Genomic DNA, 112,253 nt, shown 5'->3' with positions numbered 1-112,253 from the left:
GTGCTGCGCGACGGCCCGCAGGCCTCGATGAACGCGATCGCCGCGGAGGCGGGCATCACCAAGCCGATTCTGTACCGGCACTTCGGCGACAAGGGCGGACTTTACGCGGCCCTTGCCAAGCGGCACACGGACGCGTTGCTGGACTCACTGCGGGCGGCGCTCGACGCGCCGGCGGACCGGCGGGAGCGGGTCGAGGCGACGCTGGACACGTACCTCACGGCGATCGAGCTGCGGCCCCAGGTGTACCGGTTTCTGATGCATCCGGCGGAGGGGAGCCAGCCGGGGGATCAGGGGTTCGATGTCGGCAAGCACAGTGCGCCGTTGTTGCGGCGGATGGGTGAGGAACTCGCGCAGGTCATCGAGGACCGGCTGGATCTCGGGCCGGGCGGGCAGCAGCTGGCGCGGGTGTGGGGGCATGGGATTGTCGGCATGATGCATGCGGCCGGGGACTGGTGGCTGGGGGAACGACCCTGTTCTCGTGCCGAGTTGGTGCGGAGTCTGGCTGATCTGTTGTGGGGGCGTCTTGCTGCTGCGGGAGACAAGGTCGGCAGTCCGGGGTTCTGACCGTCGTGTCTCGACTGACGGCCGGTGGGGGTTGTTCGCGCAGTTCCCCGCGCCCCTGAATTACATATCCCGGCGCCAAGAAGACCTGGCCACCTGGCGCATCAGTTTGCGGTGGCGGCGGCCTGTCAGGTGGTCTGGGTAGATACGGCCTTCCAGGTGGTCGCACTCGTGTTGCAGGCAGCGGGCGAAGAAGCCCGTGCCGTGGACGGTGACCGGGTCTCCGGTCATCGTGAAGCCCTCGACCACCGCGTGGTCGTGGCGTTCCGTGCCCGCTTCCAGGCCCGGCAGGGAGAGGCAGCCCTCCGGGCCCCGGATGACCACTCCGTCGGCCTCGACCAGGCGCGGGTTGACCACGTGGCCCAGGTGGCGGACGTCCTCGTCGTCCGGGCAGTCGTAGACGAAGACCCGCAGCGACTCGCCGATCTGGTTGGCGGCGAGGCCGACGCCCTGGGCGGCGTACATCGTCGCGAACAAATCCTCCACGAGCCGAGCCAGTTCGGGGCCGAAGTCGGTGACCTCGGCGCAGGGGGTGTGCAGGAGCGGGTCGCCGTGCAGCGTGAGGGGTCTCACGCTGCCGTGGGCGCCGGGGATGGGGCTGTGTCGCATGGCGGCAAGAGTAAGGTCCTTGTCGGTCCGCGCCTCCCACACGAGTTCGCCACAGTGCCGCGGTTCGGGAGTGCTAATGGATCTCGATAGGCTGAGGTCCACACCACGTGGCCGTCAGGCTTCAAGGCGCGGCGCGTACGCAAGGAGGATCGAGAACTGATGGCAGGCAACTCGGACCCGCTCTCGCCGCGGGCCAAGCTGGCCGTGACCGCGGGCAAGGCGGTCGCAGCGGCATCCCGCGCCGCAGGGCGCGGCAGCGGTTCGGTGATCGGCGGCCGGGTGGCGCTGAAACTCGACCCCGACCTCCTCGCCCGGCTCGCGCAGAACCTGGACGTGATCCTGGTCTCGGCGACGAACGGCAAGACCACCACCACCCGGCTCATCGCCGAGGCACTGCGAGCGGCCGGACCGGTCGTCTCCAACGCCCTCGGCGCCAACATGCCGGCCGGCATCACCTCGGCGCTCGCGGGCAGCTCGGAGGCGCGCTACGGCGTGATCGAGGTCGACGAGAAGTACCTCGCCGGCGTCGCCCGGGACACCGCCCCGAAGTGCATCGCCCTGCTGAACCTCTCCCGCGACCAGCTCGACCGGGCCGCCGAGACGCGGATGCTCGCCGAGAACTGGCGGGAGGGGCTCGCGGGTTCCAAGGCCGTGGTCGTGGCCAACTGCGACGACCCGCTGGTCGTGTGGGCGGCGTCGTCCTCCCCCAATGTGATCTGGGTCGCGGCCGGGCAGATGTGGAAGGACGACGCCTGGTCCTGCCCGTCCTGCGGTGGCGTGATGCAGCGCCCGGGCGACGACTGGTTCTGCGGTGAGTGCGGCTTCCGCCGTCCGACGCCGAGCTGGGCGCTCTCCGGCGACCACGTCCTCGACCCGCACGGCTCGGCCTGGCCGATCCACCTCCAGCTCCCCGGCCGCGCCAACAAGGCCAACGCCGCCTCCTCGGCCGCCGTCGCCGCCGTGTTCGGGGTGCCGCCGCAGGTCGCGCTGGAGCGCATGTACCAGGTGCAGGCGGTGGCCGGGCGGTACGACATCGTCCAGTTCCAGGGCCGTGACCTGCGGCTGCTGCTCGCGAAGAACCCGGCCGGCTGGCTGGAGACGTTCTCGCTGATCGACCCGCCGCCGACCCCGGTGATCCTCTCCGTGAACGCGCGCGGCGCCGACGGCACCGACACCTCCTGGCTGTGGGACGTCGACTACACGCGTCTGACCGGTCACCCGATCTGCGTCGTCGGCGACCGCAGGCTCGACCTCGCGGTCCGGCTGGAGGTCGCCGACCAGCACTTCCAGGTCTACGAGAACCTCGACCAGGCCGTGGCGGCGTGCCCGCCGGGCCGGATCGAGGTCATCGCCAACTACACGGCGTTCCAGGATCTGCGCCGCCGCGTCGGCAACTGAGCACGAGACGTCAGGGGACTTTTGTGAGCGACAACCAACTGCGGGTCGTCTGGATCTATCCCGACCTGCTCAGCACCTACGGCGACCAGGGCAACGTCCTCGTCGTGGAGCGCCGTGCCCACCAGCGCGGCCTGGACGTGGCCCGGCTGGACGTGCGCAGCGACCAGCCGATCCCGACGTCCGGCGACATCTATCTGATCGGCGGCGGCGAGGACCGTCCGCAGCGGCTCGCGGCCGAGCGGTTGCGCCGGGACGGCGGTCTGCAGCGGGCCGTGGAGAACGGCGCCATCGTGTTCTCCGTGTGCGCCGGCTACCAGATCCTCGGCCACGAGTTCATCAACGACCTCGGCCAGCGCGAGCCCGGCCTCGGGCTGCTGGACGTGGTGTCGGTGCGCGGCGAGGGCGAGCGGTGCGTCGGTGACGTGCTGGGCGACGTCGACCCGCGCCTCGGCCTGCCCCCGCTGACCGGCTTCGAGAACCACCAGGGCGTGACCCACCTGGGCCCCACCGCCCGCCCGCTCGCCCAGGTCCGCTTCGGCAACGGCAACGGCACGGGCGACGGCACGGAGGGCGCGTACAACGACACCGTCTTCGGCACGTACATGCACGGCCCCGTGCTCGCGCGCAACCCGCTGATCGCGGACCTGCTGCTGAAGCTGGCGCTCGACGTCAACGCGCTGCCGCCGACCGACGACCGCTGGTACGAGGCACTGCGCGACGAGCGCATCGCGGCTGCTCAGGCGCCCGCGTAGGCACGGCGTCGCAGCCTGCCCGAGGTACGCGTCAACCTGCTGGTCAACAGCCCGTCTGACGGCACATCCGCACAGGTGAGCGGGGTAGTCCAGCAGGCGGACGCGCGGTTCGGTCCCGCCCCTTCGTGACGCTAGGGTGGCGGGAATTCGAGCCGGACAACGTGGTCCGGTCCCCGGCCCACGTTGAGAAGGTATTTCGGGCTATGCGTATTGGTGTCCTCACGTCCGGCGGCGACTGCCCCGGCCTGAACGCCGTCATCCGGTCCGTCGTACACCGCGCCGTCGTGGACCACGGCGACGAGGTCATCGGCTTCCGGGACGGCTGGAAGGGCCTCCTGGAGTGCGACTACCTCAAGCTCGACCTCGACGCGGTGGGTGGCATCCTCGCCCGCGGCGGCACGATTCTCGGGTCCTCCCGGGTCCAGCCCTCCCATCTGCGGGACGGTGTGGAGCGGGCCAAGGGCCATGTCGAGGAACTCGGCCTCGACGCGATCATCCCCATCGGCGGTGAGGGCACCCTCAAGGCCGCCCGGCTGATGTCGGACAGCGGTCTGCCCGTCGTCGGTGTGCCGAAGACCATCGACAACGACATCGCGGTCACGGACGTCACCTTCGGCTTCGACACGGCCGTGGGGGTGGCGACCGAGGCGCTGGACCGGCTGAAGACCACCGCCGAGTCCCACCAGCGGGTCCTGGTGGTCGAGGTCATGGGGCGGCACACCGGCTGGATCGCGCTGCACTCCGGCATGGCGGCCGGCGCGCACGCCATCGTCGTCCCCGAACGGCCCTTCGACATAGAGGAACTGACCAAGCGGGTCGGCGAGCGGTTCGAGGCGGGCAAGCGCTTCGCGATCGTCGTGGCGGCGGAGGGGGCGAAGCCCCGGGCCGGGTCCATGGAGTTCGACGAGGGCGGCAAGGACATCTACGGGCACGAGCGGTTCGCGGGTATCGCGCGGCAGCTGTCCGTGGAGCTGGAAGGGCGGCTGGGGAAGGAAGCCCGGCCGGTCATTCTCGGGCATGTGCAGCGGGGTGGTACGCCGACGGCCTATGACCGGGTGCTCGCGACGCGGTTCGGGTGGCACGCGGTGGAGGCCGTGCATCGCGGGGAGTTCGGGCAGATGACCGCGCTGCGCGGGACCGACATAGTGATGGTGTCGCTGGCCGAGGCCGTGAAGACGCTGAAGACCGTGCCGGACGATCGGTACGCCGAGGCGGAGACCGTTCTCTGAGGTTGCTGTAACTTCGCCCCCGGTCACTTGTGTGGCCGGGGGCGGTTCTACTCTTGTGGGCGGACAGATTGCTGCACACCCCCACGAAACAGGAGCCGGCGGAATGGATCACAGCGGGCACGGCATGACCATGGATCTGCCGCCGTTCACGCTGGGACGAGGGCTGGAGTGGTCGGCCGACCCGTTCTTTCTCGTCGCCTGCCTGGTCGGGCTCGGGCTGTACGGGTGGGGTGTCGTGCGGCTGGTGCGGCGCGGGGACAAGTGGCCCGTGGGGCGGACGGCCGCCTTCGTCATCGGTGTGCTGACCGTCGCGCTCATGATGTGCACCCGGCTGAACGACTACGGCATGGTCATGTTCAGCGTGCACATGGTGCAGCACATGGTGATCAGCATGGTGTCGCCGATCCTCGTCCTGCTCGGCGCCCCGATCACGCTGGCGCTGCGCGCCCTGCCCACGGCGGGGCGGGGTCGTAAGGGCCCCCGTGAGCTGCTGCTGATGTTCCTGCACAGCCGGTACATGCGGATCATCACGCACCCGGCGTTCACGATCCCGCTGTTCATCGCGAGCCTGTACGGGTTGTACTTCACGCCGCTCTTCGACACCCTGATGGGCTCCAAGCCGGGGCACATCGGGATGATGGTGCACTTCTTCGCCGTCGGGCTGGTGTTCTTCTGGCCGATCATGGGCGTGGACCCGGGGCCGCACCGCCCCGGCTACCTGATGCGGATGCTGGAGCTGTTCGCGGGCATGCCGTTCCACGCGTTCTTCGGGATCGCACTGATGATGGCGTCCGAGCCGATGGTCGGGACGTTCATGAACCCGCCCGCCTCGCTCGGCATCGAGGCGCTCTCCGACCAGAACGCCGCGGGCGGCATCGCCTGGGCGTTCAGCGAGATCCCGTCCGTGCTGGTGCTGATCGCCCTGCTGTTCCAGTGGTACGCCTCCGACCAGCGCCAGGCCAGGCGCAAGGACCGGGCCGCCGACCGCGACGGGGACAAGGAGCTGGAGGCGTACAACGCCTACCTGGCCTCGCTGAACGCGCAGGGGCGCTGAAAGCCCGCTCGCGCAAGGACCGTGCGCACCGGGCGTCCGCCAGGCACCATGGAGGCATCGGACCACGAGGAGGGTGTTGCGATGCCCGGTTCCACGAACGGTTCAAACTCGACCAAGACCATGGGAGTGCTCACCCTCGGCGGCCTCGTCGCGGTGACGGCCTACACGGTGGCGCTGGGGAGCAACGGCTGGCTGTGGTTCGGCTGGGTCGTCCTGGGACTGATCACCCTCGGACTGGTGGTGACCACACGCAGCACCTGACGGCTCACTCCCCGGTCAGCCGGCCCGCCGAGTGCACGCCCGGCTGGTACTTCGGGATCCGAACGGTGATCTTCATGCCCGCGCCCGGGGCGGTCTCGATGACGAGGCCGTAGTCGTCGCCGTAGACCTGGCGGAGCCGGTCGTCGACGTTGGAGAGCCCTATGCCGCCCGAGGGGCTGACCTCACGGGCGAGGATGCGGCGCAGCAGGTCGGGGTCCATGCCGGCGCCGTCGTCCTCGATGACGACGAGCGCCTCTGCGCCCGCGTCCTGGGCGGTGATCTGGATGCTGCATTTATCGGCTTTGCCCTCAAGGCCGTGTTTGACGGCGTTCTCGACGAGCGGCTGGAGGCAGAGGAAGGGCAGGGCGACGGGCAGCACCTCCGGGGCGATCTGGAGGGTGACGGAGAGGCGGTCGCCGAAGCGTGCCCTGACGAGCGCCAGATAGTGGTCGATGGCGTGGAGTTCGTCGGCGAGGGCGGTGAAGTCACCGTGCCTGCGGAACGAGTAGCGGGTGAAGTCGGCGAATTCCAGGAGCAGTTCGCGGGCGCGCTCGGGGTCGGTGCGGACGAACGAGGCGATCACCGCGAGCGAGTTGAAGATGAAGTGCGGGGAGATCTGAGCCCGCAGCGCCTTGATCTCGGCCTCGATGAGGCGGGTGCGCGACTGGTCGAGGTCGGCCAGCTCCAGTTGGACGGAGACCCAGCGGGCCACCTCGCCGGCCGCCCGGACCAGGACCGCCGACTCACGGGGCGCGCAGGCGACGAGGGCGCCGTGCACCCGGTCGTCGACGGTGAGCGGGGCGACGACCGCCCAGCGCACCGAGCAGTCGAGGGTGTCGCAGGTGAGCCGGAAGGCCTCGCCCCGGCCGGTGTCCAGGGCTGCCCCGAGGCGTTCCATGATCTGGTCGCGGTGGTGGGCGCCGTCGCCGTCCCAGACCAGGACCTGTTCGCGGTCCGTGAGGCAGAGGGCGTCCGTGCCGAGCAGGGAGCGCAGTTTGCGGGCGGACTTGCGGGCGGTCTCCTCGGTGAGGCCGGCCCGGAGCGGGGGCGCGGCGAGGGAGGCGGTGTGCAGGGTCTCGAAGGTGGCGTGCTCGACGGGGGTGCCGAGGCCGCCGAGGCTCTTGGCCCCCCGTGCGCCGCGCCGGCCCAGCCAGACCCCGGCGGCCAGCACGGGGAGCACGGCGACGCACAGGCCCGCCAGGAATCCGCTCATGGCGTCTTCACCTCCGTGCGCAGCTCCTCGGGCAGATGGAAGCGGGCCAGGACGGCCGCCGTGCCCGGGGGCACCCGGCCGGGGGTCGCCAGGGAGACCAGGATCATGGTGAGGAAGCTCAGCGGCACCGACCACAGAGCGGGCCAGGCGAGCAGGGCGTGCAGCGCGCCCTTGCCCGGGTAGCCCGCCATGGTCGCGGCGACGGCGAGCAGGGCGGAGCCGCCGCCGACCAGCATCCCGGCTGCCGCGCCGGGCGGGGTGAGCCGCCGCCACCAGATGCCGAGGACGAGCAGCGGGCAGAACGAGGAGGCGGACACGGCGAAGGCGAGCCCGACGGCGTCGGCGACCGGGAGCCCGCCGACGAGAACGCTCGCCGCGAGGGGCACGGCCATGGCGAGAACCGTCCCGAGCCGGAAGTACCGCACGCCCCGGGAGGGCAGCACGTCCTGGGTGAGGACGCCCGCGACCGCCATCGTCAGCCCCGAGGCCGTGGACAGGAAGGCGGCGAAGGCACCGCCCGCCACCAGCGCGCCCAGCAGGTCCCCGCCCACTCCCCCGATCATGCGGTCGGGCAGCAGCAGGACGGCGGCGTCCGGGTCTCCGGTGAGGGTGAGTTCGGGGGCGTAGAGGCGGCCGAGTGCGCCGTAGACGGGCGGCAGGAGGTAGAAGGCGCCGATGAGGCCGAGGACCACGACGGTGGTGCGGCGGGCGGCGACGCCGTGCGGGCTGGTGTAGAAGCGGACCACGACGTGCGGCAGGCCCATGGTGCCGAGGAACGTGGCGAGGATCAGCCCGTACGTGGCGTACAGCGGGCGTTCCCCGCGGCCCTCGTCCTGCGAGGGCGACAGGTCGCCGCCGGCGCTGCGCTCGGCCGCCGGGACGGTCGCGCCCGCGGCGAAGGTGAGCCGGGTGCCGCGTTCGATGTGGTGGGCGCCGGCGGGGAGTTCCAGGCGGGTGTCCGTGTGGGTACGGCCGTCCACGGTGCCGGTCACCGTGACCGTCAGGGGTCGGTCGAGGGTGAGGGCGATGCTGTCGTCCACGCGCACGACGCGCTGCTCGCGGAAGGTGGCCGGTTCGTCGAAGGCCCGGCGCGGGGCTCCGTCGTGCTGCCAGACGAGGACCAGGAAGAGGGCGGGGACGAGCAGGGCGGTGAGCTTCAGCCAGTACTGGAAGGCCTGCACGAAGGTGATGCTGCGCATGCCGCCGGCGGCGACGGTGGCCGTGACGACGACGGCGACGATCACTCCGCCCAGCCAGTCCGGCGCCCCGGTCAGCACGGTCAGGGTCAGTCCGGCCCCCTGGAGCTGGGGCAGCAGGTAGAGCCAGCCGACGCCGACGACGAAGGCACCGGCGAGGCGCCGTACCGCCTGGGAGGCGAGGCGGGCCTCGGCGAAGTCGGGGAGGGTGTAGGCGCCGGAGCGGCGCAGCGGGGCGGCGACGAAGAGCAGCAGGACCAGATAGCCGGCGGTGTAGCCGACCGGGTACCAGAGCATCTCGGGGCCCTGGACCAGGACGAGGCCCGCGATGCCGAGGAAGGAGGCGGCGGAGAGGTACTCGCCGCTGATGGCGGCGGCGTTGAGGCGGGGGCCGACGGTACGGGAAGCGACGTAGAAATCGGAGGTGGTGCGGGAGATGCGCAGGCCGAAGGCGCCGACCAGAACCGTCGCGACGACGACCAGGGCGACGGCGGGTATGGCGTAGCTGGAGTTCATGGGACGGCTTCAGCGGTCTTCGACGAGGCGTACGAAGTCGCGTTCGTTGCGCTCGGCGCGGCGGACGTACCAGCGGGCCAGCAGGACGAGCGGGACGTAGAGGCCGAAGCCGAGGACGGCCCACTCCAGGCGGCCGGTGCCGGGCGTCGCGGCGAACAGCAGCGGCAGCGGGCCGACGAGCAGCCCGAGGATCGCGAACACGGTGAGGGCGGCGCGCAGTTGGGTGCGCATCAGGGAGCGGACGTAGGTGTGGCCGAGGGTGGTCTGCTCGTCGATCTCGGTGCGCGGGCGGTAGTAGCCGGAGGCCCGGTGGGTGCGGCGGGTGCGGCGGGGCGGGGCGGTGACGACGACGCGGCGTTCGGTGTGGTCCTGGGGCACGGTCACGGCCTCCGCATGAGCAGGTCGCGCAGTTCTCGCGTGTGACGCCGGCTGACCTGGAGTTCCTCGGAGCCGACGAGGACGCTGACGGTCCCCGCGTCCAGGCGGAGTTCGCCGATGTGGCGCAGGGCGACGAGGTGGCGGCGGTGAATGCGGACGAAGCCGCGGGAGCGCCAGCGCTCCTCCAGGGTGGACAGCGGTATACGGACCAGATGGCTGCCCTTGCCGGTGTGCAGCCGGGCGTAGTCGCCCTGGGCCTCGACGTGGGTGATGTCGTCGACGGCGACGAAGCGGGTCACGCCGCCGAGCTCGACGGGCAGGTGGTCGGGGTCGGGTTCGTGCACGGGTATCGGCGGGGCGGCGCCGCGCAGCTCGGCGGCGCGGCGGACGGCTTCGGCGAGGCGTTCCTTGCGGACGGGCTTGAGGACGTAGTCGACGGCCTTGAGGTCGAAGGCCTGGACGGCGAAGTCCTCGTGGGCGGTGACGAACACGACGAGCGGCGGCCGGGCGAAGCCGGTGAGCAGCCGGGCCAGGTCGAGGCCGTCGAGGCCGGGCATCTGGATGTCGAGGAAGACGACGTCGATCGCCTCGGGGCCGCCGGGGCCGGACTCCAGGGCGCGGTTGATGCGGCGCAGCGCCTCGGTGGCGTCGCCGGCGCCCTCCGCGCTGCCGACGCGGGGGTCCGCCTGCAGCAGGTAGAGCAGTTCCTCCAGCGAGGGGCGTTCGTCGTCGACAGCCAGGGCGCGCAGCATGAACCCGGAGTGTAGGGGCGATCCGTACGTCTGGACATGTGCCGGGGGTGCGCGTTCCCGCTGGATACAGTGCCCGCATGAACAGCAGGTCCACGCCGTTCGACGAACTCGACCGGAAGATCATCACCACGTTGATGGCGAACGCCAGGACGTCCTTCGCCGAGATCGGCACGGCGATCGGGCTGTCGGCGACGGCGGTCAAGCGCCGGGTCGACCGGCTGCGTGAAACAGGTGTGATCACCGGTTTCACGGCCACGGTGAAGCCGTCGGCGCTGGGCTGGCGCACGGAGGCCTACGTGGAGGTGTACTGCGAGGGCGCGGCCCCGCCGCGGCGGCTCGCGGAGGTCGTGCGCGACTACCCGGAGATCGCGGCGGCGATGACCGTGACCGGCGGCGCGGACGCGCTGCTGCATGTGCGGGCCCGGGACGTGGAGCACTTCGAGGAGGTGCTGGAGCGGATCCGCCAGGAGCCGTTCATCCGGAAGACGATCAGCGTGATGGTGCTGTCGCATCTGCTTCCGGAGAGTCCGGAGGCGGGGGCCAGCCATCCCGCGCCGGAGTAGCCCCGGACGGCGCGCAGCAGACGTGCGCTGAGCCGGCTCAAGACGCAGCGTTCCTGCGTGAAGACGCAACTGATGTTTCTTGTGGACCGCCTCCGTCAGTTTCTACCTTGGTGTCAACCCTCAGTCACACACCGTTAGGAAGCGGAGGTACCCCTCTGTGCCCGACTCCCGTGTGCCGCGCCGGCGGCGCTACCTGGTCTGCGAACCCAGACACTTCGCCGTGCAGTACGCGATCAACCCGTGGATGCATCCCGACGAACCCGTCGATGTCATCCGTGCCCTGGACCAATGGCAGGCGCTGGTGGACGCCTATCGTGTCCACGGCCATACCGTGGACAGTGTGAAACCGGTTCCCGGCCTGCCCGACATGGTCTTCGCCGCGAACGCGGCGGTCGTCGTCGACGGCCGCGTCTTCGGCTCGCTCTTCCACGCGCCCGAGCGCCGTCCCGAGTCCGTGCCGTACGAGGCGTGGTTCAAGTCGGAGGGCTACGAGGTCTACCACCCCGAGTCGGTGTGCGAGGGCGAGGGCGACCTGGTGCCCGCCGGGCGCTGGATCCTGGCCGGGACGGGTTTCCGTACGACCCGGGAGGCCCACAGCGAGGTGCAGGAGTACCTGGGGGTGCCGGTGATCAGCCTGACGCTGGTGGACCCGTACTTCTACCACCTGGACACGGCGCTGTTCGTCCTCGACGAGGAGAACATCGCCTACTACCCCGAGGCGTTCTCCCCGGGCAGCCGCGAGGTGCTGGCCCGGCTGTACCCGGACGCGGTGCTCGCCACCCACGAGGACGCGATGGCGTTCGGGCTCAACTCCGTCTCCGACGGGCGCCACGTGTTCATCTCACCGGGGGCGACGGCCCTGGCCGGGCAGCTCGCCGACCGCGGCTACGTCCCCGTCCCCGTCGACCTGTCCGAGTTCCAGAAGGCCGGTGGCGGCATCAAGTGCTGCACCCAGGAGATCCGGGAGATCCGCTCATGACCGCACCTGTCCGCACCCGTGACTCGCAGGAGCTCATCCGCGCGGAGGAGCCGGTCCTCGCCCACAACTACCATCCGCTGCCCGTGGTCGTCGCCCGCGGCGAGGGCACCTGGGTGGAGGACGTGGAGGGGCGGCGCTACCTCGACCTGCTGGCCGGCTATTCGGCGCTCAACTTCGGCCACCGGCATCCGGCGCTGATCGAGGCGGCCCACCGCCAGCTCGACCGGCTGACGCTCACCTCGCGTGCCTTCCACAACGACCGGCTCGCCGAGTTCGCCGAGCGGCTGGCGGCGTTGACGGGCCTGGACATGGTGCTGCCCATGAACACCGGCGCGGAGGCGGTGGAGAGCGCCGTGAAGGTGGCCCGCAAGTGGGCCTACGACGTCAAGGGCGTGCCGGACGGCCGGGCGACGATCGTGGTCGCCGCGGACAACTTCCACGGCCGCACGACGACGATCGTCAGCTTCTCCACGGACGAGACGGCGCGGCAGGGCTTCGGCCCCTTCACGCCGGGCTTCCGGATCGTGCCGTACAACGACCTGGCCGCGCTGGAGGCGGCGGTCGACGAGACGACGGCGGCCGTGCTGATCGAGCCGATCCAGGGCGAGGCCGGGGTGATCATCCCGGACGACGGCTACCTGGCCGGCGTGCGCGAGCTGACCCGGCGCAAGGGATGCCTGTTCATCGCCGACGAGATCCAGTCCGGGCTCGGCCGCACCGGCGGCACGCTGGCGGTGGAGCACGAGTCGGTCGTGCCGGACATGGTGCTGCTGGGGAAGGCGCTGGGCGGCGGCATCGTGCCGGTGTCGGCGGTGGTGGCGCGCCGGGAGGTCCTCGGGGTGCTGCGGCCGGGCGAGCACGGCTCGACCTTCGGCGGCAACCCGCTGGCGGCCGCGGTCGGCACGGCGGTGGTCGAACTGCTGGAGACGGGCGAGTTCCAGCGGCGCGCGGCCGAGCTGGGCACCACCCTGCGGGACGGCCTGACCGAACTGGTCGGCAAGGGCGTCGTCGGCTTCCGCTCGCGCGGCCTGTGGGCGGGCGTCGACATCGACCCGGCCCTCGGCACCGGGCGCGAGGTCAGCGAACGCCTCATGCGGGAGGGAGTCCTGGTCAAGGACACCCACGGCTCCACGATCCGCCTGGCACCGCCGCTCACGATCACGGGCGAGGAGCTCGCGGGGGCGCTCGCGGCCCTGGAGAAGGTGCTGGGGTAGGGCAGCGCCACAGCCGCCCGCGGCCGCCCCGACCGGACCTGCACAAGCCGCCCCCGTAGGCGGGAAGGGTGAAGATGGGGGCAAGAGGTGGTAGACCACTCTCAGCGACAGAGAGGTCGGCCGGTGGGCGCACACGAGGAATACGGCGTTGCCCGGCGGCGGTTCGACGTGGCCGACGCCGTGCCCCTGTTGCTCGATCCGCAGGGCATGGTGACGGGCTGGACCGACGACGCCCGGCGGCTGCTGGCATACCCGGCTTCCGAGGCGGTCGGCAGGAAGCTGTCCGACCTGCTGGCCGCCGAGGACGCGGAGCGCGTGCCGGACCTGGTCGAGCGCTGCCGCAGGGACGGCGGCTGGGCCGGGCTGCTGACGGCCCGCCGCAAGAACGGGCAGCCGGTGCGGGTCATGGCCCGGATCACCTCGACCGAGGAGACGCAGACCGGCTCGCGCTGGCTGGTGCTCCTGTCGGAGCTGGGCCAGGCCCCCGGCTGGGACATGAGCCGTTCGGTGCTGGAACGGATGGTGTCCGACGCTTCCGTGGGCATCGCCATCGTCGACACCGACCTGCGGTTCGTGTGGTCCAACACCGCCCTTGAGCAGTTCGGCGGCGGACCGGCGGCGCGACGGCTCGGGCTGCGCTTCGCGGACGTCCAGCCGGGCATGGACGGCCAGGCGGTCGAGGCGCAGATGCGGCACGTCCTGGAGACCGGCGAGGCGGTCGTCGGGTACGAGCATGTGGGGCATGTGCGGTCGGCGCCGCTGCGCGAGACGGCGCACATGCTGTCGTTCGCCCGGCTGGAGGACGACCGGGGCCACCCGCTGGGCGTGTACTACACGGTCGTCGACATGACCGAGCGGCACCGCGCGCGGCAGCGGCTGGCGCTCCTCGACCGGGCCGGCGAGAGCATCGGCCGCAGTCTCGACGTGATGCGCACCGCGCAGGAGCTGGCCGATGTGGCCGTGCCGGGAGTGGCCGACTTCGTCACCGTGGATCTGCTGGAGGCGGTGGTGCGGGGCGCGGAGCCGGCTCCGGGGCCGCTCGCGGACACGGATCCGGTGGCACTGCGCCGGGCCGGTCAGCGCTCCGCGCAGGAGGACCTCCCGCAGGGCGCCCTCGAGGTCGGCGACATCGCGACGTATCTGGCCGGGTCGCCCCCGGTCCGCTGCCTGACCACGGGACGCTCCTGGCGTGCGGAGCGGCTGGATCCGGTGACCCGGGAGTGGGCCACGGACCTCCCGGACGGCCGCCGGACCGTCACCTTCCTGGAGCTGGACCTGTACAGCGTGATGACCGTGCCGATCCGGTCGCGGGGCACCACCCTGGGCGTCACCACCTTCTTCCGGCGCCACCGCCGTGAGCCCTTCGACGAGGAGGATCTGCACCTGGCCGAGGACCTCGTCGCCCGCGCGGCCGTCTGCCTGGACAACGCCCGGCGCTACACCCGCGAGCGGGACGCCGCCCTCGTCCTGCAGCGCAGTCTGCTCCCCCACCGGCTGCCCGAGCAGGACGCCGTCGAGGTGGCTGCGTGCTACCGGCCGGCCGACGAGCTGACCGGCCTGGGCGGCGACTGGTACGACCTCATCCCGCTGTCCGGCGGCCGGGTCGCGCTCGTGGTGGGCGAGGTGCCCGGGCATGGTATCGACGCCGCCGCGGCGATGGGGCAGCTGCGGACCGCGGTGCGGACCCTGGCCGCGCTGGATCTGCCGCCCGAGGAGGTGCTGGCGCACCTCGACGACCTGGTGGCGCGGTCGGCGCGGGAGGAGGGCGTCGAGCCGGGCGCGGCGGGCGCCGACAGCGGACGGTCGTCCGTGGGCTCGGGGTGTCTGTACGTGGTCTACGACCCGGTCGACGGCGGCTGCACGATGGCGGCGGCGGGTCATCCCGCCCCGGCCGTGGTGGCGCCGGACCGCTCGGTGACGTTCGTGGATCTGCCGCAGGGGCCGCCGCTCGGCGTGGGCGGTCCGCCCTTCGAGGCGGTCGAGCTGTCCCTCGCGGAGGGCAGCACGCTCGCCCTGCACACCGACGGGCTGCTGGCCCGGGGCGAGACCACCTGGGCCGTCGACACCGGCCGGGAGCGGCTGCGCGGGGCGCTGGAACAGGCGGGTCCGCTCGAGTCGCACTGTCTGACCGTGGTCGACGCGCTGGTCCCGGCGCGCCCGTACGACGACGTGGCCCTGCTGATGGCCCGGACGAAGCGGCTCGACACCGAGCGGGTCGCGGCCTGGGACCTGCCCTCCGACCCGGCCGTCGTCGCCGACGCCCGCCGCACGGCCACCCGGCAGCTCGCGCACTGGGGCCTGGACGAGCTGGTCTTCACCACGGAACTGGTGGTGAGCGAGCTGGTCACCAACGCCATCCGGTACGCCACCGGCTCGATCCGGCTCCGGCTGATCCGGGAGCGCGCCCTGGTCTGCGAGGTCTTCGACGGCGGCGCCACCGCGCCCCATCTGCGCCATCCCCGTACGACGGACGAGGGCGGGCGCGGACTGCTGCTGGTCTCCCAGCTCACCCAGCGGTGGGGCAGCCGGTTCGTCCCCGACGGGAAGGTCATCTGGGCGGAGCAGTCGCTGACGGACCTCACGGAGTGAGACCCGGACCGATTGCCGCATACCGTGGGAAACTGGTCTGATACCGGCAGTGGTGGTGAGGCGGCGGCGATGACGGATACGGCGATCGACTACGAGGCCGTGTTCCAGGCCTTCCCGGGTGTGGTGGCCCTGCTCACGCCCGACCTGGTCTACGCGGACGTCAACGAGGAGTTCCTGCGGGTCGTCGGACGCACACGCGAGCAGGTCGTCGGCGGCGACCTCGACGACCTCTTCCCGGACAACCCGAACGACCCGCGCGCCTCCGGCATGGCGAACCTCAAGGCCTCGCTGTACCGGGTCCTGGCCACCGGCGAACGGGACACCATGGCGCTGCAACGCTACGACGTCGAGCCCCCCGACCGTCCGGGCCACTGGGAGGAGCGCTACTGGAGCCTGGTCAACGCGCCGCTGACCGGGCCGGACGGCAAGGTGATGCTGCTGGTCCTGCGGGTCGAGGAGGTCACCGAGCTGATCCGCGCCCATGGCCGCCCGAGCGGGAGCCGGTCGCGGGCGCTGGAGGCCGAACTGTACACCCGGGCCCGTGAGCTGCAGGAGCTCAACGACCGGCTGCGCCAGGCGCACTCCCGGGAGCGGGAGGTGGCCCTGGCCCTGCAGGAGGCGATGCTGCCCGACCGCCGCCAGGTCAGACACCACCACCGGGCCGCCGTCCGCTACCGGCCGGCCGTGGGCGCACTGAACGTGTGCGGGGACTGGTACGACCTGGTCGATCTGGTCGGCGGCCACCGGGTCGGGGTGTCGGTCGGTGACGTGGTCGGGCACGGACTGGAGGCCGCCGGCGTCATGGGCCAGTTGCGCAGCGCGCTGAGCGCGGCCTCCCGGGTCGCCGAGGGCCCGGCCCAGGCGCTGGACGTGCTGGGGCGCTACGCGCACGTGGTCGACGGCGCCGAGTCGGCGACCGCCGTGACGACCTTCATCGACTTCGACCGGCACACCATCACCTACAGCAGCGCCGGCCATCCCCCGCCCGTGCTGGTCCACCCCGACGGCCGGGCGGAGCTGCTCGACGGGGCCACCGACACCCCGCTCGACGCCCGCCCCGACCCGATCCCCAGACCCCAGGCGGACACCTCGTACACGCCGGGCGCCACCCTCGTGCTCTACACCGACGGGCTGATCGAGCGGCGCGGCGAGGACATCGACACCGGTCTGGGCCGCCTCGCCGACGCGCTGGCCCGGAACCGGGACCAGGACCCCGAGGCACTCGCCGACACCGTCCTGCTGGAGCTGCTGCCGCCCGGGGGCGCCACCGACGACACCGCGCTGGTCATCGTGCGGCTGTGATCGGGGGCCTGCCGCCCTACAGCCGGTTCCGTCCGTGGTCGAGGATCCGGACGCGGTCCACGTTCTGCCGGTCCTCGGTGTCGCCGCTGGGCTCGCCCGCGAACCACGCGTCGAGGATCTCCGTCAGCAGCGGCTCGGACGTCAGCCGCAGGCTGAGCGCGAGGACGTTGGCGTCGTTCCAGCGGCGGGCCCCGTCGGCCGTGTAGGCGTCCGTGCACAAGGCGGCCCGTACGCCGGGCACCTTGTTCGCCGCGATCGAGGCGCCCGTGCCGGTCCAGCAGCACACCACGGCCTGGTCGGCCGCCCCGTCGGCGACCTCGCGGGCCGCGGCCTCCGAGCACACGGCCCACTGCGGGTCGCCCCCGGAGCGCAGCGCGCCGTGCGGGCGCACCTCGTGCCCCCGGTCCCGCAGCGCGGCCACGAGAGCGCGGGCGACGGGCTCGTCCATGTCCGAGGAAACAGAGATCCGCATGCTCCGCAGACTACTCGCCGAGGCCGCAAGAACCACCGGTTGGCCAGGCACCCTTCACTTCCCGGCCATGCCACCCGTTCGGCTTGCCGATCACCCGTACGGAGCAGCACGCTGGTCCCGCGGCCCTCCCCAGCCGCATGAGCACCACCGGACACCGCCACCCGACTGACTGACCGTCAGTCAAAAGGTGAAGGATCGACGAGGTCCCGCCGCACGAGGTGCCCGGTGACTGCGCCTGCACCTACACTGGCACCCCACGACACGCCGGTTGACCTGCTGGAACGCGGCGGTTGAGTTCACCGCCAGAGTCGAGGAGCGCCCGCTTTGTTCTACTACCTGCTGAAATACGTGCTGCTGGGCCCGCTGCTGCGACTGGTCTTCCGCCCTCGAATAGAGGGGCTGGAGCACGTGCCGTCGGAGGGCGCCGCCATCGTCGCCGGCAATCATCTGTCGTTCTCGGACCACTTCCTGATGCCGGCGATCCTCAAGCGGCGCATCACCTTCCTGGCGAAGGCCGAGTACTTCACGGGCCCGGGTCTCAAGGGCCGGCTGACGGCCTTCTTCTTCCGCAGCGCGGGGCAGATCCCGGTCGACCGCTCGGGCAAGGACGCGGGCCAGGCCGCGATCCGCGAGGGCCTCGGCGTGCTGGACAAGGGCGAGTTGCTCGGCATCTACCCCGAGGGCACGCGCTCGCACGACGGCCGGCTCTACAAGGGCAAGGTCGGGGTCGCGGTGATGGCCCTCAAGGCGGGCGTCCCGATCATCCCCTGCGCGATGATCGGCACCTTCGAGGCCCAGCCGCCCGGCAAGGTCATCCCCAACATCCACCCCGTCGCGATCCGCTTCGGCGAGCCCCTCGACTTCTCCCGCTACGCCGGAATGGAGAACGAGAAGGCCATCCTGCGCGCCGTCACCGACGAGCTCATGTACGCGATCCTCTCCCTGTCCGGGCAGGAGTACGTCGACCAGTACGCGGCCGTCGTGAAGGCCGAGGAGGCCGCCGCCGCGAAGAAGCGGAAGCTGCCGCGCATGCCGCTCGGTTGATGCCTCTGCCGTCGGCAGAACCGCAGGTGGCCCGGCCCCCGGCCGCCGTACGGTCGCCGTATGACACGTGCTGTGGTGATCGGGGCGACGGGACAGATCGGACGGGTGGCGGTGGGGGCGCTGGCCCGGGACGGCTGGGAGGTGACGGCCGTCTCGCGGGGCGGCGGCCGGGACCCCCGGTGGCCGGACGGCGTCCAGGCCGTGCGGGCCGACCGGGAGGACGACGCGGCGCTGTCCGCGGCGGTCGGTGACGGCTGCGACGTCCTGGTGGACATGGTGGCGTTCGGCGCCGGGCACGCACGGCAGTTGACGGGGCTGGCCGGGCGGGTCGGCTCGGCGGTGGTGATCTCCAGTGTGTCGGTGTACGAGGACGACCGGGGCCGCGGCTTCGACACGCAGGGCGAGCCCGGGGGCTTTCCCGAGTACCCGGTGCCGCTGACGGAGGACCAGCGCACGGTGCGGCCGGGCGACGCCTCGTACAGCACCCGGAAGGCGGAGCTGGAGCGTGAACTCCTCGCGGCGGGCGACCGGTTGCCGACCACGCTGCTGCGCGCGGGCGCGATCCACGGGGCGTACTGCCAGGGCCCGCGCGAGCTGTACATGGTGAAGCGCAACCTCGACGGGCGTAGGCGGCGCGTGCTCGCCTACGGCGGCGAGAGCCGGTTCCATCCGGCGAGCGTCCACACGATCGCCGAGCTGATCCGGCTGGCCGCCGCCCGGCCGGGCGCCCGCGTCCTGAACGCCGTCGACCCGGACGCGCCGACGGTGGCCACGATCGCGGCGGAGATCGACGCGGTGATGGGCGTGAAGACCGAGGACGTGCTCGTGGACGGCCCGCCGCCCGCACCCGGTGTGGGCGAGACGCCCTGGTCGGTGCCGATGCCCGTGGTGTGCGACATGTCGGCGGCGCAGCGCGAGCTGGGCTACCGGCCGGTGGTGCGGTACGCGGACACCCTGCCGGAGACGGTCGCCTGGATCGAGGAACAACTCGCCGGGCGGGACTGGCGGGAGGCGTACCCGAAGATGGTCCAGGCGTACGGCGACCTCTTCGACTACGCGGCGGAGGACGCCTGGCTGGCGGAGAGGGACGGCCGAGGGGACGACTGAGGGGGGCGGCCGTACGACCGCCCCCCTCCGGCCGTGACTACGGCTTGGGCGTGGCGTGCGGTGTGCAGGTCACATCGCGACGGTCCAGCTTGCCGGTGAGCAGGTAGCTGTCCACCCGCTCGTTGACGCACGGGTTGACCAGCCCGGAGACGCCGTGCGAACCGGCGTCCTTCTCGGTGATCAGGCGGGAGCCCTTGAACCGCTTGTGCAGTTCGACGGCGCCCTCGTACGGCGTCGCCGCGTCATGCTCCGACTGGACGATGAGCACGCCGGGCAGGCCCTTGCCGCTCTTGACGTTCAGCGGCGTGTGCTGCTTGGACGGCCAGGTGGCGCACGGCAGGTTCATCCAGGCGTTGGCCCACGTCATGAACGGGTGGTCCTTGTGGAGCCGGGTGTTGTCCCGGTCCCAGGTGCGCCAGCTGGTGGGCCACTTGGCGTCGGCGCACTCCACGGCCGTGTAGACGGCGTTGCCGTTCTCCGCGGAGGCGTTGCCCGCGGTGTCCGACAGGTCGGGGGCGGCGGCGTCGATCAGCGCCTGGGTGTCTCCGGCGACGTACTTGCTGAAGGCCGACGCGACCGGGGCCCACGCCGAGTCGTAGTACGGGGCGCTCTGGAAGAAGGAGATCAGCTCGGCCGGGCCGACGACCCCGCCGAGGGGGTTCTTCTTCGCCGTGGCGCGCAGCTGGAGCCACTTCTCCTGGACGGCGGCGCGGGTGGTGCCGAGGTGGTAGGTCGCGTCGTTCGCGGCGACCCAGTCCTGCCAGTCCTTCCAGCGGCCCTCGAAGGCGACGTCCTGGTCCAGGTTGGCCTGGTACCAGATCTTGTCCCGGGACGGGTTGACGACGCTGTCGACGACCATGCGGCGCACATGGCCGGGGAAGAGGGTGCCGTAGACGGCGCCGAGGTAGGTGCCGTAGGAGACGCCCAGGAAGTTGAGCTTCTTCTCGCCGAGGGCGGCGCGGATGACGTCGAGGTCGCGCGCGGTGTTCGGCGTGGTCATGTGCGGCAGCATCGCGCCGCTGCGGTCCTGGCAGCCCTCGGCGTACTCGCGGGCCAGCTTGCGCTGGGCGAGCTTGTCGGCCTCCGAGTCGGGCACCGGGTCCATCTTGGGTGCCTTGACGAACTCCTGCGGGTCGACACAGGAGATGGGCGCCGACTTGCCGACGCCGCGCGGGTCGAAGCCCACGAAGTCGTAGGCCTTGGCGGCGTTGGCCCACACCGGGTTCTTGCTCGTGACCCGGGCGGGGAAGCGCAGTCCGGAGCCGCCGGGGCCGCCGGGGTTGTAGAGGAGCGCGCCCTGCCGCTCGGCCTTCGTGCCCGTGTTGCCGATGCGGTCGACCGCGAGTTTGATCTGCTTGCCGTGCGGCTTGGCGTAGTCGAGCGGCACGGTGACGTACCCGCACTGGATCGGCTTGGCCAGATTCCAGTCGGCGGGGCAGTCCTGCCAGTCGATGCCGGCCTTCGCGGCCCGGGCGGCGGCTGTCGCGACACCCCGGGCCTCGCGGTCCTGGCCGTGGCGGGTGCCCGCGCTCGCGTTCGCCGTGGGCGCCGCGACGGCGCCGGCTATCAGCGTGGCCGTGACGAGTGCTCCGGCCGAACCGAGCGCCGCCACCCGCCTCTTCGGTCTCGTACCCCTCAAGGGGGACCTCCCCGTACATCGTTGCGATCAGTACGGGGATCCTCGCGGCTGTGAGGTCACTGAGAACAGGGTCCGTCGCGCTTCTTTGCCAATCCGATAAACGGAGAACGGGTGCTGCTCTACGGACGCCTGACCGAGCGTCTACGCGAGGGACGTCAGCGCCTCGTCGAGCAGCCGCCGCAGCCGCAGCGCGTCCTGCGCCACGGCCGTCACCAGCCCGGCGGGTCCGGCGAGCGGCACGACCGACGCCCCCTCCCCCAGCGCCCGGGCCGTCACCGGTTCGACGGAGAACTCCGGCCGTACGACGACCAGTTGCCCGACCGCCCGGTGTCCCCCGAGGACGGCGGGCCCGTCCCAGCCGCCCGGCGCGCCGGGCCCACAGGCCAGCTCCTGGTCGAGCACGGTCCGCTCGGCGATCCGCAACGTCAGACGGCTCGTCAGCCGTCCGGGTTCCTCACCGACGCGTCCGAGCACCTGCTCCTCGCGCAGCACGAGCCGGGCCGTGGCGGCGAGATCGACGCGGGTCGTGACATACAGGTCGCTGCCCTGGGCGGAGATCAACTGCTCCGGCAGCCAGTGCAGTTCGGCACCGTCGGCGACATCGAGCCGCACGTCGTAGCGTGCCTCGCTCTTCGACTGTCCCGGCAGCGCGATGGTGGCGGCGGCCGACCCGACCGACAGCCGGGCCGCCTCCTCCACCCGGGCCTCCACGGTGAAGTGGTCGCCGCCGAGCGGGCCGCTCATCGCCCCGACGAGCATGACCCGCGCCTCGGGGCCGCTCGCCCTGGTCCGCCGCAGCGCCAGCGGGCCGTCGCTCTCCAGCACGGGCAGGGAGGTCCCGCCCCGGCCGTCGTCCCGGGCGACGATCCGCGCGACGGACCGCACCCCGGTGCCGAGCACGCTCACGCCGCCCACGCGGCGAGCTGTGCCCGGACCCATGCGGCGACGTCCGACACCCCGGCCTCGCTCCGCAACGACTGGAAGACGACCGGCAGTTCGGCCCGCTGCGCCTTGGCGTCGGCCGCCATGCGCGCGAGGTCGGAGCCGACGTACGGTGCGAGGTCGGTCTTGTTGACGATGAGCAGGTCGGCGGTGGTCACGCCCGGCCCGCCCTTGCGCGGGATGTCATCGCCCCCGGCCACGTCGATAACGAAGATCTGCGCGTCGACGAGCCCCTTGGAGAAGGTCGCGGTGAGGTTGTCCCCGCCGGACTCCACGAGGACCAGGTCCAGCGGCCCGACGGCGTCCTCCAGGTCCTCCACCGCTTCCAGGTTGGCGGAGATGTCGTCCCGGATCGCGGTGTGCGGGCAGGCGCCCGTCTCCACGGCGGTGATCCGCTCGGGCGGCAGCACGGCTTCCCGGAGCAGGAACTCGGCGTCCTCCCGGGTGTAGATGTCGTTGGTGACGACCGCGAGCGACAGCTCGTCCCGCAGCGCGCGGCAGAGGGCGGCGACGGTGGCGGTCTTTCCTGAGCCGACGGGGCCGCCGAGGCCGATGCGGAGCGCTCTGCGGGTGCCGTCGGGGCGGTGGGCGTCGGCGCTGACGGCTGGCGCGCCGTCGTGGTGGTGGTCGAGGTGCATGTGCGGCTCCTGGTTGGGCGGGTCCTGGTTTGGGACGACCGGGTTCGGGGTGGTGGGCGCGGGTTTCGGGGTGCGGGTGGGTGGGGGCTTGTCGCGCTCACGCGGCGGAGCCGCATATCGAACACAGCCCCGCGCCCCTGGGGCGAGCGGCTACGAGGCGAACAGGCGTACCGGCCAGCCCGCGTGCACCTCCGCTCCGATCTCCAGCAATGGTGCCGAGCCCGCCGGCAACGCGTCGACCCCCTCGTCGACGACTCTCCGCGCCGCCTCCACCGCGCGGTCCACGACTTGGTCCAACTCCGGTGCCAGACGGGCCAGTACGCCCGTCGCGTCGAAGGGGTCCAGGCTCAGCAGGCGGACGGTCGCCGTGGCCGGGCCGCTCACGCTCTCGTAGGCCGCGCAGTACGCCGCGTCGACCGGTCCGAGACCGGCCGCCCGGGCCGTCAGGCCGAGCACGACCGGCTGATGGGCGCCCTTGGGGAACTCGCGTGCCAAGGCGTCCAGTTCAGCGGACGGCCAGGTCGAACGGGCGGCCCGCATGAGCTGGCGGCCCAGCCTGCGTGCGGCGACCCGCAGCGCGGGCGAGGGCGTACGGGCGTCCGCGGCACGGTCCAGCGTGACGGGGTCGATGCCGAGCGCGGCGGCGGCCGAGAGCGCCGCGGCGACCGATCCGGCCGTGTGCAGGCGCCCCCGGCAGAAGTCGGCGAGGCTCGCCGCTCCCTTGATGCGCCCGGCCTTGACCGCGGCCTCGGCCCCGCCGGAGTGTGCGTGGCCGCCGGCGGGGAAACGGCCGTCGGCCAGGACGAGAAGCGCTGCTCGTGACATCAGGGCGTCCTCAGAACAGGAAGTAGCGCTGCGCCATGGGGAGTTCGGCCGCGGGCTCCGCCTCGACCGCTGCCCCGTCGATGTACACCGCGAAGCTGTCGGGGTCGACCCGCACGTCCGGGCGCGCGTCGTTCTCCCGCATGTCGGCCTTGGTGACCCCGCGCGTCGAGTCGATCGCCACGAAGCGCTTGCCGAGGCCCAGCCGCTCAGGCAGCCCGTCCTCGACGGCCAAGGGGGCGACGAAGTTGAAGGAGTTGGCGGCCGGTGCCCGCCCGATCGCCCCGTACATCGGGCGCGGCAGGATCGGCTGCGGTGTGGGGATCGAGGCGTTGGCGTCGCCCATCTGCGCGTACGCGATCTGCCCGCCCTTGATGACGAGCTGCGGCTTGACGCCGAAGAACGCCGGTTCCCACAGCACCAGGTCGGCCAGCTTGCCGCTCTCGACCGACCCGATCTCCCGGGCCAGGCCCTGGGCGAGCGCCGGGTTGATCGTGTACTTGGCGACATAGCGACGCACCCGACGGTTGTCGGCGCGTCCGTCCCCGGGCAGGGCGCCCCGCCGCCGCTTCATCACATGCGCGGTCTGCCAGGTCCGCATGACGACCTCGCCGACGCGCCCCATGGCCTGGGAGTCGGAGGAGATGATCGAGATCGCGCCCAGGTCGTGCAGCACATCCTCGGCGCCGATCGTGGACGGCCGGATCCGGGACTCGGCGAAGGCCAGGTCCTCCGGCACCGCCGGGTTGAGGTGGTGGCAGACCATCAGCATGTCGAGGTGTTCCTCGGCGGTGTTGACGGTGAACGGCCGGGTCGGATTGGTGGAGCTCGGCAGCACGTACGACTCGGAGACCACGGTCATGATGTCCGGCGCGTGCCCGCCGCCCGCGCCCTCGGTGTGGTACGCGTGGATGCCCCGCCCGGCGATCGCGGCGAGCGTGTCGCCGACGAACCCGGCCTCGTTGAGCGTGTCCGTGTGAATGGCGACCTGGATGCCGGTCTGCTCTGCGACGGTCAGCGAGGCGTCGATGACGGCCGGGGTCGAGCCCCAGTCCTCGTGCAGCTTCAGGCCGAGCGCGCCGCCGCGGATCTGCGACAGCATCGCCTCGTGCGAGACGGTATTGCCCTTGCCCAGCAGGCCGATGTTGAGCGGGAAGGCCTCCATCGCCTCCAGCATCCGCGCGAGATGCCAGGGGCCGGGGGTCACGGTGGTGGCCTTGGAGCCCTCGGCCGGGCCCGTACCGCCGCCGACGAGGGTCGTGATGCCCGCCGAGAGCGCCTCGTCGGCGATCTGCGGGCAGATGAAGTGGACGTGCGCGTCGATGGCGCCGGCCGTGAGGATCCGCCCGTTGCCGGCGATGATCTCGGTCTCCGGGCCGATGACCAGGTCCGGGTGGACGCCGTCCATGGTGTCGGGGTTGCCGGCCTTGCCGATGCCGGTGATCCGGCCGTCGCGGACGCCGACGTCGGCCTTGACGATCCCCCAGTGGTCGATGATCACCGCGCCGGTGATCACGGTGTCGGGGGTACCCTCCGCCCGCGTGGCACGCGCCTGGCCCATGGACTCGCGGATGACCTTGCCGCCGCCGAACACGGCCTCGTCACCGGCGCGGCCGGGGCCGCCGGAGCGGTCCTCCTCGATCTCCACCAGCAGATCGGTGTCGGCGAGCCGGATCCGGTCGCCGGTCGTCGGGCCGAACAGGTCTGCGTACGCGGCACGTGAGATCTCAGGCATCGAGGGCACCTCCGGTCTCACCGCGCAGTCCGGGCACGACACGGGCGCCGGTGAGCGGAACGAGTTCGACGTCGACGGGGATCCCGGGTTCGAAGCGCACGGCCGTCCCGGCGGCGACGTTCAGCCGCTTTCCGCGGGCCGCGGCGCGGTCGAACTCCAGGCCGGGGTTGGCCTCGGCGAAGTGGTAGTGGGAGCCGACCTGGACGGGCCGGTCGGCGGCGTTGAGGACGGTCAGCCGGGTGACCTCGCGGCCCTCGTTGTACGCAATCGGGTCCTCGGCGAAGAGGATCTCTCCGGGAATCACGGCGGCTCCCCGTCAGACGATCGGGTCGTGGACGGTGACGAGCTTGGTGCCGTCCGGGAAGGTGGCCTCGACCTGGACGTCGTGGATCATCTCCGGGATGCCCTCCATGACGTCGTCCCGGGTGAGCAGCTTGCGTCCGGAGGACATGAGTTCGGCGACGGTACGGCCGTCCCGGGCGCCTTCGAGGAGGTGCGAGGTGATGAGCGCGACCGCCTCGGGGTGGTTCAGCCTCAGCCCGCGGGCCCTGCGCTTCTCGGCCACGTCGGCCGCGACGTGGATCAGCAGTCTCTCTTGCTCGTGCGGGGTCAGTTGCACGTCCCACCTCACAGTCCTCGCTCCGGACCGTGCGGGGCCCGGCTGCCGCAGCCCCGGGGAAAAGCCCTGGTGGCGTGGCGGCAGGCTAGTTGGACCGGGTTTCGGGCACGTTAACCGAGCTGTGATCCTCCAGGCCTGTGCGACGCGCCCGGAAAGCTACGCCGGGCCGGCCCCCCGATGCTCCGCCGCGATCCCGAACCGCTGCCGTTCGCGAGGAGCGGACGCGACCTCGCGGACCGTGGAGACGGCGCTGACCACCTGCTCCTCGGCGGTCTCCGCGAGCTCCTGGGCCTCTTCGAGTCGGCGCAGGTCATCGGCCGAGACGAGGGCGACGAGGGGCTTGCCGTGCCGGGTGACGACGACGCGCTCACCGGCGTACACCACGCGGTTGATCAGGTCGGCGAGCTCAGCCCTGGCTTGCGTCACCGGAATCTCGTAGGCCATGTCCTCATCATAACGCGATGTACGTCCTGTACATTTTTCACAGAGGAAGCTGTCGCCGAGGACAGCCCTGCCGCGAGGAGGGGTTCACCATGACCCGACCGTCCGCCCGTCACGTGCTGCCCGAGCTCACGGAACGCACGAGTTCCGGGCAACGGACCATGGACCCGTACTCGAAGCTGCTGGAGGAGCGGATCGTCTTTCTCGGGACGCCGGTGGACGAGATCTCGGCGAACGACGTGATGGCCCAGTTCATGTACCTCGAGCACCAGGCCCCGGACCGCGACATCCAGCTCTACATCAACTCCCCCGGCGGCGCGTTCCACGCGATGACCGCCCTCTACGACACGATGCGCTACGTCACCTGCGACGTGGAGACGGTCTGCCTGGGCCAGGCCGGGGCGGCCGCCACGGTGCTGCTGGCGGCCGGCACGCCGGGCAAGCGGTCCATGCTGCCGGACGCGCGTCTGGTGATCCATCAGCCCGCCCTGCCCGAGCCGGTCCAGGGACAGGCCAGTGATCTGGCGATCCAGGCCGACGAGCTGACGCGGATCCGGACCCGCATGGAGGAGATGCTCGCGCTGCACACCGGCCGCACCCGGGAGCAGGTGAGCGAGGACATCGAGCGGGACAAGGTGCTCACCGCCCAGGAGGCGGTGGAGTACGGCCTGGTGGACCGGATCGTCCCCGACCGCAAGGCCACCATGGCCGCGCCGACCGGACGGTGAGCCGCCGGTGCTGCCTCCCGAACTGCCTCCGCTGCCCGCCCTGACCCGCGCGGAGGCGGAGCTGATCGACCGTTACCTCGAGGTCGTGGACCTGCTGGGCCGGATCAATCCGGCGCTGCACGGCGACACCTACCGCGGACTGAGGGCCGCGCAGGCCCTGGTCGGCAAGGCGACCGCGCTGCGGGACGCACTGGCCCTGATGCACCAGCGGGGCGAGACGGAACTGCACGCCGACACACTGGCCCGGGCGCTGCGGGTGCTGGACGGCGAGCGCCGCACCGCCCGCGTCGCCCTGCCCCCGGAGTCCGTCGGTTGACGCGGAGCCGGCGGATCCGTCGGCTCCGGGACCCTGCTCTGTCGACGTGACGTCCGCGCTTGAGTCGAAACGAGCCAAACGACGTACCGCTGTTCGGAGTAGACGGGACACCAATTTTTGGACCGTCACGGTTGCGCGACGCGCGGGGTCGAGGGGCGGAATGGGACATTCCGTCGCTGGTCCGACGGTGCGCGGCGGGGTGGACACCCGGTCGAACACAGACGTGTCCACCCGAACGGGTGAGTGGTGAGTAACAACACAAATCCCCGGTTCCGTTGGGATTTCATGACAACCATCAGTCAAGATCCCTGACTGACGACAAGCCCCCGCCACAGCGGCGGGGCGATCCGGGCGGACGCCGAGTCCTGCCGCCGCCTGGATGACCGGTCGACAGGAGTGGATCGGCAGGAGTGGAGGACCCAAGCACGACGGGTCGCCGGGACGGTCACGCCATGACCGGACCCGAGCAGCCCTTGGGGTGAAGCCGCGTCAGCGGCCGGGCAACTTCGCCAGCCCGAATCCGACAGGTCATCCTTCACAGGCGGCTGACGAAGGGTTGCGCATGACTGCGCTCAATCGTGTCCCGTCGCTGATGGCCCGAGCCGGTACGGCCTCGGCCCTCACCATCGCCGCCGTGGGCGGCTCGATCGTGGCCCCCGGCTTCTCCTCCGAGGCAGCGGCGGCCACGCCGGCGACCAAGGCACTCCAGATAGCGGCCTCGAAGAAGGGATCGCCCTACAAGTACGGCGCCGTCGGCCCGCACCGGTTCGACTGCTCGGGCCTGACGCTGTACTCGTTCAAGAAGGTCGGCAAGAAGCTGCCGCGCACGGCCGCCCAGCAGTACAACAAGACCCGCCACATCTCCGCCCAGAACCGCAAGGCCGGAGACCTGGTGTTCTTCCACTCGGGCCGGAACGTGTACCACGTGGGTATCTACGCGGGTAAGAACAAGCTCTGGCACGCCCCCAAGAGCGGGGACGTGGTGCGGCTGCAGAAGATCTGGACCAAGAGCGTCTGGTACGGGCGCGTGAAGTAACCCGACGGGCGTGCGGCGACGCCTGAGACACACCGCCGCACGCCCACTCCAGCGCGCCCACCGCATGGTGGTCGAGCAGCTCCAAGAGGTCCGGGCCACCCGGACGGGCGTAGAGATCGAACGGCGGCTGCGGGGATCCGGAGCCCGCTGTCCACGAGGCGGCGCGCCGAGGCGCCGTCAGGAACCCCGCACCGCGTCGGGGAGGAGGAGCGTCGCGCCGAGAGGCGTCGCCGCGGCGGTGATGCCAGGCTTCGGGGAGAGGGCGGCGCGGACGTCGCTCACGCCGACGGGGCGTGCGCGCGCTCGGGGCCGGCGCGCCGAGGCTACGGCTCCTGCTGTCCCGCCGCCGTCATGGGCTGGGCCGGGACGGTCCACGGAAGTTCGACCGAGATGGTCTTGCCGCCCTCACGGGTGGGGCGGATCCTGAGCCTGCCGCCGCATTCGGCGGTCAGCCAGCGGATGATGACCAGACCGCGGCCGTTGTCCTGCTGGACGGCGGCGGGGAGCCGTCTGGGGAACCGCGGGTGGCTGTCCGTGACACCGATATGCAGCCGCTCGTCGCGGTCGAGCACGACGTCCACCGTGAACGTGGGCGACTGCCCGAAGGTGTGCTGGACGGCGTTGGTGGCGAGCTCGGAGATGATGAGCCGGACGGTGTCGGACACCTCCGTGTCCGCCGGCAGACCCCACTCCGTCAGCGTGTCCACCACGTAGACACGCGCTGCGGAGACCGAGGCGGGATCGCTCGGCAGAGTGACGGATGATTCCAGATGGTCTGCCATGGCGACGTCGTCCCTTTCCCACGGGACCGGAGTCCGACATGGAGCGGATGGTTCGAGTACGGTCCCGGACTGGTGCATCGCCGCCAGAGTGCCACCAGAACACCCGCGAAGGGCGGCGATCCACCAAGATATGCATATATCTGTCGCCCAAAGCGGTGAACTCTACGACGCGAGACCGTATTCGGGTGGCTCGGAAGGAGTAAGGAGAAGCCCATGCAGCACGGTCCCGCGGTGCGCCGCCGGAAACTGGGCGCCGAACTGCGCGCGCTGCGCACCTCGGCGGGTCTCACCAGTGGTGAGGCGGCCCGGCTGGTGGGCTGGCACCAGTCCAAGGTCAGCCGGATCGAGACGGGCACGAGCGGGGTGAAACCGGCCGATGTGCGGTTACTCCTCGACGCCTACGGTGTGGCGGACTGCCAACTCCGCGAACTGCTCCTGGTGTTGGCGGAGTCCGAGGACGGGAGCGGCCGGCACCACTGGTGGCACGCCTACCGAGGGGTGCTGCCGCCGACCTACCGGGACTTCATCAGCCTGGAGTCCCAGGCCACGGCGATGCGCACGCTGGAGACCACCGTCGTCCCGGGGCTGCTCCAGACGCCCGAGTACGCGCGTGCGGTGACGAAGGCCGCCGTGGAGGGACTGTCGGAGGACCGGCTCGACACGCTGGTCGAGGTGCGACTGGCCCGGCAGGACGTGCTGCGCGCGGATCCGCCGCTGGAGCTGAGCGCCGTCCTGGACGAGGCCGTGCTGCGGCGGGAGGTGGGCGGGCCCGGAGTGATGGCCCGGCAGCTGGAACGGCTGGTCGAGGCGGCGCGCCTGCCCCAAGTGCGGCTCCAGGTACTGCCGTTCGCCGCCGGGGCGCACATCGGAGTCACCGGCCCTTTCGTTGTTTTCTCATTTTCGAGCACTTCTGATCTGAACGTGGTTGTTCTCGACCACTTGACGAGTAGCCTCTACCTCGAACGGAAAGAAGACCTCCAGGCCTACACGGAGGCCTTCAACGCCCTTCAGATCCACGCCCTTTCGCCCGAGGACTCGTTGGATTACATCGCCGGGACAGCCGCCGGCGCGTAAGGAGGCACCATGCGTGCACTGCCTCGTCATGTCCCCTCAAGCATCGAACTGCACGGTGTGCGGTGGTTGCGCAGCAGCTACAGCACCGGCGCGAACAACTGCGTCGAGACCGCGTGTCCGCAGACCCCACCCTGGGCCGGGCTGCTCGCCGTGCGCGACTCCAAGGACCCGGCCGGGCCCGCGCTGCTCTTCTCGTCGAGGAGCTGGGCGGAGTTCACGGCCGCGGTCGACCACATCTGACCGTTTCTGATCAGACCGTCATCGTTCAGACCGGGACTGTTCAGTCCATCATCGTGCGACGCCCGGCCGTGTCACGCCGACTCATGGCCGCGTCTCGCCGATCAGCCGTACAGCGCGTTCGATCTGTTCGCCGGCCAGATCCGCGCGGGCGGTCAGCCTGAGTCGTGAGATGCCGTCGGGCACGGAAGGAGGACGGAAGCAGCCCACGGCCAGGCCCGACGCGCGGCATTCGGCCGCCCAGCGCACGGCGTCCTCGGGAGAGGGCGCACGCACCGAGACCACCGCGGCGTCCGGACGTACCGCTTCCAGACCCGCGGCGGTCAGGCGTGCGTGCAGTTCGCCCGCCACCGCGCGGGCCCGTGCCGCACGTTCCGGTTCGCGGCGCAGCAGCCGCAGGGCCGCCAGGGCCGCGCCCGCAGCCGCGGGGGCGAGTCCCGTGTCGAAGATGAACGTCCGTGCCGCGTTGACCAGGTGGTCGATCACCCGGGCGGGGCCGAGGACGGCTCCGCCCTGGCTGCCGAGCGACTTGGACAGCGTGACCGTGACGACGACGTCGTCGGCGCCCGCGAGCCCCGCCGCGTGCGGGCCGCCCCGGCCGCCGTCGCCGAGGACGCCCAGGCCGTGGGCGTCGTCGACCACCAGCCCGGCGCCGTGCTCCCGGCAGGCCTCGGCGAGGGCCGTGAGCGGGGCCGCGTCGCCGTCGACCGAGAAGACCGTGTCGGACACCGTGATCGCCGTGCCCTCGTGGGCCGAGAGCGCCTTGCGCACGGCGTCCGGCTCGGCGTGCGCCACCACCTGGGTGGTGCCGCGGGCCAGCCGGCAGCCGTCGATGAGCGAGGCGTGGTTGCCCGCGTCGGAGACGATCAGAGAGCCGTGCGGGGCCAGAGCGGTGACCGCCGCGAGGTTGGCCGCGTAGCCGGAGGAGAAGACGAGGGCCGCCTCGAACCCGCAGAATTCGGCCAGTTCCCGTTCCAGTTCCGCGTGCAGTTCGGTGCTGCCGGTGACCAGCCGGGAGCCGGTGGAGCCACCGCCCCAGTCCCGCGCGGCACGGGCCGCGCCCTCGGTGACCTCGGGGTGCCGGGCCAGCCCCAGGTAGTCGTTGCTCGCCAGATCGAGGAGCGGCGATACGGCCGGACGGGGGCGCAGAGTCCGTACGAGTCCGGCGCGGCGGCGCACTCGCGCCTGCTCGTCGATCCAGCCGAACGCCATGGGTGGTCCTCCGGGAATTTTGTAGGCAGTGCACAGACACTAGCGGGACCACCAGCAGGTCAGTATGTGGCAATACCCACACCTCGAAGCGACTCTGTTGTGCGAACTCTCCTTGGCCCGGAGCGGGTGCGTAGGACAGGATCGGCTTTCATGGACCTGCTGAACACGCTGGTGGACAAGGGGCTTCGGCGCGAGCTGCCGACCCGCGAAGAGGCACTCGCCGTCCTCGCCACGACCGACGACGACCTGCTCGATGTGGTGGCCGCGGCCGGGAAGGTGCGCCGGCACTGGTTCGGCCGACGGGTGAAACTCAACTATCTCGTCAACCTGAAGTCCGGCCTGTGTCCCGAGGACTGCTCCTACTGTTCGCAGCGGCTCGGCTCACAGACGGGGATCCTCAAGTACACCTGGCTCAAACCCGACCAGGCGTCCGACGCGGCGGCGGCCGGTGTGGCCGGGGGCGCCAAGCGTGTGTGCCTGGTAGCGAGCGGGCGCGGTCCGACCGACCGGGACGTGGACCGGGTCTCCGACACGATCAAGGCCATCAAGGAGAGCAACGAGGGCGTCGAGGTGTGCGCCTGTCTCGGACTGCTCTCCGACGGTCAGGCCGAGCGGCTGCGCGAGGCGGGCGCCGACGCCTACAACCACAACCTCAACACGTCCGAGGCGACGTACGGGGAGATCACGACCACGCACACCTACGCCGACCGGGTGGACACGGTCGAGAAGGCGCACGCGGCGGGCCTCTCCGCCTGCTCCGGGCTGATCGCCGGCATGGGCGAGTCGGACGCGGACCTGGTGGACGTCGTCTACTCGCTGCGCGAGCTGGACCCGGACTCGGTTCCGGTCAACTTCCTGATCCCGGTCGAGGGCACCCCGCTGGCCAAGGAGTGGAACCTCACCCCGCAGCGCTGTCTCAGGATCCTGGCGATGGTGCGCTTCGTGTGCCCGGACGTCGAGGTGCGCATCGCGGGCGGGCGGGAGGTCCATCTGCGCTCGATGCAGCCGCTCGCCCTGAACCTGGCCAACTCGATCTTCCTCGGCGACTACCTGACCACCGAGGGCCAGGCGGGCAAGGCCGACCTGGAGATGATCGCGGACGCCGGCTTCGAGGTGGAGGGCACCGACCAGGTGACGCTGCCCGAGCACCGTTCCGGCGGCTGCCACGACGGTGGCGGGGTGTGCGGTTCCGAGGGCGGTGGAGGCTGCGGTTCCGCCGACGCGGCCCCGGAGGTCTCCGAGTCCCGTACGTCCGCCGATGCCCGGACCGATCTGGTCGCCGTGCGCCGCCGGGGCGCCGGGACGGACCTCGCGCCCAATGCCTGAGCGGACGGTGCCCGAGCTGCTGGAGCTCGACCGGCGGCATGTGTGGCATCCGTACGGCCCCATGCCCGGACGGCAGGAACCGCTCGTCGTGGAGTCGGCGAGCGGGGTTCGGATGCGGCTCGCCGACGGCTCGGGAGAGCTCGTCGACGGCATGTCGTCCTGGTGGTCGGCGATCCACGGCTACAACCACCCGGTGCTCAACGAGGCGGCGCGCGGGCAGCTGGAGCGAATGAGCCATGTGATGTTCGGCGGGCTCACCCACGAGCCCGCCGTACGCCTGGCGAAGCTCCTTGTCGATATGTCGCCCGACGGGCTCGAGCATGTCTTCCTCGCCGACTCGGGGTCCGTGTCGGTCGAGGTCGCGGTCAAGATGTGCCTGCAGTACTGGCGTTCGCTGGGCCGTCCCGGCAAGCAGCGGCTGCTGACCTGGCGCGGCGGCTATCACGGGGACACCTGGCAGCCGATGTCGGTGTGCGATCCCGAGGGCGGGATGCACGAGCTGTGGACCGGGGTGCTCCAGCGTCAGGTGTTCGCGGACGCGCCGCCCGCCGAGTACGACGAGGCGTACGCCGAGCAGCTGCGCACGACGGTCGAGCGGCACGCCGACGAGCTGGCGGCGGTGATCGTCGAGCCGGTGGTGCAGGGCGCGGGCGGGATGCGCTTCCACTCCCCCGCCTATCTGCGGGTGCTGCGCGAGGCGTGCGACGCGCACGACGTGCTGCTGGTGTTCGACGAGATCGCGACCGGTTTCGGCCGTACGGGCGCGCTGTTCGCGGCGGAGCACGCGGCCGTGACGCCGGATGTGATGTGCGTGGGCAAGGCGCTGACCGGCGGTTATCTGACCATGGCGGCGACGCTGTGCACCGCGCGGGTGGCCGACGGGATCTCGCGGGGCGAGGTGCCGGTGCTCGCGCACGGCCCGACCTTCATGGGCAATCCGCTGGCCGCGTCCGTGGCCTGTGCCTCGATCGAGCTGTTGCTCGGCCAGGACTGGCTCGCGGAGGTCAAGCGGATCGAGGCGGGGCTGCGGGACGGGCTGTCGGCGGCCTCGGAGCTGCCGGGCGTGACGGATGTGCGGGTCCTCGGCGCCATCGGGGTCGTGCAGCTCGATCACGCCGTGGACATGAAGGCGGCCACCGAGGCCGCCGTACGCGAGGGTGTGTGGCTGCGGCCGTTCCGCGATCTGATCTACACGATGCCGCCGTACGTCACCGGCGACGCGGACGTGGCGCGGATCGCGCGGGCGGTGTGCGCGGCGGCGCGGGAGGGATGACATGCCGGTACTGGTGATCACGGGCACGGGCACGGAGGTCGGCAAGACGGTCGTGACCGCCGCCGTCGCCGCGACGGCGAGGGCGGCGGGCCGTTCGGTGGCCGTGCTGAAGGCCGCGCAGACGGGCGTACGGCCGGACGAGCCGGGGGACGCCGCCGAGGTCGGGCGGCTCGCGGGCGCCGTGACGACGGCCGAACTCGCCCGGTATCCCGAGCCGTTGGCGCCGGCCACGGCCGCCCGCCGGGCCGGTCGCGCCCCGGTGCATCCGCACGAGGTCGCGGACGCCGCCGCCAAGCTGGCCGCCGAGCACGACCTGGTGCTGGTCGAGGGGGCGGGCGGACTGCTCGTCCGGTTCGACGCGGCCGGCGGCACCCTGGCGGACGCGGCCCGGCTGCTGTCGGCGCCGGTGCTGGTCGTGGCGCCCGCGGGGCTCGGCACGTTGAACACGACGGAGCTGACGGCGCGTGAGCTGCGCTCCCGGGGGCTGGACCTGGCCGGGATCGTGATCGGGAGCTGGCCCGCGGACCCGGATCTCGCGGCGCGCTGCAATCTCGCGGACCTGCCGGATGTGGCCGGAGCGCCGCTGCTGGGCTCCGTTCCCGCCGGGGCCGGAGGCCTCTCCCCCGCCGCCTTCCGGTCGGCGGCGCCGCACTGGCTGGCGCCGCGTCTGGACGGTACGTGGGACGCGGAGGCGTTCCGGATGCGGGAGGCGCCCCCGGCGTCCTGAGTCCGGACGGGCGGGCGCGCGGTGAAACCGGCGCGGACGTGATCGCGTGTTGGACTACGTACGTGATCACCTCTGGAGGGAACACCTTGCACGCGACACACGCACGCCTGTCCCGCCGCACGGCCCTCGCCGTGGGCACGGCCGCCGCTCTCTCGCTGGGCGGCGGCACGGCCCACGCGCTGCCCGCCACGGGCGGTGTCACCGCACGGCTGCGGGAGCTGGAGCAGAAGCACACCGCACGGCTGGGGGTGTACGCCCGCAATCTGCGCTCGGGCCGGACCGTGGCCTACCGGGCGGACGAGCGCTTCCCGATGGCCTCGGTGTTCAAGACGCTGGCCGCCGCTGCCGTCCTGCGGGACCTGGACCGCGACGGCGAGTTCCTGGCCAAGCGCGTCCACTACACGCAGGACTACGTCACGAAGTCGGGCTACTCCCCGATAACCAAGGAGAACGTCGCGACCGGCATGACCGTCGGTGAACTCTGCGACGCCACCATCCGCTTCAGCGACAACACCGCGGGCAATCTGCTGCTCGTGGAGCTGGGCGGGCCGAAGGCCGTCACGCGCTTCTGCCGCTCGATCGGTGACCGGGTCACCCGGCTGGACCGCTGGGAGCCCGAGCTCAACAGCGCGGAGCCATGGCGCGTGACCGACACGACCTCCCCGCGCGCCATCGGCCTGACCTACGCCCGTCTGGTGCTCGGCGACGCCCTGGAGTCCCGGGACCGCGCGCGGCTCACGGACTGGCTGCTGCGCAACACCACGAGCGGCGAGAAGTTCCGCAAGGCGCTGCCCGCGGACTGGCTGGTCGCCGACAAGACCGGCGGCGGACGCTACGGCGGCAACAACGACGTGGGCATCACCTGGCCGCCGGACGGTCCGCCGATCGTGATGTCCGTCCTGACCACCCAGCCGGAGGAGGACGCCCCGTCCGACAACCCGCTGGTGGCCGATGCCGCCGCGCTGCTGGCGTCGGAACTGGGCTAGGGAGCACGGGTGAGTGAGGGGCGGTCGTGGGACGCCTGGCTCGTCGCGGGCGCCGTCGGTGTCGCCGGCCTCCTGGCCCTGCACTCCGCCGTGCCGGGCGGGGTGGGACGGCTCGGAAGTCTCCTGGAGACGTTCCTGCCGTGGCTGGGCGTGGCCGTTCCTCTGCTCGGCTGCCTCGCCGCGCTCAAGCGGTCGAAGGCCGGGCTGCTCGCCTGCCTCGCGCCGATGGCCGTCTGGTTCTGGATGTTCGGCGGGCAGTGGTTCTCCTCGCCCCCGGAGTCCCACGACCTGACGGTGGTCCAGCACAACGTGGCCGATGACAACGCCGACCGCTCCGGAACCGCACGGGCGCTGCTCGCCACGGGTGCGCAGCTGGTGGCCGTCGAGGAACTGACGGCTGCCGCACGGCCCGCGTACCAGAAGGTCCTGGGCGCCTCCCGGCCGCACCGGGCGGTGCACGGCACGGTGGGTCTGTGGTCGGCCTGGCCCCTGTCGGACGTAAGACCCGTGGACATCCGGCCCGAGGGCTTCCCGGAGAGCTGGCAGCGCGGCCTGCGGGCCACGGTGTCCGCGCCCGGTGGAGAGGTCGCGGTGTATGTGGTCCATCTGCCGTCCGTCCGGCTGGGCCCGACGGGTCTGGCGTCGGCGGCCCGTGACGAGAGCGCGGCGCTGCTCGGGGCGCGGATCGCGGACGACCCGGCGGAGAGGCTCCTGCTGATGGGCGACCTCAACGGCACGGTGTGGGACCGGGGACTCGGACCGCTCACCTCCCAACTGGACGCCCCTTCCTCGAGGTTCGCGTTCAGTTGGCCGGCCGCCTTCCCGGTGGCGCGGATCGACCAGGTGCTGGGGAGAGGAGCCGAGGTGACGGAGGTGTCCGCTCTGGACGCGACCGGGAGTGACCACCTTCCGGTGCTGGGGCGGGTCCGTCTGGGCTAGTCGAGTCGGCGGCGGCAGGGGTGCGGCGGGGTCGCGCGGGGGACAATCCCGGTAGGTCCGCCTAGCAGGGAGGTCTCCATGCCGCTCCGCTCCGGCAAGGTGCCGCGGGATGCCGTGCACCATCCGCTGTTCGCCCGCTACTACGCCCGGATCAGCGTCGCCGCCGAGACCCGGATGGGTATGGGCAGGGTGCGCGGGAGACTGCTCGACGGGCTGTCCGGGCGGGTGCTCGAGATCGGCGCGGGCAACGGGCTGAACTTCGCGCACTACCCGGGCACCGTCTCGGAGGTCGTGGCCATCGAACCGGAGCGGCGGCTGCGGAAGCTGGCCGTGGAGGCCGCCCTGCGCGCCGAGGTGCCGGTGGACGTGGTGCCGGGGGCGGCCGAGGCGCTGCCGGTCAAGAGCGAGGGATTCGACGCGGCGGTGGTGTCGCTGGTGCTGTGCAGTGTGCGGGACGTGCCCCGGGCGCTCGGGGAGCTGCGGCGGGTGCTGCGGCCGGGTGGTGAGGTGCGGTTCTTCGAGCACGGCCGGGGCGGCGGCCGGGTGATGACCCTCAGCCAGCGCGCGCTGGACCGGACGGTGTGGCCGGTTCTGAACGGCGGCTGCCATCTGTCGCGGGAGCCGGTGCGGGCGCTGCGCGACGCCGGTTTCGAACTCGGCCCCTACCGGCGGGTGCTGATGCCGGAGCAGGGACCTGCGCTGCCCACCTCGTACTGCGTGCTGGGCACGGCATGGCGCCCGGTCGGCAGCTAGTCACACCGTCACAGGCTCCACTGCCGCAGCTCCTGCTCGATGTCCCGCAGGGACGCCTCACCGCTCTTGACCAGCTTGGCGAGGTCGCGGACCTGCTCGGGTGAGGTGACGACCTTGGCACCGCTGGCGACCAGGTACGCGTAGGCGACGGCGGAGGCGAACAGGGCGTTGGAGCGTTCCAGCGCGGGGACGTGGATCAGGAGCTGGAGCAGCGCGGCGGCGCGGGCGTGCGGGCTGTCGTAGACAGGGACGTCGAATATGGCGGCCTGGTGGCGTGCGACGGCGGCGACGAGGGCTCCCCAGTCGGTGACCTGGGGGTCTCCCGGGGTCTTGTGCTCGGCGAGCATCAGCAGCCAGGCGAGATCGATCTCGAGGTTGTTCAAGGGATCAGTGACGACCTTCGCGCGTGCCCTCGCGGTCGACGCCGAATTCGTCGGCGAAGACGGACTCGTACTGCTTCATGAAGTCGGCGGCGGCCTCCACGAAGGTGTGGCCCACCTCGCCGGTGTCCTGTCTGACCAGCTCCTCGATGTAGCGATTGACGCTCATGCCGCGGGCCAGGGCGCGTTCGCGGGCGGCTCGGGCGGTGCCCTCGTCGACTCGCACGTTCAGCTGGGTCTTCGCCATACCTAGACGCTAGCGCGGATCCGCTAGCACCGGCAAGGCCGGGACTCCGACTCGCGGAGGATACCGAGTGTGGGCCGCGTCACATTACCCTCGGGCAAGACGGCGAAGTCCGGACATCCACCCCGAGGAGGCGGCCTTGTCCACACCTGCTGCGGAGCACGCCCCAGGCCTCGCGTCGGCCGACGGGATCGCGGCCCGCGCCCGCGGTCTGACCAAGGCGTACGGCTCGGGCGAGACGGCCGTGCTCGCGCTGGACTCGGTGGACGTGGATGTCGCGCGGGGCCGGTTCACCGCGGTGATGGGGCCGTCGGGCTCCGGGAAGTCCACGCTGATGCACTGCCTGGCGGGGCTCGACACCGTCTCGGCCGGTCAGGTGTGGCTCGGCGACACGGAGATCACGGGGCTGAAGGAGCGCGAGCTGACGCGGCTGCGCCGGGACCGGATCGGGTTCATGTTCCAGTCGTTCAACCTCATCCCGACCCTGAACGCGCTGGAGAACATCACCCTGCCCATGGACATCGCGGGCCGGAAGCCCGACGAGTCGTGGCTGGACCAGGTCATCGACACCCTGGGGCTGCGGGACCGGCTCAAGCACCGGCCGTCGCAGCTCTCCGGGGGCCAGCAGCAGCGCGTGGCCTGTGCGCGGGCCCTGGCCTCGCGGCCCGAGCTGATCTTCGCGGACGAGCCGACCGGCAACCTCGACTCGCGCGCCGGTCTGGAGGTGCTCGGCTTTCTGCGCGAGGCGGTGGACCAGCTGGGCCAGACGGTCGTCATGGTCACCCACGACCCGGGCGCCGCCGCCCACTCGGACCTGGTGCTCTTCCTCGGGGACGGGCGGATCGTGGACGAGATGCCGCGGCCGACGGCGGAGGCCGTGCTGGAGCGGATGAAGAGGTTCGACACGATCCGCACCCGGTTCGAGGACACCCCGTCCGCCGCGAGGTCCGAGGACACGCCGTCCGCCGAGGAGAACTGACCCGTGCTCAAGGCGACCCTGAGAAGCTTCCTGGCGCACAAGGGGCGGCTGCTGCTCTCCGCGCTCGCCGTCCTGCTGTCCGTCGCCTTCGTCGCGGGCAGCCTGATCTTCTCGGACACGGTCAGCCGTACGTTCGACCGGCTGTTCGCCTCCACCGCCGCCGATGTCACGGTCAGCCCGAAGGAGGACCTCGACGAGGCCGTGCCCTCCGGCCGGACGGCCACCCTGCCGGCCGCGCTCGCCGCACGGGTGCGGCAGGTCGACGGGGTCGCGGCGGCGCGGGCCGAGGTGGACGTGGACGGCCTCACGGTCGCCGACGAGAAGAACGAGCCGGTGGGCCCGACCACGGGGGCTCCCACGCTCGGCACCGCCTGGAACCCGACCGAGCGCAGCCCGGTGGAGCTGACCTCGGGTCACGCCCCGCGCGGCCCCGCCGAGGCGCTGCTCGACTCGGAGACCGCCGGCCGCAAGGACGTGAAGATCGGTGACACCCTCACCGTGATCGCGCCGCCCGGGTCGTTCAAGGTCGAGGTCGTCGGCATCGTCACCTTCACCACCACCAACCCCGGCGCCGCCCTGGTCTTCTTCGACACCCGGACCGCGCAGACGAAACTGCTGGGCAGCCCGGGAGGCGCCACCAGTATCTCGGTCGACGCCGCCGACGGGGTCAGCGACGCACAGCTCAAGCAGCGCGTGTCCGCCGCGCTGGGCGCGCACACCTACGACTTCAGGACGGCCGGCGAGCAGGCCGAGTCGGACGTCGAGCAGCTCGGCGGATTCCTCGACGTCATCAAGTACGTGATGGTCGGGTTCGCCGGGATCGCCGTGCTGGTGGGTGTGTTCCTGATCGTCAACACCTTCTCCATGCTCATCGCCCAGCGCACCCGCGAGCTGGGGCTGCTGCGCGCGCTCGGCGCCGACCGGCGCCAGGTCCGCCGCTCGGTCCTCGTCGAGGCCCTGCTGCTCGGCCTCGTCGGCTCCACGCTGGGGCTCGCGGCGGGCATCGGGCTGGCGGCCGGGCTCATCGAGCTGATGGGTCTGCTCGGCATGAACATCGACGCCGGCGAGATGGTCATCGGCTGGGTGACGCCCGTGACGGCGTACGTCGTCGGACTCGGGGTCACCTTCGTCGCCGCGTACCTTCCGGCGCGGCGGGCCGCGGGGGTCTCGCCGATGGCCGCGCTCTCGGACGCCGAGGTCGCCGGGGTGGGCCGGCCGCTGCGGATGCGCGCGGTGGCGGGCGCGATCGTCGGGGCGGCCGGGGCGGCGGCGCTCGCGGGGTGCGCGGCGTCCGGACAGACCTCGTCGGCGGCGTCCCTGCTGGGGCTCGGTGTCGTGCTGACCTTGATCGCCACCGTGATCGCCGGTCCGCTGCTGGTGCGCCCGGTGATCCGGGTGCTCGGCGCGGCCTTCCCCGCGCTGTTCGGGTCGATCGGCCGGATGAGCCAGCGCAACGCCCTGCGCAATCCCCGCCGTACGGGGGCCACCGCGGCGGCCCTGATGGTGGGACTCGCCCTGGTGGGCGGGATGTCGGTGGCCAGCGCCTCGATGACCAAGTCGTTCGACCAGCAGATCGACAAGACGCTGGGCGCCGACTACGTCATCCAGAACACCAACTTCCTGCCGTTCCCGAAGGAGGTCACCGACGAGGTGCGCGGCACCGACGGCGTGGGCCTGGTGGTGCGGGGGCGGTTCACGCCGGTCGCGGTGCGGCTGCCGGACGGCGACCGGGTGGAGACGACCGCGGCGGGCTACGATCCGCGGCTCGACGAGGTCGCCAACATCACGTACGCGCAAGGGGACTCGGCGGCGGCGCTGGCGGACGGGCGCCTGGCCATGGACCGGGACTTCGCGCGCGACCACGGCGTGCGGGTGGGCAGCACCGTCCCGGTTCAGTTCCAGGGCGGACGCACGGCCGAGCTGAAGGTCGGGGCCCTCACCGACCAGGACTCCGCCGAAGGATTCGGCACCCAGGGCGGGCTCTACTTCGGGCTCGCCACCCTGGAACGGTACGCGCCGGGCGGGCAGGACTCCGCGCTGTACGTCAACGCCACCCCCGGCACGAGCGACGACGACCTGCGCGCGAACCTGGAACGGACCCTGGATCCGTACCCGCAGGTGCAGGTGCGGGACCTGGCCGACTACAAGCAGCTGGTGCACGACCAGATCGCCGTCCTGCTGTACTTGGTGTACGCGCTGCTGGGGCTGGCGATCATCATCGCGGTGCTCGGCGTGGTCAACACCCTCGCCCTGTCGGTCGTCGAACGCACCCGGGAGATCGGGCTGCTGCGGGCGATCGGGCTGGCCCGGCGTCAGCTCCGGCGGATGATCCGGCTGGAGTCGGTGGTGATCGCGGTGTTCGGGGCGGTCCTGGGGCTGGCGCTGGGGCTGGTGTGGGGTGTGTGCACGCAGCAGGTGCTGGCGCTCCAGGGCATGACGGCCCTGGCGATCCCGTGGGGGACGATCGTCGCGGTGGTGATCGGCTCGGCGGTGGTGGGCGTGGTGGCGGCGCTGCTGCCGGCGTTGCGTGCATCGCGCATGAATGTACTGGCGGCCATCGCGCACGAATGATGGAATCGCGGCAGTCACTCAAGTCCCTTCCCGGTGAGGAGAGTTCATGCCGCGCCCGTTCCGTTTCGGAATCAACATGCTCACGGCCGCCCCTGGCGAGGAGTGGCGCGCCAAGTGCCGCCGGGCCGAGGAGCTCGGCTACGACGTGATCCTCGTCCCCGACCATCTGGGCATGCCCGCGCCCTTCCCGGCGCTGGTGGCGGCGGCCGAGGCGACCGAGCGGCCGAGGCTCGGCACCTTCACGCTCAACGCCGGTTTCTGGAACCCGGCGCTGCTGGCCCGCGAGGTGGCGACGACGGACGCGCTGACGGGCGGGCGCCTGGAGCTCGGGATAGGCACCGGCTACGCACGGGACGAGCACGAGTCGGCCGGGCTGCCGTTCGGCTCGCCGGGCGAGCGGGTGGACCATCTGCGGCGCACCGTGGAGGAGTTGGAGCGGCTGCTGGCCTCCGAGGAACACCAGCCGCGGGCGGCGCAGCGCCCGCGGATACCGCTGCTGGTCGGCGGGAACGGCGACCGGATGCTGCGGCTGGCCGCCGAGCACGCCGACATAGCGGCGTTCACGGGTGCGCGCACGGCACCCGGCAGCACCACCGGGCAGTTGACGCCGATCAGCCCGGACGACCTCGAAGAGCGGGTGGCGCGGTATCTGAAGTTCGCGGAGGGCCGCGCGGAGCCGGCCGAGCTGAACCTGCTCGTGCAGGTGGTGATCGGCACCGAGGACCGCGAGGCCGCCATCCAGCCGTTGCTGGACCGCGTACCGGGTCTGACGGCCGATGAGGTCCTGGACCTTCCGGTGACCCTGGTCGGCACGACGGACGAGATCACCGCCCAGGTCCTGGCCCGGCGCGAGCGCTACGGCTTCACGTATCTGACCGTCCTGGAGCCGTACATGGAGGCGTTCGCGCCGGTCATCGCGCGGTTGCGAGAGGGTGGAGCCGGCTAGCGCGTCACGCGGTGGCGGAGGTAGACGACGTTCGAGCTGTAGGTGCGGGTCTCCACGAGTTCGAGATCCACCCGGCGCTCGTTCCGGGGAAAGAAGGAGATGCCGCCGCCGACCAGCACCGGGTAGACCATGGCCCGGTACTCGTCGATCAGGCCCGACGCGGCGGCCTCGGCGGCGAGCGTCGCGCCGCCGATCGCGATCTCGCCCTCCCCCGGCTCGGCCCGCAGCCGCTCGATCTCCTCCGCCACGCCGCCGGAGGCCAGGCGGGCATGCCCCTCCACCGTCGACAGGGTGGTGGAGAAGACCACCTTGGGGAGCGGGTTCCAGAGCGCTGCCCATTCGCGCCCCGCGTCGTCGAGCGCGGGATCCTGCTCGGCGGTCTCCCAGTAGAGCATCGTCTCGTACAGCCGCCGCCCCATCAGGTGGACGCCGACGTCCCGGATCTCGTCGATCCAGAAGCGGAAGACGTCCTCGCCGGGCACGCTCCAGTCGAAGCCGCCGTCCGGCCCGACGATGTAGCCGTCGAGAGAGACGTTCATCGAATAGGTCACGCTGCGCATCAGCAGTCCTCCTCGGCATCGGGTTCGACCGGCGGCCGCCGATCGATGTATCCACCCTCAAAGCTTGAACACAAATTGCACACACCCTCTCTCCATACTGGCCCCGATGGTCTAGATTGACCGTGCTTCAGCTGTTCGGGCACGAGGCGACCCTTAATGATCAATAGGTCCAACGCTGTACCAAGCCGGTGGGACGGGCGAATCCGCTGCCGCCGGGGCGGGCTGTTCAGGCAGCCCTGCGAGCGCTGGAATGTCATGCGCACGACGAGGGAGGCGGGGGCCTCCCCGGGGGAGAACGGCGCGGGAGGCGGGGGCCTCCCGGAGGGGGAGGAACAGTGTCGGGCGAGCACGTCGAGCCACTGGGGACCTGGGGGGTTCTGTGCGGCAAGGGGGATTAGCCAGCCCGTATCCGTCAGCACGCGGGCGTCTGGCGGACGGGGCGATCGATCAGCCCGCGATCGACTGGGAGCAGCGGTACCGCCGTACCGTGATCACCACCGATACCGTGGCCACCGCCTTCGTGGTGGCGGCGATCGGCAACTTCTTCGGGGCGCGGGACGCGGCCAACTGGCACGAGAAGTGGGGAATCCTCGCCTTCGGCACCGAGCTGCTGGTGCTGGGGGCGCTCGCGGTGGGCCGGGCGTGGGCGCCGGCCGTACTCGGCCAGGGCGCTGAGGAATTCCGCCGGCTCGGACGCTCGCTGTTCGCGGCGACCGTCGTACTGGCCCTCGGCGGTATCGCCCTCACCTCGCGCAACATCAAGCTCTGGATCTTCGTCGCGATCCCCGCGATCGCGCTCGTCACCATGACCGCGCGGTATCTGCTGCGCCTCTGGCTGCACAAGCAGCGTAAAGAGGGCCGCTGTCTGAGACCGGTGCTCGCCGCCGGGAGCCCGGCCACCGTGCACGACCTGATCACCCGGACCCGCAAGTTCCCGCACCTCGGCTGGCGGGTGGACGCGGTGTGCACGACGGACGGGCTCGGGCCGGACGGCGATCAGCTCGACGGAGTGCCGGTCGTCGGCCGGCTGACGGACGTCGCGGGCCATGTCAGCCGCGACGGCTACCGGGTCGTCGCGGTCACCCCGGACCCGCATTGGTCACCGGACCGGCTGCAGCGGCTGGCCTGGAACCTCGAGGGCAGCGACGCCGAGATGGTCGTGGCCCCCGTGCTGATGGAGGTGGCCGGCCCGCGACTGCACGTCGACGCGGTGCTCGGGATCCCGTTGCTGCGGGTCAGCATGCCGGCCTTCACCGGCGGCCGCCGGGCGGTCAAGGGGGTCGTCGACCGGATAGGCGCAACGTTTCTGCTGATGTTGTTCGCGCCGCTGATGGCGTGCGTCGCGCTGCTCGTGCTGATGGACAGCCGGGGCGGGGCGTTCTACCGCCAGCGCCGGGTCGGCAAGGACGGCCGCGAGTTCACCATCCTCAAGTTCCGCACCATGGTCGCGGGGGCGCACGGCGCCCGTGCCGAACTGGCCGAACGCAACGAGGGCGCGGGCCTGCTGTTCAAGCTCCGCCGGGATCCGCGGGTGACCCGGGTGGGGGCGGTGCTGCGCCGGTACTCGCTCGACGAGCTGCCGCAGCTGTTCAACGTGCTCACCGGATCGATGTCGCTCGTCGGCCCGCGGCCTCCGCTGCCGGAGGAGTCCGCGGCGTACGGGCCGGACATCAGGCGGCGGCTGCTGGTCAAGCCCGGGCTCACCGGCCTGTGGCAGATCAGCGGACGCAGCGACCTGTCGTGGGACGAGGCGGTCCGGCTGGACCTGCGCTACGTGGAGGACTGGTCGCTCGCGCTGGACACAGTGATCTTGTGGAAGACGCTGCGTGCGGTGCTGCACGGGCAGGGGGCGTACTGATGCGCGGGGGCCGTCAATGGGCCGGCGCGCGGATCGCAGGCCGTCGGGGCCTGCCTGGGGGGAGGAACGCGTCATGAGAGTCAGCGTTTTCGGGCTCGGCTACGTGGGCTGTGTGTCGGCCGCGTGCCTGGCCAGCATGGGCCACGAGGTCATCGGGGTGGACGTGAACCAGGTGAAGGTCGACCTGGTCAACGACGGCAAGGCCCCGGTGGTCGAGGAGCGGATCGGCGAACTCATCGCCGAGGTCGTGCGGACCGGGGCGTTACGCGCCACCGGCGACGTCCGCGAAGCGATCATGGACAGTGAGGTGTCGCTGGTCTGTGTGGGCACGCCGTCGGAGCCCAACGGCAGTCTGTGCACCACGTACTTGGAGCGGGTCACCGAGGAGATCGGGGCCGCTCTGGCCGAGCGGGCCGAGCAGGGGGTCCGGCACACCGTCGTGTTCCGCAGCACCATGCTCCCGGGCACCTGCCTGAACCTGCTGGTGCCGATCCTGGAGAAGTCCGTCGGCGGCACCGCCGGGGTGGACATCGGGGTCGCCGTCAACCCGGAGTTCCTGCGCGAGGGCACCAGCGTGCGGGACTTCTTCGACCCTCCCAAGACCGTCATCGGCGAACTGGACCCGGCGAGCGGCGACGCCGTGACGGCGCTGTACGAGGGCCTGCCCGGTGAGGTGTTCCGGGTGCCGGTCCCGGCGGCCGAGGCGATCAAGTACGCGGACAACGCGTTCCACGGCCTCAAGATCGGCTTCGCGAACGAACTGGGCGCGGTGTGCCAGGCGCTCGGGGTGGACTCGCACCAGGTGATGGACGTGTTCCTGGCCGACCGCAAGCTGAACATCAGCCCCGCCTATCTGCGCCCCGGCTTCGCCTTCGGCGGCTCCTGCCTGCCCAAGGACCTGCGCAGCCTGGTCCACGCGGCGCAGCGGGCCGATGTCTCGGTGCCCATCCTCGCCCACGTCCTGCCCTCCAACTCCGACCATCTGCAGCGCGCGGTGGACCTGGTGGAGCGCACCGGCAAACGCCGGGTGGGCCTGTTCGGGCTGTCCTTCAAACCCGGGACCGACGACCTCCGCGAGAGCCCGCTCGTCGAGCTGGCGGAGAGGCTCTTCGGCAAGGGGTACGACCTGAAGATCTACGACGCCAATGTGAGCCTGTCCCGGCTGATCGGCGCCAACCGCGAGTACATCGAGACCCGGCTGCCGCACCTCGCGCAGTTGCTCGCGGACTCCGTCGACGAGGTGCTGGAGCACGCCGAGGTGTGCCTCGTCGGGAGCAGCGATCCGGCCGTGATCTCGGCGCTGCCCCATGGTGACGGCCCGGTGATCGTCGACCTCATCCGCCTTCCCGACGCCGAGGCGCGCCGGGCCGAACCGGGGTACGTGGGCCTTGCTTGGTGACACATCGTTCAGTGAAACGGCCGGCGGCGACGGGACGAACCGGCGCGCGCTGGTCCTGGTGGAGAACCTGTCGGTGCCGTTCGACCGGCGCGTGTGGCAGGAGTGCACGACGCTGCGCGACGCGGGCTGGGAGGTGCACGTCATCTGCCCCCGGGGGAGCAAGCGGGACACGGAGCCGGAGGCGGTGATCGACGGGGTGCGGATCCATCGCTACCCGTTGCGCGCGGCCACCGGCGGACCGGCCGGCTATCTGCGGGAGTACGGAACGGCCCTGTGGCACACGCTCCGGCTGGCCCGGAAGGTCGGCCCGGTCGACGTCGTCCACGCCTGCAACCCGCCCGACCTGCTGTTCCTGCCGGCCCTGTGGATGAAGAGGCGCGGCGCGCGGTTCGTCTTCGACCAGCACGACCTGGTGCCCGAGCTGTATCTCTCCCGGTTCGACCGCGGCGAGGATCTGCTCTATCGCGGCGTGTGCGCGCTGGAGCGGCTGACGTACCGGGCCGCGGACATCGTGCTCGCCACGAACGAGAGCTATCGGGACGTCGCGGTGCGCCGGGGCGGAAAGCGGCCGGAGGACGTCTTCGTGGTGCGCAGCGCGCCCGCGACGGACCGTTTCCGACCGGTACCGCCGGAGCCGGAGTTGAAGCGGGGCAAGCCCCATCTGCTGTGCTACCTCGGCGTCATGGGCCCTCAGGACGGCGTGGACTACGCCTTGCGGGCCCTGGCGAAGCTGCGCGACGACGTCGGGCGGACCGACTGGCACGCGGTGTTCGTCGGGGCCGGGGACGCCTTCGACGCGATGGTGGAGCTGTCGCGGCGGCTCGGGCTCGCCGAGCAGGTGGAGTTCACCGGGCGCATTCCGGACGCCGACCTGGTGCGCTACCTGTCCACCGCCGATGTGTGCCTCTCCCCCGACCCACGCAATCCGCTCAACGACGTGTCGACCATGAACAAGGTCCTGGAGTACATGGCGATGGGCCGGCCCCTCGTCTCGTTCGACCTCCGGGAGGCGCGCGTCTCCGCCGGTGACGCGGCCGTCTACGCGCCCGCGAACGACGAGGCGGAGTTCGCCCGGCTCATCGCGCTGCTGCTGGACGACCCGGAGCAGCGGGCCCGGATGGGCAAGATCGGCCAGGAGCGGATCAGCGGGCCGCTCTCCTGGCGGAACTCGCAGGCGTCGCTGCTCGCCGCCTACGCCGCTGCCTGCCGTGACCACGCTCCGGTGTCGCGGACGACCCGTAACAGGCAGGGATGAGGCAGCACAGTTGAACGATGAAACGATACGCCTGGTCACGATCGGGCGGATTATCCGTCGGCGTGCGCGGCTTCTGCTCTTCCTCGCCGTGCTGGGCGCGCTCGTCGGCTTGGGCACCTCCCTGCTGTTTCCCCCGCGCTATACGACGTCGGCATCCGTGCTGCTGCCGGGCGCGTGGGAGGAGCGCGAGCTGCTGACTCAGGCACAGATCGCCAGCAGTTCGGTGGTGGTCGACCGTGCGGCCGCCGCACTCGGCTGGGACGGGGTCGACGGCGGCGAACTGCGGGACCGGGTGAGCGCCGAGGCCGCCGACGGGAACATCATCGAGATCTCGGGCACGGCCGACACCCCGCAGCGCGCGCAGCGGCTCTCCGACCAGGTGGCCCAGCAGTTCGTCGCCTTCGCCGCGCGGATCGCGGGCGAGGACACCGACTCCGAGGCGGCGGCGCGGCCCGAGGCGCTGCGGCAGCTGGTGGTGCAGACCAGCCGTCGTATCACCGAGCTGGCCGACGCGGCCGATCCGGGGCGGACCGTGGAGAGCGTGCAGACCCGCACCGAGCTGGCGAAGCTGCGCACCACGCTGCAGGAGGCCATGAAGAAGCTGGACGAGGCCGACCCGGCCGCCGGCAAGGCCAACATGGTCGTCATGGGGCCCGCGGCCCGGCCGGACGGCGAGGCACCGCCGACGAGGACGCAGCTCGTCGTCGGCGGAGCGCTGCTGTTCTTCCTGCTCGCGGTCATCGGCCATCTCACCGCCGCGCGGATGAGCAGCCGGCTGCGCGGCGAACCGGAGATCGCCGCGGCGCTGGGTTCGGCGCCGCTGGGCACCGTCGACGTTCCCGCCGAACCGCCCGCGCACCGGCCCGAGGACGACGGCCCGCGGGCCCGGATCCGCCGGCTGCTGGGCGTCGACGTCCGGTGGGACCTGCCGAGTCCGCAGACGTCCGGCGACGAGGCCGGGATGCGGCTCCGCTACCGGCGGGTGTGCGCCCGCCTGCGCGAGCGAGTCCCGTCTCCTCGAGAGCTGTTGGTCGTCGTCCCGGACGGCGACGAGACCGCCCACCGGGCCGCCGGGCAGCTCGTCGCCGAGGCCGAGGGCGATCCGCGGCTGCGGGTGGTGCGGGTCTCGGTGTCCCAGCCGGTGGTGCCCGACCGCGGCCACGAGTCCGGGGCCCTGGTCGTGCTCAGCGCGGGCAGCCGGACCGCCGGAGAGCTGTCGGGCATCGCCGAGGCGTGTGCGGACGCCCGGCACGAGGTCGTCGGCATCGTCCTGGTCGGCACGGTCCGGGCCCGGCCGGCGCGATCCGCCGGACGTCCCCGGGATACCGCCGCACCCGCGCTCGCGGTCGGCGACGGCACGGCGGGAGGTTCGGTGTGACGACGACCAGTACGACATCGGAGCCGTCGGCCCCCGCTCCGCTGCTGGACCTGCAGGCACTGGTCGTGGCGGTGCGCAGGCGGCGCCGCCTCTGGGGCTCCCTGGCGCTGCTGGGGCTGCTCGTCGGCGCGGCGGTGGCGATCCTGCTGCCGCCACCGCCGACCGCGATGACCAAGGTGCTGGTCGCGCATCAGGAGGACCAGCCGAACGACCCCGGCACGCTGATCCGCACCGACGTGGAGCTGCTGCGCACCACGCGGATCGCCGACAAGGCACTGCGCTCCCTCGGGTCCCCGGAGAAACCGGAGGACTTCATGCGGGACTACGAGGGTGTCGGCCTGACCAACAACCTGCTGCAGATCAACGCGACGGGTGACAGCGACGCGGAGGCGGTGGCCCGTGCCGAGGCGCTGGCCGAGGCGTTCGTCGCCGACCATGTGAAGCGGATACAGGAAGCCGCGAACGCCGAGGCCAAGACCCTGCTCGACCAGCGTGACCGGATGCGGGACGAACTCGCCCAGGTCAACAAGGCGATCGGGGACGGACCGCCGCAGAGCGACCCGCAGGCGTCGGCGGACATGGAGTCGCTCTTCGCCCGCCGGGCCGAACTGACCTCGCGGATCACCGACTTCGGCCAGCGCGCCGCGGAGGCGCGCATCGGCACGCCCCAGCTGGTCGCCGGCACGCAGATCGTGGACGCCCCGCACGCGGTGCGCCACTCGCTGCCCAGGACCGCCGCCACCGACGCCGCGATCGGACTGGTCCTCGGGCTCGTCCTCGGGCTCGCGGTGGCCGCGGTCGGCACGGTGGTGGCGGACCGCCCCGTGCTGCGCCGTGACATCGCGGCGAACCTCGGCGCCTCGGTCATCGCGGAGTTGCCCCGTACGGCGCGGGCCAGGTTGTGGCGGCGCCGACGGACCCGGGCGACCCGCGCACGGCTCACCACGACCCTGGCCCGGGCCGTGCGCGGCTCCGCGGAACCGCTGTCCTTGCTGGAACTGGGCTGTGCGCGCGGCACGAGCGCGATCGCCCTCGACCTCGCCGGGGCACTGGCGGCACAGGGGCCGGTGGCCGTCGTCGACGGTCTGCCCGGCCGGCAGCTCTCGGGCCGCCGCCCGAAACCGGGAGACCCGACCGTGATCAGCGGCGAGGAGGCGACGGCCGGGTCACCTCGGGAACTCCGGCTCGGCGTCGGCTCGGTGACACCCGGCACGGCGTGGACCGACCTCCGGTACCTCGGCACACGGACCGTGCTCGTCGTCCGCGCCGGGCACGGCAGCGCGGCGTGGCTGCACACCGTGGCGCGGCAGCTCGCGGACCAGCGCATCTCGGTGCTCGGCGTGGTGCTGATCGACCCCGATCCGCGTGACCGGACCGACGGCACCCTGTGGGACGGCCCGCACCCGGCGCCGCGCGGCCCCGACGAGATGCCCGCCCGGCAGAACGGGACAGCCCGGCGGCGGACGGAGCGGCTGCCGATCCGGGCGGCGGGCGTCCCGGACAGCGACCAGGAGGGACGGTAGGACATGTGTGGCATCGCAGGCATATACCGATGGCCGGACGGGAAGATCGTGGCCGACCGGCTCACCGACACCCTCGCCCACCGCGGTCCGGACGGGGCGGGCCGCTACAGCCACCCCGCCGGCGACGGCGAGGTGCACCTCGGGCACCGTCGCCTCGCCATCATCGACCTGTCGGAGACCGGCGCCCAGCCGATGGTCTCGGACGGCCTCGTCCTGACGTACAACGGCGAGCTGTACAACGCGCCCGAGCTGCGTGCCGAACTGACCGCCGCCGGGGTGCGCTTCCGCGGGACCTCCGACACCGAGGTGCTGCTCGAGGCCTGGCGGCGCTGGGGCACGGACTGTCTGCCCCGGCTGCGCGGCATGTTCGCGTTCGGGATCTTCGACGAGCGGACCGGTGAACTGGTCCTCGCGCGCGACCAGTTGGGCATCAAGCCGCTGTTCCTGCTCCGGCGCGGCGCGGGGCTGGTGTTCGCCTCCGAGCTCAAGGCGCTCGCCGCCGCCACCGGCGGATCGCTGGAGGTGGACCACGCGGCGCTGGTGGCCTCGCTCCTCTACTACTGGGTGCCGGACTCACGGTGCGCGTTCCGTGAGGCGGAGAAGCTGCCGCCGGGGAGCTGGCTCAGGTGCCGGCCCGACGGGCGGGTGGAGCGCGGCCGGTACTGGAACCTGAAGGACGTCGCCGCCGAGGGGCGGGAGCGGGCCCGCGGCGGCGAGCTGCCGGACCTGGCGGCCATCGTCGAGGAGTCGACGCGGCGGCACATGCTCTCGGACGTGCCCGTGGCGACCTTCCTCTCCGGCGGACTGGACTCCAGCTATCTGACCGCGCTGGCGGCCCGCGAGCAACCGGGGATCTCCGCTTACACGATCGGATTCCGCGCCGAGGACGCGAAGTTCGAGGCGATGCCCGACGATCTGCGCTACGCCCGGCAGGTGGCCGAGCGGTTCGGCGTCGACCTGCGGGAGATCGAGATCGCCCCGGACGTGCTCGATCTGCTGCCGCGGATGACGTACAGCCTGGACGAGCCGATCGGCGACCCAGCCGCCATCAACACGTATCTGATCTGCCAGGCCGCCCGGGAGGCCGGGGTCAAGGTGATGCTCTCGGGGATGGGCGCCGACGAGCTGTTCGCCGGGTATCGCAAGCATCTGGCCAACGTGCTCGCCCTGCGCTATCAGCGGGTTCCGCGACCTGTGCGGCGCGGGGTGTACGCAGCCGTGGACCGGCTGCCGGTCGCCACCAGCCGCAGGGGGCTGCGTTCTGTGCGGTTCGCGAAGCGATTCCTGTCCTTCGCCGATCTGCCGGAGGAGGCCGCGTTCCGGCGCAGCTACACGATGTACGACCAGGACGAGCTGCTCGGCCTGATCAACCCGGATCTCGCCGGCACGGTCGACGACGTGCTCACCGAGCACCGGGACGTCTACGAGGACAACCACCTCGACGACTTCGTGAACCGCATGTGCCTGGGCGACGCCCGGATGTTCCTGCCAGGCCTGAACCTCGCCTACACCGACCGCTCCAGCATGGCCGCGTCGACCGAGGTGCGGGTGCCGTATGTGGACGTCGAGGTGGTGAAGGCCGCCTTCGCCTTTCCCGGCCATCGCAAGATCGTCGGCCGGCAGGGCAAGGCCGTGCTGAAGGAGGCGGCCACCTCGATCCTTCCCACGGAGATCGTCTACCGGCCCAAGGGCCTGTTCAGCGCCCCGCTGCGGGCCTGGATGAGCCGGGATCTCGCGCCGCTGGTGCGCGAGGTGATCAACGACGGCGAGCTCGTCCGCTCCGGGTTCCTGCGCCGGGACGCGCTGCGGCGGATGGTCGCCGAGGACGCCGCCGGGCAGCAGGACTTCTCCAAGCATCTATGGCATGTGCTGACCCTCGAGTACTGGTACCGCGGCGCGACTTCTGGGGAGTTTGAGTGAAGCAGGTCGTACAGAACTACAAGAGCGGCGAGCTGGCGGTGCTGGACGTGCCGGTGCCGGGGTGCAAGCCGGGGGGTGTGCTGGTCCGCACCGCCTGGTCGCTGATCTCCACGGGGACCGAGATGATGAAGGTCTCCGAGGCCGGGATGTCGATGCTCGGCAAGGCCCGCTCCCGGCCGGACCAGGTGGCCAAGGTCATGCAGAGCGTGGCCACCAACGGGGTGCCCGCCACCTACCGCAAGGTGATGGGCAAGCTGGACTCCTACACGCCGCTCGGCTACTCGCTGTGCGGGGTGGTCGAGCAGGTCGGCGCCGGGGTCGACGATGTGAAGGCCGGCGACCTCGTGGCCTGCGCCGGCAACGAGCACGCGCTGCACGCCGAGTTGAACTGGGTGCCGAAGAACCTCTATGTCCCGGTGCCGGACGGCCTCGCGCCGCGGCACGCGGCCTTCGGCACCGTCGGGTCGATCGCGATGCAGGGCGTCCGCCAGGGCGAGCCGCAGCTCGGCGAGGTGGCCCTGGTCATCGGCCTCGGGCTGATCGGGCAGCTGGTGGTGCAGCTCCTCACCGCCTCGGGGGTGCGGGTGGTCGGCGTCGACCCCGACCCGGTGCGCTGCGAACTCGCCGAGCGCCTGGGCGCGGCGGCCTGCGGCGACCCCGAGTCGGCGGCCGTGGAAGCCGCCGTCGCCGAACTCACCGACGGTCACGGCGTGGACCAGGTATATCTGGCCGCCGGCGGCGGCAGTAACCAGCCCGTCGAGCTGGCCGCCCAGCTCTGCCGGGACCGCGGCCGGGTCGTCGACATCGGCAAGTGCCGCCTGGACCTGCCGTGGAACGCGTACTACGAGAAGGAGCTCGACGTCCGGTTCTCCCGCAGTTACGGCCCCGGCCGCTACGACCCGGAGTACGAGCTGGAGGGCCGGGACTACCCGATCGGCTATGTGCGCTGGACCGAGCGCCGCAATCTGGCGTGCTTCCTCGATCTCGCCGCCCGCGGCAGGGTCGACGTGGAGCCCCTGGTCTCCCACGTCGCCGACTTCGATGACGCCGTCGAGACGTACCAGCGTCTGAAGGACGGCGAGTTGAAGGCCGTGGCCGTGCTGTTCCGGTATCCCGAACAGGCGGTGGAAGCCGAGGCTCCGGTGGTGGCCGTTCCTTCGGTGACCGTGAAGCGGAGTCCGGCCCGTGCATCCAGGACGCCGGTGCGCCTGGCGTTCGTCGGCGCGGGGAACTACGCGACGTCGATGCTGCTGCCGCATCTGGCCGGGCGCGACGGCGTGGAGTTGTCCACGGTCGTCACGACGACCGCGCTGTCCGGGGCCAACGCGCAGCGGAAGTTCGGCTTCGCCGAGGCGACCACCGATCTCGACGCGGTGCTCGGCGACACGTCGATCGACGCGGTGTTCGTGGTCACCCGGCACAGCTCGCACGCCGAGCTGACCCGGAGGGCGCTGCTGGCCGGCAAGGCCGTGTTCGTGGAGAAGCCCCTGGCGCTCACCGAGGACGAACTGGCCGGTGTGCTCGCCGCGGTGGAGGAGTCGGGCAACGACCGGCTGCAGGTGGGCTTCAACCGCCGGTTCGCGCCGCTGCTGCAGGAGGCCACGTCGCGGTTCGGTGCCCGGACCGGCCCGGCGAGCCTGCGCTACCTGGTCAACGCGGGCCGGCTGCAGCACGGCAGCTGGTATCTCCGACAGGGCACGGAGGGCTCGCGGTTCGAGGGCGAGGGCGGGCACTTCATCGACACGGCGAGCTGGCTGCTCGGGGCCGACCCGGTCTCGGTGTACGCCCTCGCCACGCCCGGCAACGACGATCTGCAGGTCGTGCTGCGCTATCCGGACGGGTCCACCGCCACCATCAGCTACGTCACCACCGGCGCACCGGGCTTCCCCAAGGAGACGCTGGACCTCGTCGCGGACGGCAAGGTGCTGCGGCTCGACGACTTCGTCCGTGCCTCGGTCCACGGCCCCGAGCGGTGGGTCAGTTCGCGGCTGCCCAAGGCCCGGGACAAGGGGCAGAACGCCGAGCTGGCCGCGTTCGTCAGGGCCGTGCGGACCGGCGGGCCGATGCCGGTGCCGCTCGAGTCACTGGTCGCCACCACGTCGGCCACTCTCGCCGTGCGGGCCGGTCTGGCCGGCGGCGCGCCGGTGACGTTGGCGAGGACGCGATGACCATGACCGCGGGCTGGTACTTACGGCGGCTGTCCCGGATGGGACCGCGGGAGGTCGGCGGCCGGGCGGCCGACGTGGTGCGCAGACGGCTGTGGCGGTCGGCGCGGCCGGACTGCCCGAGCGTGACCGGCGCCCGCTTCACGGCCCGCCTGCCCGCCGGGACGATCGACTCGGTGCCGCCGGACGCCGCGAAGCGTCTCGTCGCCGAGGCGGACCTGCTGATGGCCGGGCACGCCACGTACTTCGGGGTGGACCGCGACGACCTGGCCGACCCGGACTGGTGCCACGACCCGAAGACCGGGCGCCGGGCGCCGGGGGGCTACGCCTTCGACGTGCCGTACCGCAGCGAGGACGCGGTCGGGGACATCAAGCAGATCTGGGAGCCGTCCCGGCACCAGTACCTCACCGTGCTCGCCGCGGCCTACGCGATCACCGGGGACGAGCGGTACGCCGAGCGCGTGGCCGCGCATCTGCGGTCGTGGTGGACGGCCAACCCGCCGCTGCGGGGCGTGCACTGGATCAGCGGCATCGAGCTGGGCATCCGGCTGCTGTCCTGGGTGTGGATCCGCCGGCTGCTCGACGGCTGGCAGGGCGCGGCCGGGCTGTTCGAGAACAACCCGGTGGCGCTGAACCAGATCTGGCACCACCAGCGCTGGCTGGCCGCCTTCCCCAGCCGGGGCTCCTCGGCGAACAACCACGTCATCGCCGAGACCGCCGGGCAGTTCGCGGCGGCGTGCGCGTTCGGCTGGTTCCCCTCCTCGGCGCGCTGGCGGGCCGAGGCGCTGCGGTCGCTGGAGCGGCAGTTGCGCGGCAACACCTTCCGTTCCGGCCTCAATCGCGAGCTGGCCACCGAGTATCACGGACTGGTGCTGGAGCTCGGCCTGGCCGCGCTGGCCGAGGCGGATGCCGCGCGCGTTCCGGTCCCCGCGACGATCCGGCTGGTGCTGCTGCGGATGACCGACGCGCTCGCGGCCGTCGTGGACAACCGGCTGCGGCCGCCGCGCCAGGGGGACGCGGACGACGGGCACGGGCTGGTCGTGGACGGCTCGGGCACCGACCGCTGGGGGTCGCTGCTGGCCACCGGGGACGCCGTGTTCGGGCGGCTCGCCTGGTGGCCGGAGGTGACCGGCACCGATGTGCGCACCCCGCTCCTGGCCGCGCTCATCGAGCCGTACACGACGAAGGTGACCGCCCGTCCGGCGAGCCGGCCGGCTCATTTCGCCGACGCGGGCATGACCGTCCTGCGCGGCCCCGGGGAGATCTGGTGCCGCTGCGACGGCGGTCCGCACGGGTTCCTGTCCATCGCCGCGCACGCTCACGCGGACGCGCTGTCCCTGGAGGTCCGGCTCGACGGGGTCGACGTGCTCGCCGATCCGGGGACGTACTGCTACCACGGGCAGCCCGAGTGGCGGCGGTACTTCCGGTCGACCCTCGGCCACAACACCCTGGAACTGGACGGCGGTGACCAGTCCGTCTCCGGCGGGCCGTTCCTGTGGACCCGGCAGGCCCGCAGCCGTGTCCTGGTCGTGGACACAGCCGATGAGGGCGTGGCCCGCTGGAGCGCCGAGCACGACGGCTACCAGGGCTCCGTGCACCGCCGCCGGGTGGAACTGACGGCCGAGAGCCGGGAGTTGAGGGTGGTCGACGAGGTGCGCGGCCCGGGCCGGGCCGTGCGTCTGGCGTTCCACCTCGGCCCGGCGATCGTCGTGGACCTGGTGGGGAACCGGGCCGTGCTCACCTGGACCCGGGACGGCGAGGACCGCTCCGCGACGCTGGACCTGCCCGGGCGGCTGTCCTGGCGGGCGCATCGCGGCGAGACCGACCCGCCGCTCGGCTGGTACTCCGCCGGCTTCGGGCGCAAGGAGCCTTCCACCACGCTGGTCGGCTCCGGTTTCGCCGACGGCGGGCAGGGGTTCACCACCGTCCTCACGTTCCACGGCTAGGGGGGCGCGTGGGGATCAAATGGCCGCACCGGGCGTTACCGGCGGTGTCGTTGGCGTTGGCCCTGCTGGCGGTGACCGGCTGTGACAGCACGCCGGGCGCGCGGCCGGAGCCCGGCACCGCGCCGTCCACGTCCGCGGCCACGGCCCGTTCCGTGGCCCGGGTGTGCGCCCATCCCGCGGCCGGGCCCGCGAAGGCGCCGGCGGGCGCGGTGACGGTCGACCCCTCGGTGACCGGCGACCTGGCCGCGAAGACCAAGAGCAACCCGCCGAACACCACGTTCTGGCTGCGGCCGGGCAAGCACCGGCTTGAGCCGGACCGCTACGCCCAGGTCATCCCCAAGAAGGGGAACCGCTACCTCGGGGCGCCGGGTGCGGTGCTCGACGGCCGGAGGACCAACCAGTACGCGTTCGGCGGCACCGCCCGCGATGTCACCATCCGCCATCTGACGGTGCGGGGGTTCGTCGCGCCGCACAACGAGGGCGTGGTCAACCACGACTCGGCCGACGGCTGGGTGATCGAGCACGCGACGATCCGGAACAACTCCGGCGCCGGGCTGATGGCCGGTGCCCGCCAGCGGGTCCGGGCCAGCTGCCTGCGCGACAACGGGCAGTACGGCATGAACGCGTACAAGGCCAAGGGCCGTATCAGCGGCCTGGTGGTCGAGGGCAACGAGATCACGGGCAACAACACCGACGACTGGGAGCGGCGGCGGGAGGGCTGCGGCTGCACCGGAGGCATCAAGTTCTGGGCCGTCGACGGCGCCGATGTGCGCGGCAACTGGGTGCACGACAACCGCGGAGCGGGGTTGTGGGCGGACACCAACAACAACGACTTCCGCATCGAGGACAATGTGCTGGAGGCCAACGACGGCGCCGCGCTGATCTACGAGACCAGCTACAACGCGGTCATCCGGAAGAACACGATCCGCCGGAACAACCGGGTCGAGGGCCGCAGGTCCGCCGACCGCGGCGACACCTTCCCCTTCGCGACCGTCTACTTGTCCGAGTCCGGCGGCGAACCCCGCATCCGTGCCCGCACGGACAAGATCGAGATCTACCGGAACGTGCTGGAGAACAACTGGTCCGGGATCACCCTGTGGGAGAACGCCGACCGGTTCTGCAACAGCCCGGCCAACACCTCGTCCGGTGACTGCACCTTGCTGGTGAAGGACACCGACCGCTGCGCGCGGCCGGGGATCGCCAGGGCACCGCTCTACGCCGACTGCCGATGGAAGACCCAGCGGGTGGACATCCACCACAACCGCTTCGTGCTGGACCCGTCCGTCGTCGGGTGCACGGCGAAGTGCGACCGCATGGCGGTGCTGGCCAACTACGGCACCTATCCGGACTGGTCGCCCTACCAGGGCGAGCGGGTGGCGGAGGCGATCACCCGCGAGCAGCACAACCGCTGGCACGACAACACCTACGTCGGACCGTGGAAGTTCGTCGCCCACGACCCGAGCCGGGTGCTCGACTCCGGGCAGTGGCAGGGCACGCCGTACCGGCAGGACGCGGGCAGCACCTTCCGCGCACGGGAGGGTGGTTGAGATGACCACGTCCCGGATGCCGAGGATCGTCGGTACCGCCTGGGGGCTGCTGATCCTCAACACGCTCGGCTCCGCCGGGGCGAAGACCATCGTCCCGCTGCCGCGCTCGCTCATCCAGATGGTCACGATGGGCGCGCTGGTCGCCGCGTTCACGCTGGCACTCGCGGTCAATCCACGGCTGCGTATCCGGCCCAGTGCCTTCGTGTTCCTGCTCACGCTGCTGCTGGTGGTCAGCGTGATCTCCAGCGCGAGCCTGGAGTCCGGGTTCGGCGCGCTGTTCCGCTGCGCCCGGCTGGGCCTCTTCGTCACCACGCTGTGGCTGCTCAGCCGCTGGTGGGACGGCGGCCTGACGTTCGCACGGCATCACATCCGGATGTACTTCGCGGTCCTCGGGTCGGTGGCCGCGGGCCTGGCCGTCTCACCGGGCGCGGCCATGCCCGAGCTCTACGGCGGGCGGCTGGTCGGCGCGTTGTGGCCGCTCACCCCGCCGCAGATCGGGCAGTACGCCGCGGTGATCATCGGGCTCACCGTGCTGCTCGTCCTGGGCCGGCGGACCGACCGGGGCAGCGCGGCGCTGGTCGTCGTGCCGTCGCTTCTCCTGCTCGCGCTGACCCATACCCGGACGGCCACGCTCGGCCTGCTGGCCGGGCTGGTGCTGGCGATCGGCTCGCTCGTCCTGACCAGCGCCGCCGCCCGCCGGTTCTTCGCCTGGGCGGTGGGGTGCGCCGCCGTGGCCGCGGTGGGGTTCAACGCCGCGCTGCAGGCGTGGTTCCTGCGCGGGCAGAGCCAGGAGAACTTCACCAGCCTCACCGGCCGGGCCAAGGTCTGGAACGCCCTGCTGGCGGCGCCCCGGACGACCTCGGAGCAGTGGTTCGGCGCGGGCCTGGGCGACAAGTCGTTCGGCGGGCTGCCGATCGACAACAGCTGGCTCGCCGTCTACCACGAGCAGGGCCTGGCCGGAGTCGCCCTGGTGGCGGCGGTCTTCATCGTGCTGGGCGGCGTCGCGTTGCTGCGACCGCCGTCGCTGCAGAGGGCCTGCGCGATCTTCCTGATCAGCTACTGCGCGATCGCCTCGTACACCGAGGCCGGGCTCGGCGACGCCTCGCCGTATCTGCTGCATCTGGCCGTGGCCGCCTCGCTGCTGGCGGCACCCGCCGGGGCCGCTCCCCGCTCGACGAGCGAAGCGCCTTCTGAAGCGCCTTCCGAAGCGCCTTCGACGCCCGAAGCGCCCGCACGACGCATTCCGCGATGGGCCCAGAGATCGGAGGTGAGCTGACCATGCATGTCCTCGTGGTGCACAACCGCTACGCCTCGGCACAGCCGAGCGGGGAGAACAAGGTCGTCGACCAGGAGGTGGCACTGCTGCGCGAGGCCGGTCACCGGGTCGGGGTGTTCGAGCGGCGCAGCGACGACATCGCCGCCCGCTCCCTGCCGGGCAAGGCCGCGATACCGCTGCTGGTGCCGTGGAACCCGGCGGTCCGGGCGGAACTCGCCGCCCGGCTGCGCGCCGAGCGGCCGGACGTGGTGCACGTCCACAACGTCTTCCCGCTGCTGTCGCCCGCCGTGCTGGCCGCCTGCGCCGACGCCGGTGTGCCCGCCGTGGCCACGCTGCACAACTACACGCAGATCTGCCCGCCGGGCACGCTGCAGCGGGACGGCCGGCCCTGCACCGCGTGCGTCGGGTCGACGCCGCTGCCCGCCGTCCGGCACGGCTGCTACCGCGGCTCCCGGCTGGCGACGGTGCCGCTCGCGGTCAGCCTGTCGGTCAACCGGCGGCGGTGGTGGACCGGCGTGGAGCGGTTCTTCTGCATCTCCGCGGCGCAGCGCGACGTCCTGGTGCGGGCCGGCATGCCGCCCGAGCGGCTGACGGTGAAGCACAACTTCGTGCCCGACCCGGGGACGTGCCGAGAGGGCGCCGGCGAGCATCTGCTCTATCTCGGCCGGCTCGCCGAGGCCAAGGGCGTACGGCTGCTCATGGCCGCGTGGGACGAGGTCGCCGCGGGCGGCGGTGCGGGCGTGCCGCTCGTGATCGCCGGCACGGGGCCGCTGGAGCCGGAGGTGATCGCCTGGGCGGCGGGCCGGGACGATGTGCGCTACGTCGGCCTGTACGACACGGCGGAGTGCCGGAAGGCCATCGCGCGGGCCGTCGCCGTGGTGGCTCCCTCGACGTGGCTGGAGGCGTTCGGCCTGGTCGTCGTCGAGGCGATGGCGGCGGGGGTCCCGGTCGTCGCCGCCGGTCACGGGGCCTTCGTCGAACTCGTCGAGGACGGGGTGACCGGGCTGCTGCACCGGCCGGGCGACACCGCCTCGCTCGCGGACCGCCTGCGCCGGATCACGGCGGAGCAAGCCCGCAACCGGGAGATGGGCCAGGCGGCCCGGAGGCGGTACGAGCAGGGCTTCAGCCCGGCCGTCGGCCTGGAGCGCCTGGTGGAGGGGTACCGCACCGCGATCGCGGGGCGGTCGGAATCAAACGGGGACCGAATCATCGGGGACCGCATCCATGGGGACCGAATCAATGGGGGGCAGTAAATGACACGATGCAGACTCTGCGGCTCGGAGGCGCTGGCGAGCGTCGTCGACCTGGGGGCGACCCCGCCCTGCGAAAGCTTTCTCGCCGCGGACCAACTGGACCAGCCGGAACCGGCGTACCCGCTGCACCTGCGGGTCTGCACCGACTGCTGGCTCGCGCAGATCCCTCCGCTCATCACGCCGGAGGAGACGTTCAAGGAGTACGCGTACTTCTCCTCGTACTCGACGTCCTGGGTGGAGCACGCGCGCACCTTCGTCGCCGACGCCGTCCAGCGGGTGGGGCTCGGCACCGACGGCTCCGAGGCCTTCGTGGTCGAGGTGGCCAGCAACGACGGGTACCTGCTCAAGCACGTGGTGGACCGGGGGATCCGCTGCCTGGGCATCGAGCCGTCGGTGAACGTCGGTGCCGCGGCGCGCGACGCGGGCGTGCCCACGCTCACGGAGTTCCTGAGCCCGGACACCGGTTCGGCCGTCCGCGCCGAGCACGGCCCGGCGGACCTGGTCGTGGCCAACAACGTGTACGCGCACATCCCCGACGTGGTCGGGTTCACCGAGGGTCTGCGCGCCCTGGTCGCCGACGACGGCTGGGTCTCCATCGAGGTGCAGCACCTGCTGACCCTGATCGAGGAGAACCAGTACGACACGATCTACCACGAGCACTTCCAGTACTACACGGTCGCGTCCGCGATCCGGGCCCTTGCGAGCGGCGGACTCACCCTCGTGGACGTCGAGTTGCTGCCCACGCACGGCGGCTCCATCCGGCTGTGGGCCCGGCCGGCCGAGGTGGCCGGCGAGCCGACCGCACGCGTGGCCGACGTACTCGCCCGGGAGAAGGCCGCCGGGCTGCAAGAGCTGTCCGGGTACACCGAGTTCTCCGCCCGGGTGGCCAAGGTCCGCCGGGACCTGCTGCGTTTCCTCATCGAGGCGGCCGAGCGCGGCGAGACGGTCGTCGGCTACGGCGCCCCGGGCAAGGGCAACACCCTGCTCAACCACTGCGGTATCCGGCCCGACCTGCTCGCGTACACGGTCGACCGCAACCCGTACAAGCACGGCAGGTTCACGCCCGGCACCCGCATCCCGATCCTGCCGCCCGAGCAGATAGCCGCCGACAAACCGGACTACGTGCTGGTCCTCCCCTGGAACCTGCGGGCCGAGCTGGTCGAGCAGCTCTCCTTCGTGCACGAGTGGGGCGGCCGGCTGGTCTTCCCCATCCCGGAACTGAGCATTGTCGAGGTCAAGGCATGAAGGTCGTTCTGTTCTGCGGCGGTTACGGGATGCGGATGCGCAGCGGCGCGGCGGACGACGTGCCCAAGCCGATGGCGATGGTCGGACCCAGGCCGCTGATCTGGCATGTCATGCGCTACTACGCGCACTTCGGGCACAAGGAGTTCATCCTGTGCCTCGGCTACGGGGCCCATCACATCAAGGACTTCTTCCTCAACTACGAGGAGACGACGTCCAACGACTTCGTGCTGCGGGACGGGCGGACCGAGCTGCTGTCCACCGACATCGCGGACTGGACGATCACGTTCGCGCAGACCGGCATCGAGTCGCCGATCGGGGAGCGGCTGCGCCGGGTGCGGCACCATCTGGACGGCGACGAGATGTTCCTCGCCAACTACGCCGACGTGCTCACCGATGCCCCGCTGCCGGAGATGATCGACCGGTTCGCCCGGCGTGACGCGGGCGCGTCGATGATGGTGGTTCCGCCGCAGTCCTCGTTCCACTGTGTGGACCTGGGCGAGGACGGCCTGGTCGGGGGCATCACCGCGGTGAGCGACATGCCGCTGTGGGAGAACGGCGGCTACTTCGTGCTCCGTCAGGAGGTCTTCGACCACATCCCGGAGAACGGGGACCTGGTCGCCGACGGCTGCGCCCAGTTGGCCAAGCAGGGACGGCTGGTGGCGCACCAGCACCGCGGCTTCTGGAAGCCGACCGACACCGTGAAGGAGCGGGCCGCGCTCGACGAGGCGTACGCCCGGGGCGACCGGCCGTGGGCCGTGTGGGAGCGGGACAGCGTCGGAGCCAGGGCGTGATCCGGCTCGGGGCGGGGCCCCTGGACCGGATCGTCGCGGTGGGCGCGCATTGCGACGACATCGCCATCGGCGCCGGCGGCACGCTGCTGACGCTGTGCCTCGCGCGGCCGGGTGTCCGTGTCGACGCGCTGGTGCTCTCCGGCGGGGGCGGCGAGCGGGAGCAGGAGGAGCGGGCCGCGCTCGCCGCCTTCTGCCCGGGCGCCGACCTGCGGCTGACGGTGCTCAAGCTGCCGGACGGCCGGCTGCCCGCGCACTGGGAGGAGGCCAAGGCCGCGGTCGAGGAGCTGCGCGAGCGGACCGATCCGGACCTGATCCTCGCCCCGCGTACCGAGGACGCGCACCAGGACCACCGCGGCCTGGCGCGCTTGCTGCCCACCGCGTTCCGCGACCACCTCGTACTGGGCTACGAGATCGTCAAGTGGGACGGCGATCTCGGCCGTCCGGCGGCGTACCAGCCGCTGTCGACGGAGACCGCCGAGCGGAAGGTGCGGCTGCTGCAGGAGCACTACCCCTCGCAGCGGCACCGGCCCTGGTACGACCGGGAGGCCTTCCTCGGTCTCGCACGGATCCGCGGCATCGAATGCCACGAGCGCTACGCCGAGGCGTTCGACGTCAACAAACTCACGCTCCATCTGGGGGGATGAACCATGCGCGTACTGCTGACCGGTCACCAGGGCTATCTGGGCACCGTGATGGCCCCGGTCCTCAGCGCCGCCGGGCACGAGGTCGTCGGCCTCGACGCCGGACTCTTCGCCGACTGCGTGCTGGGCCCGTCGCCCGCGGACCCGTCGGGCCACCGCGTCGACCTGCGCGACGTCACCGCCGAGCACGTGGCCGGGGTGGACGCCGTGATCCACCTCGCCGCGCTGTCCAACGACCCGCTGGGATCGCTGGCGCCGGAGCTCACCTACGACATCAATCACCACGCCTCCGTACGGCTGGCCCGGCTGGCCCGCGACGCCGGGGTGCGGCGCTTCCTGTACGCGTCCACCTGCTCGGTCTACGGCGCGGCGGGCGGCGACGACCTGGTGGGCGAGGACGCCCCGCTGCGCCCGGTGACGCCGTACGCGGAGTCCAAGGTGCGGGTGGAGGACGACCTGCACGCGCTGGCCGACGGCGACTTCACCCCGGTGTTCATGCGCAACGCCACCGCCTTCGGCTACTCCCCCAGGCTGCGGGCCGACATCGTGCTGAACAACCTGGTGGGCCACGCGCTCCTCTCCGGCGAGGTCCTCGTCCTCTCCGACGGCACGCCCTGGCGGCCGCTGGTGCACGCCGCCGACATCGCCCGTGCCTTCACGGCCGCGCTGACCGCGCCGCGGGAAGCGGTGCACGACCGGGCGTTCAACATCGGCAGCGAGACCAACAACGTCACGGTCGCCGAGATCGCCGAGCAGGTCGCCGAGGCGGTGTCCGGTTCGAAGGTGGTGATCACCGGGGAGAACGGCGCCGACCCGCGGTCGTACCGGGTGGACTTCTCCCGGTTCCGCGCGGCGATCCCCGGCTTCGACTGCGAGTGGACGGTGAAGCGGGGCGCGCTCGAACTCGCCGACGCCTACCGCGAACACGGCCTCACCCAGGAGGACTTCGAGCAGCGCTTCACCCGACTCGCCGTGCTGCGCGCGGCGTCCGACGCCGGTGCCGTCGACGACACCCTGCGGTGGCGCCGATGACCGCTGTCGGCGAGGAGATGCATGCTCTGGTGGAGCGGATGTACCCGCTCTGCCGGAGCATCACCGGCGACGGGGTGCGCGCCACCCTGGAGATCGTCGACGAGTACGTCCCGCTGCGGGTGCACGAGGTGCCGACCGGGACGCAGGTGCTCGACTGGACGGTGCCGCAGGAGTGGAACATCCGGGACGCGTACATCGCCGACGCCTCCGGCAAGCGGGTCGTCGACTTCGCCGCGTCCAGCCTGCATGTGCTCGGCTACAGCGTGCCGGTGTCACGGACCATGCCGCTGTCCGAGCTGCGCGCACACCTGCACACCCTGCCGGAGCACCCGGGTTGGGTGCCGTACCGCACCAGCTACTACAAGCCGGAGTGGGGGTTCTGCCTGGCCCAGGAGACCCTGGACGCGCTGCCGGAGGGCGAGTACGAGGTCCGTGTCGACTCCACCCTCGCGGACGGTCACCTCACCTACGCCGAGCACGTGGTGCCCGGGCAGGTCGCCGACGAGGTGATCGTCTCCTGCCATGTCTGCCATCCGTCGCTGGCCAACGACAACCTGGCCGGCGTCGCGGTGGCGGTGTTCCTGGCCCGGGCGCTGGCGGCGGAGAAGCCGTACTACACCTACCGGTTCATCTTCGCGCCCGGAACCATCGGGGCGATCACCTGGCTGGCCCGCAACGCGGAGCGGATCGACCGGGTCAAGCACGGCCTCGTGCTGGCCTGCGCGGGCGACTCGGGGCACCTGACGTACAAGCGGAGCAGGCGCGGCGACGCGGAGATCGACCGGGTGCTGCGGCATGTGCTGACCGCGTCCGAACGCCCGCACCGCGTCACCGAGTTCACTCCGTACGGCTACGACGAGCGGCAGTACTGCTCGCCCGGGTTCGACCTCGGCGTGGGCTCGCTGAGCCGGACCCCGTACGCCGGATACCCCGAGTACCACACCTCGGCGGACAACCCGGACTTCGTGTCCCCGGAGGCGATGGCGGACACCCTCGCCGTCTGCCGCGAGGCGTTCTCGGTGCTGGACCGCAACCGGCGGTACGTCAACCTCAGCCCCTACGGCGAACCGCAGCTCGGCAGGCGCGGGCTGTACGACTCGCTCGGCGGGCGCAGCGACGCGAAGCAGGCCCAGATGGCCATGCTGTGGGTGCTCAGCCTCTCCGACGGAGAGCACGGTCTGCTGGACGTCGCCGAGCGGTCGGGGCTGCCGTTCGACACCGTCGCCGCCGCGGCCGACGCCCTGCGCGACGCCGGGCTGATCAAGGCGTGAGACCGATGAACACCGAGGAGGAGAATCCCGGGACGCCGCCGGCGGCACCGGCCGGATCCGCGCGGCGGGCCTTCGTCGGCCGGCTGTCCTGGGGACTGGCCGACCAGGCGGCCTCCAGCATCAGCAACTTCGCGGTGGGCATCTATGTGGCCCGCTCGCTGGGGGTGACCGCGTTCGGCGTGTTCAGCCTCGCCTGGGTGACGTACGGCGTGGTGCTCAACGTCTCCCGCGGTCTCGCCACCGACCCGCTCGTGGTGCGCTTCAGCGGTGTGCCGGACGCGTCCTGGCGCGGGGCGGTGGCCCGGTCGTCGGGTACCGCGCTCGGCGTCGGTGCCGCCATCGGTGCGGCCTGTGTTGCGGTCGGCCTCGCTCTCGGCGGCAGCGTGGGGCCCGCGTTCGCCTGTCTCGGCGTCATGCTGCCGGGGCTGCTGCTCCAGGACGCCTGGCGGTACGCGTTCTTCGCCGCGGGCGCCGGGCGGAAGGCGTTCGTCAACGACCTCGTGTGGGGCGTGGCGCTCGTCCCCGCCATGGTCGTGGCGGCCCGGGTGGGCAGCGTCGCCGCCTTCGTGCTCGCCTGGGGCGCGTCCGCCACGGTGGCCGCGGGGTACGGCTACGTCCAGTCCGGCATCCTGCCCCGGGTGACCCGGGCCCGCGCGTGGCTGCGCGAGCAACGCGACCTCGGCTACCGGTACCTGGTCGAGAACGTCAGCCTCAGCGGCGCCAGCCAACTGCGCGCGTACGGACTGGGCGCGATCGTGGGGGTCGGCGCGGTGGGCGCGGTCCGGGGCGCCGAGCTCCTGCTCGGACCGTTCCTCGCCGTGCTGATGGGGCTGTCGCTGGTCACCGTCTCGGAGGCGGCACGGGTGCTGCGCCGGGCCCCGCACCGACTCGGCAGGTTCTGCCTCCTGCTGGGCGGCGGACAGGCCGTTGCCGCCCTGCTCTGGGGCGGGGCACTGCTCCTGATGCCGGACCGCTTCGGCGCGTTCGTACTCGGCGACGTCTGGCACTCCGCCGCACAGCTCATCGTGCCGGTCACCCTCGGCGTCGCGGGCGCCGGCCTCGGCACCGGCGCGGCGGCCGGGCTGCGCGCGCTCGCCGCGGCCCGGCGCAGCCTGCGCTGCCAGCTGTTCGCCTCCGCCTGCTATGTCGCCGGCGGGCTCGGCGGCGCGGTCCTGGGCGGCACGGTCGGCTCGGCCTGGGGCGTCGCCGCCGCGACCGGCTGCGCGTCGGCCGTGTGGTGGCTGCATCTGCGGTCCGCCCTCGGCGAGCACCGGCACCATCCCATCCCGGAAGTGAGGACGTCATGACCGCCCATCCCCGGCTGAGCATCGGCCTGCCCGTGTACAACGGCGAGCAGTACCTCGCCGAATCGTTCGACGCCCTGCTCGGCCAGACCTACGAGGACTTCGAGCTGGTCGTCTCCGACAACGCCTCGACCGACGGGACCGAGGACATCTGCCGCCGGTACGCCGAGAAGGACTCGCGCATCCGGTACATCCGGCTGACCCGCAACATCGGCGCCGCGCCGAACCACAACTACGTGTTCACCGAGTGCCGCGGCGAGTTGTTCAAGTGGGCCTCGCACGACGACCTCTACGCCCGGGACCTGCTGCGGCGCTGTGTGGAGGCGCTGGACGCGCGGCCGGACCTGGTCCTCGCCCACTCCGACCAGGCGGTCATCGACGGCGAGGGGCGGGTGAAGGTCCCGTACGAGTACGGGCTCGCCACCGCCTCCCCGCACGCGCCGGAGCGCTTCCGCAGCTTCCTGTTCGAGCCCGGGGGCGACGACTTCTACGGGGTGATGCGCGCCGACATGCTGCGCCGGGTGAAGCCGCACGACAGCTACCACCACGCGGACCGCACCTTCGTCGCCCAGATCGTGCTGCAGGGGCCCTTCCACCAGGTGCCCGAGCTGCTGTACTTCCGCCGCGACCATCCCACCCGCGCCGAACGGGCGAACCCTTCCAAGCGTTCCCGGTGCGTCAACCTCGACCCGCGCCGGGCGGGCCGGCTGCACCCGACGCCCCGGCTGCTGGCCGAGTACGTCGGGGGCTTCGTCTCGGCGATCCAGCGGGCGCCGCTCTCCGCGGCCGACCGGCGCGCCTGCTACCGCCACCTGGCCGCGTGGATGACCAGCCGGGTGCGGCCGGGCGCCGGCGAGCGGGTCGAGGACCGCGCCCCGGTCGACCCGGCGAAGCTCACCGTCTCCGTCGACGACCTCGTCGCGGGACGCGAGGGGCGGCGGACATGAGAACTCCCGTGCGCGTCGGGGTGTTCGGTCTGCTCGGCTCCGGCAACCTCGGCAACGACGGGTCGCTGGAGGCCGTACTCGGGTATCTCCGCGCCGAGCACCCGGACGCGGTCGTGGACGCGCTCTGCGGCGGACCCGAGGTCGTCACGGCCCGGTACGGGATCCCCGCGACGCGGCTGCACTGGTACCGCGGGGAGTACCGGACCGCGTCCCGTGCGGGCGCGATCGCGGGCAAGGGCCTGGGCAAACTCGTGGACGTGGTCCGCACCGCCGCCTGGGTGCGCCGGCACGATGTGGTGATCGTGCCGGGCATGGGCGTCCTGGAGGCCACGCTGCCGCTGCGGCCGTGGGGCTTTCCGTACTCCCTGTTCCTGCTCTGCGCGAGCGGCCGGCTGGTCGGCGCCCGGGTCGCGCTGGTCGGCGTCGGCGCCGCCCCGATCGGCAACCGTCCGACCCGGGCCCTGGTGCGCTGGTCGGCGCGGCTGGCCGCGTACCGGTCGTACCGGGACGCCCCGTCCCGCGACGCGATGCGGGAGATGGGCGTGGACACCGCGCGCGACGAGGTCTGTCCCGATCTCGCCTTCGCCCTGCCGGCACCGGAGGCGGGCGCACCCTCGGGCCCACCGGGCCTGGTCTGCGTCGGCGTCATGGACTTCCACGGCGGCGACGACGACCGCGCCCGGGCCGAGGAGATCCACCGGCGCTACCTCGACGGGACGACCCGCTTCGTCCGCGCGCTGGTCGAGGACGGCAGACCGGTCCGGCTGCTCACCGGCGACGCGTGCGACGCGCCCGTGGTCTCCGCGATCCTCGACGCGGTGGACTCGCCGCTGGTCACCGCGGCGGAGGCGGTGTCGCTGGCCGACCTGATGAAGGAGACGGCGGCCGCGGACACCGTGGTGGCGACCCGGTACCACAACCTGATCTGCGCGCTGAAGGCCGGCACGCCGACGCTCGCGCTCAGCTACGCGGCGAAGAGCGACGCGCTCATGGACCGGATGGGCCTCGCCGCGTACTGCCACCCGGCCCGCGAGGTCGACGCCGACCGGCTGCTGGAGCAGTTCCGGGAGCTGGAGAAGCGCTCGGCGGAGCTGCGGCAGACCCTGGCAGAGCGGAACCGAGTTGCCGGCCGGCAACTCGCGGACCATTTCAGCGCCTTGACGGCAGCCCTGTTCCCGGCGAAGGAGACTCCATGAAGGCGACCGAAGTCCCGGAGATAGCGGGGGCGTTCCTCTTCGAGCCGACCCCCCACGCCGACGAACGCGGCTTCTTCTGCCGCACCTTCGACGCCGACGTGGTCCGCTCGGTGGGCCTCGACCCGGACGCCTTCCTCCAGGACAGCGTGTCCCGCTCGGTCCGGGGCGTGCTGCGCGGCCTGCATCTGCGCTCCGGCGAGGGCGAGGCCAAGCTCGTGCGGTGCTCGTACGGGAGGATCTTCGACGTCGTCGTGGACCTGCGGCCGGACTCACCGACCTACCGCAACGTGGCCACCTTCGACCTGTCCGGCGAGACGCAGACGACCCTGTACATCCCGGCGGGGTGCGCGCACGGCTTCCAGGCGCTGACCGAGACGGCCGACACCTCGTACCGGATCGACCGGCCGCACGATCCGGCCGAGGACGTGACGATCGCCTTCGACGACCCGGAGCTCGCCATCGACTGGCCGCTGCCGGTCAGCTCGATGTCCCAGCGGGACCGGGAGGCGCCGAGCCTCGCCGAGGTCCTGAAGCACATGGAAAGGTGAAGTGAGCGTGGACACCGAAGAGTTCCTCCTCCCCCGGTCGCGGGCGGCGAACGAGCGACTGCACGCCATGATCCCCGGGGGCGCGCACACCTACGCCAAGGGCGACGACCAGTACCCCGAGAACCTGGCCCCGGTGATCAGCCACGGCCGCGGCGCCCATGTGTGGGACGTCGACGGCAACCGCTACATCGAGTACGGGTCAGGCCTGCGGTCGGTCAGCCTCGGCCACGCCCATCCCCGGGTGCTGGAGGCGGTGCGGCGGGAACTCGACCGCGGCAGCAACTTCGTACGGCCCTCCGTCATGGAGGTCGAGGCCGCGGAACGCTTCCTGGCCACGGTGCCGACCGCCGAGATGGTGAAGTTCGCGAAGAACGGCTCCGACGCCACCACCGCCGCGGTGCGCCTCGCCCGCGCCGCCACGGGGCGTACCCGGGTGGCCCTCTGCTCCGACCATCCTTTCTTCTCCGTCGACGACTGGTTCATCGGCACCACCGCGATGTCCGCCGGCATTCCGGCGGCGACCACCGACCTCACCGTGGCGTTCCCCTACGGCGACCTGGCCGCCACGGAGGAGCTGCTGACCCGGTATCAGGGCGAGGTCGCCTGCCTGATCCTCGAACCCGCCACCCACACCGAGCCGCCGCCCGGCTACCTCGCCGGACTGCGCGAGCTGGCCGACCGGCACGGCTGCGTCCTGATCTTCGACGAGATGATCACCGGCTTCCGCTGGTCCGAGGCGGGCGCCCAGGGCCTGTACGGCGTCGTCCCCGACCTCTCCACCTTCGGCAAGGCGCTGGGCAACGGATTCGCCGTCTCCGCGCTGGCCGGGCGCCGCGAACTGATGGAGTGGGGCGGGCTGCGTCACTCCGGCGACCGGGTGTTCCTGCTGTCCACCACGCACGGTGCGGAGACGCACTCGCTGGCCGCCGCGATGGCCGTGCAGACCACCTATGCCGAGGAGGGCGTCACCGCGCGGCTGCACGCCCTCGGGGAGCGGCTGGCCGCCGGTGTCCGCGAGGCGGCGGCCGGTATGGGCGTCGGTGACCACATCGTCGTGCGGGGCCGGGCCAGCAATCTGGTGTTCGCCACCCTCGACGAGAGGGGGCAACCGTCGCAGGAGTACCGCACGTTGTTCCTGCGGCGGCTCCTCGCGGGCGGTGTGCTGGCGCCGTCGTTCGTGGTGAGCGGCGCACTCGACGATGCCGACATCGATCACACCGTCGACGTGGTGGCCCAGGCCTGTGCGGTGTACCGGAAGGCACTGGACGCCGGTGACCCCACCCCGTGGCTGGCCGGGCGGCCGGTGAAGCCGGTGTTCCGCCGCTCGGTATGAAGCTGACGTGACGTCAATGCCGTTCCCGGCGACCGGAGTCGGCCACCCGGTCGACCAGCCACGCGGTCGCCGGCACCACGGCCAGCGCGGTGCACCAGCCGCCGAGGACGTCCGTCGGGTAGTGGGCGCCGAGGGCGACCTGCGCCCAGCCCATGGCGGCGCCGGCGACGAGCGCCGCCCCGAGCACGAGCACCGTGCCGGCCGTCCTGCCGAGGCCGAGCCGGCCGGTCACGAGCAGCGCCACCACGAGGGCGAGCGCGGTGAGGAAGGCGGTGTGCCCGCTCGGGTAGGACAGGTTGTCCGGGCCGTGAATGGTGCGTCCCACCAGGGGCTTGAGGAGCTTCGTCGTTCCCACGGTCAGGCCCGCGCCCACGACGACGAGCACCGCCGCGCGAGGGTGCCGCAGCAGCAGGCAGCCCGTCACGGTGACCACGACCAGCGCCGCCGCGCCCAGGGGCTCCGCCAGGAAGTCCGTGGCCAGGGCGAGGTACCGCCACGGCGGCCGCACCCCGTCCACCGCCGACTGGATCCACCCGTCACCCGCGCCGGGCTCACCGTGCCCGGCGTACCGGACCCCGAGCGCGACGACCACCAGCGCGGCGAGGACCGCGATCAGACCGAGCAAGCCGCGCGGCGCCGGGGGCAGCACCGCGGGCGCCGACCGCCGGGCAGCCATGACCTCTGGGCGCCAACTCCCCACGAACGAGCCCCCCGTCGTGTCCGACTCGGCCCGCGCGGGCGCCGTCAGTCTCCGGCTGTCACCCTAACCAACGGGCGGTGTCCGGGTACTGAAACCCGATCGCCGTACCGGCCGGCGTTCTGCTTGGCTCGCCCCATGAGCGATCTTCACATCCGCTGCGCGGCCCTCTCGGACATCGACACCGTGCTGCGGTTCTGGCGCGAAGCCGCGGAAGGCACCAGCATCAGCGACGACCACGACGGAGTGGCCCGCCTCATCACGCGGGACCCCGAGGCCCTGATCCTCGCCGAGCGCGACGGTGTCCTCGCGGGCACCGTCATAGCGGGCTTCGACGGATGGCGCTGCTCCGCCTACCGCCTCGCCGTACACCCCGACCACCGCCGGCAGGGCATCGCCACCGCCCTGCTCGAAGCCGCCGAACAGCGCTTCGCGGCCCTGGGCGGGCGACGCGTCGACGCCATGGTCCTGGAGGCCAACGAACAGGCCCAGCACACCTGGGCCGCGGCCGGCTATCACCGCGAGGACCACTGGCGGCGCTGGGTCAAGCCCCTCAACGGCTAGGGAGTGTCCCTCGGCCGAGGAGTGTCTCCGGCCGCCGCGAGAACCCCGGCCACGAGCCGCCGGGCGTAGGCGGCGTCGAGGCCGTCCGGGCGGAAGAGGATGCGGTACATCATGGGCGCCACGACCTGGTCGATCACCGTCTCGACGTCGGGTGTCCGCTCCCCGCGCCCGGCCGCCCGGGTGAGGACGAGGCCGATCTGCTCGGCCGCGTAGGCCGAACACTGGCCGGCGTTGCCGCCGTCGGGGTCGCCGAGCAGGGCGTCGCGGATGTAGGCGCGCCCGGCGGGCGAGGCCATCTCGTCGAGGAACTGCTCGGCCCAGGCCGTCAGGTCGATCGGCAGGGCGCCGTGGTCGCCGGGGGTGGTGTCGGGCCGCAGCCGCTCGACCGCCACGTCCGACAGCAGTTCCTGGAGGTCGCCCCAGCGGCGGTAGATCGTCGACGGTGTCACGCCCGCGCGCTGGGCGACCAGCGGCACCGTCAGGGCGTCCCGGCCCAGCTCCGAGGCGAGTTCGCGCACGGCGGCGTGCACCGAGGCCTGGACCCGGGCGCTGCGGCCGCCGGGGCGCACCATCTGTCTGCTCACGGCACCCACCTTAAAGCGAACCCTTTGCGTCTGGGGAAGGGCTCGTTCAGGCCGCCGGGGCGAGCTCGCGGGCGGGCCGGGTCCGCTCATAGGCGTGCCCGGCCCGCAGGAGCTGCCGCTCCCCGAGCGGCCTGCCGAGGAGCTGCATGCCGATCGGCAGGCCCTCGGTGTCGTGGCCGACCGGTACGGACAGGGACGGCACCCCGGTGATGTTGGCGGGGGCGGAGAGCCGCACACAGGCGTCCGAGACTCCCTCGACGGTGCCGTCGGGCCAGGTGATCGTCTCCTGGCCGGCCGGGACCGCGGTCATGGGGAGGGTGGGGGCGGCGATGAGGTCGACCTCGCGCAGCATGACCGCCCACTCCCGCCGCATGAGGGTGCGGGAGCGCTGGGCCCGCAAGTAGTCCCCGGCGGGCATCAGTTCGCCGGCCTCCAGGAGGACGCGGACGTCGGCCTGGTAGAGCTCGTGGACCGTGCGCAGGGTGCTCTCGTGGTAGGCGGTGGCCTCGGGCACCATCAGGCCCCACTGAGTGGCCTGGATGTAGCGGGTCATGGGGATCTCGACGTCGACGAGCCGGGCACCGAGGCTCCGGAGCCGGTCGATCGCGTTCCGGACGGCGGCCTCCACCTCCGGGTCGACATGGTCGAAGTACCAGGAGCGCGGCACGCCGATCCGCAGTCCGCCCAGGTCGGTGCCCCCGGTCGGCCGGTGGTCCTCCGGCGGTGTGGCCAGGGAGGCGGGGTCGCGGGGGTCGTGGCCGGCCAGGGCGTCGAGGACCAGGCCCGCGTCCTCGACGGTGCGGGTGATCGGGCCGATGTGGTCCAGGGACCAGGACAACGAGGTGACACCGTGGCGCGGGACGAGGCCGTAGGTCGGCTTGAGGCCGACGACCCCGTTGAGCGCGGCGGGCACCCGAATGGAGCCGCCGGTGTCGGTGCCGAGGGCGAAGGTGGCGGCGCCCGCGGCGACGGCGACCGCCGATCCGCCGCTGGAGCCGCCGGCGACCCTCTCGCGGTCCCAGGCGTTGCTGGTCTGCGGGGTGGTCAGACCGTAGGCGAACTCGTGGGTGTGGGTCTTGCCGACCAGGACGGCCCCGGCCGCCGACAGACGTGCGGCGACGGCGCTGTCGGCGTGCGCGCGATGGTCGGCCCTGACCCGTGAACTGGCCGACGTCGGCAGTCCGGCGGCGTCGATCAGATCCTTCAGGCCCATCGGGATGCCGTGCAGCGGACCGCGGTACCGGCCGGCCGCGATATCCCTCTCGGCCTCGCGCGCGGCCCGGCGGGCGTGCTCGGCGGTGACGGTGACATAGGCCCCGAGCCGCGGCTCGACCTCCTCGACGCGCTCCAGCACGGAGTCCACCAGCTCGACGGGAGACAGCTTCCGCGCCCGGATCGCGTCGGCGGCTGCGCCGAGGGTCAGTTCATACGGCTGCATCGTGGGCCTCCTGTGCCGCGCGGTAGGCGGGGGCGGGCGGGGTGTCGCCGAAGTCCAGCTCGCGCAGGACGGCGACGACGGAGTGGATGTGGTCGGCGGTGGCCGCGACGGCGGCGTGACGGTCGGCGGACAGGACGAGCCCGGCGCGGTGGGCCCAGCGGGCCGCTTCCGGAGGCGTGAGTTCGGCGGAGGACATGAGCTTCCCTTCGAACGTCCCTGAGCTGCAAAAGCTAACTGTTTGCGTTAGTGGACTGTAGGACCTACGGTCGACTTAACGCAAACAGATTGCTTTAAGCGCGCCATGCACTAGTCGCGCGTTAGTCGCACGTGAAGGAGAGACCGATGACCACCTGGACCGTGGGCGACGCCACCGTCCACCGCATCGACGAGACGCCCCTGCCGCCCGCCACCGGACCGTGGCTGCTGCCCGACGCCACCCCGGACGTCGTCGCGGGGCAGGACTGGCTGTACCCCCACTTCGCCGACGGCGACGGCGTCCCACACCTGGACAGCCACAGCTTCGCCTTCACCGTCGGCGAGCTGCGCGTCCTGGTCGACACGGGCATCGGCAACGGCAAGCAGCGGGCCGATCCCGCCTGGCACGACCTCGACACCGACTACCTGTCGCGCCTCACCGCCGCCGGATTCCCCCCGGACGCGGTGGACTTGGTGATCCTCACCCACCTGCACGCCGATCACGTCGGCTGGAACACCCGGGAGGTGAACGGCGCGTGGGTGCCCACCTTCCCGCACGCCCGCTATCTGACCTCCCGCGTGGAGCGGGAGTTCTGGGCCGGGTACGCCATGGACGAGGCCCGCGCGCAGATGTTCCGCGACTCCGTGATCCCGGTGGAGGAGGCGGGTCGGCTCGACCTCGTCGACGTCCCCGCCGAGGGCGTCGAGGTCGCCCCGGGCCTGCGCCTGGTCCCGACCCCGGGGCACACGCCCGGCCACCTCGCCGTCGAGCTGACCAGTCGCGGACGGACGGCGCTGATCACCGGCGACTGCGTCCACCACCCCGTCCAGCTCGCCCACCCGGGCATCGGCGCCTGCGTCGACATCGACCCCGGACAGTCCGAGGCCACGCGCCGCGAGCTGCTCGACGCGCTCGCCGGAACGGACACCCTCCTCCTGGGCACTCACTTCGCGCCGCCGACCGCCGGTAACGTCATCCCCCATGAGGGCGCCTACCGGCTCGCACCCGTCCCCGCCGACTCGCCCTGAGCACGCCGAAAGAAGGACTTTGCCCATCCTTTACCCTTGGATGGCCACTCGGTTCAGCATGAAAGGTTGTGAGCGTCCGCCCATGGGCGAGCCTCCCCGTGCGCGACACCGCGCGTTCCGCCCCGTCCTGGAGAACCATGGAACGGGGGTGAACCGATGACCGAAGTGCTCCTCCTCCTGGCGGCGATCCTGCTCTCGCTCGCCTGCGGCGCCTTCGTGGCGGCCGAGTTCTCCCTCACCACGGTCGAGCGCGCCGAGCTGGAGCGGGCGGTGGAGCGCGGCGAGCGGGGCGCGCAGGGCGCACTGAAGGCCGTACGGAGCCTGACGTTCCAGCTCTCCGGGGCGCAGCTCGGCATCACCGTCACGAACCTGGTCGTCGGCATGCTCGCCGAGCCGTCGATCGCCGCGCTGATCGCCGGGCCGCTGGAGGACGTCGGTGTCTCGCGGTCGGCGTCGCACACCCTCGCCCTGGTGCTCGGCACGGCCGCTTCGACGGTGTTCCTGATGGTCGTCGGCGAGCTGGTTCCCAAGAACTGGGCGATCTCCTCGCCGCTGACCGTCGCCAAGACCGTGGGCAACGCCCAGCGCTGGTTCAGCGCCGCGTTCCGGCCCTTCATCACCCACCTGAACAACACGGCGAACCGGGTCGTGCGCCGGATCGGCGTGGAGCCCGCCGAGGAGCTGGCCTCGGCGCGCGGGCCGCAGGAGCTGGCGGCGCTGGCCCGTCACTCGGCGAAGGAAGGCGCCCTGGAGGCGGACACCGCCGAGTTGTTCGTGCGGACGCTGAACCTCGCCGACCTGACCGCGGAGAACGTGATGACGCCCCGGGTGCAGGTCGTCGCCCTGGAGGTGCAGGCGACCCTGGAGGACGTGGCGAACGCGACCCGGGCGACCGGCCTGTCACGGTTCCCCGTCTTCCGCGGGACCCTCGACTCGGTCGTCGGGACCGCGCACGTCAAGGACGTCCTGGCGGTACCGGCCGAGCGCCGGACCCGGATCTACGTCTCCGAGCTGATGCGCGAACCGCTGCTGGTGCCGGAGACGCTCACCGTCGACCGGCTCCTGGACCGGCTCTCCGGCAAGCGCACGATGGCCGTCGTGATCGACGAGTACGGCGGTACGGCGGGGGTCGCCACCCTGGAGGACATCGTCGAGGAGGTCGTCGGCGAGGTGCGCGACGAGCACGACCCGCACGAGCTGCCCGACCTCGCCCCGGCCGGCACGGACGAGGCCGGCCACGCCCTGTACTCGGCCGACGGCTCCGCGCGCGTGGACCACCTGGAGCGGGTCGGGCTGCGGGCGCCGGAGGGGCCCTACGAGACGCTGGCCGGTCTGGTGGCGACGGTGCTGGGCCGGATACCGGCCGTCGGTGACACCCTCGAGGTCGCCGGCTGGCGGATGGAGGTGCTGGACGCGGCGGGCCGCCGGGCGGCGCGCGTCCGGCTGCGGGCGCCCCTCGACGACGAGAAGCCCGACGAGAAGGGAGCGGAGCTGTGACCGCGGTACAACTGCTGATCGGTCTGGCGACGCTCGTCGTCAACGCCTTCTTCGTCGGCGCCGAGTTCGCGCTGATCTCCGTGCGCCGCAGCCAGATCGAGCCCTACGCCGACCGGGGCGACCGGCGCGCCAAGAGCGTGCTGTGGGGCCTGGAGCACGTGTCGGCGCTGATGGCGGCCGCGCAGCTCGGCATCACGCTGTGCACACTGGTGCTCGGTGTCGTCGCCGAGCCGGCGATCGCGCATCTGCTGGAGCCGGCGTTCCACGCGATGGGCGTGCCCGAGGGCGCGGGGCACGCGGTGTCCTTCGTGATCGCGCTGTCCCTGGCCACGTATCTGCACATGCTGCTCGGCGAGATGGTGCCGAAGAACATCGCGCTCGCCGAGCCGGTGCGCAGCGCGCTGGCGCTCGGCCCGCCCCTGGTGGCGCTGTCCCGGGGGCTGCGCCCGGTGATCTTCACGATCAACGCCTTCGCCAACACGCTGCTGAAGCTGCTGCGTGTGGAGGCCCGGGAGGAGGTCGCCGCCTCCTACTCGGACGCCCAGATAGCGCAGATCGTGAAGGACTCCAGCGAGGCCGGCCTGATCGACGACCGCGCCCAGGAGCGGCTGCACGACGCGCTGGAGCTGGGCCGCCGCCCGGTGCGCGATGTGGTGCTGCCGCTGGAGCGGGTGGTCTACGCGAGCGTGGGCGTCACCCCGGACGAGCTGGAGCAGCTCACGGCGGACTCCGGGTTCTCCCGCTTCCCGGTGGTGGACGAGGGACGGCGGATCGTGGGCTATCTCCATGTGAAGGACGCCCTGGACGCCCTCGGGCGCGATGAGCCGTTCCGGCTGCGGGACATGCGGCCCATCGCGCGCGTGCGGGAGCACACACCGCTGGACGACGTCCTCACCGCGATGCGCGGCAGCCGTACGCATCTCGCGGCGGTCCTCGGGGAGGACGGACGGCTGGCCGGTCTCGTGACCATGGAGGACGTGCTGCGGGAGCTGTTCGGCCAGCGGATCTGAGCAGGGCATCCGGCGCCTGACCTGGGCTTCAGGCGCCTGGGAGGGACTCCCGGCGGCCGACCGACTGCTGGGTATGTGCACGGGATATCATTTCCGTCGCCATGCACACGAACCCCACCCACAGCAGCCTCGTCGCGATCGGCGACTCCTTCACCGAGGGCATGTCGGACCTGCTGCCCGACGGCACCTACCGCGGCTGGGCCGACCTGCTCGTCGCGCGGATGGCGGCGGGCACACCCGGCTTCCGCTACGCCAACCTCGCGGTGCGCGGCAAGCTGATCCAGCAGATCGTCGACGAGCAGGTGGCCGTGGCGGCGGCCATGGAGCCCGATGTGATCACCCTGGTCGGCGGGCTCAACGACACGCTGCGGCCCAAGTGCGACATGGGCCGGGTGCGCGCCCTCCTGGAGGAGGCCGTGGAACGGCTGGCCCCGTCGTGCAAGCAGCTCGTCCTGATGCGCAGCCCGGGCCGGCGGGGCCCCGTCCTGGAGCGGTTCCGGCCGCGCATGGAGGAGCTGTTCGCCTGCGTCGACGAACTCGCCGACCGGCACGGCGCGCTCGTCGTCGACCTCTACGGCGCCCCCTCGCTCGGCGACCCCCGGCTGTGGGACGTGGACCGGCTGCATCTCACGGCCGAGGGCCACCGCCGGGTCGCCGAGGCCGTGTGGCAGACGCTCGGCTACGAGCCCGAGGACACCGAGTGGCGCACGCCGATGCCGACGTCCCTGCCGCCGGGCTGGGTCATGCGCCGCGCGGCGGACGCGCGGTTCGCCCGGCAGTACCTGCTGCCCTGGATAGGCCGCCGCCTCACGGGCCGCTCCTCGGGCGACGGCCTGCCGCCGAAGCGCCCCGAGCTGCTGCCGTACGAGCTGTAGGTCCCGCCGCACCACCCCTTCGCCCACGGCATCGCGAGCCTCTCGTAGGTTCCGACGAAAAGGCCGGTGCGCTGGCCTGCACGAATCGCCAGTAGAATCCGTCCACGTGACTTCCGCTCCCGCCAAGCCCCGCATCCCCAACGTCCTCGCCGGACGGTACGCCTCCGCCGAACTCGCCACGCTCTGGTCCCCCGAGCAGAAGGTGAAGCTGGAGCGGCAGCTCTGGCTCGCCGTGCTGCGCGCCCAGAAGGACCTCGGGATCGAGGTGCCGGACGCGGCGCTCGCCGACTACGAGCGTGTTCTCGACACCGTCGACCTGGCCTCCATCGCCGAGCGCGAGAAGGTCACGCGGCACGACGTGAAGGCACGGATCGAGGAGTTCAACGACCTCGCCGGGCACGAGCACGTGCACAAGGGCATGACCTCCCGCGACCTCACCGAGAACGTCGAGCAGCTCCAGGTCCGGCTCTCGCTGGAGCTGATGCGCGACCGCACGGTCGCCGTCCTGGCCCGGCTGGGCAAGCTGTCCGGCGAGTACGGCGAGCTGGTCATGGCCGGCCGCTCGCACAACGTCGCCGCGCAGGCCACCACCCTCGGCAAGCGCTTCGCGACCGCCACCGACGAGCTGCTCGTGGCCTACGGCCGGATCGAGGAGCTGCTGGGCCGCTACCCGCTGCGCGGCATCAAGGGCCCGGTCGGCACCGCGCAGGACATGCTGGACCTGCTGGGCGGGGACGCCGCGAAGCTCGCCGAGCTGGAGCAGCGGATCGCCACGCACCTGGGCTTCTCGCAGGCCTTCACCTCGGTCGGCCAGGTCTACCCGCGCTCCCTGGACTACGAGGTCGTGACGGCGCTGGTGCAGCTCGCCGCGGCCCCCTCGTCGCTGGCGAAGACGGTCCGGCTGATGGCCGGGCACGAGCTGGTCACCGAGGGCTTCAAGCCGGGCCAGGTCGGCTCCTCGGCGATGCCGCACAAGATGAACACCCGCTCCTGCGAGCGCGTCAACGGCCTGATGGTGATCCTGCGCGGCTACGCCTCGATGACGGGCGAGCTGGCGGGCGACCAGTGGAACGAGGGCGACGTGTCCTGCTCGGTGGTGCGCCGGGTCGCGCTGCCGGACGCGTTCTTCGCGCTGGACGGCCTGCTGGAGACGTTCCTGACGGTGCTCGACGAGTTCGGCGCGTTCCCGGCGGTCGTCGCCCGGGAGCTGGACCGGTACCTGCCGTTCCTCGCCACCACCAAGGTCCTCATGGGCGCCGTGCGCGCGGGCGTGGGCCGGGAGCTCGCGCACGAGGCGATCAAGGAGAACGCCGTCGCCTCCGCGCTCGCGATGCGTGAGCAGGGCGCCGAGCGCAACGAGCTGCTCGACAAGCTCGCCGCCGACACCCGCATCCCGCTCGACCGCGCCCAGCTGGACGCGCTGATGGCCGACAAGCTGTCCTTCACGGGCGCCGCGGGCGACCAGGTCGCGACCGTGGTCGCCCGGGTCGAGGAGATCGTGAAGCAGCACCCCCAGGCCGCGGGCTACACCCCCGGCGCGATTCTCTGACGCCGCGCATGGCGCGCTTCACGCCCGAGGAACTGGAGGCCGCCCGCGACCGTGTCGTGCCCGACGTGGTCGCGGACGGTCTGCGGGTGCTGTTCTGCGGCATCAACCCGGGGCTCATGACGGCCGCGACGGGCCATCACTTCGCCCGCCCCGGCAACCGCTTCTGGCCCGTACTGCACCGGTCCGGCTTCACGCCCCGGCTGCTGAAGCCGTCCGAACAGCGGGAGTTGCTGTCGTACGGGCTCGGCATCACCAACGTCGTGGAGCGGCCGACCGCCCGGGCCGACGAGCTGAGCGCCGAGGAGTACCGGGAGGGCGGGCGGCAGCTCGCGCTGAAGGCGGAGCGGCTGCGGCCGGACTGGCTGGCGGTGGTGGGTGTGACCGCGTATCGCGCCGCGTTCGACGACCGCAAGGCCCAGGTGGGGCCGCAGTCGCGGACGTTCGGGGACACGCGCGTGTGGGTGCTGCCCAACCCGAGCGGGCTGAACGCGCACTGGACGGTCGAGACCATGGCGGAGGAGTTCGGACGGCTGCGGGAAGCGGCCGGGGGCTGATCCCCTACGGCGGGTCGGTCTCCGTGACCAGGGCCAGCAGGTGCACCTCCTGTGCCTCGTCGCGGTCGGCGACCGCCAAGGCGACCCAGCGGCCGGTGCCCTCCACCTCCCAGAGGTACGCCACACCGGCGCATGCGGCGAGGTCGGCCCACGGCCGGGATATCTCCTCGTGCTCGGTACGCAGCAGAACCGTCTGCAGGTTGTAGGGGTCGGTGTCGCCCCAGCGCGAGGCGAGAAGCTCGTAGACCGCGTCCCGGTCCTTCTCGAACTGGTCGATCGTCACGGCCCGGGTCGCGGGGTCGCCGTAGGGCTCGCTCTCTAACACCGCGATGTGGTAGCCGGGGCCTGACCTGCCGACGTCCGACGGGCCGTGCTCCGCCGGAAAGGGGCGGTAGCACAGCTCGTCGACGAGGGCGATGTGCTGTGCGAGGTTCATGGGTCCAGTAAACCCGCACCCACTGACACTTGGCGGGGACACTCGGCGGGGCATCGGCCCCGTTGCCGGTCAGGCGTCCCGGCAGCGCACGCTCCACGCTCCCGCCAGCAGCGCGGCGACCGTCCAGAGCGCGGTCACCGCGAGCCCCGACCAGGGCCCGAGCAGCGATCCGTCGTAGGTCTCCCGCAGGACCAACTGCCCCGCCTTGTCGGGCAGGAAGTCCGCGACGGAGCCCGTGGCGTCACCGATCACGAACCCTACGACGAGGATGAACGGGATCAACAGGGACAGAGTGGCGACGCCGCTGCGCAGCAGGGCGGCCAGGCCGGCGGCGAACAGCGCCATCAGCATGAGGTAGACCCCGCAGCCCACGACACCCCGCACCTGCTCGCCGACGCCGAGCCCGTCCGCTGCCGGTCCGAGCCCCGACCGCCCCACCAGCAGAGCGGCGAGAGCTGTCACCAGCCCCACCAGGAGGGCCGGTACGGCGATGACGGCCGCCTTGGCCGCGAACCACCGTCCGCGCTGCGGAACCGCGGCCAGCGAGAGCCGGAGCGCCCCCGAGTGGAACTCGGACGACACGGCCATGGCACCGAAGGCGATGGCCGCGATCTGGCCCGGTATGACACCCGAGAGGGATGTGAACAGCGGGTCGAACCCCGGGTCCGACGTGTCGGAGACACCGGCGATCGCGGAGAACGCCGTGGTCGCGGCGAACAGGGCCACCAGGGCGCCCGGCAGCGAGCGGAGCGTACGGATCTTCAGCCACTCGGAGCGGAGTACGGGCGTGAGTTCCATGGTCAGGCCTCCTGGGGCTGTGCGGTGAACTCGGTCTCGGCGGAGGTGAGGTCGAAGTAGGCCTGCTCCAAGGTGCCCTCCTCGGCCGCGAGTTCCAGGACCGGCACGCCCGCGGCGGAGGCGATGCGGCCGATGTCGTCCACGCGTGCGTGGTGCACGGTCCAGTGGCCGTCCACGTGCTCCTCGGCCTCGTGGCCGTGCTCGGCGAGGGCGCTCTTGAGCGCGACGGGGTCGCTCGTGCGGATCCGTACGCGCGGCCGCACGCGCGCGTGGATGAAGTCCCGCATCGGGGTGTCGGCCAGCAGCCGGCCCCGCCCGAGCACGACGAGGTGGTCCGCGAAGGACGCGGTCTCGTTCATCAGATGGCTGGAGACCAGCACCGTCCGCCCCTCCCCCGCGAGCCGCCGCAGCAACCGCCGGATCCACACGATGCCTTCGGGATCGAGGCCGTTGGACGGCTCGTCCAGCATGACCACCTCGGGATCGCCCAGCAGGGCGGCGGCGATGCCGAGTCGCTGGCGCATGCCCAGGGAGTACGTCCGCACGCGGCGCCGGGCCACCGACGCCAGGCCGGTTTCCTCCAGCACCTCGTCCACGCGGCGGTCCGGGATGCGGTTGCTCGCGGCCAGGACACGGAGGTGGCCGCGGGCGGTACGGGAGCCGTGCGCGGCCTGCGCGTCGAGCAGGGCGCCGACGTGGCGCAGGGGTTCGCGCAGGGCCGGGTAGGCGCGTCCGCCGAGGGTCGCCGAACCGGCGGTCGGCCGGTCGAGGCCTAGCACCAGCCGCATGGTGGTGGACTTTCCGGCGCCGTTGGGGCCGAGGAAGCCGGTGACGCGGCCGGGCAGCACACGGAACGTGAGGTCGTCGACGGCGCGCTTGGTGCCGAACTCCTTGGTGAGGTACTGGACGTCGATGCTGGTCATGGCAGCAGCCTGGCCGGTCGTGCGGGGTGCGGGCCTCCCCCGGCGGTGGAGATCACCTCCCCCGTGCGGGGGAGGTCCGTTGTCAGTGCCGGCTGGCACGATGACGCCATGGTCCGCATGCTGCGCCCGCTCACGCGGGCGGTCACGTACAAGCGGTGGCTGCACATCGTGGTGGCCATCGTGTGGCCGTCGCTGTGGCTGTTCGTCGAGGAGGCGTGGTGGACCCAGGTCACGGCCGCCGTGCTGCTCGGACTGGCGGGCCTCGTGCCCATCACACGGGTCGTGGAGGGGTTTCAGGCCAGGCTGCTGCTGATCGGCCATCGGCAAGGTGGTGGTGACAGCGGCGAGATCGTGACCACTCCGTCGGTCACATGGGCCGATCGCGGGCGGACGGTGGTGTGGCTGGAGACGCGGCTGGTCCTCGGCTGGATCGTGGCCCATCTCTCCGTCCAGTTGCCTCTCCTCGCGGTCGACTTGGCGACGACGGCGTTCGGCACCGAGCCCGCCGGCGACGGGTTCGTGCCCGTCAAGGGGCCGCACTGGTGGCACGCCCTGCTCGCCCCCCTGCCGCTGCTGCTGCTCGCCGTGGTCGTGGTGGGGGCGGGCCACCTGACCACCGCACTGGCCAAGCGACTCCTCGGCCCGTCCCCCGCGGAGCGGATGGCGGCGCTGGAGGAACGCACCGAACAGCTCCTGGAACGCACGCGTATCGCCCGCGAGTTGCACGACTCCATCGGACACGCGCTCACGGTCGCCGTCGTACAGGCGGGGGCGGCGCGCGCGGCCGGTGATCCCGCCTTCACCGACCGGGCCCTGAGCGCCATCGAGGAAACCGGGCGGACCGCCTTGGAGGAGCTGGACCGTGTGCTCGGCATCCTGCGCGAGTCGGAGAAGCCGGTGAGCGGCAGACCGACCCTCGTGGACGCGGACCGCCTTCTGGAGTCCGCGCGTACCTCCGGGGCGAAGGTCGACGCCGAGGTGACCGGCCCCGTGGACACCGTGCCGGGGCCGGTGTCCCGGGAGGGCTACCGGATCCTCCAGGAAGCACTGACCAATGTGCTGCGGCACGCGGGGGCGGTCCCGGCTCAGGTACGCATCCGGGTCACCGGCGACACCCTCGTCCTCGCGATACGCAATCCCCTGCCCGAGCCGATATCCGTACCCGGACGCGGCACCGGTGGCGGCAGCGGCCTGCGCGGCATACGCGAGCGCGCCGCCCTGCTCGGCGGACGGGCCAGAACCGGCCCCGATGAAGGCGACTGGCAGGTTCATGTCGAGCTGCCCTTGAGTTGATCTACGCTGTCCGGATGCCGGTCACCGTTCTCCTCGTCGACGACGAACCCCTCGTACGCGCGGGTCTGCGGGCCGTGCTGGAGGCACAGCCCGACATCGAGGTGGTCGGGGAGGCCGCTGACGGGGCGGCGGTGATCCCGCTCGTGCGGCGGCTCCGGCCCGACGTGGTCGCCATGGACGTACGGATGCCGCTGCTGGACGGGATCGAGGCCACCCGGGCGCTGCTGCGGACGGTCGACGAGCCGCCGCGGATCCTGGTGGTGACGACCTTCGAGAACGACGAGTACGTGTACGAGGCGCTGCGGGCCGGGGCGGACGGGTTTCTGCTCAAGCGGGCCCGGCCGGCCGAGATCGTGCACGCGGTGCGGCTGATCGCCGAGGGCGAGTCGCTGCTGTTCCCGGCCTCGGTGCGGCAGCTCGCCGCCGAGTACGGCGACGACGGCGGCAACCGCGCTGCGCGGGCCGTGATGGAGCGGGCCCAGCTCACCGAGCGCGAGGCCGAGGTGCTGCGGCTGATGGCGCGGGGGTTGTCGAACGCGGAGATCGCCGCCCGGCTGGTAGTCGGGACGGAGACCGTGAAGTCGCATGTCAGCGCGGTGCTGGCGAAGTTGGGGGCGCGGGACCGGACTCAGGCGGTGATCGCCGCGTACGAGTCGGGGTTCGTGGCACCGGGCTGATAGGCGAGGGCCGGTGCCGGACCCTCGCCGGGGCGCGCCGCGCCGAGTACGATCCGGCCAACACGCGCGCGACCTGGGAGGACGGACGGTGGGGCGGCTGACCGGCGGGGATCCCTCGCTGCTGCGAAGGATCAATTCCGCGGTGGTGCTGCACGCGCTGCGTGCCACGGACTGCGCGACGCTGACCGAGATCACCCGGGTGACGGGGCTGTCCCGGCCGACCGTGGAGGGCGTCGTCGAGGGGCTCATCGAGGCCGGGCTCGTCGTCGAGAAGGCGGCCGAGGAGGGTGCCGCACGGCGGCAAGGGCGCCCGGCGCGGCGGTTCCGGTTCCGGGCGGAGGCCGGGCATCTGCTGGGGCTGGAGATCGGACCGCACCGAGTGGCCGCGCTGCTGGCCGATCTGGACGGCCGGGTGATCGGCGCCCAGGCCAAGGACGTGTCCGAGACGGCGGGGGCGGACGAGCGGCTGGAGCGGCTGCGCGGGGCGGTCGCCGAGCTGCTGCGGCGCGCGGGTGTGGCGCGGGGCTCGCTGCGGGCCGTGGGTGTGGCGACGCCCGGGATCGTCGAGGCGGACGGCACGGTACGGCTGGGCACCGCGCTGCCGGGGTGGACGGGGCTGCGGCTGGGCGAGCGGCTGAGCCGGTCCTTCAAGTGCCCGGTGCTGGTCGAGAACGACGCCAACACGGCGGCCGTCGCCGAGCACTGGAAGGGCGCGGCCACCGAGTCGGACGACGTGGTGTTCGTGCTGGCGGGGCTCAGCCCGGGCGCCGGTGCGCTGATCGGGGGGCGGCTGCACCGGGGCTACGGCGGGGCGGCCGGCGAGATCGGCGCGCTGCATCTGCTGGGCCGGGAGGTCACGCCCGAGACCCTGCTCTCCACCACCGACGAACCCCTGCACCCGCTCGACGAGCAGGCGGTCGCCGAGGTCTTCGCCCAGGCCCGCGAGGGCGACCAGCGGGCCCGCGCGGCCGTCGACCGTTTCATCCAGCGCCTGGTCCACGACGTGGCGGCCCTCGTCCTCGCCCTCGACCCGGAACTGGTCGTCATCGGCGGCTGGGCAGCGGGCCTGGACGGCGTCCTCGACCCCCTCCGCCGAGAACTCTCCCGCTACTGCCTCCGCCCACCCGAGGTGACCCTCTCCCGCCTAGGCGACGCGGCAGTGGCCACCGGCGCCCTACGCCTGGCTCTGGACCACGTGGAGGAACAACTCTTCGCGGTGGAGCAACGCCCGCTTTAGTAGGGGCGCGGGGCTGTGTCGATATGCGGCTCCGCCGCGTGGGCGCGACAAGCCACAACGCGCCCGCGGCCCCCCACTCACCACACCCCCACGGCGCAAAGGTTCAAGACGCCCGCTGCTCAGGCCCGTCATGAATCTCCACCCCACCCGAATCACCGAAGGTCAACCGGCACGTGTCAGCACGATACGTCGCAACCGACAGCGCAGCCGTACGCCCCCCGACAACAAACCGAGTCGTCACCACAAGAACAGGAGCCCCAGGCAGCCGATCCAGCTCCTTCGCGTCGTCGGCGCCGGCAGAGCCGAGCTCCACCGCGTTCTCCTGCCGCGCCGGCTCCAGCCGCTGCAGCTCCCGCAGCACCGCACGCGCGCGTGCCGCTCCGGACGGCGCGTCGATACCGGAGAGCTCGGGCACCGACGACCGCGGAATGTAGAGGAGTTCGGCGGCCACCGGCCGGCCGTTCGACACCCGGGAGCGGCGCACGACATGGACGGCCTCGTCACGCCCGGTCCCCAGCGCCTCGGCGACAGCCGCCGACGGCACCGCGGCGACGCAGTCGACGGGCTGCCAGGCGTCCTCGGAACCGCCGGGCCAGGTGTGCGGGCCGGTGCCGAGGGAGACGCCCACGCGCGGCGGCGCGACGGTCGTGCCGACACCTCGGCGGCGCTGCAGCCTGCCTTCCAGTTCGAGCTGTTCCAGGGCCTGGCGGAGCGTGGCGCGGGCGACACCGAAGCGGGCCGCGAGGTCGCGCTCGTTGGGCAGGATCTCCCCCACGGAGAACTCCGAGTCGAGCGCTTCACTGAGCACGGTCTTGAGATGCCAGTACTTCGGTTCCGGCACCGATTCCAGCTGCGTGGTCCCCACCCTGTCCTCCGCAATCGCCGTGGTCGGCGGCGTTTTAGCGCCCTTGTTTTTTAAAGGTTGTTTCACTTCTCTGCGACCATAGGACGGCCCTGATCCTTGGTCAAGACCAATGGCCGGGAACGTTCACGGGGCGTTCACGCGCGGTCTACGGGGCGACAGCGGCGTCGGCTATCCGGCGGCCAGCGACCGCAGCTTGTCGGGGTTGCGGACGATGTAGACCGCCTGGACCTGCCCGTCGGCGACGTCGAGCTGGAAGACGGAGTCGGGCTTGTCGCCGGACAGGACCAGCACGGCCGGGCCGCCGTTGAGCTCCAGGAAGCGCACGGAGAAGTCCGGGACGCCCTTCTGCGCGGCGCCGACGAGGAACCGGCCCACCTTGTCCGCCGTGTCGAGGACCCGCAGCGGTGCCCGCGCCTTGCCGCCGCTGTCGCCGACGAGGCGGACGTCCGGGGCGAGCAGCGCCATCAGCCCTTCGAGGTCGCCCTCGCCCGCCGCGGCGAGGAAGCGCTCGGTGAGGTCGCGACGCTGGGCGGGGTCGACCTCGTAGCGGGGACGCCGCTCCTCGACGTGCTTGCGGGCCCGTCCGGCGAGCTGCCGTACGGCCGCCTCGCCGCGGTCGAGCATCGCGGCGATGTCGGCGTACGGGAAGCCGAAGGCCTCGCGCAGCACGAACACGGCGCGCTCCAGCGGTGACAGCGACTCCATCACGACGAGGACGGCGAGGGAGACGGAGTCGGCGAGCACGGCGCGCTCGGCGGTGTCCGGCACGGTGTCGCCGAAGTCCGTGACGTACGGCTCGGGCAGCCACGGGCCCACGTACGTCTCCCCACGGGACTTGATCTGGCGCAGCCGGTCGATGGCGAGGCGGGTCGTGATCCGTACGAGGTAGCCGCGCGGTTCGCGCACATCGCCGCGGTCGCTGCCCGACCAGCGCAGCCAGGCCTCCTGGACCACGTCCTCCGCGTCGGCCACGCGGCCCAGCATGCGGTAGGCGACGCCCAGCAGGACGGGGCGGTGTGCTTCGAAGAGGTCGGTCGCGGTCTCGGTGGTCACGGCTCCATCCCAGCCCACGGGTGCGGCCCTGTCCAGGCGGAATCGCCCCTTCCCGGACAGAATGACCGACAGGACGCCGGTGATCGCCGGCACGCTTCCCGGAGGTGGCGATGCGGTACGCGGTGCTGGGCACGGGCGAGGTCGGGCGCACCCTCGGCGGTCGGCTGGTGGAGCTGGGGCACGAGGTGCGGCTCGGTTCGCGTACGAGGGAGAATCCGGCCGCGCTGGAGTGGGCCGCCGCCGCGGGTGCCGGGGCGGGCGCGGGGACGTTCGCGGAGGCGGCGGCGTTCGGTGAGGTCGTGGTGAACGCGGTGGGCGGGCGGGTGGCCCTCGCCGCGCTGGAGGCGGCGGGGGCGGAGAACCTCGGCGGGAAGGTCCTCGTGGACGTCTCCAACCCGCTGGCGTTCGAGGAGGGCGAGCTGCGGCTGTCGCCGGTCGGGTCGGACAGCGTGGGCGAGCAGATCCAGCGGGCGTTTCCGCACGCGCGCGTGGTGAAGTCGCTCAACACCGTCAACTGCCGGGTGATGGTGGATCCGGCGCGGGTGCCGGGCGAGCACGATGTGTTCGTCTGCGGGGAGGACGAGGGAGCCAAGGAGCAGGTGACGGCCCTGCTCGGGGAGTTCGGCTGGCCTCGGGAGCGGGTGCTCGATCTCGGTGGGATCCAGGCGGCGCGGGCTGTGGAGATGTGGCTGCCGCTGTGGGTCGGCCTGATGCGGAAGTTCGGGCACGGGGACTTCAACCTGGAGCTGCGCCGGGCCCGTTGAGCGGTCCGGGCCGCAGCGGTCGAGCGGTCCGGGGCCGTGAAGGTGCCGTCGACTCGGGGCTACCCGCCGGTAGCAATTGCTGACAAGCTGTCTACAGCGTCCGTCAGCGAGTACAGCCGAGGAGCACCCATGTCCGCCACCGTCTCCTTCAAAGTCGCCTCCGCGCACGGCGAGCAGCACGTCACCCTGGCCTACACACGCCGGGGCAGCGGCGACCCGTTGCTCCTGCTGCACGGCATCGGCCACCACCGGCAGGTGTGGGACCCGGTGATCCCCGCGCTGGCGGCCGAGCGGGATGTGATCGCCGTGGACCTGCCCGGGTGCGGCGAGTCGCCGGCGCTGCCGAACGGCATGGCGCACGATCTGCCGACGATGAACACCGTGCTCGTGGCGCTGTGCGAGGCGCTGGAGATCGAACGGCCGCATGTGGCGGGCAACTCGCTGGGCGGTCTGCTGGCCCTGGACCTGGCCCGGGCCCAGCTCGTCCGGTCCGTCACCGCGCTGTCCCCCGCCGGGTTCTGGAACGAGGCCGAACGCCGCTACGCCTTCGCGGTGCTGATGACGATGCGGCAGATCGCTCAGCGGATGCCCCTGCCCGTCGTCGAACGGCTGGCCCGTCCCGCGCTCGGCCGGACACTGCTGACGAGCACCATCTACGCCCGCCCGGGCCGCCGTGCGCCCGAGGCCGTGGTCGCCGAGACGCTGGCCCTGGCCCGGGCGCAGGGGTTCTCCGAGACCCTCCGCTCCGGCAGGACCGTGCGGTTCGGCGACGACATCGTGGGCACCCCGGTCACCGTGGCCTGGGGCAGCAAGGACCGGCTCCTCGTCCCCCGCCAGGGCGTGCGGGCCAAGGGCGTCATCCCCGGAGCCCGGCTGGTACGGCTGCCGGGCTGCGGCCATGTCCCGATGAACGACGACCCGGCCCTGGTCGCCAGGGTCGTCCTCGACGGCAGCCGCTGACCCGGACCGGGGCCTGCGCGCGGCGAGGAGCCTTTAGGGTCTCCCTTCATGAAGCCACCGCAGAGCGCTCCGGGCGGAGGTGCCGCGTCCGCTGCCTGGGAGCTGCTGCTCCCCGCCGCCGCGGCACCGGCACGCACGCGTGGCCGGTCCCTCCAGGCGGCGCTGCGCGAGGCGGTCCGCTCGGGGCGGCTCGCGCCGGGCACGCGGCTGCCGTCCAGCCGGGATCTCGCGGCGGACCTGGGGGTGTCGCGGGGACTGGTCACGGAGGCGTACGAACAGCTGACGGCCGAGGGCTATCTGCGCAGCGGCCGGGGCGCCGGGACCTGGGTGGGCGCGGCCGCGCGGGCCGCCCGGCCGCGGGCGCGCGACCTCGCCCCGCGCTCCCCCGGCGCCCGCGCGGACTTCGTGCCCGGCACGCCCGACCTGTCGCTGTTCCCGCGCTCGGCGTGGGCCGCCGCGCAGCGCGACGTCCTGGCGGAACTGCCGCACCAGGACCTGGGATACCCCGATCCGCGCGGGCTGCCCCGGCTGCGCACCGCGCTGGCCGGACTGCTCGCCCGGCGGCGGGGCGTGGTGGCCGACCCGGAGCGGATCGTGGTGGTCTCCGGGGTCGCCCAGGCGACGACCCTGCTCGGTTTCGCGCTGCACGCGCGCGGGGCGCGTGCCGTCGGGGTGGAGGATCCCGGCAGTCCCCAGCACGACGCGCTGTACACCTCGGCCGGGGTCACCGCCGTGCCGCTGCCCGTGGACGGCGAGGGGATCGCCCTGGAGCCGCTGCGGGCGTCGGGCGTACGGGCCGTGGTGACGACTCCGGCCCACCAGTTCCCCACCGGCATCGCCTACTCGGCCGACCGCCGGGCCGGGTTGCTGGACTGGGCACGGGAGGTGGACGGCATCGTCCTGGAGGACGACTACGACGGCGACTTCCGCTACGACCGCGCCCCCGTCGGCGCGCTCCAGGGCCTCGACCCGGACCATGTGGCCTACACGGGCTCCGTCAGCAAGTCCCTCGCGCCGGGGCTGCGGCTGGGCTGGCTGCTGGTGCCCGAGTCCTGGGCGGAGGAGATCGTCGAACGCAAGCGCACCATGGACCTCGGCCACCCGGCCCTCGACCAGGCCGTGTTCGCCCGGTTCCTGGAACGCGGCGACTACGACCGCCAGCTCCGCCGCTGCCAGCGCGCCTACCGCGAGCGGCGTGACGCGCTGGCCGCCGCCCTCACCGAGCACTTCCCCGGCTCGGAGGTGTCCGGGATCGCGGCGGGCCTGCATGTGATCGCCACGCTGCCGGAGCGGTACGGCCCCGAGGAGCGCTTCCTCGCGCGCGTGGCCGAGGCCGGGGTGGCGGTACGCCCGCTGTCGTCCTGCGCCCACCCGCGCCCCGGGGGCGCCGAGACGAAGAAGGTGCGGCTCGTCCTGGGCTACGCCCATGTGCCGCCCGCCCGGATCGCCGAGGGCGTACGGCTGATGGCGCAGGCGGCCACCGGGTGACTCCTGCGGGCTCGCCCGTGCGTGCCGGTTCCCCCGCCCCTGGGGTCAGTTGTTCACTTGGGGTTCGTGTGTGCGCTGCGGCGTGCCAGTAGTTGTGGCTCTGCACACTGGCCGGATCCCGTCCCTGGAGGCGTATCCATGTCACACCGTCCGTTCCCCGGGCGCCGTAGCGTCCTGCGGGGTTCCCTCGCCGCGTCGGCGGCCCTGTCCCTGCCCACCGCTCTCGGAGCGGCGCCGGCCTTCGCCCGGTCCGGGCGTCCGAAGGCGGGGTGGGGTGTGCAGGCGGGCGACGTGACCTCGGACTCCGGGCTGGTGTGGGTGCGCTCCGACCGGCCCGCCCGGATGATCGTCGAGACGTCGGCGACCGAGTCGTTCCGCAACCCGCGCAGATGGCACGGCCCCCTGCTGGGCCCCGGCACGGACTTCACCGGCACGACCCCGCTGCGCGGACTGCCCTCCGGAGAGCAGATCCACTACCGGGTGCTGCTCGCCGACCCGGACGACCCGCGCCGCACCGGCGAACCGGTCACCGGCAGCTTCCGCACCGCGTCCGTCAAACGCCGCGACGGCGTACGGTTCGTCTGGTCGGGCGACCAGGCCGGACAGGGCTGGGGCATCAACCCGGACCTCGGCGGCTACCGGATCTACGACGCGATGGGCGCCCTGGACCCGGACTTCTTCCTCTGCAGCGGCGACAACATCTACGCCGACGGCCCGCTCACCGAGACCGTGGCCCTGCCCGACGGGCGGACCTGGCGGAACATCACCACCGAGGAGAAGGCGAAGGTCGCCGAGACCCTGGCGGAGTTCCGCGGCAACTTCCGCTACAACCTCCTGGACGAGAACCTGCGCGCCTTCAACGCCCGGGTCCCGTCCATCATCCAGTGGGACGACCACGAGGTCACCAACAACTGGTACCCGGGCGAGATCCTCGGCGACACCCGGTACACCGAGAAGAACGTGGACGTGCTCGCCTCCCGCGCCCGCCAGGCGTTCTCGGAGTACTTCCCGATCTCCACGCTGCGCCGCCCGAGCGGCCGGGTCCACCGCGTGCAGCACCACGGCCCGCTGCTGGACGTCTTCGTCCTGGACATGCGCACCTATCGCAACGCCAACTCGACGGACGACCAGCCCACCGACGCGCAGGGCATCCTCGGCCGCGAGCAGCTGGAGTGGCTCAAGCGCGAACTGTCCCGCTCCCGGGCGGTGTGGAAGGTGATCGCCTCGGACATGCCGATCGGTCTGGTCGTCCCGGACACCGGTGACGGCAAGCCGAACATCGAGGCCGTCGCGCAGGGCGACCCCGGCAAGCCGCTGGGCCGCGAACTGCAGATCGCCGAGCTGCTGCGGTTCATCAAGCACCGGCGGATCACGGGCACGGTGTGGCTGACGGCCGATGTGCACTACACCTCGGCGCAGCACTACCTGCCGTCGAAGGCCGCCTTCACCGACTTCGAGCCCTTCTGGGAGTTCGTCTCGGGCCCGCTCAACGCCGGTGCCTTCCCGGCGAACACGCTCGACGGCACCTTCGGCCCGGACCGGGTGTTCATCAAGGCGCCGACGACCGCCAACGTCTCCCCCGCCGGCGGCTACCAGTTCTTCGGCGAGGTCGACATCGACGGCGGCAGCGGCGAACTGACGGTGCGTCTGCGCGAGCAGGACGGCACCGTGCTGTTCACGCAGGTGCTCCAGCCGGGCCGGGTCGGCCAGTAGGTTCCAGTGGGTCCATGGGGGCCCTGGGGTCCATCAAGTACGGAGCGCAACGTTTGAAGGCTCGATAAAGGGGGCAAACTGTCCCCTTTACCCGCCGGACACAGAGAGTTCGCGATCACGCAACACCGTTCCGTCACAGTGGGTGCATGACGCGAAAAATCACCGAAGCGACACACCAGAACGACAACTGCCGCCCCGCCACCCCGATGCGACGGTTCACCACGGCGTTCCGGGCCTGGCGGACACGACGCCACGAGAACGCGCCGCCGACGGACCATACCGAGTCCCCGGCACCGGAGCCGGTGCCGGGGGCGAGCACGCTGTGGCGGATGCGGACCACGGTCCAGGACGAGCCGGGGTCCCTGGCGGCGCTGTGCACGGCCCTCGCCGGGGAGCGCGTCGACATCCTGAGCCTGCAGACCCATCCGCTGGCCGACGGCACGGTGGACGAGTTCCTGCTGCGGGCCCCGGGTGAGCTGGCGGCGTCCGGCATCGCCACGGCCGTCCGGACCGCCGGCGGCACCGACACCTGGATCGAACGGGCCGACGCGCACGACCTGGTCGACGCGCCGACCCGGGTCCTGGGCCTCGCCGCCCGCACCGCCCTGGACGCGGCGGAACTTCCTCTGGCCCTGCGCCAGTTGCTGGGACGCTGCACGATCCGCTCCCAGCCCGCACCGGCCGGCGGCGACCGGGCGACCGACGGCGTGCCGGTGGAGGGCGCCCTCGACGACACCGTGCTGCGCCTGCGCGCCCCGGAAGGCGGAGTGATCACCGTGGAGCGGCCGTACCTGCCGTTCACCCCGACCGAGTTCGCCCGGGCCAGGGCCCTGGTGGAACTGGACGCCCGGCTCGGCCCGCGCCTCCCGCGCGGCCGGGACGTGCTGACCCTCGCCGAGGGTGCCGACATCACCGTGCGCCGGGCCGACACCCGTGATCTGGAGCCGGCCCGGGCCATGCACGAGCGGTGCTCGGACCGCACGCTGAGGCTTCGCTACCACGGTCCGGTCGGTGACGCCGACCGGTATCTGAACCATCTGCTCAGTCCCCGCTTCGGCCGTACGCTCGCCGTGCAGACCGCGTCGGGGCGGGTGGTCGGGCTCGGGCATCTGCTGTGGGACGGGGACGAGACGGAGGTCGCGCTGATCGTCGAGGACGCGTGGCAGCGGCGGGGCGTGGGTGCCGAGTTGCTGCGCAGGCTGGTGGCGATGGCGGTGGATGCCGGGTGCGCGAGTGTGTATGCCGTGACGCAGGCGTCGAACACCGGCATGGTCGCGGCGATGCGGGGGCTGGGGCTTCCTCTCGACTATCAGGTGGAGGAGGGGACGCTGGTGATCACGGCGCGGCTGGGTGAGCGGGTTGCGTCGGGTGCGGGTGAGTTGGGGAGTGCGTCGGCGCCGTAGGGGGTTTCGTCGGTCGGCGGGTGCGGGTGCGCTGTGGCTGGTCGCGCAGTTCCCCGCGCCCCTAGGAGGGACCTGTCCAGGTCCGCCCAGAGGTCCTCTACGTCCTCCAAGCCCACCGACATCCTCAGCAGGCTGTCACTCACCCCGGCGTCCTGTCGGTCGTCCGCGTCCACGATGCGGTGGCTGATGGACGCCGGGTGCTGGATGAGGGTGTCGACGCTGCCGAGGCTGACGGCGGGGGTGATGAGGCGGACTCCGGCGATGACCTCGTGGGGGTCGCCGTGCACCTCGAAGGAGACCATCGCGCCGCCGATGCGCGGGTAGTGCACACGGGCCACTCGCGGGTCGGCGGCCAGGCGGCGGGCGAGTTCGGCGGCGTTGGCGGAGGCGGCCCGGACCCGTACGGGGAGGGTGGACAGCCCCCGCAGCAGCAGATAGCCGGCCAGGGGGTGCAGCACACCGCCGGTGGCGAACCGCACCTGGCGGAGCCTGCCCGCGAGCTCCTCGTCGCAGGCGATCACGCCCGCCAGCACGTCGCCGTGCCCGCCGAGGTACTTGGTGGCGCTGTGCAGCACCAGCCGGGCGCCCTGCTCGGCGGGGCGCTGGAGGACGGGTGTGGCGAAGGTGTTGTCCACAAGCAGCGGCACCGAACCGCAGGCGTGGGCGACGGCCCGCAGGTCGACCTCGGCGAGCGTGGGGTTGGCCGGGGACTCCACCAGGACCAGACCGGTGTCGGGGCGCAGCGCGTCGGCGATTCCGGCCGGGTCGGTCCAGGTCACCTCCGAGCCCAGCAGCCCGGCGGTCAGCAGATGGTCGCTGCATCCGTAGAGCGGACGTACGGCCACGACGTGCCGCAGCCCCATCGAGGCGCGTACGAGGAGGACGGCGCTGAGCGCGGCCATGCCGCTGGCGAACGCGACCGCCGCCTCGGTGCCCTCCAGACGGGCCAGCGCGGTCTCGAAGCGGGCGACGGTCGGGTTGCCCAGCCGTCCGTAGACGGGCGGGCCGTCCGGCTCCGAGCCCGTGGCGGCGAAGGCGTCGATCCGGGCCGCCTCGCCGCGGCTGTCGTACGAGGGGTAGGTGGTGGACAGGTCGATCGGCGGGGCGTGCAGCCCCTGCCGGGCGAGGTCGTCCCGACCGGCGTGCACGGCCTCGGTGGCGAGAGCGCGCGGTGTGGTACCCGAACGCGCGTCCATCCTCATGCCCATGTCCATGCCCGTGTCCATGTCGATGCCCATGTCGATGTCCATGGAAGGGAGGGTGAACACTGACCGGTTCTGCGCGGAGGAATGCCGTGTTACGTTCGGTCGATGGCCGAATCTGTCGTACTGGACCCGGTGGATCTCCATCTTCTGCGGCTGTTGCAGAACGACGCCCGGGCGACGTACCGGGATCTCGCCGCGCAGGTCGGCGTGGCGCCGTCGACCTGTCTGGACCGGGTGACCCGGCTGCGCCGCTCGGGCGTGATCCTCGGGCACCGGCTGGAGCTCGATCCGGCCAAGCTGGGGCGGGGCCTGGAGGCGCTGCTGTCGGTGCAGGTCAGACCGCATCGGCGGGAGCTGGTGGGACCGTTCGTGGAGCGGATCCGGGCGCTGCCGGAGTCACGGACCGTGTACCACCTGACCGGCCCGGACGACTATCTGGTCCATGTCGCGGTCGCCGACATGGCCGATCTGCAGCGGCTCGTACTGGACGAGTTCACCTCGCGGCGGGAGGTCGCGCGGGTGGAGACCCGGCTGATCTTCCAGCAGTGGGAGTGCGGACCGCTGCTTCCGCCTTCGCCCTCGGCTCAATCCGGATGACGTGCGCGTGCCGTCGTACGAGGATGGCGGCATGTCTGAGATCAAGAGCCCGCTGCCCCGTGAGGTCGCCGACGCCTACGTCGACGAGCTCATCGCCCTCGACCCGATCACCGGCACGTTCCTCGGCGTGAAGGAGAGTTCGAGCAGGCTGCCCGACACCTCGCCCGCGGGCCAGGAAGCCTCCGCGGAGCTGGCGCGCCGGACGCTGGCCCGGCTGGACGAGGCCGAGCGGCTGCCCGGCGCGGACAGTGAGATCGAACGCCGCTGCGGACGGCTGCTGCGCGAGCGGCTCGACGCCGAACTGGCCGTGCACGACGCCGAGGAGAGCCTGCGCTCCGTCAGCAACCTGAGCTCCGTCGCCCATGCGGTGCGCCAGGTGTTCACGGTGACACCGGCGCAGACGGAGGAGGACTGGACGGCGATCGCGGAGCGGCTGCGCGCGGTCCCGGCCGCGCTGGAGGGGTACCGGCAGTCCCTGGCGCTCGGCCTGGAGCGGAAGCTGTACGGCGGGCCCCGCGCCACGGCCACGTTCGTGGAGCAGCTCGGCGAGTGGGCCGACGCGGACGGCGAGGGGCAGGGCTGGTTCGAGCAGTTCGCGGCCGGGGGCCCACCGTCGCTGCGGTCCGAGCTGGACACCGCCGCCCGCTCGGCCACCGAGGCCGTGCTGCGGCTGCGCGACTGGATGCGGGACGTGTACGCGCCGGCGATCGAGGGGTCGCCGGACGTGGTGGGCCGGGAGCGGTACGCGCGCTGGGTGCGCTACTTCAACGGCACGGACCTCGACCTGGACGAGGCGTACGCCTACGGCTGGTCCGAGTACCACCGTCTCCTCGGCGAGATGAAGAAGGAGGCCGAGAAGATCCTGCCGGGCGCGGCCACGCCGTGGGTGGCGCTGGCGCACCTGGACGAGCACGGCACGCACATCGAGGGCGTCGACGAGGTACGCGACTGGCTCCAGTCCCTGATGGACGGGGCGATCGACGCGCTCGACGGCACCCACTTCGACCTGGCCGAGCGGGTGCGCCGGGTGGAGTCCCGCATCGCCCCTCCGGGCAGCGCCGCGGCCCCGTACTACACGGAACCCTCGGACGACTTCTCACGCCCGGGCTGCACCTGGCTGCCGACGATGGGCAAGACGCGCTTCCCGGTCTACGACCTGGTGTCGACCTGGTACCACGAGGGCGTCCCCGGCCACCACCTCCAGCTCGCCCAGTGGAAGCACGTGGCGCAGGACCTCTCCCGCTACCAGGCGAGCGTCGGCATGGTGAGCGCCAACGCCGAGGGCTGGGCCCTGTACGCGGAGCGGCTGATGGACGAACTGGGCTTCCTGACGGACCCGGAGCGCCGCCTCGGCTACCTGGACGCGCAGATGATGCGCGCCGTGCGCGTCATCATCGACATCGGCATGCACCTGGAGCTGACCATCCCGGACGACTCCCCCTTCCACCCCGGGGAGCGCTGGACGCCCGCGCTGGCCCAGGAGTTCTTCGGCTCGCACAGCAGCCGCCCCGCGGACTTCGTGGAGAGCGAGCTGACCCGCTACCTGTCCATGCCGGGCCAGGCCATCGGCTACAAGCTCGGCGAACGCGCCTGGCTCCTGGGCCGCGAAAACGCCCGCACCCGCCACGGCGCCGCCTTCGACCCGAAGTCCTGGCACATGGCCGCCCTCTCCCAGGGCTCCCTGGGCCTGGACGACCTGGTGGACGAACTGTCCAAGCTGTAACGCGGCCGACGCCAACAGTCCGCCTCATCCGTGGCCAGCCATGCGATGAGGCGGGCGGGCATCGGCCTCTCAGGGGCGCGGGGCTGTGCTGATATGCGGCTCCGCCGCGTGGGCGCGACCAGCCACAGACAACCCGCACACGCCAACGGCCGACACCCCCGGCTATCTGGGCGCCACCAACCGAAGCTGCACCAGCCCCAGCCACACCTCGGGCCCCGGCTGCACCCGAGCCGCCCGAACCGCATAACGCCCCGGCTCCAGAACAACCCGCACCCGGTCACTCCCCGAGGCCTCGCCTCCAGGCCAGGCCGCGTCGAACAGAAGCACCGGCCCAGGCACCTGCCAGGTGACCTCCGGTTCCCACTGCGCCGTCGCGACAGCGCCCGGCACGCTCGCCAGGAGCTCGCCCTCGGAGTTGCCCGCACACCAGCGCACGAACACACCCTGGTCGGGCAGATACGTGGTCGAGGCCGGTTCGTCGCCCAGTACCAGTGCCGTGCAGTCGCCGACCGGCAGCAGCCCGACGGGTCCGTCCACCTCACAGGCCCGGTCGTAGTCGGACGCGGTTTCCTCACCGTCCGCACCCGCCCAGAACGGCAGCACCGTCTCGGGCACCGCTATCAGCGGTCCGCCGCCCGACTCCACCCACTCCACCGTGCCCGGCTCCGCGTATCGCACCATGAGGCAAGAACCTACAATGCCAACTCGCGCCGCCGGGGCGGGGGTTAGGGCCTCCCCACAAATCCCCCTAAGTCCCGCGCTGCCGCAGCACCGATCCGGACCGGCCCTTGACGACCTCCAGCTGCGCGTGGATCCGCCGTCGCAGGTCGGCCACATGACTGACGATGCCGACGCTGCGGTCGCGTTCGCGCAGGGAGTCGAGGACGTCGAGGACCTCGTCGAGGGTCTGGTCGTCGAGGCTGCCGAAGCCCTCGTCGATGAAGAGGGTGTCCAGCCGTACACCGCCCGCCTCGTCCGTGACGACGTCCGCGAGGCCGAGGGCGAGGGCGAGGGAGGCGAAGAACGTCTCGCCGCCCGACAGGGTCGCCGTGTCCCGCTCGCGGCCGGTCCACGCGTCGACGACATGCAGTCCGAGTCCGCTGCGCCCGCGCCCGGTGCGGTCGTCGGAGTGGACGAGGGTGTAGCGGCCGGAGGACATGCGCCGCAGCCGTACGGTCGCGGCGGCGGCGACCTGTTCCAGCCGGGCCGCGAGGACGTACGACTCCAGGCGCATCCGGCGTTCGTTGTCCGCCGAGGTGCCGGCGGCGAGGCCGGCCATGCGGGCGACCCGGTCGTACTCCTCGCGCAGCGGCGCCAGTCGGCGTACCGAGGCGTTCGCCCGGGCGGACAGCCGGTCGAGTTCGGCGCAGCGCCGGGCGGCGGCGTCATGGGCGGAGGCGGCGTCGCGGGTCCGCCGGTCCGCGGCGGAGGCGGCCCGCTCCGCGCTCTCCGGGTCGGCGGGCCGCTGCCGGGCGGCGGCCGCGGTGTCGGCCTCGGCGAGAACGGCCCGGGCGGCGGCCTCCTCGGTCTGCCAGGCGTCAAGCCGCCGTTGCAGCTCGCGGTGGACGGCGTCGTCGAGAAGGGCGTCGGCCGCGGCCTGCGGGGTCTCGAAGCCTGCGCGGAAGGCGGCGTCGGCGAGCCGGGCGTCGGCGTCCTTGAGCCGCTGGGCGGTGTCCTCGGCGGCGCGGGCGGTGTCGGCGGCGTCCGTGAGCAGCGCGGTCCGCCGCTCCAGCTGCGCGGCCCGCGCGGCGACGCTGTCCAGGGCGCCCCGCGCCCGCTTCAGCTCCTCCTCAAGACCGGCCCGTTCCCGGTCCAGCCGCTCCCGGTGTCCGACCCGGGCGGCGGTCCGTACGGCGGCCTCCTGCCGGGCGGCGACGCGCCGTTCCTGCTCCTGCCCGGCCTGCCGCAGCCGCTCCCGCGCGGAGTGCAGTTCGGCGGCGCCTCGGCGGGCCTGCTCGTACTGCTCCTCCAACTCCTCTGCCTCGTCGAAGAGTTGCTCGGTGGGTGTGTCACCGGCCTCGGCGGTGGCCGCCGCCAGCGCCTCCCGTACGTCGCCCAGCCGCCGCTCGTCCGAGGCGCGCCGTTCGTCGGCGCTCTGGTAGGCGGCCAGGGCGTCTTCCTCGGCCTCGCGGTCGACGTGCCCGGCGTCCTTGCGGGCGGGGGCGGGGTGTTCGGTGGCACCGCAGACGGCGCAGGGCTCGCCGTCGGTGAGGTGCGCGGCCAGTTCGGCCGCGATACCGGTCAGGCGCTGTTCCTTGAGGTCGAGCCAGTGCTGTTTGGCGCGCAGCATCCGCTCCTGTGCGTCCCGGGCGCGGGTGATGGCCTCGTCGGTGTCCTGGGTGAGCCGGTCGCGCCGCCGAGCCGCGGCCAGCCGCTGCCGGGCGGGCTCGCGCCGTACGTCGAGCTGTTCGGCGAGTGAGGCGGCCTGCTGCGCGGAATCCACCCGGTTCTGGAGCCCGGTGCGGGTCTCCTCCCAGCCGTCGAGCCAGTCCTCCGCCTCGCGCAGCACGTCAGCGTCAGCCCGCTCCTGGCGGTCCAGGCCGGCGCGCTCGTCGAGGAGTTCGGCCAGCCGTCGCTCGGCGCGGCGGGCCGAGTCCAGTCCGCCCAGTTCCTCGGCGGCCCGGCGCGCGGCCGTGGCGAGTCCGGCCGCGCCCGCGTCGGCGAAGCTCTCGGGCAGCAGGGCACGCGCGCGTGCCTCGGCGTCGGCGGCCCGCCGGTGTTCGGCGTCGGCGGACTCCCGCAGATCCAGGGCGGGCGCGACCTTCTCGGCCTTGCGGGCCCGCTCCATGGTCGCCTGGGCCTCGCGGTACGCCTCGGCGCCCTGCTCCAGGCTCGCCGTCCGTTCCTGAGCGTCCGCGAACCGCTTCTGCAGCCGGGCGAGTTCGCGTACGTCGTCGAGGGCCCGGCCGGTGACGGCCTGCGCGGACTCGGCGGCGTAGAGCGTGCACTCGGTGACGGTGAGCTGTTCCCGTGCGGTGCTGCGGGCTACGGCGGCGGCCCTGAGCACGGCCTCGGCCAGCCCGGGTTCTCCGGGGTCCAGGTCCGGCAGCTCCATGGCGTCGCCCGCGGCCTGCTGCATCCGGTGGGCGTCGGCCAGCAGATCGGCGTCGCCGTCCCGCACCTGGGCCTCGGTGGCCCGGCGCCGCTCGGCGAGGCGTTTCTCGACGTCGGCGAAGCGCCGGGTGTCGAACAGGCGGCCGAGCAGTTTGCCGCGGGCCTCGGCGTCGGCGCGCAGGAACCGGGCGAAGTCGCCCTGCGGCAGCAGCACGACCTGGCAGAACTGCTCCCGGCTCATGCCGAGAAGCTGGGTGATCTCCTCGCCGATCTCCTGGTGGGAGCGGCTGAGGTCCTTCCAGGCGGCGGCTGTCGCGTCGTACTCGCGGAGCCAGGTCTGGGCCTTGTCGAGTGTCGTGCCGGTCCCGCGCTTCTTGGGGCGCTCCCAGGGCGGCTGGCGGGTGATCTCCAGCCGGCGTCCGGCGACGGTGAGTTCGAGGGCGACCTCGGTGCGGATCGCGGGCGCGGCGTGGTCGCTGCGCAGGGTCGCGCCCTGTCCGCTGCCCTGCCGGGCCCCGGGCACCGAGCCGTACAGGGCGTAGCACACGGCGTCGAGGACGGACGTCTTGCCCGCGCCGGTGGGTCCGTGCAGCAGGAACAGCCCGGCGGTGGACAGCTCGTCGAAGTCGACGCTCTGGGTGCCTCCGAAGGGGCCGAAGGCAGTGACCGTGAGCCGGTGGAGCCTCACCGGGCCACCTCCCCTACGGTCTCGTCGGCGCGGACCGCGTCGAACGCGTCCCGCAGCACGCCCTGTTCGTGGGCGTCGGGTCCGGCGCCGCGCACATGGGCGACGAAGTCCTCGGCGATCTGCTGGTCGCTGCGGCCGACGAGGCGCCGGGCGTACGACACGTCGGGGTCGTCCTCGGTGCGGTCGGGGTCGAAGACGAGGCTGAGCGTGTGCGGGAAGCGCTCGGTGAGCCGGGCCATCGGGTCGGCGGGGCGGACCGGGTCGGTGAGCGTCGCCTCGACCCAGGACTCCTCGTCGCCCGCGTACTCCGGGTCGGCGAGCAGGTCCTCCAGCGGGCCCCGGATCCGGGCGAGGGGGCGCGGCACGGGGCAGTCGACGCGCTCGGCCTCGACCGACCCGTCGGCGTCCAGCTCGATCAGCCACATGCTCTTGCGGTGCCGGGCCTCGGAGAAGGAGTAGGGCAGCGGCGACCCGGAGTAGCGGACGCGCTCGGTGAGGGTCTGGCAGCCGTGCAGATGCCCGAGGGCCACGTAGTCGACGCCGTCGAAGACACCGGCGGGTACGGCGGCGACACCACCGACGGTGATGTCCCGCTCGCTGTCACTGGGCTCGCCGCCGGTGACGAAGGCATGCGCGAGGACGACGGAGCGGGTGCCGGGGGCACGGGCGGCGAGGTCGGCGCGGACCCGGTCCATGGCGGCGGCGAGCACGGCCTCGTGCCCGGCCTTCGCCACGCCGAACTCGTCCTTCACCAGGGCCGGTTCGAGATACGGCAGGCCGTAGAAGGCCACGTCTCCATGGGCGTCGGCCAGCACCACCGGGGTGCCGGCCGCCGACGGCTCGGTCCGCAGATGGACGCCGGCCCGCCCGATCAGTCCCGCCCCGACGCCCAGTCGGCGGGCCGAGTCGTGGTTGCCGGAGATCATAACGGTCGGCACGCCGAGGTCGGCGAGCCGGTGCAGGGCGTCGTCGAACAGCTCGACCGCGGCGAGCGGCGGAACCGCCCGGTCGTACACGTCCCCCGACACGACCACCGCGTCCACGGCCCGCTCCCGCACGGTCGCGACGAGATGCCCGATGAACTCGGCCTGGGCATCGAGCATGTTCACCCGGTGGAACGACCGGCCGAGGTGCCAGTCGGATGTGTGCAGCAACCTCATGATCCCCCGAGACTAACCGCCGGGTCCGACGTCACGGGCGGTTACTCCCGTATCGACCCGTCATCGGCCGCTCCAGCCGCGCCTTTCCTGCCCGCTTGGTCCGGATCGTCAGATATCGCCGTACGCCTCCCCGCCCGTCTCGAAGCGGGCCGTGCCGGAGGTCACATCCGCGAGCCAGGCCCGGAAGGCGTCCACATCCGCGTCCGGGAGGGCGATCTCCATCGTGACGGCCTCGCCGTAGCGCACGTCCCGTACCTCACGGCCTGTGGTGCGCAGGTCGTTCTCCAGTCTGCCCGCCCGCTGGTGGTCGACGGTGACGGTGGCCAGGCGGAATCTGCGGCGGGTGCGGGTGCCGAGGGTGTCCAGCGCCTCGCCGACCGCTCCGCCGTACGCCCGGATGAGCCCGCCGGCGCCGAGTTTGACGCCGCCGAAGTAGCGGGTGACGACGGCGACGGCGTACCGCATGTCGCGGCGCAGCAGCATCTGGAGCATGGGGACGCCGGCGGTGCCGCCGGGTTCGCCGTCGTCGCTCGCCTTCTGGACCGAGGCGTCGGCGCCGATGACGTAGGCCCAGCAGTTGTGGTTGGCGCCGGGGTGCTCCTTGCGGACCGCGGCGATGAAGTCCTGGGCCTCCTGCTCGGTGGCCGCCGGGGCGAGGGCGCACAGGAAGCGGGAGCGGTTGACCTCGGTCTCGTGCACGCCGGCGCGGGCGACCGTGCGGTATTCGTCCTGCATCCGGCCAGCGTAGTCCCGTGGTGGAGAGCGTTCCGACGGGCCGGACGTCCGTCTGCGCATGCGCGAACGGGGGCCTGCGACGCCTCCGGTCAGCCGGATGGGCCGAGACCTCCGCTACGAGTGGGCCACGACCTCGCCGGCCGTGACCTGGGGCGGATGGGGCAGCAACTCGGCAAGGCGTTCCCGTACGAAGCCCCCCGCCCTTTCGGTCGACTCCTCGGCGCCGGCCCGGTCTTCGAAGACGCTGGTCGACACCATCACCCCGCCACCGGCGTCGACCCAGTAATAGGCCACGAAACCCCGGACCTCGCGGAGGAGCGGCACGAAACCCTCGTTCACCCGGCGTCCCGCCTCAGCCGGGTCGGTCACCCCTTCGTACCGCCGAATCACCGCGTGCATGGGTGGTCTCCTCATGGTCGCAAGGCCGCTTTCTCGCAGACGGCGTACCCGCTGCGGCTGTGGCGCCCAGCACCAGCCCGGCGCACATCACCGGAATGGCCCCATGCCTGTGCGTGCTCCTCGGCTACTTCTCCTTCCGGCCCCTGGGCACGATGACGGACATGAGCAGGGCCGTGCCGGGAGTGAGGGACCGCCAGGTCGTGCCGTGCCAGGACAGGACGGCGATCGCCGAGGTGGGGAATTTCGTACGGACCCGCTCCAGGGTGTCGTCGAGGCCGTCGGCGGCGAGTGCCAGGACCAGTTCCTCCAGGCCGGGGTTGTGCCCGATCAGCAGCAGGGTCTCCACCTCGGCGGGCACCTCGTGCACGACGGCCAGCAGGCCGGAGGGGCCCGCGGCGTACAGCCGCCGGTCGTGGCGGACCGGCGGGGGCGTGCCCCACTGGTCGGCTGCCAGGTCCCAGGTCCGGCGGGCGCGTACGGCCGTCGAGCACAGCGCGAGATCCGGCAGGCAGTCGGTCTCGGCGAGGGCGCGCCCGGCCGCGGGGGCGTCCCGGCGGCCGCGCGGGGCGAGGGGGCGTTCGTGGTCGGCGACGTCCACGGGCCAGGCGGACTTGGCGTGCCGCAGGACGACCAGGCGGCGCAGTGGGCCGGTTCCGGCGCGCTCGATCATGAGGGTGATCCCAGGTCGCGGGTGAGGTCGAGGCCGAGGAGCCGGTCGGCGTACGCGTACGTCTCGAAGCGCGCGCCGTCGGGCAGCTCCGGGTCGGTCTCGACACCGTGCAGGACGTCCAGTACCCGGGGCACGTCCAGGTCATCCTCCCAGGCGTCGCGCAACCGCCCGCGCACCTCGTCGGGGACGGGCCGCGAGGGCCGCCGGGCCCAGTCGGCGACCGCGCCGCGCCAGCGGGCGAGGGTGCCCCGGGCCTCGTCGAACGCGGCCGTCTCCAGCCGGGCGGGGGCGCTGTGGTGCCGGGCGAGCAGGGCGAGGCGCAAGACACCGGGGTCGATGCCCTCCCGCGCGCCCGGGTCCTCGGGATGCGCGGGGGCGACATCGATCCGCACCCCGTCGATCGCCGCTCCGCCCTCGACGGCCACATGGACGGCCTGGGTCTCGCCCAGACCGGCGCTCACGTCGGGGCTGTCCTCGAACGGCCGGACGCCGAGGGCGGTGGCCTGCGCCCTCAGCTCGGCCTGCTGTTCTCCCCCGGTCAGCAGCGCCCACACCGGGGTGCCGCCGATTTCCAGGGCCCGGACGAGCAGGTCGGCGACGAGCAGCACGCGCAGGTTCGTGGTGTCGGAGCCGGGCGCGTGCACCTCGACACGGGTCAGGCCCCGGCGGGCCGGGGCGGCGTCGACCGGTTCGCCGGTACGGGCGTCGATGATGCGCAGCACGAGGCGAGCGTAGGCGGGTGGAGGGGCGCACGCGGGCAGGTTCGGCGTTTCCCGGTCACCGTGGCGGGAAACGCCCCTCCCCTGGCGTGCCCGCCACCCGGGCGTGGAGGTCTCAGGCCAGCGTGCCCAGGAAGCGCACGTGCGGCCGCTGTTCGGGCCCTTCTCGGGTGACGGCGGCCCGCACCCCGTACACCTGGGCGATGAGCTCTTCGGTGAGGACGTCCCCCGGAGCGCCGCCCGCCACGACCGTCCCGCCGCGCAGGACGACGACCCGGTCGCAGTACATCGCCGCGAGGTTGAGGTCGTGCAGCGCGACGACGGTGGTGACCGGCAGGCCGGTGACCAGGGCGAGCAGGTCGAGCTGGTGGTGGATGTCGAGGTGGTTGGTGGGCTCGTCCAGGAGGAGCTCGCGGGGTTCCTGCGCGAGCGCGCGGGCGATCTGCACCCGCTGGCGTTCGCCGCCGGAGAGGGTGTGCCAGGGCTGGCCGGCCCGGGCGGCGAGGCCGGTGCGCTCCAGGGCGGCGTGGATCGCCCGCTCGTCGTCCGCCGAGGCGGGTGTCCAGGCCCGGCGGTGCGGGACCCGGCCCAGCCGTACGACGTCCAGAACCGTCAGCTCGACCTGGGTGTCGGCCTGTTGCTCGACCATGGCGAGGCGGCGGGCGACGGTACGGCGGGGCAGGTCGCCCAGCGGCGTGCCGCCGAGGGTGACGACTCCGGCGGTCGGCGTGAGCAGCCCGGCCAGTAGCCGCAGCAGCGTGGACTTGCCGGAGCCGTTGGGGCCGAGGACGCCGACGGTGGAGCCGGGTTCGGGCGCGAGGGCCACGCCGTCGAGGATGAGGCGCCCGTCGGTACGGCGGCTGACCCGGTCGGCCCGCAGCCCGGCGTCCGCCGGTGCGTGGGTCTCACCGGCCTGTGTCTCGGTCATCGCACCCTCCGCGTCCGGTAGAGCACCGCCACGAACGCCGGCACCCCGATCAGCGAGGTCACGACCCCCACCGGTACCTCCTGCGGATCCAGGACCGTACGGGCCAGGGTGTCGACCCAGACCAGGAACACCGCACCGGCGAGGGCAGTGACCGGCAGCAGCCGGGCGTGCCCGGGTCCGGCCAGCGCCCGGGCGGCGTGCGGCAGGACGAGCCCCACGAAGCCGATCGCCCCGGCGGAGCTGACCAGCGCGGCCGTGAGCAGGGCGGTGACGCACAGCAGCACCAGGCGGGTGCGGGCCACGGACACCCCGAGCGCGGCGGCCGCGTCCTGTCCGAAGGCGAAGGCGTCGAGGGTACGGGCGTACGACAGGCACACCACCAGTGCCACGGCCAGGACGGCGAAGCACAGCCACACATCGGTCCAGCCGGCCCCGCCGAGCGAGCCGAGGAGCCAGAACAGCACGCCCCGGGTCGTCTCGGCGTCGGCGGCGGTCAGCACGACGAAGGAGGTGAGCGCGGAGAAGAGCTGCATGGCGGCGACGCCCGCGAGGACGACCCGGTCGGTGGTGTCGCCGAGGGTGTGGCTGAGCAGCAGGACCAGCGCGAAGGAGACCAGGGCGCCGAGGAACGCGCCCGCGGACACCGAGACGACACCGCCGCCCACGCCCAGGACGACGATGACGACCGCGCCGGTGGAGGCGCCGGAGGACACCCCGAGCACGAACGGGTCGGCGAGCGGGTTGCGCAGCAGCGACTGCATCACCGCTCCGCACACGGCGAGTCCCGCCCCGCACACGGCCGCGAGCAGGGTGCGCGGCAGCCGCAGCTGCCAGACGATCCCGTCCCGGATCGGCGTCAGGTCGGAGCTGCCGATCCCGAGGTGGGAGGCGACGACGGACCACACGTCCCCGACCCGGATGTCGGCCGGTCCGATGGTGATCGCCAGGGCCACGGAGACCACCAGCAGCAGGGCGCCCCCGACACCGAGCGCCGGTCCGCGGAGGGTCACTTCACGAGCCCGAACTCACGCAGTCCTGCCGCGACCTTCTCCACGCCCTCGACCGTGCGGATGGTCGGGTTCATGGCCTGCCCGCTGAGCAGCACGTACCGCTTGTTCTTGACGGCGTCCATGTTCTTGGTGGCCGGGTTGGACTCCAGGAAGGCGATCTTGCGCTTCGCCGACTCGGCGGTCTCCGAGTTGCGGGTCAGATCGCCGATGACGAGGACGTCGGGGTTGCGGTCGGCGACCGTCTCCCAGTTGATCTGCGGCCACTCCTCGTGCGTGTCGTCGAAGACGTTCTTCGCGCCGAGGGCGCGGGTCATGATGCCGGGCGCTCCGCAGCAGCCGGCCAGGTAGGGCGACTCGGAGTTGGCGAACCAGTACATGAGGGAGACGTCGGAGGCGTCGACGCCCTGGGTGGCCTTCTTCATCCGCTGCTGGAGGGAGGCCACGAGCTTGTCGCCGCGGTCCTTCACGCCGAACACGGTGGCGAGGTCCCGCACCTCGCCGTAGACGGCGTCGATGCCCAGCGGCTTGTCGCGCTTGCCGTCGCCGCCGCCCGAGTTGTCCTTGCCGGCGCAGTCGGACGGGGAGACGTAGGTGGGCACGCCGAGCTTCTCGAACTGCTCGCGGGTGGCGACGCCGCCCTTGCCGAGGGTGGAGACGAAGGACGCGGCGACGAAGTCGGGCTCGGAGTCCAGGACGCGCTCGAAGGAGGGGTTGTTCTCGGCGATGCGCGGGACCTTGGCGTTGGCCTTCTCCAGTCCCTTCATCACGGGGTCGGTCCAGGTGGCCGTGCCGGCTATTCGGTCGGCGAGGCCGAGGGAGAGCAGGATCTCGGTGGTGCCCTGGTTGAGGGAGACGGCGTGCCGGGGCGCCTTGTCGACGCGGACCTTCCGGCCGCAGTTGTCGAGGGTGGCGGAGGCCTTGGCCTTGTCGGGGGACTCGGAGCCTGCGCAGCCGGTCACGATCAGGGAGCAGGCCGCGAGCAGGACGGCGGCGCGGGCGGGTCGGGCGAGGGGCAAGGAAACCAGTCCTCAGACGTCGAGGGCCCGATCGCGGAGCCCGGTCGTACGGTGCTCCCCCACCGCCGGCCGGCCGCGGGGGCCGCCAGCAGGTCTTCGGACTCGGGTTCACCCGGTGCGGGGCGCCTTCCCGTACGACATACGAGCCGTTCAGTGGCCGAGGCCCCGCCCGTCCCCCTCACCGCTGCGCGTCAGTTCCGGATTCGCACCGGATTCCCTGACCCACGTACATGGGTTCGACTGGCCTCGGCAAGCTATCACGGAGGATCCGGGGGAATCACAGCGCACCCTGCGTCGTTGCCGGGACAGCAGCTCTTCCGCGACTCCCTAGGAGGCCGCCGGTGTACGGCGACGACGCAACGCTCCGCAGGATCCTCACCGAGCTCGGCGACACCTGGGCCGTGGTGGGCCTGTCGTCGAACCGGCAGCGCGCGGCGTACGGCGTAGCAGCCGTGCTCCAGCGCTACGGCAAGCGCGTCGTGCCCGTACACCCCAAGGCGGAGACCGTGCACGGCGAGCGGGGGTACGCGAGTCTGGCGGACATCCCCTTCGACGTGGACGTGGTGGACGTGTTCGTGAACAGCGACCTCGCCGGGGCGGTCGCGGACGAGGCGGTCGCGAAGGGCGCCGCGGCGGTGTGGTTCCAGCTCGATGTCATCGACGAGGCGGCGTACGACCGCACCCGGGCCGCAGGCCTGGAGATGGTGATGGACCGCTGCCCGGCGATCGAGATACCCCGGCTCGGGCCTTCATAATTGAGCGCATGATCCACGCCTCCTCCCCTGCCGACTCCGATGCCCCGCAACACTTCCCCGTCGTCGTCGTGGGCGCCGGTCCCGCCGGGCTGACGATCGGCAACATCCTGCGGGCCGCCTCCGTGGACTGTCTGGTACTGGAGACCGAGACCCGGGAGTTCATCGAACAGCGGCCACGGGCCGGTGTCATCGAGGAGTGGGCCGTACGGGGCCTGGAGAAGCGGGGCCTCGCCCGGAACCTGCTGGACCGCGCCGAGCTGCACACCTCGTGCGAATTCCGCTTCGACGGAGAGCGGTACCGGTTCCACTACGGCGAGATGACGGGCAGTCATCACTTCGTCTACCCGCAGCCGTTGCTGGTGACGGACCTGGTGCGCGAGTACGCCGACGTGCGCGGCGGGGAGATCCGCTTCGGGGTCCGGGACGTCGAGGTGCAGGACATCGACACCGACCGGCCGTCCGTGTCGTACACCTGCCCGGAGACGGGTGAACAGCGGGTCGTGCACTGCGACTTCGTGGCCGGCTGCGACGGGGCGCGCGGAGTGACGCGGGCCTCCTTGCCGCCGGAGCGGGTCCGGATCGCGCGGCACGACTACGGCATCGGCTGGCTGGCGCTGCTCGCCGAGGCCCCGCCGTCCGCCGACTGCGTACTGTTCGGCTGTCACGGACACGGCTTCGCGGGCCAGATGCCCCGCAGCCCGGAGGTGACCCGCTACTACCTCCAGTGCCCGCCGGGCGACGACCCGGAGAACTGGCCGCACGAGCGTGTCTGGGCGGAGCTGCGGCAGCGCCTCGGGGCGGCCGGTGTGCCGCCGCTGACGGAGGGGCGGCTGATCGAGAAGCGCGTCCTGGACATGCACGACTACGTGGTCGAGCCGATGGTGCACGGCCGGCTGTACCTCGCCGGCGACGCGGCCCATCTGGTCGCCCCCATCGCCGCCAAGGGCATGAACCTCGCGTTGCACGACGCCTTCCTGCTCGGCGACGCCCTGGTGGACCGCCTGACCGACGGGGACGACAGCGGCCTCGGCGGCTACGCGGAGGCCTGCCTGCGGCGGGTGTGGGACTACCAGGAGTTCTCACAGTGGCTGGCCGAGGTGTTCCACGGGGCGGCGTCGGGCGACCCGTACCGCGCGGGGACCTCGATCGCACGGCTGCGCCGCCTGTTCTCGTCGCCCGTGGCGGCCGCCGCCTTCGCCGAGCGGTACCTGGGGACGGCCGAGCGGTACTGACTCAGTCGTGCGGGGGGCGGTCGCTGAGACGGTGGTCGGCCACGTTCAGCGCCTCGTCCACGAGCCGGCGCAAGTGGCCGTCGCGGAGTGAGTAGATCACCCGGCGGCCCTCCTTGCGGGTGTCCACCAGGCCCGCGAGACGCAGCCGCGCCAGGTGCTGGCTGACGGCGGGCCGGGCCGCCCCGCACTCCTCCGTCAGGGTCGTGACATCGGCCTCTCCCCCGGTCAGTGCGTGCAGCAGGGCGAGCCGGGTCCGGTCCCCCAGGAGGGCGAGGAGTTCGGCGGCGAGCGCGAACTGTTCCTCGCCGGGGCTGCGCGGATGCGCATCGTGCGCAGGTGACAGGTGCATGCGTGCGCTCATACGCACATAATGGCCCCGTGGGCGTGTGCACGTCCACTCCCGCGCACCGGAAGGGGATCCACGTGAGCGACCGGCACGAGCACTCCCACCCTCACCACCACCGGCACGGCCCGCGCCACCGGCTGTCCCATCTCCTCACCCCGCACTCCCACGAGACGGCCGACAAGGTCGACTCCGCCCTGGAGTCCTCGGCGCGCGGGATGCGGGCGCTCTGGGTCTCGCTCGCGGTGCTGGGTGTGACGGCCCTGGCCCAGGCGCTCGTGGTGGTCGTCTCCGGCTCGGTGGCGCTGCTCGGGGACACCGTGCACAACGCCGCGGACGCGCTGACCGCCGTACCGCTCGGGATCGCCTTCGTGCTGGGCAGGCGCGCGGCCACCCGGCGTTTCACCTACGGCTACGGGCGGGCCGAGGACCTGGCGGGGCTCGTGATCGTGCTGACGATCGCCGCGTCCGCGGCCTTCGCGGGGTGGGCCGCGATCGACCGCCTGCTCGATCCGCGCCCGGTCCAGCACGTCCCGGCGGTCGCCGTGGCGGCCCTCGTCGGGTTCGCTGGCAACGAGTGGGTGGCCCGCTACCGCATCCGGGTCGGCCGCTCGATCGGCTCGGCCGCGCTGGTCGCCGACGGGCTGCACGCCCGCACCGACGGCTTCACCTCACTGGCCGTGCTGCTGGGCGCGGGCGGCTCGGCCCTGGGCTGGCAACCGGCCGACCCGATCGTGGGGTTGGCCATCACGGCGGCGATCGCATTGGTTCTGCGGGACGCCGCTCGGGAGGTGTTCCGGCGGGTGATGGACGCGGTCGACCCGGCCCTCGTGGACCGCGCCGAACGGGCCCTGACCGAGGTCCCCGGGGTGCGCGGGGTGGGTGAGCTGCGGCTGCGCTGGATCGGGCACCGACTGCGCGCCGAGGTCGCGGTCGTGGTCGACGGCACCGTGACCGTGCGCGAGGCCCACCGCATCGCCGTCGACGCCGAACACGCGCTGCTGCACGCCGTGCCCCGCCTCACCGCCGCCCTGGTCCACGCCGACCCGGAGCCGGTGCCCGGCGAGGCCGACCCGCATCTGGCCCTGGCTCATCACACGGCGGCGTAGCTCAGGAGACTCCGAGCCCCTCCAGCACCACGGCTCCCGGCAGTTCCGCGAACGCCTTGCCCGGGACCAGCAGCTTGCCGCGCCGACGGCCGCTGCCGACCAGCACGTACGGCAGGTCGACGACGGCCGCGTCCACCAGCACGGGCCAGGCCTCCGGCAGTCCGAGCGGGGTGATGCCGCCGTACTCCATGCCGGTCTCGCCGGTCGCCGTGTCCATGCTGGCGAACGAGGCCTTCCGGGCACCCAGTTGACGGCGCACGACGCCGTTCACGTCGACCCGGGTCGTGGAGAGCACGACGCACGCGGCGAGCGTGGTCTCGCCGGCGCGCTTGCCCGCCACCACCACACAGTTCGCGGACCGCTCCAGCAGGTCCCGGCCGTAGTGC

Annotated in this window: 109 protein-coding genes and 2 riboswitches (2 of these 111 running past the window's edge); of the genes, 68 read left to right on the top strand and 41 right to left on the bottom strand. The window is 72.4% G+C overall.

What is annotated here, in order from left to right:
• Positions 1 to 564 carry the 3' portion of a TetR family transcriptional regulator gene (locus NNW99_RS33495; protein ID WP_215122889.1) on the top strand. Its footprint begins 81 nt before the window's first position, so 564 of the gene's 645 nt are visible here — the last part of the coding sequence; the start codon falls outside the window, past its left edge; the stop codon is at positions 562 to 564.
• 60 nt (positions 565 to 624) lie between these two features.
• Here the strand turns inward: NNW99_RS33495 and def are convergent, their stop codons facing one another.
• Positions 625 to 1,170, bottom strand: coding sequence for a peptide deformylase (gene def / locus NNW99_RS33490; protein WP_215122888.1), 546 nt, complete (start codon positions 1,168 to 1,170; stop codon positions 625 to 627).
• A gap of 159 nt (positions 1,171 to 1,329) precedes the next feature.
• On the opposite strand from def, the gene NNW99_RS33485 reads away from it, so the two are divergent.
• The 5 genes from NNW99_RS33485 (at position 1,330) to NNW99_RS33465 (ending at position 5,864) form a co-directional block, all read left to right on the top strand.
• Positions 1,330 to 2,568 carry a MurT ligase domain-containing protein gene (locus NNW99_RS33485; RefSeq protein ID WP_189724382.1) on the top strand — a complete coding sequence of 413 codons (1,239 nt, stop codon included), beginning with the start codon at positions 1,330 to 1,332 and terminating at the stop codon, positions 2,566 to 2,568.
• Positions 2,569 to 2,591: 23 nt separating this feature from the next.
• Entirely contained in the window at positions 2,592 to 3,320 is a 729-nt protein-coding gene (locus NNW99_RS33480; protein ID WP_215122887.1) for a type 1 glutamine amidotransferase, read from the top strand.
• Between the two features lie 203 nt (positions 3,321 to 3,523).
• A complete protein-coding gene (locus NNW99_RS33475; RefSeq protein ID WP_215122886.1) occupies positions 3,524 to 4,549 on the top strand; it encodes a 6-phosphofructokinase in 1,026 nt (341 codons plus the stop codon).
• 103 nt (positions 4,550 to 4,652) lie between these two features.
• Positions 4,653 to 5,603 (top strand): cytochrome c oxidase assembly protein, encoded by a 951-nt coding sequence (locus tag NNW99_RS33470; RefSeq protein ID WP_215122885.1) that lies wholly within the window; start codon positions 4,653 to 4,655, stop codon positions 5,601 to 5,603.
• 81 nt (positions 5,604 to 5,684) lie between these two features.
• On the top strand, positions 5,685 to 5,864 hold the full coding sequence (locus tag NNW99_RS33465; RefSeq protein WP_215122884.1) for a hypothetical protein: 180 nt from the start codon (positions 5,685 to 5,687) through the stop codon (positions 5,862 to 5,864).
• A gap of 4 nt (positions 5,865 to 5,868) precedes the next feature.
• Here NNW99_RS33465 and NNW99_RS33460 read toward each other — a convergent pair whose 3' ends face one another.
• The 4 genes from NNW99_RS33460 to NNW99_RS33445 are packed head-to-tail and all read right to left on the bottom strand — an operon-like array spanning position 5,869 to position 9,919.
• The gene (locus NNW99_RS33460; protein ID WP_215122883.1) at positions 5,869 to 7,077 is read right to left on the bottom strand and encodes a sensor histidine kinase; all 1,209 of its coding nucleotides are present in this window, start codon (positions 7,075 to 7,077) and stop codon (positions 5,869 to 5,871) included.
• Positions 7,074 to 8,789 carry a cation acetate symporter gene (locus NNW99_RS33455; RefSeq protein ID WP_215122882.1) on the bottom strand — a complete coding sequence of 572 codons (1,716 nt, stop codon included), beginning with the start codon at positions 8,787 to 8,789 and terminating at the stop codon, positions 7,074 to 7,076. The genes NNW99_RS33460 and NNW99_RS33455 overlap by 4 nt, the downstream gene beginning before the upstream one ends.
• Positions 8,790 to 8,798: 9 nt before the next feature.
• Positions 8,799 to 9,167: a hypothetical protein gene (locus NNW99_RS33450; RefSeq protein WP_215124542.1), complete on the bottom strand. Its 369-nt coding sequence runs from the start codon at positions 9,165 to 9,167 to the stop codon at positions 8,799 to 8,801.
• 2 nt (positions 9,168 to 9,169) lie between these two features.
• Positions 9,170 to 9,919, bottom strand: coding sequence for a LytTR family DNA-binding domain-containing protein (locus NNW99_RS33445; protein ID WP_215122881.1), 750 nt, complete (start codon positions 9,917 to 9,919; stop codon positions 9,170 to 9,172).
• Between the two features lie 77 nt (positions 9,920 to 9,996).
• On the opposite strand from NNW99_RS33445, the gene NNW99_RS33440 reads away from it, so the two are divergent.
• From NNW99_RS33440 to NNW99_RS33420, 5 genes are all read left to right on the top strand, one after another.
• Positions 9,997 to 10,482, top strand: a complete 486-nt coding sequence (locus NNW99_RS33440; protein WP_215122880.1) for an Lrp/AsnC family transcriptional regulator — start codon at positions 9,997 to 9,999, stop codon at positions 10,480 to 10,482.
• A 157-nt stretch (positions 10,483 to 10,639) separates the two neighbouring features.
• Complete coding sequence (gene ddaH, locus NNW99_RS33435; protein WP_215122879.1) at positions 10,640 to 11,461, top strand: dimethylargininase; 822 nt, start codon at positions 10,640 to 10,642, stop codon at positions 11,459 to 11,461.
• Entirely contained in the window at positions 11,458 to 12,675 is a 1,218-nt protein-coding gene (rocD, locus tag NNW99_RS33430; protein WP_215122878.1) for an ornithine--oxo-acid transaminase, read from the top strand. The genes ddaH and rocD overlap by 4 nt, the downstream gene beginning before the upstream one ends.
• Positions 12,676 to 12,798: 123 nt before the next feature.
• On the top strand, positions 12,799 to 15,264 hold the full coding sequence (locus NNW99_RS33425) for a SpoIIE family protein phosphatase (protein ID WP_215122877.1): 2,466 nt from the start codon (positions 12,799 to 12,801) through the stop codon (positions 15,262 to 15,264).
• A gap of 69 nt (positions 15,265 to 15,333) precedes the next feature.
• The gene (locus tag NNW99_RS33420) at positions 15,334 to 16,566 is read left to right on the top strand and encodes a PP2C family protein-serine/threonine phosphatase (RefSeq protein WP_215122876.1); all 1,233 of its coding nucleotides are present in this window, start codon (positions 15,334 to 15,336) and stop codon (positions 16,564 to 16,566) included.
• Between the two features lie 16 nt (positions 16,567 to 16,582).
• Here the strand turns inward: NNW99_RS33420 and NNW99_RS33415 are convergent, their stop codons facing one another.
• On the bottom strand, positions 16,583 to 17,038 hold the full coding sequence (locus NNW99_RS33415) for an RpiB/LacA/LacB family sugar-phosphate isomerase (RefSeq protein ID WP_215122875.1): 456 nt from the start codon (positions 17,036 to 17,038) through the stop codon (positions 16,583 to 16,585).
• Positions 17,039 to 17,362: 324 nt separating this feature from the next.
• Here NNW99_RS33415 and NNW99_RS33410 point away from each other — a divergent pair, with 324 nt between their 5' ends.
• Entirely contained in the window at positions 17,363 to 18,082 is a 720-nt protein-coding gene (locus tag NNW99_RS33410) for a 1-acyl-sn-glycerol-3-phosphate acyltransferase (RefSeq protein ID WP_215122874.1), read from the top strand.
• A gap of 60 nt (positions 18,083 to 18,142) precedes the next feature.
• Positions 18,143 to 19,189, top strand: a complete 1,047-nt coding sequence (locus NNW99_RS33405; protein WP_251057993.1) for an NAD(P)-dependent oxidoreductase — start codon at positions 18,143 to 18,145, stop codon at positions 19,187 to 19,189.
• Between the two features lie 37 nt (positions 19,190 to 19,226).
• On the opposite strand, the gene NNW99_RS33400 is transcribed toward NNW99_RS33405, so the two are convergent.
• The 8 genes from NNW99_RS33400 to NNW99_RS33365 form a co-directional block, all read right to left on the bottom strand.
• Positions 19,227 to 20,828 carry an alpha/beta hydrolase gene (locus NNW99_RS33400; protein ID WP_215122873.1) on the bottom strand — a complete coding sequence of 534 codons (1,602 nt, stop codon included), beginning with the start codon at positions 20,826 to 20,828 and terminating at the stop codon, positions 19,227 to 19,229.
• Positions 20,829 to 20,969: 141 nt separating this feature from the next.
• Entirely contained in the window at positions 20,970 to 21,767 is a 798-nt protein-coding gene (locus tag NNW99_RS33395) for an urease accessory protein UreD (protein ID WP_215122872.1), read from the bottom strand.
• Positions 21,731 to 22,408 carry an urease accessory protein UreG gene (gene ureG / locus NNW99_RS33390; protein WP_215122871.1) on the bottom strand — a complete coding sequence of 226 codons (678 nt, stop codon included), beginning with the start codon at positions 22,406 to 22,408 and terminating at the stop codon, positions 21,731 to 21,733. Before ureG ends, NNW99_RS33395 begins: the two co-directional genes overlap by 37 nt.
• A 150-nt stretch (positions 22,409 to 22,558) precedes the next feature.
• Positions 22,559 to 23,233, bottom strand: a complete 675-nt coding sequence (locus NNW99_RS33385; RefSeq protein ID WP_215122870.1) for an urease accessory protein UreF — start codon at positions 23,231 to 23,233, stop codon at positions 22,559 to 22,561.
• Between the two features lie 10 nt (positions 23,234 to 23,243).
• Entirely contained in the window at positions 23,244 to 24,965 is a 1,722-nt protein-coding gene (locus NNW99_RS33380) for an urease subunit alpha (RefSeq protein ID WP_215122869.1), read from the bottom strand.
• The gene (locus NNW99_RS33375) at positions 24,958 to 25,269 is read right to left on the bottom strand and encodes an urease subunit beta (RefSeq protein ID WP_215122868.1); all 312 of its coding nucleotides are present in this window, start codon (positions 25,267 to 25,269) and stop codon (positions 24,958 to 24,960) included. The genes NNW99_RS33380 and NNW99_RS33375 overlap by 8 nt, the downstream gene beginning before the upstream one ends.
• A gap of 12 nt (positions 25,270 to 25,281) precedes the next feature.
• On the bottom strand, positions 25,282 to 25,584 hold the full coding sequence (locus NNW99_RS33370) for an urease subunit gamma (RefSeq protein ID WP_184599242.1): 303 nt from the start codon (positions 25,582 to 25,584) through the stop codon (positions 25,282 to 25,284).
• A gap of 156 nt (positions 25,585 to 25,740) precedes the next feature.
• On the bottom strand, positions 25,741 to 26,028 hold the full coding sequence (locus NNW99_RS33365) for a type II toxin-antitoxin system Phd/YefM family antitoxin (protein WP_215122867.1): 288 nt from the start codon (positions 26,026 to 26,028) through the stop codon (positions 25,741 to 25,743).
• 89 nt (positions 26,029 to 26,117) lie between these two features.
• On the opposite strand from NNW99_RS33365, the gene NNW99_RS33360 reads away from it, so the two are divergent.
• The 3 genes from NNW99_RS33360 (at position 26,118) to NNW99_RS33350 (ending at position 28,105) form a co-directional block, all read left to right on the top strand.
• Complete coding sequence (locus NNW99_RS33360; protein WP_215122866.1) at positions 26,118 to 26,753, top strand: ATP-dependent Clp protease proteolytic subunit; 636 nt, start codon at positions 26,118 to 26,120, stop codon at positions 26,751 to 26,753.
• A gap of 7 nt (positions 26,754 to 26,760) precedes the next feature.
• On the top strand, positions 26,761 to 27,069 hold the full coding sequence (locus NNW99_RS33355; RefSeq protein WP_215122865.1) for a hypothetical protein: 309 nt from the start codon (positions 26,761 to 26,763) through the stop codon (positions 27,067 to 27,069).
• Between the two features lie 346 nt (positions 27,070 to 27,415).
• Positions 27,416 to 27,628: riboswitch (cyclic di-AMP (ydaO/yuaA leader) on the top strand.
• A gap of 3 nt (positions 27,629 to 27,631) precedes the next feature.
• Positions 27,632 to 28,105 carry a C40 family peptidase gene (locus tag NNW99_RS33350; protein ID WP_215122864.1) on the top strand — a complete coding sequence of 158 codons (474 nt, stop codon included), beginning with the start codon at positions 27,632 to 27,634 and terminating at the stop codon, positions 28,103 to 28,105.
• 323 nt (positions 28,106 to 28,428) lie between these two features.
• Here NNW99_RS33350 and NNW99_RS33345 read toward each other — a convergent pair whose 3' ends face one another.
• A complete protein-coding gene (locus NNW99_RS33345) occupies positions 28,429 to 28,887 on the bottom strand; it encodes an ATP-binding protein (protein WP_215122863.1) in 459 nt (152 codons plus the stop codon).
• Positions 28,888 to 29,100: 213 nt separating this feature from the next.
• Here NNW99_RS33345 and NNW99_RS33340 point away from each other — a divergent pair, with 213 nt between their 5' ends.
• Together NNW99_RS33340 and NNW99_RS33335 are read left to right on the top strand one after the other, a co-directional pair.
• Positions 29,101 to 29,961: a helix-turn-helix transcriptional regulator gene (locus NNW99_RS33340; protein ID WP_215122862.1), complete on the top strand. Its 861-nt coding sequence runs from the start codon at positions 29,101 to 29,103 to the stop codon at positions 29,959 to 29,961.
• A 9-nt stretch (positions 29,962 to 29,970) separates the two neighbouring features.
• Positions 29,971 to 30,201: a DUF397 domain-containing protein gene (locus tag NNW99_RS33335; protein ID WP_215122861.1), complete on the top strand. Its 231-nt coding sequence runs from the start codon at positions 29,971 to 29,973 to the stop codon at positions 30,199 to 30,201.
• Between the two features lie 81 nt (positions 30,202 to 30,282).
• On the opposite strand, the gene NNW99_RS33330 is transcribed toward NNW99_RS33335, so the two are convergent.
• Positions 30,283 to 31,410, bottom strand: a complete 1,128-nt coding sequence (locus NNW99_RS33330; RefSeq protein ID WP_215122860.1) for an 8-amino-7-oxononanoate synthase — start codon at positions 31,408 to 31,410, stop codon at positions 30,283 to 30,285.
• Between the two features lie 150 nt (positions 31,411 to 31,560).
• On the opposite strand from NNW99_RS33330, the gene bioB reads away from it, so the two are divergent.
• From bioB to NNW99_RS33300, 6 genes are all read left to right on the top strand, one after another.
• Entirely contained in the window at positions 31,561 to 32,736 is a 1,176-nt protein-coding gene (bioB, locus tag NNW99_RS33325) for a biotin synthase BioB (protein ID WP_215122859.1), read from the top strand.
• Positions 32,729 to 34,009 carry an adenosylmethionine--8-amino-7-oxononanoate transaminase gene (locus NNW99_RS33320; RefSeq protein ID WP_215122858.1) on the top strand — a complete coding sequence of 427 codons (1,281 nt, stop codon included), beginning with the start codon at positions 32,729 to 32,731 and terminating at the stop codon, positions 34,007 to 34,009. Before bioB ends, NNW99_RS33320 begins: the two co-directional genes overlap by 8 nt.
• Position 34,010: 1 nt before the next feature.
• Complete coding sequence (gene bioD, locus NNW99_RS33315) at positions 34,011 to 34,736, top strand: dethiobiotin synthase (RefSeq protein ID WP_215122857.1); 726 nt, start codon at positions 34,011 to 34,013, stop codon at positions 34,734 to 34,736.
• Positions 34,737 to 34,822: 86 nt separating this feature from the next.
• Positions 34,823 to 35,722, top strand: a complete 900-nt coding sequence (bla, locus tag NNW99_RS33310) for a class A beta-lactamase (protein WP_215122856.1) — start codon at positions 34,823 to 34,825, stop codon at positions 35,720 to 35,722.
• Between the two features lie 9 nt (positions 35,723 to 35,731).
• The gene (locus tag NNW99_RS33305; protein WP_215122855.1) at positions 35,732 to 36,661 is read left to right on the top strand and encodes an endonuclease/exonuclease/phosphatase family protein; all 930 of its coding nucleotides are present in this window, start codon (positions 35,732 to 35,734) and stop codon (positions 36,659 to 36,661) included.
• Positions 36,662 to 36,739: 78 nt separating this feature from the next.
• Positions 36,740 to 37,414 (top strand): class I SAM-dependent methyltransferase, encoded by a 675-nt coding sequence (locus tag NNW99_RS33300; protein WP_215122854.1) that lies wholly within the window; start codon positions 36,740 to 36,742, stop codon positions 37,412 to 37,414.
• Positions 37,415 to 37,422: 8 nt separating this feature from the next.
• On the opposite strand, the gene NNW99_RS33295 is transcribed toward NNW99_RS33300, so the two are convergent.
• Positions 37,423 to 37,797 carry a fic family toxin-antitoxin system, toxin component gene (locus tag NNW99_RS33295; protein ID WP_193482191.1) on the bottom strand — a complete coding sequence of 125 codons (375 nt, stop codon included), beginning with the start codon at positions 37,795 to 37,797 and terminating at the stop codon, positions 37,423 to 37,425.
• Between the two features lie 4 nt (positions 37,798 to 37,801).
• Positions 37,802 to 38,041, bottom strand: a complete 240-nt coding sequence (locus tag NNW99_RS33290) for a toxin-antitoxin system HicB family antitoxin (protein ID WP_184599608.1) — start codon at positions 38,039 to 38,041, stop codon at positions 37,802 to 37,804.
• A gap of 136 nt (positions 38,042 to 38,177) precedes the next feature.
• Between NNW99_RS33290 and NNW99_RS33285 the strand changes: the two genes are divergently transcribed.
• Genes NNW99_RS33285 through NNW99_RS33275 form a run of 3 tightly spaced genes read left to right on the top strand, consistent with a single transcriptional unit; the run spans position 38,178 to position 42,534 of the window.
• On the top strand, positions 38,178 to 39,017 hold the full coding sequence (locus NNW99_RS33285; protein WP_215122853.1) for an ABC transporter ATP-binding protein: 840 nt from the start codon (positions 38,178 to 38,180) through the stop codon (positions 39,015 to 39,017).
• Positions 39,018 to 39,020: 3 nt separating this feature from the next.
• On the top strand, positions 39,021 to 41,588 hold the full coding sequence (locus tag NNW99_RS33280; RefSeq protein WP_215122852.1) for an ABC transporter permease: 2,568 nt from the start codon (positions 39,021 to 39,023) through the stop codon (positions 41,586 to 41,588).
• A gap of 46 nt (positions 41,589 to 41,634) precedes the next feature.
• The gene (locus tag NNW99_RS33275) at positions 41,635 to 42,534 is read left to right on the top strand and encodes an LLM class F420-dependent oxidoreductase (protein WP_215122851.1); all 900 of its coding nucleotides are present in this window, start codon (positions 41,635 to 41,637) and stop codon (positions 42,532 to 42,534) included.
• Here NNW99_RS33275 and NNW99_RS33270 read toward each other — a convergent pair.
• Complete coding sequence (locus NNW99_RS33270) at positions 42,531 to 43,094, bottom strand: dihydrofolate reductase family protein (protein WP_215122850.1); 564 nt, start codon at positions 43,092 to 43,094, stop codon at positions 42,531 to 42,533. The genes NNW99_RS33275 and NNW99_RS33270 overlap by 4 nt on opposite strands.
• A 379-nt stretch (positions 43,095 to 43,473) precedes the next feature.
• On the opposite strand from NNW99_RS33270, the gene NNW99_RS33265 reads away from it, so the two are divergent.
• The 21 genes from NNW99_RS33265 to NNW99_RS33165 all read left to right on the top strand — a co-directional run bounded on the left by NNW99_RS33265 (position 43,474) and on the right by NNW99_RS33165 (position 70,922).
• Positions 43,474 to 44,952, top strand: coding sequence for a sugar transferase (locus NNW99_RS33265; RefSeq protein ID WP_215122849.1), 1,479 nt, complete (start codon positions 43,474 to 43,476; stop codon positions 44,950 to 44,952).
• A gap of 73 nt (positions 44,953 to 45,025) precedes the next feature.
• On the top strand, positions 45,026 to 46,351 hold the full coding sequence (locus tag NNW99_RS33260; RefSeq protein ID WP_215122848.1) for a nucleotide sugar dehydrogenase: 1,326 nt from the start codon (positions 45,026 to 45,028) through the stop codon (positions 46,349 to 46,351).
• On the top strand, positions 46,341 to 47,606 hold the full coding sequence (locus NNW99_RS33255; RefSeq protein WP_215122847.1) for a glycosyltransferase family 4 protein: 1,266 nt from the start codon (positions 46,341 to 46,343) through the stop codon (positions 47,604 to 47,606). The genes NNW99_RS33260 and NNW99_RS33255 overlap by 11 nt, the downstream gene beginning before the upstream one ends.
• A 10-nt stretch (positions 47,607 to 47,616) precedes the next feature.
• Complete coding sequence (locus NNW99_RS33250; RefSeq protein ID WP_215122846.1) at positions 47,617 to 48,984, top strand: Wzz/FepE/Etk N-terminal domain-containing protein; 1,368 nt, start codon at positions 47,617 to 47,619, stop codon at positions 48,982 to 48,984.
• Positions 48,981 to 50,507, top strand: coding sequence for a Wzz/FepE/Etk N-terminal domain-containing protein (locus NNW99_RS33245; RefSeq protein WP_215122845.1), 1,527 nt, complete (start codon positions 48,981 to 48,983; stop codon positions 50,505 to 50,507). The genes NNW99_RS33250 and NNW99_RS33245 overlap by 4 nt, the downstream gene beginning before the upstream one ends.
• Positions 50,508 to 50,510: 3 nt before the next feature.
• Positions 50,511 to 52,427, top strand: a complete 1,917-nt coding sequence (asnB, locus tag NNW99_RS33240; protein WP_215122844.1) for an asparagine synthase (glutamine-hydrolyzing) — start codon at positions 50,511 to 50,513, stop codon at positions 52,425 to 52,427.
• The gene (locus tag NNW99_RS33235; protein ID WP_215122843.1) at positions 52,424 to 54,595 is read left to right on the top strand and encodes a bi-domain-containing oxidoreductase; all 2,172 of its coding nucleotides are present in this window, start codon (positions 52,424 to 52,426) and stop codon (positions 54,593 to 54,595) included. The genes asnB and NNW99_RS33235 overlap by 4 nt, the downstream gene beginning before the upstream one ends.
• A complete protein-coding gene (locus NNW99_RS33230; RefSeq protein ID WP_215122842.1) occupies positions 54,592 to 56,538 on the top strand; it encodes an alginate lyase family protein in 1,947 nt (648 codons plus the stop codon). The genes NNW99_RS33235 and NNW99_RS33230 overlap by 4 nt, the downstream gene beginning before the upstream one ends.
• A gap of 8 nt (positions 56,539 to 56,546) precedes the next feature.
• A complete protein-coding gene (locus NNW99_RS33225; RefSeq protein WP_215122841.1) occupies positions 56,547 to 58,085 on the top strand; it encodes a right-handed parallel beta-helix repeat-containing protein in 1,539 nt (512 codons plus the stop codon).
• A 1-nt stretch (position 58,086) separates the two neighbouring features.
• A complete protein-coding gene (locus tag NNW99_RS33220) occupies positions 58,087 to 59,361 on the top strand; it encodes an O-antigen ligase domain-containing protein (RefSeq protein WP_215122840.1) in 1,275 nt (424 codons plus the stop codon).
• Between the two features lie 2 nt (positions 59,362 to 59,363).
• Complete coding sequence (locus NNW99_RS33215) at positions 59,364 to 60,614, top strand: glycosyltransferase (RefSeq protein ID WP_215122839.1); 1,251 nt, start codon at positions 59,364 to 59,366, stop codon at positions 60,612 to 60,614.
• Positions 60,615 to 61,859: a class I SAM-dependent methyltransferase gene (locus tag NNW99_RS33210; protein WP_215122838.1), complete on the top strand. Its 1,245-nt coding sequence runs from the start codon at positions 60,615 to 60,617 to the stop codon at positions 61,857 to 61,859. It begins immediately after the preceding gene.
• Positions 61,856 to 62,650, top strand: a complete 795-nt coding sequence (locus NNW99_RS33205) for a glucose-1-phosphate cytidylyltransferase (protein WP_215122837.1) — start codon at positions 61,856 to 61,858, stop codon at positions 62,648 to 62,650. Before NNW99_RS33210 ends, NNW99_RS33205 begins: the two co-directional genes overlap by 4 nt.
• Entirely contained in the window at positions 62,647 to 63,294 is a 648-nt protein-coding gene (locus tag NNW99_RS33200; RefSeq protein WP_215122836.1) for a PIG-L deacetylase family protein, read from the top strand. The genes NNW99_RS33205 and NNW99_RS33200 overlap by 4 nt, the downstream gene beginning before the upstream one ends.
• A gap of 3 nt (positions 63,295 to 63,297) precedes the next feature.
• The gene (locus tag NNW99_RS33195; protein WP_215122835.1) at positions 63,298 to 64,323 is read left to right on the top strand and encodes an NAD(P)-dependent oxidoreductase; all 1,026 of its coding nucleotides are present in this window, start codon (positions 63,298 to 63,300) and stop codon (positions 64,321 to 64,323) included.
• Positions 64,311 to 65,594, top strand: coding sequence for a DUF4910 domain-containing protein (locus tag NNW99_RS33190; RefSeq protein ID WP_215122834.1), 1,284 nt, complete (start codon positions 64,311 to 64,313; stop codon positions 65,592 to 65,594). Before NNW99_RS33195 ends, NNW99_RS33190 begins: the two co-directional genes overlap by 13 nt.
• Before the next feature lie 5 nt (positions 65,595 to 65,599).
• A complete protein-coding gene (locus tag NNW99_RS33185) occupies positions 65,600 to 66,901 on the top strand; it encodes a hypothetical protein (RefSeq protein WP_215122833.1) in 1,302 nt (433 codons plus the stop codon).
• Positions 66,898 to 67,845, top strand: coding sequence for a glycosyltransferase family 2 protein (locus NNW99_RS33180; protein WP_215122832.1), 948 nt, complete (start codon positions 66,898 to 66,900; stop codon positions 67,843 to 67,845). The genes NNW99_RS33185 and NNW99_RS33180 overlap by 4 nt, the downstream gene beginning before the upstream one ends.
• A complete protein-coding gene (locus tag NNW99_RS33175; RefSeq protein ID WP_215122831.1) occupies positions 67,842 to 69,041 on the top strand; it encodes a polysaccharide pyruvyl transferase family protein in 1,200 nt (399 codons plus the stop codon). Before NNW99_RS33180 ends, NNW99_RS33175 begins: the two co-directional genes overlap by 4 nt.
• Entirely contained in the window at positions 69,038 to 69,589 is a 552-nt protein-coding gene (gene rfbC / locus NNW99_RS33170) for a dTDP-4-dehydrorhamnose 3,5-epimerase (protein WP_215122830.1), read from the top strand. Before NNW99_RS33175 ends, rfbC begins: the two co-directional genes overlap by 4 nt.
• Positions 69,590 to 69,596: 7 nt before the next feature.
• Positions 69,597 to 70,922, top strand: coding sequence for a glutamate-1-semialdehyde 2,1-aminomutase (locus NNW99_RS33165; RefSeq protein ID WP_215122829.1), 1,326 nt, complete (start codon positions 69,597 to 69,599; stop codon positions 70,920 to 70,922).
• A 13-nt stretch (positions 70,923 to 70,935) separates the two neighbouring features.
• Here NNW99_RS33165 and NNW99_RS33160 read toward each other — a convergent pair whose 3' ends face one another.
• Positions 70,936 to 71,598 carry a phosphatase PAP2 family protein gene (locus NNW99_RS33160; RefSeq protein WP_215122828.1) on the bottom strand — a complete coding sequence of 221 codons (663 nt, stop codon included), beginning with the start codon at positions 71,596 to 71,598 and terminating at the stop codon, positions 70,936 to 70,938.
• A 159-nt stretch (positions 71,599 to 71,757) separates the two neighbouring features.
• Between NNW99_RS33160 and NNW99_RS33155 the strand changes: the two genes are divergently transcribed.
• Positions 71,758 to 72,183, top strand: a complete 426-nt coding sequence (locus tag NNW99_RS33155; protein ID WP_215122827.1) for a GNAT family N-acetyltransferase — start codon at positions 71,758 to 71,760, stop codon at positions 72,181 to 72,183.
• Here the strand turns inward: NNW99_RS33155 and NNW99_RS33150 are convergent.
• Genes NNW99_RS33150 through NNW99_RS33140 form a run of 3 tightly spaced genes read right to left on the bottom strand, consistent with a single transcriptional unit; the run spans position 72,180 to position 74,401 of the window.
• Positions 72,180 to 72,755 (bottom strand): TetR/AcrR family transcriptional regulator, encoded by a 576-nt coding sequence (locus NNW99_RS33150; RefSeq protein ID WP_215124540.1) that lies wholly within the window; start codon positions 72,753 to 72,755, stop codon positions 72,180 to 72,182. The two genes, NNW99_RS33155 and NNW99_RS33150, sit on opposite strands and share 4 nt — an antisense overlap.
• A 58-nt stretch (positions 72,756 to 72,813) precedes the next feature.
• Complete coding sequence (locus NNW99_RS33145; protein ID WP_215122826.1) at positions 72,814 to 74,205, bottom strand: amidase; 1,392 nt, start codon at positions 74,203 to 74,205, stop codon at positions 72,814 to 72,816.
• Entirely contained in the window at positions 74,192 to 74,401 is a 210-nt protein-coding gene (locus NNW99_RS33140) for a hypothetical protein (RefSeq protein WP_215122825.1), read from the bottom strand. The genes NNW99_RS33145 and NNW99_RS33140 overlap by 14 nt, the downstream gene beginning before the upstream one ends.
• A 146-nt stretch (positions 74,402 to 74,547) precedes the next feature.
• Here NNW99_RS33140 and NNW99_RS33135 point away from each other — a divergent pair, with 146 nt between their 5' ends.
• The 6 genes from NNW99_RS33135 (at position 74,548) to mug (ending at position 80,914) form a co-directional block, all read left to right on the top strand.
• Positions 74,548 to 75,429: an MBL fold metallo-hydrolase gene (locus tag NNW99_RS33135; protein ID WP_215122824.1), complete on the top strand. Its 882-nt coding sequence runs from the start codon at positions 74,548 to 74,550 to the stop codon at positions 75,427 to 75,429.
• Between the two features lie 156 nt (positions 75,430 to 75,585).
• A complete protein-coding gene (locus tag NNW99_RS33130; RefSeq protein ID WP_215122823.1) occupies positions 75,586 to 76,926 on the top strand; it encodes a hemolysin family protein in 1,341 nt (446 codons plus the stop codon).
• The gene (locus NNW99_RS33125) at positions 76,923 to 77,936 is read left to right on the top strand and encodes a hemolysin family protein (protein ID WP_215122822.1); all 1,014 of its coding nucleotides are present in this window, start codon (positions 76,923 to 76,925) and stop codon (positions 77,934 to 77,936) included. The genes NNW99_RS33130 and NNW99_RS33125 overlap by 4 nt, the downstream gene beginning before the upstream one ends.
• A 101-nt stretch (positions 77,937 to 78,037) precedes the next feature.
• A complete protein-coding gene (locus tag NNW99_RS33120; RefSeq protein WP_215122821.1) occupies positions 78,038 to 78,811 on the top strand; it encodes an SGNH/GDSL hydrolase family protein in 774 nt (257 codons plus the stop codon).
• A gap of 106 nt (positions 78,812 to 78,917) precedes the next feature.
• Positions 78,918 to 80,360 carry an adenylosuccinate lyase gene (gene purB / locus NNW99_RS33115; protein ID WP_215122820.1) on the top strand — a complete coding sequence of 481 codons (1,443 nt, stop codon included), beginning with the start codon at positions 78,918 to 78,920 and terminating at the stop codon, positions 80,358 to 80,360.
• An 8-nt stretch (positions 80,361 to 80,368) separates the two neighbouring features.
• Complete coding sequence (mug, locus tag NNW99_RS33110) at positions 80,369 to 80,914, top strand: G/U mismatch-specific DNA glycosylase (protein WP_215122819.1); 546 nt, start codon at positions 80,369 to 80,371, stop codon at positions 80,912 to 80,914.
• 4 nt (positions 80,915 to 80,918) lie between these two features.
• On the opposite strand, the gene NNW99_RS33105 is transcribed toward mug, so the two are convergent.
• The 3 genes from NNW99_RS33105 to NNW99_RS33095 form a co-directional block, all read right to left on the bottom strand.
• Positions 80,919 to 81,350, bottom strand: a complete 432-nt coding sequence (locus NNW99_RS33105) for a hypothetical protein (protein WP_215122818.1) — start codon at positions 81,348 to 81,350, stop codon at positions 80,919 to 80,921.
• Between the two features lie 69 nt (positions 81,351 to 81,419).
• Positions 81,420 to 82,148 carry an ABC transporter permease gene (locus tag NNW99_RS33100; RefSeq protein ID WP_215122817.1) on the bottom strand — a complete coding sequence of 243 codons (729 nt, stop codon included), beginning with the start codon at positions 82,146 to 82,148 and terminating at the stop codon, positions 81,420 to 81,422.
• Positions 82,149 to 82,150: 2 nt separating this feature from the next.
• On the bottom strand, positions 82,151 to 83,071 hold the full coding sequence (locus NNW99_RS33095) for an ATP-binding cassette domain-containing protein (protein WP_215122816.1): 921 nt from the start codon (positions 83,069 to 83,071) through the stop codon (positions 82,151 to 82,153).
• Positions 83,072 to 83,179: 108 nt separating this feature from the next.
• On the opposite strand from NNW99_RS33095, the gene NNW99_RS33090 reads away from it, so the two are divergent.
• The 3 genes from NNW99_RS33090 to NNW99_RS33080 all read left to right on the top strand — a co-directional run bounded on the left by NNW99_RS33090 (position 83,180) and on the right by NNW99_RS33080 (position 86,278).
• Positions 83,180 to 84,364, top strand: coding sequence for a sensor histidine kinase (locus NNW99_RS33090; RefSeq protein WP_215122815.1), 1,185 nt, complete (start codon positions 83,180 to 83,182; stop codon positions 84,362 to 84,364).
• A gap of 14 nt (positions 84,365 to 84,378) precedes the next feature.
• The gene (locus NNW99_RS33085) at positions 84,379 to 85,041 is read left to right on the top strand and encodes a response regulator transcription factor (protein ID WP_189724460.1); all 663 of its coding nucleotides are present in this window, start codon (positions 84,379 to 84,381) and stop codon (positions 85,039 to 85,041) included.
• An 88-nt stretch (positions 85,042 to 85,129) separates the two neighbouring features.
• Positions 85,130 to 86,278: an ROK family transcriptional regulator gene (locus tag NNW99_RS33080; RefSeq protein WP_215122814.1), complete on the top strand. Its 1,149-nt coding sequence runs from the start codon at positions 85,130 to 85,132 to the stop codon at positions 86,276 to 86,278.
• A 103-nt stretch (positions 86,279 to 86,381) separates the two neighbouring features.
• Here NNW99_RS33080 and NNW99_RS33075 read toward each other — a convergent pair whose 3' ends face one another.
• Together NNW99_RS33075 and NNW99_RS33070 are read right to left on the bottom strand one after the other, a co-directional pair.
• Complete coding sequence (locus NNW99_RS33075; protein ID WP_215122813.1) at positions 86,382 to 87,143, bottom strand: GntR family transcriptional regulator; 762 nt, start codon at positions 87,141 to 87,143, stop codon at positions 86,382 to 86,384.
• Between the two features lie 168 nt (positions 87,144 to 87,311).
• Positions 87,312 to 88,196, bottom strand: a complete 885-nt coding sequence (locus NNW99_RS33070) for an RNA polymerase sigma-70 factor (protein WP_215122812.1) — start codon at positions 88,194 to 88,196, stop codon at positions 87,312 to 87,314.
• Positions 88,197 to 88,306: 110 nt separating this feature from the next.
• Between NNW99_RS33070 and NNW99_RS33065 the strand changes: the two genes are divergently transcribed.
• From NNW99_RS33065 to NNW99_RS33045, 5 genes are all read left to right on the top strand, one after another.
• Positions 88,307 to 88,960 (top strand): NADPH-dependent F420 reductase, encoded by a 654-nt coding sequence (locus NNW99_RS33065; RefSeq protein WP_215122811.1) that lies wholly within the window; start codon positions 88,307 to 88,309, stop codon positions 88,958 to 88,960.
• A 129-nt stretch (positions 88,961 to 89,089) separates the two neighbouring features.
• A complete protein-coding gene (locus NNW99_RS33060; RefSeq protein ID WP_215122810.1) occupies positions 89,090 to 89,920 on the top strand; it encodes an alpha/beta fold hydrolase in 831 nt (276 codons plus the stop codon).
• Between the two features lie 48 nt (positions 89,921 to 89,968).
• Positions 89,969 to 91,408: a PLP-dependent aminotransferase family protein gene (locus NNW99_RS33055; RefSeq protein WP_215122809.1), complete on the top strand. Its 1,440-nt coding sequence runs from the start codon at positions 89,969 to 89,971 to the stop codon at positions 91,406 to 91,408.
• 138 nt (positions 91,409 to 91,546) lie between these two features.
• On the top strand, positions 91,547 to 93,121 hold the full coding sequence (locus tag NNW99_RS33050; RefSeq protein WP_215122808.1) for an alkaline phosphatase: 1,575 nt from the start codon (positions 91,547 to 91,549) through the stop codon (positions 93,119 to 93,121).
• Between the two features lie 206 nt (positions 93,122 to 93,327).
• Positions 93,328 to 94,524: a GNAT family N-acetyltransferase gene (locus NNW99_RS33045; protein ID WP_370869215.1), complete on the top strand. Its 1,197-nt coding sequence runs from the start codon at positions 93,328 to 93,330 to the stop codon at positions 94,522 to 94,524.
• On the opposite strand, the gene NNW99_RS33040 is transcribed toward NNW99_RS33045, so the two are convergent.
• Positions 94,431 to 95,750 carry a PLP-dependent aspartate aminotransferase family protein gene (locus NNW99_RS33040; RefSeq protein ID WP_370869214.1) on the bottom strand — a complete coding sequence of 440 codons (1,320 nt, stop codon included), beginning with the start codon at positions 95,748 to 95,750 and terminating at the stop codon, positions 94,431 to 94,433. The genes NNW99_RS33045 and NNW99_RS33040 overlap by 94 nt on opposite strands.
• A gap of 84 nt (positions 95,751 to 95,834) precedes the next feature.
• Here NNW99_RS33040 and NNW99_RS33035 point away from each other — a divergent pair, with 84 nt between their 5' ends.
• Positions 95,835 to 96,326, top strand: coding sequence for an Lrp/AsnC family transcriptional regulator (locus NNW99_RS33035; protein WP_215122806.1), 492 nt, complete (start codon positions 95,835 to 95,837; stop codon positions 96,324 to 96,326).
• Positions 96,327 to 96,357: 31 nt separating this feature from the next.
• Positions 96,358 to 98,049 (top strand): DUF885 domain-containing protein, encoded by a 1,692-nt coding sequence (locus NNW99_RS33030; protein WP_215122805.1) that lies wholly within the window; start codon positions 96,358 to 96,360, stop codon positions 98,047 to 98,049.
• Between the two features lie 162 nt (positions 98,050 to 98,211).
• On the opposite strand, the gene NNW99_RS33025 is transcribed toward NNW99_RS33030, so the two are convergent.
• From NNW99_RS33025 to NNW99_RS32980, 10 genes are all read right to left on the bottom strand, one after another.
• Positions 98,212 to 98,730 carry an immunity 21 family protein gene (locus NNW99_RS33025; protein ID WP_215122804.1) on the bottom strand — a complete coding sequence of 173 codons (519 nt, stop codon included), beginning with the start codon at positions 98,728 to 98,730 and terminating at the stop codon, positions 98,212 to 98,214.
• A 67-nt stretch (positions 98,731 to 98,797) separates the two neighbouring features.
• Positions 98,798 to 101,791: an AAA family ATPase gene (locus tag NNW99_RS33020; RefSeq protein WP_215122803.1), complete on the bottom strand. Its 2,994-nt coding sequence runs from the start codon at positions 101,789 to 101,791 to the stop codon at positions 98,798 to 98,800.
• Positions 101,788 to 102,951 carry an exonuclease SbcCD subunit D gene (locus NNW99_RS33015; RefSeq protein WP_215122802.1) on the bottom strand — a complete coding sequence of 388 codons (1,164 nt, stop codon included), beginning with the start codon at positions 102,949 to 102,951 and terminating at the stop codon, positions 101,788 to 101,790. The genes NNW99_RS33020 and NNW99_RS33015 overlap by 4 nt, the downstream gene beginning before the upstream one ends.
• A gap of 108 nt (positions 102,952 to 103,059) precedes the next feature.
• On the bottom strand, positions 103,060 to 103,686 hold the full coding sequence (locus NNW99_RS33010; protein ID WP_215122801.1) for a YigZ family protein: 627 nt from the start codon (positions 103,684 to 103,686) through the stop codon (positions 103,060 to 103,062).
• A gap of 114 nt (positions 103,687 to 103,800) precedes the next feature.
• A complete protein-coding gene (locus tag NNW99_RS33005; RefSeq protein ID WP_215122800.1) occupies positions 103,801 to 104,085 on the bottom strand; it encodes a hypothetical protein in 285 nt (94 codons plus the stop codon).
• Between the two features lie 124 nt (positions 104,086 to 104,209).
• Complete coding sequence (locus NNW99_RS33000; protein ID WP_215122799.1) at positions 104,210 to 104,755, bottom strand: histidine phosphatase family protein; 546 nt, start codon at positions 104,753 to 104,755, stop codon at positions 104,210 to 104,212.
• Positions 104,752 to 105,477 carry a hypothetical protein gene (locus NNW99_RS32995; RefSeq protein ID WP_251057991.1) on the bottom strand — a complete coding sequence of 242 codons (726 nt, stop codon included), beginning with the start codon at positions 105,475 to 105,477 and terminating at the stop codon, positions 104,752 to 104,754. The genes NNW99_RS33000 and NNW99_RS32995 overlap by 4 nt, the downstream gene beginning before the upstream one ends.
• 112 nt (positions 105,478 to 105,589) lie before the next feature.
• Positions 105,590 to 106,402: an ABC transporter ATP-binding protein gene (locus tag NNW99_RS32990; protein ID WP_215122798.1), complete on the bottom strand. Its 813-nt coding sequence runs from the start codon at positions 106,400 to 106,402 to the stop codon at positions 105,590 to 105,592.
• Complete coding sequence (locus tag NNW99_RS32985) at positions 106,399 to 107,412, bottom strand: iron ABC transporter permease (RefSeq protein ID WP_215122797.1); 1,014 nt, start codon at positions 107,410 to 107,412, stop codon at positions 106,399 to 106,401. The genes NNW99_RS32990 and NNW99_RS32985 overlap by 4 nt, the downstream gene beginning before the upstream one ends.
• Positions 107,409 to 108,428 (bottom strand): ABC transporter substrate-binding protein, encoded by a 1,020-nt coding sequence (locus NNW99_RS32980; RefSeq protein WP_215122796.1) that lies wholly within the window; start codon positions 108,426 to 108,428, stop codon positions 107,409 to 107,411. Before NNW99_RS32980 ends, NNW99_RS32985 begins: the two co-directional genes overlap by 4 nt.
• A 69-nt stretch (positions 108,429 to 108,497) precedes the next feature.
• A riboswitch (cobalamin riboswitch) is annotated at positions 108,498 to 108,688 on the bottom strand.
• Positions 108,689 to 108,769: 81 nt separating this feature from the next.
• Here NNW99_RS32980 and NNW99_RS32975 point away from each other — a divergent pair.
• Both NNW99_RS32975 and NNW99_RS32970 read left to right on the top strand, forming a co-directional pair.
• Complete coding sequence (locus NNW99_RS32975; protein ID WP_215122795.1) at positions 108,770 to 109,183, top strand: CoA-binding protein; 414 nt, start codon at positions 108,770 to 108,772, stop codon at positions 109,181 to 109,183.
• Between the two features lie 8 nt (positions 109,184 to 109,191).
• Complete coding sequence (locus NNW99_RS32970; RefSeq protein ID WP_215122794.1) at positions 109,192 to 110,415, top strand: 4-hydroxybenzoate 3-monooxygenase; 1,224 nt, start codon at positions 109,192 to 109,194, stop codon at positions 110,413 to 110,415.
• A 1-nt stretch (position 110,416) separates the two neighbouring features.
• Here the strand turns inward: NNW99_RS32970 and NNW99_RS32965 are convergent, their stop codons facing one another.
• Complete coding sequence (locus NNW99_RS32965) at positions 110,417 to 110,776, bottom strand: metalloregulator ArsR/SmtB family transcription factor (RefSeq protein WP_215122793.1); 360 nt, start codon at positions 110,774 to 110,776, stop codon at positions 110,417 to 110,419.
• 62 nt (positions 110,777 to 110,838) lie between these two features.
• Between NNW99_RS32965 and NNW99_RS32960 the strand changes: the two genes are divergently transcribed.
• Complete coding sequence (locus tag NNW99_RS32960) at positions 110,839 to 111,867, top strand: cation diffusion facilitator family transporter (protein WP_215122792.1); 1,029 nt, start codon at positions 110,839 to 110,841, stop codon at positions 111,865 to 111,867.
• Between the two features lies 1 nt (position 111,868).
• On the opposite strand, the gene NNW99_RS32955 is transcribed toward NNW99_RS32960, so the two are convergent.
• Positions 111,869 to 112,253: the 3' portion of a YbaK/EbsC family protein gene (locus NNW99_RS32955; RefSeq protein ID WP_215122791.1), read on the bottom strand. It continues 173 nt past the right edge of the window; only the last 385 of its 558 coding nucleotides appear in the window; its start codon lies beyond the right edge, outside the window — the gene reads right to left on this strand; the stop codon is at positions 111,869 to 111,871.

Source organism: Streptomyces sp. CRCS-T-1 (assembly GCF_024442335.1).
GTDB lineage: Bacteria > Actinomycetota > Actinomycetes > Streptomycetales > Streptomycetaceae > Streptomyces > Streptomyces koelreuteriae.
This window is presented reverse-complemented; position numbering and strand designations above follow the sequence as displayed.

Excerpts from the sequence above, each read along its gene's own strand:
- def (WP_215122888.1), bottom strand. The coding sequence starts at position 1,170 with ATGCGACACAGCCCCATCCCCGGCGCCCACGGCAGCGTGAGACCCCTC.
- NNW99_RS33485 (WP_189724382.1), top strand. The coding sequence starts at position 1,330 with ATGGCAGGCAACTCGGACCCGCTCTCGCCGCGGGCCAAGCTGGCCGTG.
- NNW99_RS33475 (WP_215122886.1), top strand. The coding sequence starts at position 3,524 with ATGCGTATTGGTGTCCTCACGTCCGGCGGCGACTGCCCCGGCCTGAAC.
- NNW99_RS33470 (WP_215122885.1), top strand. The coding sequence starts at position 4,653 with ATGGATCACAGCGGGCACGGCATGACCATGGATCTGCCGCCGTTCACG.
- NNW99_RS33465 (WP_215122884.1), top strand. The coding sequence starts at position 5,685 with ATGCCCGGTTCCACGAACGGTTCAAACTCGACCAAGACCATGGGAGTG.
- NNW99_RS33460 (WP_215122883.1), bottom strand. The coding sequence starts at position 7,077 with ATGAGCGGATTCCTGGCGGGCCTGTGCGTCGCCGTGCTCCCCGTGCTG.
- NNW99_RS33455 (WP_215122882.1), bottom strand. The coding sequence starts at position 8,789 with ATGAACTCCAGCTACGCCATACCCGCCGTCGCCCTGGTCGTCGTCGCG.
- NNW99_RS33445 (WP_215122881.1), bottom strand. The coding sequence starts at position 9,919 with ATGCTGCGCGCCCTGGCTGTCGACGACGAACGCCCCTCGCTGGAGGAA.
- NNW99_RS33440 (WP_215122880.1), top strand. The coding sequence starts at position 9,997 with ATGAACAGCAGGTCCACGCCGTTCGACGAACTCGACCGGAAGATCATC.
- rocD (WP_215122878.1), top strand. The coding sequence starts at position 11,458 with ATGACCGCACCTGTCCGCACCCGTGACTCGCAGGAGCTCATCCGCGCG.
- NNW99_RS33420 (WP_215122876.1), top strand. The coding sequence starts at position 15,334 with ATGACGGATACGGCGATCGACTACGAGGCCGTGTTCCAGGCCTTCCCG.
- NNW99_RS33415 (WP_215122875.1), bottom strand. The coding sequence starts at position 17,038 with ATGCGGATCTCTGTTTCCTCGGACATGGACGAGCCCGTCGCCCGCGCT.
- NNW99_RS33405 (WP_251057993.1), top strand. The coding sequence starts at position 18,143 with ATGACACGTGCTGTGGTGATCGGGGCGACGGGACAGATCGGACGGGTG.
- NNW99_RS33395 (WP_215122872.1), bottom strand. The coding sequence starts at position 21,767 with ATGGGTCCGGGCACAGCTCGCCGCGTGGGCGGCGTGAGCGTGCTCGGC.
- ureG (WP_215122871.1), bottom strand. The coding sequence starts at position 22,408 with ATGCACCTCGACCACCACCACGACGGCGCGCCAGCCGTCAGCGCCGAC.
- NNW99_RS33385 (WP_215122870.1), bottom strand. The coding sequence starts at position 23,233 with ATGTCACGAGCAGCGCTTCTCGTCCTGGCCGACGGCCGTTTCCCCGCC.
- NNW99_RS33380 (WP_215122869.1), bottom strand. The coding sequence starts at position 24,965 with ATGCCTGAGATCTCACGTGCCGCGTACGCAGACCTGTTCGGCCCGACG.
- NNW99_RS33365 (WP_215122867.1), bottom strand. The coding sequence starts at position 26,028 with ATGGCCTACGAGATTCCGGTGACGCAAGCCAGGGCTGAGCTCGCCGAC.
- NNW99_RS33360 (WP_215122866.1), top strand. The coding sequence starts at position 26,118 with ATGACCCGACCGTCCGCCCGTCACGTGCTGCCCGAGCTCACGGAACGC.
- NNW99_RS33350 (WP_215122864.1), top strand. The coding sequence starts at position 27,632 with ATGACTGCGCTCAATCGTGTCCCGTCGCTGATGGCCCGAGCCGGTACG.
- NNW99_RS33345 (WP_215122863.1), bottom strand. The coding sequence starts at position 28,887 with ATGGCAGACCATCTGGAATCATCCGTCACTCTGCCGAGCGATCCCGCC.
- NNW99_RS33340 (WP_215122862.1), top strand. The coding sequence starts at position 29,101 with ATGCAGCACGGTCCCGCGGTGCGCCGCCGGAAACTGGGCGCCGAACTG.
- NNW99_RS33335 (WP_215122861.1), top strand. The coding sequence starts at position 29,971 with ATGCGTGCACTGCCTCGTCATGTCCCCTCAAGCATCGAACTGCACGGT.
- NNW99_RS33330 (WP_215122860.1), bottom strand. The coding sequence starts at position 31,410 with ATGGCGTTCGGCTGGATCGACGAGCAGGCGCGAGTGCGCCGCCGCGCC.
- bioB (WP_215122859.1), top strand. The coding sequence starts at position 31,561 with ATGGACCTGCTGAACACGCTGGTGGACAAGGGGCTTCGGCGCGAGCTG.
- NNW99_RS33320 (WP_215122858.1), top strand. The coding sequence starts at position 32,729 with ATGCCTGAGCGGACGGTGCCCGAGCTGCTGGAGCTCGACCGGCGGCAT.
- bioD (WP_215122857.1), top strand. The coding sequence starts at position 34,011 with ATGCCGGTACTGGTGATCACGGGCACGGGCACGGAGGTCGGCAAGACG.
- NNW99_RS33300 (WP_215122854.1), top strand. The coding sequence starts at position 36,740 with ATGCCGCTCCGCTCCGGCAAGGTGCCGCGGGATGCCGTGCACCATCCG.
- NNW99_RS33290 (WP_184599608.1), bottom strand. The coding sequence starts at position 38,041 with ATGGCGAAGACCCAGCTGAACGTGCGAGTCGACGAGGGCACCGCCCGA.
- NNW99_RS33275 (WP_215122851.1), top strand. The coding sequence starts at position 41,635 with ATGCCGCGCCCGTTCCGTTTCGGAATCAACATGCTCACGGCCGCCCCT.
- NNW99_RS33270 (WP_215122850.1), bottom strand. The coding sequence starts at position 43,094 with ATGCGCAGCGTGACCTATTCGATGAACGTCTCTCTCGACGGCTACATC.
- NNW99_RS33260 (WP_215122848.1), top strand. The coding sequence starts at position 45,026 with ATGAGAGTCAGCGTTTTCGGGCTCGGCTACGTGGGCTGTGTGTCGGCC.
- asnB (WP_215122844.1), top strand. The coding sequence starts at position 50,511 with ATGTGTGGCATCGCAGGCATATACCGATGGCCGGACGGGAAGATCGTG.
- NNW99_RS33230 (WP_215122842.1), top strand. The coding sequence starts at position 54,592 with ATGACCATGACCGCGGGCTGGTACTTACGGCGGCTGTCCCGGATGGGA.
- NNW99_RS33220 (WP_215122840.1), top strand. The coding sequence starts at position 58,087 with ATGACCACGTCCCGGATGCCGAGGATCGTCGGTACCGCCTGGGGGCTG.
- NNW99_RS33215 (WP_215122839.1), top strand. The coding sequence starts at position 59,364 with ATGCATGTCCTCGTGGTGCACAACCGCTACGCCTCGGCACAGCCGAGC.
- NNW99_RS33210 (WP_215122838.1), top strand. The coding sequence starts at position 60,615 with ATGACACGATGCAGACTCTGCGGCTCGGAGGCGCTGGCGAGCGTCGTC.
- NNW99_RS33205 (WP_215122837.1), top strand. The coding sequence starts at position 61,856 with ATGAAGGTCGTTCTGTTCTGCGGCGGTTACGGGATGCGGATGCGCAGC.
- NNW99_RS33195 (WP_215122835.1), top strand. The coding sequence starts at position 63,298 with ATGCGCGTACTGCTGACCGGTCACCAGGGCTATCTGGGCACCGTGATG.
- NNW99_RS33185 (WP_215122833.1), top strand. The coding sequence starts at position 65,600 with ATGAACACCGAGGAGGAGAATCCCGGGACGCCGCCGGCGGCACCGGCC.
- NNW99_RS33180 (WP_215122832.1), top strand. The coding sequence starts at position 66,898 with ATGACCGCCCATCCCCGGCTGAGCATCGGCCTGCCCGTGTACAACGGC.
- NNW99_RS33175 (WP_215122831.1), top strand. The coding sequence starts at position 67,842 with ATGAGAACTCCCGTGCGCGTCGGGGTGTTCGGTCTGCTCGGCTCCGGC.
- rfbC (WP_215122830.1), top strand. The coding sequence starts at position 69,038 with ATGAAGGCGACCGAAGTCCCGGAGATAGCGGGGGCGTTCCTCTTCGAG.
- NNW99_RS33160 (WP_215122828.1), bottom strand. The coding sequence starts at position 71,598 with ATGGCTGCCCGGCGGTCGGCGCCCGCGGTGCTGCCCCCGGCGCCGCGC.
- NNW99_RS33155 (WP_215122827.1), top strand. The coding sequence starts at position 71,758 with ATGAGCGATCTTCACATCCGCTGCGCGGCCCTCTCGGACATCGACACC.
- NNW99_RS33150 (WP_215124540.1), bottom strand. The coding sequence starts at position 72,755 with ATGGTGCGCCCCGGCGGCCGCAGCGCCCGGGTCCAGGCCTCGGTGCAC.
- NNW99_RS33145 (WP_215122826.1), bottom strand. The coding sequence starts at position 74,205 with ATGCAGCCGTATGAACTGACCCTCGGCGCAGCCGCCGACGCGATCCGG.
- NNW99_RS33140 (WP_215122825.1), bottom strand. The coding sequence starts at position 74,401 with ATGTCCTCCGCCGAACTCACGCCTCCGGAAGCGGCCCGCTGGGCCCAC.
- NNW99_RS33135 (WP_215122824.1), top strand. The coding sequence starts at position 74,548 with ATGACCACCTGGACCGTGGGCGACGCCACCGTCCACCGCATCGACGAG.
- NNW99_RS33130 (WP_215122823.1), top strand. The coding sequence starts at position 75,586 with ATGACCGAAGTGCTCCTCCTCCTGGCGGCGATCCTGCTCTCGCTCGCC.
- NNW99_RS33120 (WP_215122821.1), top strand. The coding sequence starts at position 78,038 with ATGCACACGAACCCCACCCACAGCAGCCTCGTCGCGATCGGCGACTCC.
- mug (WP_215122819.1), top strand. The coding sequence starts at position 80,369 with ATGGCGCGCTTCACGCCCGAGGAACTGGAGGCCGCCCGCGACCGTGTC.
- NNW99_RS33105 (WP_215122818.1), bottom strand. The coding sequence starts at position 81,350 with ATGAACCTCGCACAGCACATCGCCCTCGTCGACGAGCTGTGCTACCGC.
- NNW99_RS33100 (WP_215122817.1), bottom strand. The coding sequence starts at position 82,148 with ATGGAACTCACGCCCGTACTCCGCTCCGAGTGGCTGAAGATCCGTACG.
- NNW99_RS33095 (WP_215122816.1), bottom strand. The coding sequence starts at position 83,071 with ATGACCAGCATCGACGTCCAGTACCTCACCAAGGAGTTCGGCACCAAG.
- NNW99_RS33090 (WP_215122815.1), top strand. The coding sequence starts at position 83,180 with ATGGTCCGCATGCTGCGCCCGCTCACGCGGGCGGTCACGTACAAGCGG.
- NNW99_RS33085 (WP_189724460.1), top strand. The coding sequence starts at position 84,379 with ATGCCGGTCACCGTTCTCCTCGTCGACGACGAACCCCTCGTACGCGCG.
- NNW99_RS33065 (WP_215122811.1), top strand. The coding sequence starts at position 88,307 with ATGCGGTACGCGGTGCTGGGCACGGGCGAGGTCGGGCGCACCCTCGGC.
- NNW99_RS33060 (WP_215122810.1), top strand. The coding sequence starts at position 89,090 with ATGTCCGCCACCGTCTCCTTCAAAGTCGCCTCCGCGCACGGCGAGCAG.
- NNW99_RS33055 (WP_215122809.1), top strand. The coding sequence starts at position 89,969 with ATGAAGCCACCGCAGAGCGCTCCGGGCGGAGGTGCCGCGTCCGCTGCC.
- NNW99_RS33050 (WP_215122808.1), top strand. The coding sequence starts at position 91,547 with ATGTCACACCGTCCGTTCCCCGGGCGCCGTAGCGTCCTGCGGGGTTCC.
- NNW99_RS33045 (WP_370869215.1), top strand. The coding sequence starts at position 93,328 with ATGCGACGGTTCACCACGGCGTTCCGGGCCTGGCGGACACGACGCCAC.
- NNW99_RS33040 (WP_370869214.1), bottom strand. The coding sequence starts at position 95,750 with ATGGACACGGGCATGGACATGGGCATGAGGATGGACGCGCGTTCGGGT.
- NNW99_RS33035 (WP_215122806.1), top strand. The coding sequence starts at position 95,835 with ATGGCCGAATCTGTCGTACTGGACCCGGTGGATCTCCATCTTCTGCGG.
- NNW99_RS33030 (WP_215122805.1), top strand. The coding sequence starts at position 96,358 with ATGTCTGAGATCAAGAGCCCGCTGCCCCGTGAGGTCGCCGACGCCTAC.
- NNW99_RS33025 (WP_215122804.1), bottom strand. The coding sequence starts at position 98,730 with ATGGTGCGATACGCGGAGCCGGGCACGGTGGAGTGGGTGGAGTCGGGC.
- NNW99_RS33015 (WP_215122802.1), bottom strand. The coding sequence starts at position 102,951 with ATGAGGTTGCTGCACACATCCGACTGGCACCTCGGCCGGTCGTTCCAC.
- NNW99_RS33010 (WP_215122801.1), bottom strand. The coding sequence starts at position 103,686 with ATGCAGGACGAATACCGCACGGTCGCCCGCGCCGGCGTGCACGAGACC.
- NNW99_RS33005 (WP_215122800.1), bottom strand. The coding sequence starts at position 104,085 with ATGCACGCGGTGATTCGGCGGTACGAAGGGGTGACCGACCCGGCTGAG.
- NNW99_RS33000 (WP_215122799.1), bottom strand. The coding sequence starts at position 104,755 with ATGATCGAGCGCGCCGGAACCGGCCCACTGCGCCGCCTGGTCGTCCTG.
- NNW99_RS32990 (WP_215122798.1), bottom strand. The coding sequence starts at position 106,402 with ATGACCGAGACACAGGCCGGTGAGACCCACGCACCGGCGGACGCCGGG.
- NNW99_RS32970 (WP_215122794.1), top strand. The coding sequence starts at position 109,192 with ATGATCCACGCCTCCTCCCCTGCCGACTCCGATGCCCCGCAACACTTC.
- NNW99_RS32965 (WP_215122793.1), bottom strand. The coding sequence starts at position 110,776 with ATGAGCGCACGCATGCACCTGTCACCTGCGCACGATGCGCATCCGCGC.